Here is a 114,542-nt window from a genome sequence, read left to right as displayed (position 1 = left end):
CCCAGAGCCGGGTGAGGAAGTCGACCCGCGCGCCCTCCTCCGCGAACCGGTGCCGGTAGTAGAAGATCTCGGGCTCGTAGAAGTCGCTCTCCATCAGCACCGCGATCCGGGCGCCGGAGAGCGGTCCTTCCTTGACCGCGACGTCAGACATGGGTTCCTTCCCTGATCAGGTCGGCCGCCCGCTCGGCGATCATCGCGACGGCGGTGTTGGGATTTCCGGAGGGCACGGCGGGCATCACGCTCGCGTCCACCACACGCAGCCCGCGCACGCCATGGACCCGCAGGCCCGGGTCCACGACCGACAGGTCGTCGGTCCCCATCCGGCAGGACCCGGCATGGTGGTGGTAGCTGTCCGCAGTACGCCGGACGAACGCCCGCAGCTCCTCGTCGGAGGTGACCGCCGGGCCCGGCCAGAGCTCCTGCTTGTGCCAGGGCGAGAAGGCGGAGGTTCCGGTGATCTCCCTGGCCAACTTCACGCCCTGGACCAGCCGTTCCAGGTCGGAACGGTCGCCGAGGTAGTTAGGGTTGACCAGCGGGTGGGCGAGCGCATCCGCCTGGGCGAGCCGGACCCAACCTCGCGAGGCCGGACGCACCACACCGGGCAGGATGCTCACCGTCTCCGGGTGTTCACCGGCCACTTCGGCATCGAACGGGGCGTGGACGAAAGCGAGTTGCAGGTCAGGCGTGGGCAGCCCGGGCGTGGAGGAGAGGAACAGCGCGCTCTCCGAGAGGTTCTGCCGTGCGGCCAGCACAGGGGTGCGCGACTCGGACATCACCGCGGTGAGCACGTGGTTGTGGAAGTTCTCCCCCACCCCCGGCAGTGCCGCGTTGACGGTGATGCCGAACTCCCGCAGGTGGTCGGGGTTTCCGACACCGGAGAGCAGCAGCAGCTTGGGCGACTCGATCGCACCGGCGGCAACGATCACCTCGCCGGTGGCGTACACCTGGTGGATGCCGGCCTGGGGCTGCTCGCCGTGCGTGTCGCGCACCGAACGCCCCTTGAGTCCGGCCGGTTCCGGGCGCTGGAGGTACTCCACCCCGACGCAAGCGCCGCCGATCACGACGAGCCTGAGCGCCTGGGCGTTGCTACGCAGCGTCAGGTTGGGCCGTGCCAGCGCCGGTTCCAGGTACGAGGCGAGGGCTCCCCGGCGGCGGCCTTCCGCCATGTCCAGGCGGTGCCAGCCGACACCGCGCATCGGGCGGGAGTTGAAATCCGCCACCCGAGGGTGACCGAGTTCGACGCAGGCATCGATGAACGCCCGGGAGGCCGGGTTGGGTTCTCCAAGGCCCCCATCACTGGTCGGCCACTCGGCCTCTATGCGCTCGAAGTACTGCCGGACGTCCCTGAACGACCAGCCCGCCGCGCCCTGGTAGGCCCAGTTGTCGAAGTCCAAGGCGTGACCGCGGACATGCATCATCAGGTTGAGGTTGCTACTCCCGCCGGGCGCCTTGCCGCGCGGCTCCCGGGTCACCCGCCCGTTCAGGCCCGGCTGCGGAACGCTCCGGTATCTCCAGTCGATCCGGCTGCCGAGCAGCCGCATCCAGGCGGTGGGGTCGTCCACCTCCTGCGGTATCCGACCGGCGCCTGCCTCCAGGAGCAGGACGCGGACGTCCGGGTCCTCGGTCAGCCGGTGGGCCAGTACGCAGCCGGCGGTGCCGGCGCCGACGATGACGTGGTCGAACTCTTCTCTCATCTCTCTGTCATCAGCTCTCTGTCGTTCAGCTCTGGGAGAGCACCTGGAACGGCTGCGTGTCATGGAAGTTGGCCATGTAGGTGATCCGGCCGTCGCGGATGTGGAAGTAGTTCATGACGTCCGCCTCGATCGGCTTGCCGGAGGAGCTCCGGGCCGAGATGTGGGATACCACCGCCGCCTCCTCTCCGTCGGCGTCGACAAGGAAGTGCCGGGGCAGGTTCTCGAAGGAGGCGTACATCTCCCCCATCCCGGTCATCATCGAGCGGAGCTTCTCGCGTCCCTCGACGCGGCCGGCCAGCTGCTCGTCCATCACCATGTCGTCGGCGAACAGGTCGCACCAGCTGTCCCAGTCTCCGTCGTTCGCGTGAACGTAGTAACTGGCCAGCACCTCACGGGCGTTCATCTGTGCTATCCCACTCCCTCAAGTGCGGCGGAGCCCGGCATCGGCTCCAGCGCGTTGCAGATGTACGTCTTGATCAGCGGGACAGGAGCGTTCCGCCGTGCCACCACGGTCCAGGTCTGGTGGGCGTCGAAACCGAGCCACTCGCTGTTGGCGGCGGGGGCGTTCCACACCTTGGCCTGCCAGTTGACGTGGACTCGGACCGTGGCCTCGGTACCGTCGATCTCGGCCCGGACCTTGACGACCGTGTGTTCCTCGTCGAAGAACCGGTGGATGACGTTCTCGTACCACCCGGCGAAGCCGGTGTGGCCCCGGAAGGTCCCCTCCGGGAACCGCAGTTCGAGGCCGTCGTCGACCAGGAACTGCTTGATCTCGTCCAGGTCGCCGTGGCGGTCGAGTGCGGCGTACCACTGCTCGACGAGCGCCTCGACGGCCTGCTCGGTGAGAGTGCGAGGCGCGGCGGCGGTGACCTCCGGCATGGCGTGAACTCCTTGGTGTGTCGTCAGACTTGGAGGTCGACCAGGAAGGGCCCGGTGGCGGCGAGCATCCGCTCGACGGCGGCCGCCGCGTCCTCCGGCTTCTCCACCCGGATGCCGTCGGCGCCCAGGGCCTTCGCGAGCTCGGCGAAGCGGATGTCCGGGCGGGACAGGTCGAAGCTAGACGGGAACTCGTGCTGCGGGATGTCCCGTTCCTTCCAGTACTGGGTGATGTTGTCGTCCAGCAGCCGGTACTTGCGGTTGTTGCAGACGACGAACTTGGCGGCGACGCCGTACCGGGAGGCGGTCCACAGCGCCTGGTAGGTGTACATCGCGCCGCCGTCGCCGGTGAAGCCGACGACCGTGCGGTCCGGGTGGGCCAGCTTCGCGCCCACCGCGCCCGGGATGCCGACGCCGAGAGAGCCGCCGCGGGTGAGGAAGTAGTCGCCGGGCCGGTCCGGGGGCAGGTACTTCACCACGGTCGGCGAGGAGGTGAGTGCCTCGTCGAAGACCATGACGTCGTGTCCCACCCGCCGGGCGAGCTCCTGGAGGAACCGCTCCAGCGTGGAGTCCCCCGGTACGTCTTCGCGCAGGCTCCGCTCACGTTCCTGACGCCTGGTCAGCAACCGCTGTGCCGCCGCCTCCCGCTCTGCTGGGGTGGACCGACCCTCCAGCTCCGCGGCCAGTGCCGCGAGCGTCGCCTTCGGGTCGGCCACCAGGCCGAGGTCGACCGGGAAGTTCTTGGCGATCTCGTAGGCGTTCAGGTCGATGTGGACGATGCGCGCGTCCGGCCCGAAGGGGTTGGTGAGCAGCGGGAACACCTCGGGGAAGACGTACGTGCCCACAATCAGCACGGTGTCCGCGTCCGCCACCACGGCGGCGCTGCGCTCGCCGAACATGTGGCCGAGCTGCCCCCGGGAGAGCGGGTGCGAGGCCGGCATGTTGACCTCGGAGGAGTCCACGGACCAGACGTCCGCCCCCGTCAGCTCCGCCACCCGGACCAGCTCGGCCTGTGCTCCGGCGAGTGAGACCCCGTCACCCACCAGCATCAGCGGGCGCCGGGCGCCGCCGAGCAGCTCGGCCGCCCGGGTCACCGCCTCCGCCGGCGGGGCGGAGGCGGTGACCGGCAGGGAGGAGGGGATGACTGGCTCGTCGTTGAGCTCGTCGAGGACGTCCATCGGCAGGGCCACGAAGACCGGGCCGCGCGGCTCCGTCATCGCGATCTTCACCGCGCGCCGGATCACCCGCAGCACCGAGCGCGGATCGGTCACCCGGGTCGCGTACTTGGTCACCGGCCGCGCCATCGCGACCAGATCGGACGCCATCTGCGCGTCCATGGCGTCGTAGCGCACCCCGGCGTCGCCGGCGATGACCACCAGCGGCGTGTGCCCGCGCAGCGACTGGTAGAGCATGCCGATCGCATTGCCCAGGCCGACACCGGTGTGCAGTTGCAACAGCGCGGCCCTTCCGGTCGCCCGTGCGTAGCCGTCGGCGATTCCGGCCGCCACCGTCTCCTGGAGAGCCAGTACGTACTGGAATCCTGGAGCATGGTCCGCCGCGTCGAGAAATCCCTGCTCGACGGTTCCGGGATTACCGAACATCACATGGATGCCGTCGGCCTGGAACTGCTCGATGAGTTTGACGTTTCCTGTCCTGCCCGTCACCGAATTACTCCCCGCCATTTCGTTCGATCCGCCGGTTCGTTTGACACGAATTCCCTACCAGCCGTACCTGGTAAGGCCCTCCTCCAGCATTTCGACCAGCTTCCGGCCGGCGAGGAACGAGTCCGGCGTGGAGCGCCCGGTGACGAACGGGAAGTCGACGATCACCGACAGCGGCTTTCCGAAGTTCCCGTGGTAGGCGCCGTCGGGGCCGGTCGCGTCCCGCAGGATGTACTCCAGCGGGTACGGCGGCGGGCCCATCACGAAGTCGGTGCCGAGGAAGCCGGTGCCGTCCTTGTAGTCGTACTCCTTGCAGTGACCGGTGACGTGCTTGCCCCAGATGATGCTGCGACGGTCGTTCCAGTCCCGGGCGAAGGCCAGGCAGGCGACGCCGTAGCACTCCGCGCCGACCGGCTTACCGGCCCGCACGAAGGCCAGGACCAGGTCGTGCACGCGCTCGTTGTTGGCCAGATCGACGATCGGGCCGCTGCCGCCCACGATCAGCAGGGCGTCGTATTCCCGCAGGTCGGCCTCGACCTGCTCCAGCGAGCGGTGGTAATCCTCCAGCTTGGGCAGGTAGTTCGGCGCGCTGGTGTAGGGGCGCTCGGGCAGCCAGGCGTTGAGGTTCAGCGGGTTGTCGAGCCGGTTGCCGCTGTCCACGGCGCGGCCCAGGGCGGCCACCTCGGCGGTGGTCACCGAGCGGCCGAGCGGCGGGTCGACGTACTCCTCGTCGAGGCTCGGCGGCAGCGCCTGGGCGCGCTTTCCGGTGGGCGTCGCGAAGGTGACGCGGTACCCGCGCCGGTCGAACTCGCTGAGCGGTCCGACCAATTCCTCGGCCCAGTATCCGTATTCCGACAGAACGATCAGAATGTGCTTCGGCATTACTTTCTCCTCCTTCACCGGCTGGTGTTCGCCATTGAGACTGCTGCACCCGGAGCAGGCCGTCAATGGTCCTGGAACCAGTTTGTGAGGTCGTCGCGAGTTGGTGACGTCGCATCTGGGCGGCGTCAAGACTCCGTAGTGGCGGCAGAGTTTGTTAGGTCCCCGCATGAGGTGGTCGCACCCCGGATAAGTTTCCGTCGCCAGCTCAAGACAGAAGAAGGCAGGCGATTAAGGAATGACGATCCTCACCCGCACGGAATTCATCGAAGCAGTACACCGGGGCGATACCGGAACGGTTCGGAGACTGCTGGCCATCGGCGCCGACCCGAGCACCCGTGACCAGGACAGCGGGTTGACCGCCCTGATGATCGCGGCGGGCCGTGCGAACGCGCCCCTCGTCCGGCTGCTGCTGGATGCGGGCGCCGACCTCTACACCGCGGACTCGCGCGGCGGCGGCACGGCGCTGCACAAGGCCGTCCAGGGAGGTGACCCGGAGACCGTCCGGCTGCTGCTGGCGGCCGGCGCCTTCGTGGACGCGGTGGCGGCCACCACCGGGCACACGCCGCTGATGGACGCCCTCTGGTACAAGTGGCCGGAGGTGGTCGCGGTCCTGCTGGACCATCAGGCGGGCCTCAACCTCTCGACGCACTACGGCTTCTCGATGCGCGAGCACTTCGAGTACGAGCTCGGCGTCAACACCCGTGGCAAGGACAAGCTGCTGGCGGCCGAGCGCCTGCTGACCGCCCGCACCGAGGCGGACGGCGCGGCGGCCGGGGCGCAGCAGCTGATGGGCGCGGTCGTCGCGGGCGATCTCGCCGCAGTGCGCCGGCTGCTCGCCGCCGGAGCCGAGGTCGACGCCCGGTACCCGGTGGTCAACGGCTTCAACGACGCGCACACCCCGCTCCTGGTGGCCTGCCGGGACGGGCACCAGGAGATCGCCCGCGAGCTGCTCGCCGCCGGTGCCGACGTCAACGCCACCGAGCCCACCTTCGGCGCCGTCCCCCTGCACAAGGCCGTCTACAACGGCCACGCGGGGATCACGGCCCTGCTCGTGGCGGCGCCCGGCACGGACCTGGACTTCCAGGGCATCACCAACGGCTACTCCCCGCTGCACGACGCCCTCTGGCACGGCTACGAGGAGTGCGCCCGCATCCTGATCGACGCCGGCGCCCGGCTGGACCTGGTCGGCCACGACGGCAAGACGCCCGCCGACATCGCCCACGACAGCCTCGGCGCCGGACACCCGCTCACCAAGACCCTCAGCACCCTTTAGGAGAACTCATGCTCGTCTACGTCCAGATGAAGTGGAACCACGAGGGCCGCATCTCCCTCGACGACCTGTGGAAGGTCGAGGCCGAGGAGACCGTCCACGCCAAGGAGACCATCGACAACGGCATGGTCGTCGGCATCTGGAAGGTCGCCGCCCAGAAGCGCGTCATCGCCGTGCTGGACGTCGAGTCGGCCGAGGACCTCGACCGCACGGCGCTGGGCCGGCTGCCCATGCGCGAGTACCTGGAGTTCGAGACGGTCTGGCCACTGCGCGACTATCTCGGCTTCGCGGAGGACGTCAACGTCGGCTACAAGGTCTGACCTTCCCCAACCCCAAGGAGACACGACGTGATCCACCAGATCATCCTGGCCCACCCGAAACCCGGCATGTCGGAGCAGGAGTTCCAGCGCTACTGGGTCGAGGAGCACGCGGTCCGCTACGCGGCCAAGATCCCGCAGATCAAGCGGTACTGCGTCGACACCCGCATCCCCCGGCCCGGCGACGAGAAGGACCCGCTGTGGAGCGGGGTCGCCGAGATCTGGCTCAGCAACGAGCAGGACCAGCTCGCCTCGCTGCAGACGCCGGAGTTCCTGGAGGGCGCCCGCCTCGACGAGCCCCGCTGGGCGGCGTTCTGGCGCACCGTGGTGCTGGACACCGACGCGCACGAGATCGTCCCCGGCGACGGTGAGGCTCCCGCTCCCACGACCAAGGTGATGATCCTGGTCAAGCGCCGCGAGGGCCTGCCGCTGGCGGACTTCCGGGCCGAGAGCCTGACCCGGCACGCTCCGTTCGCCGAGAAGATCCCCGGCCTGCGGCGGTACGTCCAGAACCACACCCGGGACGCCTTCTACGGGGTGGGCGAAGCGGTGCTGGACGCCGCGTACCAGCTCTGGTTCGACGACGCGCAGGCGTACGAGGCCGCCCGGGAGACCCCCGAGTACCGGGCACTGCTCGCGGACCTCGCCGGGTTCACCGAGGCCCGGTACGTCCACACGCTCCTGCTTGAGGAGAACTGGATCTTCGGCCGCGAGGCTGCGACATGACCGGTTCGGGACTCGTTGACCGGCTGGACATCGTCGACGTGTGCACCCGGATGTGCTGGCACACCGACAAGCGCGAGTGGGAGCAGCTGCGTTCGGCCGTGTTCGCGGAGAAGGTGCTGGTCGACTACACCAGCCTGAACGGCGGGGAGCCCGCCGAGCTGGCGGCGGACGACCTGATCGCCGCATGGCGCGGCCTGCTGTCCGAACTCACCGCCACCCAGCACCTGCTGACCAACCACCTGGTGCGGACCGACGGGGACACCGCCGTCGCCACGGCGGACTTCCAGGCCACCCACCTGCTCCCCAACGCCCTCGGCGGTCCGATGTGGACGCTCGGCGGGCACTACCGCTTCACCCTGCGCCGCAGCGCGGCGGAGTGGCGGATCGACGGACTGACGATGACCGCCGTGTGGGCCGAGGGCAACCGGCAGATCTTGGAGCGACCGAGCATGGAGAGGAAGAACGGATGAGCAGCACACGGGAGATCGCCACCGGCTGGTTCGACGCTCTGACGAGCGGCGACTTCGAGCGGGCGATGGGGTACCTGGCCGACGACGTCGAGTGGATCAACTTCACGCCGGTGCCCGGCCACAACGACGCGATGCCGTGGATCGGCACCTGCCACGGCAAGGACCAGGTGCTGGACAGCCTGATGGTCTTCACCGGCGTGGTCGAGGTCGGGCACGAGGAACTGGTCGATCTGGTCGTCGACGGCGAGCAGGCGATGGGCGTGCTCTACGAGAAGTCGACCGTCAAGCGGACGGGCCAGGTCTTCGAGATCGAGTTCATCCAGTGGCTCACGGTGCGCGGCGGGAAGATCGTGCGCTGGAAGTCGTTCACCGACCCGTCCTCGATCCTGCGCGCGATGAAGGGCAAGGCGATATGACCGGCACACCCCGGACCGAGCGCGTCGAGTTCGAGAGCGACGGGGCCGTCCTGGTCGGCACCCTGTACCGGCCCGCGAACCGGGGCCGCGGGCCCGCGGTCGTCGTGACCGGCTCCTGGACGACCGTCAAGGAGCAGATGGCCGCAGCGTACGCACAGCGGATGGCCGAAGCCGGCTTTCTCGCGCTGGCCTTCGACTTCGCCGGCTTCGGCGAGTCCGGCGGCGAGCCGCGCCAGTTGGAGTCCCCGGCCCGCAAGATCCGCGACATCCACAGCGCGGTCACCTTCCTCACCCACCACGCGCAGGTCGACCCGCGCCGCATCGGCGCCCTGGGCGTCTGCGCGAGTAGCGGGTACACCGCCGTGAACACGGCGAACGACCCGCGCGTGCGCAGCCTGGCACTGATCGCGCCGTGGCTGCACGACGCCGAACTGGTGCGGGACATCTACGGGGGCGCCGAGGGCGTCCGGCAGCGGACGGAGGCCGGCCTCGACGCCCGCACGCGGTACGAGCAGGGGGAGCCCGTGGACTACGTACCGGCCGTGAGCACCACCGACCCGGAAGCTGCCATGTTCGGGCCCTTCGACTACTACCTGGACGCGGAGCGGGGTGCCGTCCCCACGTGGGACAACCGGTTCGCGGTGATGTCCTGGCCGCAGTGGCTGACCTTCGATCCGCACCCGGTGGCCGCCAGGATCAAGGCGCCCGCGCTGCTCGTGCACAGTCACGACGCGGCCATCCCCCAGGGGGCCGAGAAGTTCCACGCCAACCTCGCCGGCCCCAAGGACATCGTCTGGACCGGCGGCACCCAGTTCGACTTCTATGACCACGAGTCCACGGTCGACCAGGCCGCCGGCCTCGCGGCCCGGCACTTCGCCGAGACCCTGGCCTGAAGACCGGCCACCATCGGTCGCATCGGGGCGCAGGGACGGGCTCTGTGCCCGTCCCTGCGCCCCGGGCCCGGAAGGAATCCCATGCCCACCTGCTCACACCTCGACCGGATCACCACCGAGGCTCCCGACCCCGCCCAGCCGACCGGCTGCCAGGAGTGCCTGGAGTCCGGCGCGATCTGGGTCCACCTGCGCAGATGCCTCACCTGCGGCCACCTGGGCTGCTGCGACTCCTCCACGAACAAGCACGCATCCCGCCACTACGAGGCGACCGGCCACCCGCTGATCGCTTCGCACCAGCCCGGTGAGAACTGGGGCTGGTGCTACCCCGAGCGGCTCTTCCTGGAGTTCGCCCGGTGAACGGGACGGACCTCGACCCGGCCCGCAAGCCGGTGATCCTCGCGGTGGACGACGACCCCCAGGTGCTCCGCGCGGTCCGCCGCGACCTGCGGTCCGTCTACGCCGACCGCTACCGCGTCCTGGGCGCCTCCTCGGCAGCGGAGGCGCTGACCGTCCTGGACACCCTGGACGAGCGGGGCCACGATCCGGCACTGTTCCTGGTCGACCAGCGGATGCCCGACATGACCGGGGTCGAGTTCCTGACGGAGGCGGTGAGCCGCTTCCCCGACGCCAGGCGGGTGCTGCTCACCGCGTACGCGGAGACGGACGCCGCGATCACCGCGATCAACAAGGTGCGGCTCGACTACTACCTGATGAAGCCCTGGGACCCGCCCGCCGAGCGGCTCTTCCCCGTGCTCGACGACCTGCTCTCGGACTGGCTCGCCGCCTACCGCCCCACCTACCAGGGCGTCCGCGTCATCGGTCACCTGGTGTCGGCCCGGACGCACGAGGTGCGCGACTTCCTCACCCGGAACGGGAAGCCGTTCCGGTTCCTGAACGTGGAGACCGATCCGGACGCCCAGCGGCTGCTGGCACAGCATCCGGGGGCGGAGCTGCCGCTCGTGGTCTTCCCCGACGGGGCCGTGACTGCGGCCCCCGACGGCACCGAGCTGGCCGGCCGGCTCGGGCTCTCCACCACCGCCTCCCGGCCGCACTACGACACGGTCATCATCGGCGCCGGCCCGGCCGGCCTCGCGGCGGGCGTGTACGCGGCCTCCGAGGGACTCTCCACCCTGCTGCTGGACGCCAACTCCCCCGGCGGGCAGGCGGGCACCTCCAGCCTGATCGAGAACTACCTCGGTTTCCCCGCCGGTCTCTCGGGCGGCGACCTCGCCCGGCGCGCCGTCAGCCAGGCGGGCCGGTTCGGCGCGGAACTGCTCTACCCCGTGGACGTCGTAGGGCTGCGCCGGGCCGACCCCGCCAGGATTCTCACCCTGGCGGACGGCTCCGAGATCAGCGCCGGGACGGTCCTGCTCACCATGGGCGTGTCGTACAACCGGCTGGACGTCCCGGGCGCCGAACGGTTCGAGGGCGAAGGCCTGTACTACGGCGCCGCGACGACCGAGAGCAGCTCCTGCATCTCGCACCACGTCCACATCATCGGCGGCGCCAACTCGGCCGGACAGGCCGCCGTCCACTTCGCCAAGTACGCGGCGAAGGTCACCATGCTGGTGCGCGGCGACTCGCTGGAGGCCGGGATGTCCCAGTACCTCGTCGACGAGATCCACCGGACACCGAACATCGAGGTACGCCTCAGCACCCGGGTCCTGGCGCTGGGCGGCGACCAGCATCTGGAGCGCATCACGCTCATGAACGACGCCACCGGAGCCGAGACCACGGAGGAGGCGAAGTTCGTCTTCACCTTCATCGGCGCGCGGCCCCGCACCGGCTGGCTGGGCGGTCTCGTGGACTGCGACGACCACGGATTCGTCCTGACCGGCTCCGATCTGCTGCGTTCCGGCAAGCCGCCCGCCTCCTGGGCCCCGGAGCGCGCCCCCTACCTGTTGGAGAGCAGCGTGCCCGGCGTGTTCGCGGCCGGTGACGTCCGGGCGCACTCCATCAAGCGGGTGGCCTCGGGCGTGGGCGAGGGCGCCATGGCCGTAGCGCTCATCCACCGCTACCGGGCCGCCGTCTGACGCCCTGCGGACCCGTCGGCGACACCCAGCAGGCAGTCGACCGGCGGACGCCCTGACGGTTCCTTGACGCACGGGACCGTGCCGGAGGCAAGTTCGGCTACCCTCGTGGGCAGGTGAGCCGGGAAGTCTGGTCGGCAGATGGCCAGAGCTCCAACTTCCCCGAGGAGGCGCCCGGTGCGCACCGGTCCCTGCCCAACCCGTCCCTGCGGTCCGTCGGGACGGCGGCGATGATGCGCGGCGGGGCACTTCTGGAGGCCGACTGGCGGCGCGAGACGCTGCGCACCAACCTGTGGCTGGTCCCGGCCGTCGAGGCACTGGGGGCTCTCGGGCTGTTCGCGCTGACCCTCCTGCTGGACCGGGCTGCCTACAACGGGCAGTTCACCCTGCCGACCTGGGTGCTGAGCGGGACCGCCGACGCGGCGCGGCAGATCCTGACCACCGTCGCCGCCGCGATCATCACCGTGGTCGGCCTGGTCTTCTCGATCACCATCGTCGCGCTGACGCTGGCCTCGACCCAGTTCGGTCCCCGGATGCTGCGCAACTTCATCCGCGACCGGGGCACCCAGCTGACCCTGGGCACCTTCGTGGCCACCTTCTTCTACACCGTCCTGGTGCTGGTGGCGATCAGTCCGGGACCGCACGGCGACTTCGTCCCGCACCTCTCGATCACCGTGTCGCTCGGCCTCACCCTGGTCGATCTCGCGATGCTGATCTACTTCATCAACCACATCGCCACGATGATCCAGCTGCCCCAGGTCATCGCCGGCATCGCCGGCGACCTCGCCGGTGCCATCGAGGCCCAGGGCGGCGCCGACACCGAGGCAGGCGCAGGCAGCGGGCCCACCCGGGACGAGTTGCTCGGGTGGATCGCCGGGTCGGGGGCCGTCGTCCCGACCCCGGCCAGTGGTTATCTCCAGTACATCCGGCACGAGCGGCTGGTCCGGATCGCCGCCGAGTCCGACGCCGTCCTCCATCTCCCCTACCGGCCGGGCCACTTCCTGGTGCAGGGGCAGCCGCTGGCGGTGGTCTGGCCGCCGGAGGCCGCGACGCACGTGGCGCAGCACCTCGCCCGGGGCCAGGTCACCGGGCCGTACCGGACGCTGACCCAGGACGTCTCCTTCGGCGTCGACCAGCTGGTCGAGATCGCCATCCGGGCCCTCTCCCCCGCCGTCAACGACACCTTCACCGCGATGACCTGCATCGACTGGCTGGGCGACTGCCTCTGCCGGATCACCACCGGCTGGCACCCCCAGCACGTCCACCGGGACCCGCACGGCCGCATCCGGGTGATCGCCTACCAGGCCGACTACGACCGGCTGGTCCAGCGCGCCTTCGAGAAGATCCGCCAGTGCGCCCTGGGCATGCCCGCCGTGATGATCCGCCAACTGGACGCCCTCTGCAAGATCCTCGAACAGACCTCGATGCCCGACCGCCGCCAGGTCCTGCTGGACCAGGCCGAGATGATCCAGCGCTCCTGCGACGCCTCCGTACCCGAGGAAGCCGACCGCCGGGACGTGCTGCGGCGCTACCACGCGTTGCTCACCCTGGACCAGGAACGTCCCGCGCCCGAGGAGTGACCCTCAGGCGCTCAAGCCGCGGGCCCGACCCAGTACGCCACCTCGGTGCGTACCGCACGGAAGCCGGCGGCCTCGGCCAGGAGGAGGCTCGGCTCGTTGGAGCGAGGCACGGTCCAGGTGGGGGTCCGTCCCCGGGCACGGATGGCGGAGGTCACGCCGGACACACAGGCCAGCCCCAGTTCGAGGCGGCGGTAGGGCGGGGCGGTCACCACGGCGACGTCCTCGTGGGCCAGGCCGCGCAGATAGGTGCAGGCGACCGAGACCAGCTGTCCGTCGGCGAACGCGCCCCAGGCGTTGCCGCAGTCGGCCAACGCCCGGCCGGAGCCCCAGGTTTCGCTGATCCACTCCGACCTGGGATCGAGCCGGTCGAGGTGCGGCGTGTCCGAGGCGGCGAGCGGGCGCACCCGCACACCGTCGGGGAGTCGTACCGGACGCGGCGGGTCCTGCTGGGTACAGACCAGCCGCACCCACGGCATGACCGGGCTGAACGTCCGGCCCAGCAACGGCAGGAAGCGGTCAGGGGCGTCGAACTGCCCCCTGCCGAGCGGCGCCAGCTGCTCGGGATCGAGGAAACGTGGGTCGCCGCGCAGCACCCGGTGCGGCCCGCAGTGCAGCAGGGCCGCGCGGGGCGCCACGGGCCGGTCGGTCCACCACCCGCCGCAGCCGGAGAGCAACGCGTGCGCGGCCAGGGTGGCCGGGCCCGGGGCTTCCGGAGTGAACCAGGTGGCGAGGATCGGATGAGGGGCGTGACCGTGCACGTGGCGGCGCGGCAACGCCCCGTCGCGCGCCGTCGGAAGCTGCTGGAGAACATCGGTGAGCATCGCCCCAATGAACCACCGGGGAGGCCGTCGGTGACGGTGCTTGACGGTCTACTACCGGCGGAACGCACCTTCCTGACGCGTCCTTCGCACCCCGGGAGTCAGCCGCCGCCGACCCCTCCCGCCTGCAGCGGGTCGCTGAAGACGGCGGGGTCGAGGTCGAGTACCGGCGACAGCACGTGGACCGCCGCCAGGCAGCACCCGGCCAGTGCCGCGCCGGACGTCCAGCCGTCGCGCCGCCACAGCACCAGGGTGTCGTCGGCCACCCGCCAGTCGAAGGGCTCGGGGGCCGCCAGCAGCCTCCGCGCGGCCTGCGGCGTCAGCAGGGTACGGGCCAGTTCCTCGTCCGAGGCCGAGGCCCGGTGGGCCGAGTCGAAAGCCTGGTCACCGGTACGGCAAGACGGGTACGCGGGCGCGTAGTTGACCCGTGCCGAGGAGAAGACCCGCTCGTGGTGCACCTCGATCGGCGCCAGCCGCCGGGGCAGCTGGACGACGGCGACGCCGTACCAGTGCGCCGCGCCGTTCTCCCGACACGTGTACCCGAAGACCGTCGCGGGCAGCCCGGCGAAGCTCCCTCGGACGGCGTCCCGCACCCGCACCCGCTGCCCGTAGTGGAAGGGCGGCGCCGACCAGGGCACCACCGCCGGGCCGGTCTGCGGATCAGCGGTGAAACCGTGCGAGGCGACCAGGTCGGCGGCCGCCTGCCGGCAGCGATGCCCGGCACGCCAGCCCTCGGTTCTGGGGGCCGAGAGGATCGTGCCCACCAGGCACAGGAACAGGACGATCGGGATGACCACGCCCATAACGCACTCCCTCTGACCAGCCCATGCCAACCTGGACAGGGCGGTGTCCGCAGCCTAGGGCGGCCCCCAATCCGGGTCAATGACAACGGAGTTGGCCATGCACAGCCTTAACGCCCGCGCTTCTGGGCGCCCGGTCAGTGGCGTCGGTGGCCTCGCCCGGCGGCCTCGTGGGTGACCATGTGGACGTCGATGTCACCGGAGAGCTCGATGGTCGTCTCGCCGATGCCGTGCCCGCCGAGCGCGCGGGCGAACCGGCCGTGGCGGCTGGTGCCGAGTACCAGTTGGGTGGCGTCCTTGGAACGGGCGAAGTCCAGCAGGGCGGTGGGGATGTCGTCGGAGACGACCCAGTGGAAGGTTCCGCCGAGGCTCTCCACCAGTCGGCGCTGGGCGGCGAGGGCCTCGGGTGCGGCGTCGGCGAGGCCGTCGCCGCGCGCGACGTGCACGGCGAGCAGGTCCCCGCCGGCCGTCCGGGCGGCGATCCGGGCGGCGCGGCGGATCAGGGTCTCGTCCTCGGACCCGCCGGTGAGGGCGACCACCACCCGTTCGCAGGTCTCCCAGACCCCGCCGATGCCGTGCTCGCTGCGGTAGCTGTGCAGCCGCTCGTCCACCCGGCCGGCCAGCCAGAGCAGGGCGAGCTGGCGCAGCGCGGTGAGGTTGCCGACCCGGAAGTAGTTGGTGAGCGCGGTGTCCACCTTTTCGGCGGCGTAGACGTTCCCGTGCACCATCCGGCGGCGCAGGCCCTCCGGCGGCATGTCGACCAGCTCGATCTGGTCGGCGCGGCGGACCACGTCGTCGGGGACGGTCTCGTGCTGCGGGACTCCGGTGATCTTCAGGACGACGTCGTTGAGGGACTCCAGGTGCTGGATGTTGACGGTGGTGATGACCTCGATGCCCGCGGTCAGCAGCTCCTCGATGTCCTGCCAGCGCTTGGGGTTGCGCCCGCCCGGGATGTTGCTGTGGGCCAGCTCGTCGACCAGGGCCACCTGCGGCTTGCGGGCGAGGGCGGCATCGACGTCGAATTCGGTGAACTCGCTGTCACGGTAGGAGCGGTGGACACGTGGGAGCACTTCGAGCCCGTCGCGCATGTCCTCGGTGCGCTGCCGACCGTGGCATTCCAGGAAGGCCACGACGACATCGGTGCCGCGGGCCTTGCGGCGCAGGCCCTCGTCCAGCATGCGGTAGGTCTTGCCGACCCCGGGGGCGGCGCCGAGGTAGACCTTCAACCGGCCTCGTCCGGTGGGGACGCCGGTCTGCTGCGTCACGGCACGCCTCCTTGCCCGGTGGGGGTCAGCCGATCCGCGCGAGAGCGAGGTTGAGGGGGACGACTGCCACCCGAGGTCCGCCGAGGAAGCCGAGGTTGCGGTCCTGGACGTGGTCCTCGACCAGTTGCCGGACCTTGGCCGCGTCCAGGCCGCGGGCCTTGGCGACCCGGTCGACCTGCTGATAAGCGTAGGCGGGCGAGATGTCCGGGTCGAGGCCCGAGCCGCTCGCGGTGAGCGCGTCGGGCGGCACCCGGCCGGGAGCGACGCCGTCGAAGGCGGCGACCGCCGCGCGGCGGTCGTGGATCGTCTGCGTCAGGCCCGGGTCGTTGGGGCCGAGGTTGGACGCGCCCGAGGCGGTCGCGTCGTACCCGGCGCCGGCCGCCGAAGGGCGCGGCTGGAACCACTTGGGGTCCGGCCGCGCCTGCTCCTTCGGATCGTTCGGGTTCTTCTTCGGCAGGTCGAAGGTCTGGCCCAGCAGGCTGGAACCGACGACCTGGCCGTTCTGCCGCAGCTGCGAGCCGTTGGCCTGCCGGGAGAAGGCGACCTGGGCGATCCCGGTGATCAGCAGCGGGTAGGCCAGGCCGCAGACGACGGTGAAGACGAGGATGACGCGCAGACCGGTCAGGTGCAGCCGGACCAGCGCCGGCAGGGGCTTTGCCACGACGGGCTCCTTCGGTCAGTGCAGGCCTGGAACGAACTGGACGACGAGGTCGATGAGCTTGATACCGGCGAACGGCATGATCAGCCCGCCGACGCCGTAGACGCCGAGGTTGCGGCGCAGCAGCGCGGAGGCGGAGGACGGCCGGTACCGGACGCCGCGCAGGGCGAGCGGGATCAGTCCGATGATGACCAGGGCGTTGAAGATGATCGCCGAGGTGATCGCGGAGGTGGGGCTGTGCAGCGCCATGATGTTGAGGTGCTTCAGGCCCGGGTAGACCGAGGCGAACATGGCCGGGATGATCGCGAAGTACTTGGCGACGTCGTTTGCGATCGAGAAGGTCGTCAACGCCCCTCGGGTGATCAGGAGTTGCTTGCCGATCTCGACGATCTCGATCAGCTTGGTGGGGTTGGAGTCCAGGTCGACCATGTTCCCGGCCTCCTTGGCGGCCGAGGTCCCGGTGTTCATCGCGACCCCGACGTCGGCCTGGGCGAGGGCCGGAGCGTCGTTGGTGCCGTCACCGGTCATCGCGACCAGCTTGCCTCCGCCCTGCTCCTGCCGGATCAGGGCCATCTTGTCCTCGGGGGTGGCCTCGGCGAGGAAGTCGTCCACGCCCGCCTCGTCGGCGATGGCCCTGGCGGTCAGCGGGTTGTCACCGGTGATCATGACGGTCCGGATGCCCATCAGGCGCAGGTCCTCGAAGCGCTCCCGGATACCGTGCTTGACCACGTCCTTGAGGTTGATCACCCCGAGCACCCGGGCCGGTTCACCGCTGTGGTGCTCGGCCACCACCAGCGGGGTGCCGCCCGCCGAGGAGATCCCCTCGACGAGTGCGCCGATCTCCTCCCCGGGCCGGCCGCCGTTCTCCTCCACCCAGGTGACGACCGACCCGGCCGCGCCCTTGCGGATGCGCCGGACGGTCCCGTCCTCGTGCAGGTCGGCGCCGCTCATCCTGGTCTGCGCGGTGAACTCGACCCACTCCGCATGGCCGATCTCGGCCTGGGTGCGGGCCCGCAGCCCGTACTTCTCCTTGGCCAGGACCACGATCGAGCGGCCCTCGGGAGTCTCGTCGGCGAGGCTCGACAGCTGTGCGGCGTCGGCCAGTTGGTTCACCTCGGTGCCGCTGACCGGCGTGAAGTCGGCGGCCTGGCGGTTGCCGAAGGTGATGGTGCCGGTCTTGTCCAGCAGCAGAGTCGAGACGTCGCCCGCCGCCTCGACCGCGCGGCCGGACATGGCGAGCACGTTGCGCTGCACGAGGCGGTCCATGCCCGCGATGCCGATCGCGGAGAGCAGCGCGCCGATGGTGGTCGGGATCAGCGCCACCAGCAGGGCGACCAGGACCACGATGGTCTGCTCGGCGCCCGCGTAGGTGGCCATCGGCTGCAGGGTGACGACTGCGAGCAGGAAGACGATGGTGAGGGCGGCGAGCAGGATGTTCAGCGCGATCTCGTTCGGCGTCTTCTGCCGGGCGGCGCCCTCGACCAGGGCGATCATCCGGTCGATGAAGGTCTCGCCGGGCTTGGAGGTGATCTTCACGACGATCCGGTCGGAGAGCACCTTGGTGCCGCCGGTGACGGCCGAGCGGTCGCCGCCGGACTCGCGGATCACCGGCGCGGACTCGCCTGTGATGGCCGACTCGTCCACCGAGGCGGCGCCCTCGACCACGTCGCCGTCACCGGGGATGAGCTGCCCGGCCTCCACGAGCACGTGGTCGCCGAGCGTCAGCCCGGCCGCCGGAATCAGCTCCTCCGCCACCTCCCCGGCGCCGGGGCGCCACGGGCCGACGATCCGTCTGGCGACGGCCTCGGTCTTGGTCCGGCGCAGTGTCTCTGCCTGTGCCTTGCCCCGGCCCTCGGCCACCGCCTCGGCCAGGTTGGCGAAGACGACCGTCAGCCAGAGCCACACCGTGATCACCCAGGCGAAGACGCTGGTGTGCCGGATCGCCGAGTACGTGGTGAGCAGGGAACCGATCTCGACCACGAACATGACCGGGTTCCGGAACATCACCCGGGGGTCGAGCTTGCGGACCGCGTCCGGGAGGGAGACGAGCAGCTGCCTGGGTTCCAGCAGCCCGCCGGAGACCCGGTGCGCCTCGTGGGCGGGCCCCTCGGCGGGGTGGACTGCGGGTGTGGTCATCGGTGCAGACCCTCCGCGAGCGGCCCGAGCGCCAGGGCCGGGAAGTAGGTGAGTCCGACGACGATCAGCACCACGCCGGAGAGCATCCCGACGAACAGCGGCCGGTGCGTCGGCAGCGTGCCCGCAGTGGCCGGTACGGGCTGCTGGCGGGCCAGCGATCCGGCCAGCGCCAGCACGAAGACCATCGGCAGCAGGCGGCCGAAGAGCATCACCAGGCCGAGCGCGGTGTTCCACCAGGTGCTGGTGACGGTGAGGCCCGCGAACGCGGAGCCGTTGTTGTTGGCCGCCGAGGTGAAGGCGTACAGCACCTCGGAGAAGCCGTGCGGCCCGCTGTTGAGAATGGCGGCCCGCTCACCCCTGAAGGTCATCGCCACGCCGGTGCCGATCAGCACGATCGCCGGGGTGGTGAGGATGTAGAGGGAGGCGAACTTCATCTCCCGGCCGCCGAGCTTCTTGCCCAGGTACTCCGGCGTACGGCCGACCATCAGGCCCGCGACGAAGACCGCGACCACGGCCAGCACGAGCATCCCGTACAGACCGGACCCGGTGCCGCCGGGGGCGATCTCACCGAGCATCATGTCGAAGACCGTCACCCCGCCGCCCAGCGGGCTCAGCGAGTCGTGCGCCGCGTCGACCGCACCGGTCGAGGTCAGCGTCGTGGACGAGGCGAAGAGGGTGCTGGCGGCGATGCCGAAGCGCACCTCCTTGCCCTCCATCGCCGCCCCCGCCGCCTGCAGCGCGGTGCCGTTGTGCTGCCACTCGAAGAAGGTCAGCAGGGACGCCGATCCCACCCAGAACACCGCCATCACGGCGACGATCGCGTAACCCTGGCGCCGGTCGCCCACCATCGTGCCGAAGGTGCGGGGCAGCGAGAACGAGATCACCAGCAGCAGGTAGATCTCCAGCCAGTTGGTGAACGGATTGGGATTCTCGAACGGGTGCGCCGAGTTGGCGTTGTAGAAGCCGCCGCCGTTGGTGCCGAACTCCTTGATGACCTCCTGCGAGGCCACCGGGCCGCCGGGCAGGCTCTGGCCGCCGCCGCTCAGCGTGGTGACCTGGGCGGCGGCATGCAGGTTCTCGACCATGCCCGCCGCCACGAAGACGATCGCGAAGACGACCGAGACGGGCAGCAGCAGACGGAGCGTCACCCGGACGAGGTCCACCCAGAGGTTGCCGACCCGGTCGGTCCGGTTGCGGTGGAAGCCCCGGATCAGAGCCGCCACCACGCCGATGGCCACGGCGGCGGACAGGAAGTTCTGCACGGCCAGGCCCGCCATCTGCACCAGATGGCCCATAGTCGCCTCGCCGGAGTACGACTGCCAGTTGGTGTTGGTGACGAAGGAGGCGGCGGTGTTCCAGGCGGTCGCCGGGCCGACTGCCGGGAAGCCGAGCGACAGCCACAGGTGGTTCTGCAGCCGCTGGAAGGCGTACAGGAAGAGCACCGAGGCGGCCGAGAAGGCCAGCACGCTCCGCAGATACGCCATCCAGGTCTGGTCGAAATCCCCGTTGACGCCGATCAGCCGGTAGATACCGCGCTCGACCCGCAGGTGCTTGGCACTGGTGAGCAGGTGCGCCAGGTAGTCGCCGAGCGGCCGGTGCGACAGCGCGAGCGCGGCCACCAGCGCCAGCGCCTGGAGAGCGCCCGCGAGCGTGGGGTCCACGTCAGAACCTCTCCGGATGGATCAGGGCCAGGACGAGATAGACGATGAGAACGACCGCGACGATCAGGCCCACGATGTTGTCGGCGGTCACGGGACCACCCGGACCATGGGCTGAGGCACTCGTGCGGTCACAGCCTCTCCACCCCTTTGGCGATCAGGGCGAGGACGGCAAACACGAGAATCGTGACGCCGATGAAGGCCAGGTCCGTCATGAGGGCTCCACCCAGAGTCGTGTCGGCCGGACATCCGACCGGTCTCCACGATTCTCCGGCGGGACCTTTCCGGACGCCGACCGTTCATGGTCCATCAGAGGTGCGACGAGTCGTCGGGCTCCTGCCAGACCTGCCGGATGGGCCCACGATCGCCGGGCGGGCTCAGGCTTCCGATACGCGGGTCGGCGGTGCCGTCCACGCCGTGTCAGGAGATCGGCCTTCGGGATCAAGGAATCGTCAGGGCCGGACCACTGCGCGGGAGCAGCGGGAATAGCGTCACGGCTGCGCCTCTCCCGGCCCAGCCGTTGGATACCAGGCGCCGTACTCGCCGCACCACCCACGTGGAGGAACGCCATGTACCAGCGTCGAAACGTCGAGGACCCCGAGCCCTCTCAACGTGTCCCGGCCGGAACCCTGCCTCGTACCCGTCCGGTCGGGTCCGCTGGGCCGCACAGCCCGTCTCTTCCGCACACCCCTCGGTGGCCGTACAGCGGTCGTCTTCACCACCGAACAGCACCTCAGGGCCGCGCTCGGCTCCGCGCAGCCGTGGATCGCCCTCGCCGAGCCCGCCCTACGCCCCCTCACCGAACCGCTGGGCGTCACGGCACTCACCGTCGACCCGCAGCTGGTCGCCCCGGCTGTGCGCCCGCTCCCCGCAGCCTGCGACGCCGGATCGGCGTCCCCGGCAGCACCCTGTTCGGCGTCTCCGCCACCGCCAGCGCGGACGGCGCGGGCGCGGCCTCGTACGACGGTTTCTCCAGCCTGGGCGGCGGGGTGCTGCTGGCCGCCATGATGCCGGAAAGATCGCGCCCGGCGGCACCGGCACCGTCCTGTACGGGCTGCTGATGGCGGCCATGATCGCGGTGTTCATCGGCGGCCTGATGGTCGGCCGTATGCCGGAGTACCAGCGCAAGCGGATCGGCTTCGGTGAGATGCGGTACCGACCGTGAGCGAGGCGGAGACGACGGCACCGCCGAGGGCGGCGAGCGTGGGAGCACCGTAGCGGCGTGCGAGTGCGCTCTTTCCATCCACTCAGCCGCTCCTGCGCCCGGGAAGGGAAGCGCCCGCTCTCCGGCCCCGGCGCCAGGAGAGGCCCGCGCGTCAGCGGTACTCGCGCAGGCGGGGCCGCACGCCCACTGTCACAAGCGCGAGGGCCAGCGCCAGGGCCAGCCCGCCCGTGACCGAGATGCCGAGGTCGAGGTCGTCGTCGGCAGCCGTCACGGCTCCGTCGAATGCCGTCTGATTGATCATCAGGACCCTGTCCAGGGCGTCGCTCAGGATTGCGAAGTCACCGTTGGACTGGCCGGGCCCGGTGCCGGTATTGAGGGTGACGGCGTCCTTGAGGCGACCAATGTTCCGCAGCTCCCGGATCTTCCGGTCGTCCTTCTGATAGTCCTGGAACGCTGTCAGGACCTTCTCGGCCGCGTCCTGTTCGCCGGGGAAGGTGATGTTGCGGAGCTCGGTGCCGAGGAAACCGTCGAACGGTACGACGCCGTGATCCGAGCGGTGGGTGCCGGCCAGAGCGGCCAGCCTTGCGTTGTAAGTGGCGAGCGTGGCTCCGTCGACCCTGGTGATGGCCTGGGTCTTGTCGAAGAAGCTCTGCTCGTACGCCACGGCACGGGCGGGGTCGGTGAGATAGCGGCTCTCGTCCGCATTCATGTCGTACGCCACCGCACGGGCCCGGGTGATCGCGATCACCGAATCGTACGCGCTGCGCTTGGCGGTCACCAGGTCGCGGTCGGCCCGGGTGGCGAGGCCGAGACCGGTCACCAGGGCGGCGACAGCAATCAGCGTGACGCCCGCCAATGGCAGATTGAGGACACGTCGGAACCGCACGGCAAGGGTGCGCTGCAGGACGGCGAGCGCAACGAGGGTCAGGACTCCGGCTGCGAGCAGCCACCACCAGCCTGCGCCGAGGTCGCCGTGCTGGGTGGCGTAGATGCGGTCGACGGCGGCGGCGTTGGTGGCGGTCACCTGGTCGGCGGCGGGCAGCAGCTTCTGCCGCAGCAGGTCGGTGGCCTGCCGGTAGGTCTCCAGGGCGGCCGGGGAGGGCTTGCCCGCCGGTGGGGCGGCCTGGTCCTCCAGCAGCTGGGCGCGGGCCACCAGGGCCTCGTACGTGCCGAGTTCGCCGAGGACGGCCTGCACGGCGCGCTGCCCGGCCGGGTCGGCTGCGGCCGCCATGGCGGCCTGCTGGAGGTCGGTGTCGGCCTGGGCGCGGCGCTGCTCGTAGGTGTCCTGGGTCTGCTTACGCAGAGTGGTGAAGTCGTGGTCGGCGCCGATGAGCAGGAGGTTGGCGGCCTGGGCGTCCATATCGCTGAGCGCGAAGTAGAGGTCGGCCGCACGTACGGCCTGCGGTGCGGCCTGATGACCGATGGTATCGATGCCGTCGCGGGCTCCGCCCAGCACCGTGGCCGCGACAGCAGTGAAGCCCAGCAGAGCTGCCAGGCAGAGCCCCGTCAGCGCACGGACGGTGCGGGGCGTGTTCCACCAGCCACGGGTCAGCAGCGATGATCGGCGGAACTTTCCCGGAGCCGGGCGCGAGGGTGAGGTGCCCACGCCCGACTCCGGAGCATCAAGGACCGCCAGGGTGGTGCGGGGGGCGCGCGGTGCGGGGGCCGGGCCGGTCGTACCGAAGCTTGCCGCCCCCGGCAAGCTCGTCTCTCCCGGTACAGTCGTTCTGCCCGATTCACCCGCTGACATGTCCGCGCGTCCCCTCCCCTTTTCACCTGGCCGCCGACGGGTCTCTCCTGGTGGAGGTCCCCACCGGTGTGGACACGGTCCGCGACTCCCCCACGGAGCGGAACCGTTTCCTCGTCGATGACGCTATTGCCAAGGAAGATCGATATCGTCGTTCCCTGACGCTCTCTTGGCGCAGAGGGGGCCAGTCTTGATGCTTTGCTGGCGCCCTCCAGGTCAGGGCTGGTGGCGACAGGCGATACCGGGCTCGGTGATCAGGTAGTGGGGGGTGGGCCGGCGTCAGGCCGACGGAGCCGGCCGGCACGACCGACATGCTCACCGGGAGATGGTCCATCACCCGGAAGGAACGCGGCTCGGGCAAGCGCAGTTGAGCCTCATCGGCCGTCCGCTGCCTTTCAGCGGCCCGGGATCAATGCGGTCGGCAGGTGCCAGACATTGCGGCGGTGGAAGGCTTCCAGTTCCCGTTGGAGCATGGGCTTCGGTACGGTGAGGACCGAGCAGGCGGCGTGCTTGACGCAGTACGCGGTCACCGATGGCCGCAGTCCCCTCCGCAGTCGGCTACCGCTTCCGGCCCCGACGACCAGCACGTCGCCCGGGCGGTCCGCGACCTGCACCAGGGCCGGGCCCGAATCGCCGCGCACGACCTCTGCGGCGAGCCGCACGCCCGAAGGCACTCCGCCGAACGCGTCGACGAGCGCCTCGCTCAGTCGTTCGGCGGCAGCCTTCCCCCAGGCAGCAAGCAGGGGCGGGCAGGGCGCCAGGCGGTAGCCGTGCTCGCCGCCCTGCGGAAGCCAGGCGAGGACGGCCAGCACCTCGGTATCCGTGCGACCCGCCTCATCGACGGCCCGATGCAGAGCGGCCAGGCTGCCGAGCGATCCGCTGACACCGACGACGATCCGCCCAGCCTGCTGCGCGTAACCGCCGATCTCGCCCATGCCCGTCATATCCCGTTCCTCGTCTGCTCGGCCGTTGTCCTCAGCCAAGCCCACGGAGAACCGGGCGCAGCCGGTCGTTGACATATCCCTGATAGCCGGAGCAGTGATCCCAACGCGTCCCTGACAGCACCGCACGACCTGTCGGGCCGCCCGTCAGGGGCCTGGAACGCACTGGACGACCAGATCGATGAGCTTGATGCCGAGAAAGGGCAGGACCAGACCAAGGTGCTCGCGCGGTCAGGGACGGCTCCCGCACACCCCGAATGGACCAGGGCACGTCAAGGACCTGTCAGGGGCGGCCGCCGGACAGTCAACGAGACGTCAGGAACTGCGGCCTTCCACCTGAGCAGGCCTAGCGTCGTAGCGTCGGAGATGCTTCCGCCGGAGTCGGACCACGACCCGCGTATCTCTCCACCATCGCCTGGAGTCCGCCGTGACCTGTACAGACACCGCTACCGGTGAGCCTGCGCAACTGCGACCCGTGTCGCAGGTGCTGGTCGGGACTACAGGAGTGGACCGCAGCCCGCGACTTCGAGCTGGTGGCGGCCCGTATCCCCGCCGTGCGGTCGGGCCTGCCCCTGGACGAAGCCGATCTGGAACTGCAGCTGGCCTGCGTCGACCAGCAGGAGTTGCGCGAGGTCGTCGCCGGACTCCGGCAGGGCGGAGCTGCCCGTGTCCAGGTCGAACTGGTCCTGCGCCGACGCGTCCGCGGGGCTGTTCCCCTTCCCGTCACGACGATGGCAAGGAGCGCCATCGCATGACCATCACACCTGTCCGCCCCCACCTCCACGGCGACCCCTCCAGCACCGGCCTCGGCAACCACTGGCCGGTCACCGCCCGGCTGGAGCCGGGCGGAGAACTGACGGTCGGCGGGGTCAGCCTCGCCGATACCGCCGACCGCTTCGGCACACCGCTGTACGTCCTCGACGAGACCGAGATCCGCGCCCGCTGCCGCGCCTACCGAGCCGCCCTCCCGGACGCCGAAGTCTTCTACGCGGCAAAGGCGTTCCTCTGCAGCGCGCTGGCAGGCTGGATCGCCGAAGCAGACCTCGGCCTCGACGTCTGCTCCGAGGGCGAACTGCGGCTGGCCACCGCCGCGGGCTTCCCACGCGAGCGCATCCTCCTGCACGGCAACGCCAAGAGCCCGGAGGAACTGCGCCTGGCCCGGCGCCTGCGCGTCGGCCGGTTCGCCATCGACAACCTCGCCGAGATCCCCCGGCTCGCCGCCCTCGCCATCGCGGACGCACCCCAGCGCGTCCTGGTCAGGGTCGTCCCCGGCGTGGCCGCCGGCCACCACGAGGTCGTCCGCACCGGAGTCACCGGACAGAAGTTCGGCTTCGCCATCGAGGGCGGCGACTCGCTCGAAGCCGTCCGGCGGGTCCGCGACCAGCCCGGCCTGATTCTCTCCGGGCTGCACTGCCACCTCGGCTCCCAGATCAGCTCCGTCGAGCCGTACCTCACCGCTGTCGACCGTCTCATCGAGCTGCTGGCGGAGCCGCCCCCTCCGGTATCGCGATGTACCGGGTCCTCAGCATCAAGCACGCCACCGACGGCCGGGTCCTCGCCGCCGTCGACGGCGGCATGAGCGACAACCCGCGCCCCGCCCTCTACAGCGCCCCATACTCCGTCCGGCTGATCGGCCGGACCACCATCGGCGCCTGCCAGGACGTCGACGTGGTCGGCCACCACTGCGAAGCCGGCGACATCCTGGTCCGCGGCGCCCGCCTGCCCGTCGACCTCCGGCCGGGCGACCTGCTCGCCGTCCCCGCCTCCGGCGCCTACCGGCTCTCCACGTCCTCGGGCTACAACCTGGTCGGCCGCCCCGCCGTCGTCACCGTCCACCACAACCGGGCCCGTCCGCTGATCCGCCGCGAGACCGTCGAGGATCTCCGAGCCCGCGAGGTCCTCAACTGATCAACCGTCCTGCGGGATCTCCGACAACCCGGAAAGACCCACGTCCCAACCATTCCCGACCGCGCCTCACCAAGGTGGTGCCCACGTGACAGTGCTCGGCGCCCTACGCGCCCGTGCGCCCATGTCCTCCTTCCCCGTGCGTCGGTTCACTCGCGCACTGCTGACCGCCATCCTCCGGAGGCTCGCCGACTGCCCCCTCGACAGCACCGTGCTCCAGGCCCTCGGCAGCCCCTCCGCCACCCGCAGCCCCGCCACGGGCTGCCGGACGGTCCAGATGCACGCCACCTGGCAGACCATCATCGGCCCCGACGGAGCGTCCCGGCTCGAAGCCCGCTGGGACGCCGCTCCCTGAACGCAGCGCCCCCGGCCCGACACGGCCTGCGGCGACCGGCAGGCCGACCACCGCTTCGGCCCGCATCAAGGCCACATCAAGGTGGCCATGCGGAGCGTAGTACGTACGTCAAGGACCCGTGCCAAAGTTGCTGCGCGGGAGTCGAATTGGAGGCGTGAGCCGACTGGGCTCTGCCGGTCGGCCTATCGCCGGCCAGTACGCCGGAAGGAAGCGAGTTGCCATGATCGAGGGCGTCCGGGTCATCGTCGGGGTCAGCGGTTCCCTGAGCAGTCTCGCCGCCGTGTACCGGGCGGTGGAGGAAGCAGGCCGACGCAATGCAATTCTCGTGCCCGTGATCGCCTGGTCCGAGGCGGACAACAAGCAGCTGCGGCCACTCTCGGAGCTACAGCACACCGCTCACAAGCGACTCGACACAGTGTTCGAGCAGGCCTTCGACGGCTACCCCAACGACATCGTCATCCATCCCCTGGTGGTGCACTCCGAGCCGGGCCGTGCCCTGGCCGCGGCAGCCGACCGGCCGACCGACCTGCTGGTGCTCGGCAGCGGCCACCACGGCAGACTCCAGCACGTCCTGCAAGGATCGGTGGCCCGCTACTGCCGGACCCACGCGGCGGGCGAGGTGCTCGTGGTATCGCCGTCCGAGCTCCTGGAGAGCCTGGAACTCACCGCCCGCAGCGGCGCACCTATGCCGTTCCTGGCGGGACACAAGTGGGCTTCACGCCATCCGGCCCATGCGTCGTAAGGGACCTGACTGCAGCCGCCACCCCACCCCCGGAGGTCGCCGGGAACGCCTCCAGGTTCAGCACCCGTGCAAGTCCAGGCTTTATTCGCAGCGAGACGCGCAGGTCAAGCACCAGTGTGACAGTGAAGTCAGTAACCCGCCTGGGCTCGCACGTCCGGGCGGGGAGGTCAGCAGCACCCCACACGCGCTGGCCGTTAGGGTCTGTTCTGAATTCAGATCATCGTGCCGGTTCGTGCTCCTCGGCGGCGTGGCGGGTGGTAGAACGAGTCCATGACGCGCGGTGATCTGACGGACAGTGAGTGGGAGCTGGTTGAGCCGTTCCTGCCGATGGCGGCGACGGGGCCGATCCCGGATCTGCGGCGGCAGTTCGACGCGATCATGTGGCGGTTCCGGGTGGGCAGTCCCTGGCGGGACGTCCCCGAGCGGTACGGCAACTGGTCGACGATCTACGGCCAGTTCGGCACCTGGGCGCGCAAGGGGGTCTTCCAGGCGCTGATGGAGGGGATGATCGCCGAGGCCGCCGCGCGCGGCCAGGTCGACTTGTCACTGGTCAGCGTGGACTCCACCGTCTCTCGTGCACACCATCACGCCGCTGGGATGGTCGTGGACGCCGAGCTGCTGGAGGAACTGGAGAAAGCCGTCACGGAGGAAAAGGGGCTGCTGCGAAGGGACAAACCGGGTCGATAGCAGGCCGGGGCGACGACACCGACGAGGCGGAGGAGTCCCGGCGGGAGGCGAAGCGCCGCCTACGCCGGCGCCGCCGGGCCCGGCTCAAGGCGGCCGCGCTCGGGCGTTCGCGCGGCGGGCTGACCACGAAGACCCATCTGGCTGCCGAGCGGCGGTGCCGCCCGCTGTCCTTCGTACTCACCCCGGGCCAGAGCGCGGACAACCCGCAGTTCACCGCCGTCATGGACAAGATCAAGGTACGCGGCCCGATCGGCCGGCCCCGAACGCGCCCCGACGCGGTGGCCGCCGATAAGGCCTATTCCGCTCGCACCACCCGGGCCTACCTGCGCCGACGCCAGATCAAGGCCGTCATCCCGGAGAAGGACGACCAGGCCGCCAACCGCAAGAAGAGAGGCCGCGATGGCGGACGGCCCGTCAGTCACGACGCCAATCTGTACCGCGATCGCAACACCGTCGAACGAGCCATCAACAAGATCAAGGACTGGCGGGGCCTCGCCACCCGCTATGACAAGACGCCCGCCAGCTTCGAAGCAGGTCTCCACCTACGCGGCTCCATCATTTGGCTCCGCAGCCTGAAACCCACACCATGATCCGAATTCAGAACAGACCCTAAGAACCCGGAGAGGGCGGCGGCGATGAACTCCGGCGCTCGGTCTCTGGGCGTCATGCCTTGCAGCCAACGGGTCACCGATGCCTTGTCATAGCACATCACCACCCCTTGAAGACTGCCGAGTTCGTTCACCCTCCGCGCCAGCGCGGCGTTCGAACGACCGGCCTCCAGGAGAGCTGCCGCCAGGGCCTGGTTGCCCTTGTCCGTGTCACTGCCACTGCCCATGTGCCGATAATGCCCTGGCGATCACACTGTGTCCCGTTCTTTGGACACAGTGCCATCGGCGTACAACCGGCGTACAACCGAACAACCCTTGTGCCCCCTCCACCCGCGAGCCACAGCCCATTGACACTGAGAGCGCCTTGGGCAATGGAGCGACGCCCCCGGCGGCGGACGGAGAGGACCTCATGCGCAAGCCATTCGTGATCTTGGACTGCTACACCGTGGAGCCGAGCGGGCTCGGTGTGCCGCCATACCTGTCGACCTACGTCCGAACCGCTTGGTCGGCGCTGACTCATGCTCAGCCTGATGCCGACGTGAGATATGTGACGATCGACGATGTCCGATGGTGTCTGGCGGGCGGCACGGCCGCCGTCGAGCCGCCTCTGAGCGACCCGCTCACCTACTCAGCGACCGCCAACCGGGACAACGCGATCCAGCTCCTGCGGGATGCCGAGATCGTCGTGGTCGTGGCCGGCGACGCGGTACCGTCCGTCCACCTCCACGCGGTCAACGGCTCTCTGGAGGAAATCGGCCGAGCGGTCGCCTGCGCGCGGGGCCGCCGCTACCTGCTCGGGCCGCTGTCCACCTACGCGCTCAGCACCCCTGCCGCGTATGCCGGACTGTTCGATGCCGTCCACACCCACACCATCACGTCCGGGGATCTCACCTTGGGCAGCCGCCAACCCGCTGCCTACGCTCAGCTGCGCCACGACCGCAGTGACTTCTCGGGCGTGGTCAGCCAGATGCCCTGGCGGCCGATCGCCGAGCTGGAGCTGTACCGCTGCTGCACCCGGCGGAAGTTCTGCGACTTCTGCAACGAACCGGCCAAGTCCCCGCTCGTCGTGTTCCGTGATGTCGAGGATGTCGTCGAGGAAGCCGCCCAGCTCTATGCCGCAGGGATTCGCAACTTCCGCCTCCGCCAGCAGACCTGCTTCTTCTCCTACAAGAACCGGGACGAGGAGGCGGTCCGCACGCTGCTCGGCGGGATTCGCGAACGTTGCCCAGAGCTGGAGGTCCTGCACATCGACAACGCCGACCCGCTGGCTGTGGCCGCGCCCGTGGGACTTCGCATCGCCAAGCTGGTGGCGGACAATTGCACCGAGGGCAACTGCGCGCCCATGGGGATCGAGAGCTTCGACCCCGTGGTGATCGAGCGCAACACCCTCACCTGCACCCCCGAAATCCTGATGCGCGCCGTGCAGCACATCAACGAGGCCGGCGCCGACCGTGGCCCTGGCGGTCTACCGAAGCTCCTCCCCGGCCTGAACCTGATCTACGGCCTGCCCGGCGAAACGCACCGCACGCACGTCGCCAACCTGCGCGGCCTGGCGGAGATTCTCGACGCGGGCCTGCTCTGCCACCGCACGAACGTCCGGCTCGCGCGGGCCTTCCCCGGCACCCCGCTGGCCGCGCTCGGCGAACTTGCCCCGCTCCCGTCCGCCGAGCACTTCCCCACGTGGAAGGCCGACATCGACTTCGCCTGGGACCAGCCCATGAAGCAGCGGGTCTATCCGACCGGTCTTCGCGTCCCGGGCCTGCATTCCTACTTCGTGAGCCAGGACGGCACGTGGTGGCGCCGACTCGGCTCCTATTCGATCCAGATCGTCGAGCGCGACGCAGCTATTCCTGTCGGCAGCAAGGCTGATCTTGTGGTTACGGGCCACGCACCCCGGATGATCTACGGAGAGCGTCTTGCTGCCGCTGCCTGACGGAGCCCTCGGCATGCTCTCAGCTTTCGACCGCACAGCGGCTCGCCTGGTCCGAGTCGGTCTTCTGCTGCCCTGGGCCAACGTCGCTGTCGAGACAGAGCTTGGCCGCCTCGGTCTGACGAACACGGTCTTCCACCACGCTCGTCTGGTACCGGCTTCGAGGACAACGGCAGTTGACTCCTCCTTCTGGCACGGCCTGCGCGCTGCCTCGGCAGACGCTCTCAACTCGTTGTCCCACGTGCCGTTGGACGCGGCGATCTTGGCCTGCACCTCGGCGGGCTTCTCTGATGGCCGCCCCGATCTACCCAGCGGGGTGGTGACAGCCTTCGACGCGCTTCTCGCCGCGCTGGCCGCCCTGCATGTCTCGCGGGTCGTGCTCGCCACCCCTTACCCGACCTCCGTGACCGAAGCCGAGAGCGCCGCGCTCGCAAAGGCCGGCGTCGAGGTGCTGGCGCTGGCGAGTCTCGGGCTCGACGATGGGTACCCCGATGTCACGCTGGACCAGGTGCACGGCCTCCTTGAACAGCTCCCGGCGTCGGCTGTTCGTTCCGCTGACGCCGTGGTGCTGTCCTGCACCGGATGGCACACCCTTCCGGTGGTCAAGGAGTTCGAGCACCGGCTGGGCAAGCCGGTGCTCTCCTCCAATCTCGCCATGGGGCTGCTGGCAGCCCGTATCTCCGCCGGAGTCGCCTTGTGACTGTGGAACGCGTGAAACCGCGGGCGCTCGACGCACGACGCATCTACCGGCTCGTCGCGCTCGCCGCGTCGCTGTCGGATGTCCGGGACGAGGTCGAGGCCAACCACGACGACAACCGCTGGTGGCCAACCTCGATCACCGACATCCGCCTGCGCATGCTCGCGGCCGGTTGGTCGACCCGGGTGTCCTACCGGATGGTGACGACCTACGCCCGCGTGATCGCCTCAGCGGACGCCTTGGGCTTCGACCACCTTGCTGCCGCCACGGACACTGAACTCGCCGAGCTGGTACGGCCCATCGGCCTGGCGCAGAACCGAGTCGACTACCTGCGATCCCTGGCGGAGCTTCTCCAGCACTGGGACAAGCAGGGCGTCGATCCAACCGCTGAGGCAGCCGACGCCGACGATCTGATCCTCGACTTCGCCCAGCGAGTGCGGGGCGCGTCGTTCAAGGTCGCCCAGTGCGCGCTGCTCAACGCCCGCGGGTATCACTGCGGGATCATCCCGGTGGACTCCGGCATGGTCACCAAGTTGGCCCCGGCGCTCGGTGTCGCACTTCCATCGGGCCCAGCAGCTCACGAGCGGTTCCGCCACACGCTCGAATCTGCGGTGCACGCCCGGTCCGCAGACTTCCTCTCTCTGGTCGCCGAGCACGGCCACCGGGTGTCGATCCCGGAGGACACCGCGCCCACGTGGTGGGTGCACCTGGTCCTGATCTATTTCAAGCGGCTGTATCTCGATGCTCCATCCGCGCAGCTGTGTTGCCGTCGACCGCTGTGCCCCAAGGTCATCGACTGCTCACATCGCCATGCCTAACGCTGCGAGGGGGACCGTGGAGAGCCTCGCCGTGATCGGCAACGTTTCCAGGGACCTGACCCGCTACCCCGACGATCGCGGTGGCGCCCGACTGGGCGGAGCTGCCTTCCTTCTGTCGCTGGCCGCCCGGGCAGCTCGTACCACGTGTGCTGCCGTCGGCCACTCGATGTGAAGGCTGTGCTTTCCCAACTCGCCTCCTGCCGATCGGACTTCAGTGTCGATTTCTTCCTGCCGAGCGCTGAGGAGATGATCCACGACGCTGCACCGTGGTTGGCGCGTGCGTCCACGATCTTCGTGAACGCGGCCGAGTACCGACTCCTCGGCAGCGTCTTGGACACCGCGTTCCTACCCGAAGTCGTCGTCACCGACGGTCCAAGGGCCGCTCATGTACGGCATCTCGGGCGGCAGACAGCATCGGTCGTGCCGCCCTCGCGCGCACCGCGCGAGGTGTCCGGCGCCGGCGACACCTTCGCCGGAACGTTCCTTGCCCACCGCGCGGGCGGGGCGACACCCTCCCGGTCCCTTGCCGAGGCGGTCGCGGCTTCCGCCGAGTACGTCACGGCTCCGCCGCTCCCGATCCCGTTGCCCCGCCGCGCCTGACACAGCCCATTGGGGGTTCTCGGTGTTCTTCTACATCGCTCACCGGCTCTTCGCCGCTCATGACCGCTCGCTCGCTGCCGACCTCGCCCAGCGCCTGGCAGCGAAGGTCGGTGCTGAGCGTCTGTTCCTGCCCTTCTGCGACACCAACGAGGAGGACCTGGTGGCTGAGGTCAAAGGCCGCCGTCTCTTCGAGCTGGACCGCGAGCGGCTCGGCCGCCTCGACGTGATGATCGCCCTCCTGCACGGACCAAGCCTCGGCGACGGGGTCTGTATGGAGATCGGGTACGCCGTAGCTTCTGGCGTACCCGTAATGGTGGTCACCACCGACTTTCAGACCTACTCGCTGGCCGAGGACGGCCCTCGTCTCGACTTCCCGGACCCTCTCATCCAGGCCGTGGCCACCCGCGTCGTACGCATCGCCAGCCTCGGTGTTCTCGACCTGGTCGAACAACCTGACCGCTCCCGATTCGAGATCTTCCGGGCCCGTAATCTCGCCCAGGTGGACGCCGCCCTCGATGCCGCGGTCGAGGCCGTTGTCGGCCTTCCGGACCGCCCCGGGCGCCGTTGGAGCCCCTCACCTGCCCCCGGCTCCTACGTCTTGGTCGAGGCGTCGCCGTACGCCAGTTGGGGGCATGATCACCTGGCGGAGGCGTGCCTTGCCGCCGGTCACGCGGTGGCGGTACCCGGGCGCTTCGCAGCGCCGGACCCCGTGACAGCAGGGCTCGACGACCTAACCGCAGCATGCTCAGCGTCACGGCTCCTGGTCGACGTCTCGGGACCTGAGACCCCACCAGGTGCGGCCTTGCTGATCGGCGCCGCTGCAGCAAGCGGTGTGCGGATCGCCGCCTGCGTTCCGCGCCCCACCTTCACCCACGCACACGGCCGCGAGCCGAACTGGCGCAACCTCATGATCCAGTACGCCGTCGCGGACCGGCTCGACAGCCGTGAGGCGCTCCTGTCCTGGCTGGCCGCATGAACATAGAGAAGATCGCCGACGGCTACCAGACCCTGGTGCTCGAAGGCTGCGACGGGGTCGGCAAGAGCACGCTGGCCGAGCGCTTATCGACGTACCACGGCTTCACCGTGGTGCACTCGCCCAGAACTCCGGACCACCTCGACCTCGCGAGCCGGTACCGGACGCTCCTGGCCGAGCCCGGCCGCATCCTCTTCGACCGCTGCTTCCTCAGCGAGCTGGTCTACGGCCCTCTCCACCGAGGACGGTCACGGATCACGTGGAGCCAGGCGATCGACCTGGCCGAGAGCGTCATCGCCCGCTCCGGCCTCCTCGTCCACCTGACTGCACCTCCTGCCGTCGTCCATCAACGACTCCTCGCTCGCGACGGCGAGGCCATCGGTGTGGAGGAGGTCTCCGCCCTGATCACGGCCTACGACCGGGTCTTCGCGACTTTGGCGGAGTACACCGACGTGCTCACCCTCGACACCACGACGATCGAACTCCCCTCGGCAGGGTGACGGCTGACCGATGTGTGGCTACGCGGCACTTCGCCCCCGCTAGGCTTCGAAGGCACCTGCTGCACCAACGCCGGAGGAGCCTTGGAGATTCGATCCGCCCAGAAACTCGCCTGGGAAAACAAGAACCTCAAGGGGTTCAACACCACGGATGTGGCGCTTGAGTTCGGGCTTCTCACCGCTGAGGTCGGCGAAGCCTTCACCGCCTGGCGGAAGAGGCTGCCGGACTTCGGCGAGGAACTGGCCGACGTCTTCCTCTACTTGGTCGCGGTTGCCGAGATGAACGGCATCGACCTGGATCACGAGGTCACGCTGAAGATCGAGAAGAACGGCCGCCGCGAGTATCAGCGGACCGAACACGGCGTTCCCATTCGAGTCAGCGACGGTTGATCGTGCCCCGCCCGGACTGGAGCAGCCGGGGCTGACGACCAGCCCGGATGAACGGCTGCGTCGCAGATCAGGAGAGCCGCCGTGCCCGGCGGGGCGGGCGGACCCCGCCATCACGGCGCCCCGGCCGAACCCGAGCCCACAGCTCGATCGGCTTCGGGCACTCGGCAGTGGCTGCACGCTCCCGCGACAGGTCAGGTAGCGGCTCGTGGAACCAGAGTGTTCTCACTGGTCCGCCCAGCGAGGTAGTCGTCGACGTTGCGCACCGTCGCGTCGACGATCTGATGGACCGCGGTGCTTGTGAAGTACGCCTGATGCGAGGTCACCAGCACATTCGGAAACGTCATCAGCCGGGCAAGGGTGTCGTCGGCAATGCCGCCCAGTGACCTGTCGAAGTAGAAGAGCCCGGTCTCCTCCTCGTAGACGTCCAGACCCACGCCGGAGAGGCGACCGGCCCGAAGGGAGTCCACCAGGGCTGCGGTATCGAGCAGGCCGCCGCGACTGGAGTTGATCAGGATCGCGTCGTCCTTCATCCGGGCGAGTGCCGCGCGGTCGATGAGGTGCTGAGTCTCGGCAAGCAGGGGGACGTGCAGGCTCACCAGGTCCGATTCGGCGAGCAGCCAATCAAGGTCGGTGTAGGTCATGCCGAGGTCGAGGCAGGCTGGGTTCTCGACGATGTCCCAGCCAAGCAGGGTGACGCCGAAGCCTTGCGCGATCCGGGCGAAGCATGCGCCGATCCGGCCGGTGCCGACGACGCCGACGGTCATGCCGTGGACGTCACGCCCCATGAGGCCGTCGAGGCGGAAGTCGAACTCACGGGTGCGGTGGGCTGCTCGGATGACGCGACGGTTGACCGCGAGTGCGAGGGTCCAGGCGAACTCCGCGACGGAGTACGGGGAGTAGGTGAACACGCGGGAGACGGTGAGGCCGAGGTCCGCAGCGACGTCCAGGTCGATGTTGTTGAAGCCGGTGGACCGCTGGGCCACCATCCGGGTGCCGCCCGAGGCCAGGATGCGCAGGGTGGCGGCGTCCAGCTGTGCGTTGACGCTGGTGCTGATGACTTCGTGGCCGGCGGCGAGCGGGGCGGTGTCGGCGTTGAGGAAGACGTCCAGGCAGCGGACCTGGTGGCGCGTCGCGAAGGCCTGCTGGAGCAGCGGCCTCTCGTCTGCCTGCACACCGTACGCGAGGATCTCCATCTGCCCGCCCCGTTACAGAGTGCTGATGCGGCGGCCAGTAACACGGGCGGGAGCGATGCGGATCCACAGGTCGCGAGCGCCGCCCGCCCACGGCTTGGCTTCGGGCTCGTCTGCGAGTCGCTGGACGGTGTCGGGATCGGTGATGTGCTCGGCCGTGCCGACGATGAGGACGCTCCAGCCTTGGCGCAGGTGCTCGTCCACGTGGTCGACCTCGAAGGCGACCTCACTGCCCACAGCCAACGCCGTCACGCTGTCGGTGGTCGTCCGATAGACGATCGTGCCGCTGTCGACGGTGTAGTTCACCGGAAGCACGGCCGGCCCGGCCTCGCCGGAGACGGCCACGCGCCCGATTCCGTGTTCGCCGAGTTTGTCCCAGCATTCGGGTGTCGTGAGCTTCACCAGCACGGGATGGGGCGCGGCCGAAGCCTGTCCCGGCGGTGCGTCCGGTCGGCCTTCCAGCAGTTCCCGGTAGGTCACCTGCAGGGCGGCGGCCACGCGCAGGAGGGCGCCGGGGTCGAAGTTGGTGCCCAGGGCCTTCAGGTGCTGGAGGTAGCGGGGTGACATGCCCGCTTGCTTCGCCACCTGTTCGTCGGTGAGCCCGAGCGCCTGGCTCCTCAGCTCGATGCGCCGGGCGATATCACCGGCTGACGGCGAGGTTGCGCCCGACTCGTCAACGGGCTCGGCGTTCTCGTCCACGACCATCCACCTCCTGTCATCGAGCACGGGCACCGGCGGCAGAACCTGTGTCCGGATCCCCGCTCTCGCCCTCGGATTCTTCCCCTCCGCAGGTGCCCGAGCCCGGACGGCGCGCCGTCGCGCGGCCGAGTGGGTCGCCGGGTCGGCTCGGGTCCGGTACAGGGCGACCTCCAGCGCGCAGTTCTGCCCAGCACCGCCGAAGACGCCGTAGGCCTCCTGCATCTCGATGTTCGGTCATGGTGCGAGGTCGCGGCGGGCGAGCAGCCGGAACGCCACGGCGATCCCGGCCACCCCGACGGCAGTGAGCACGCCGAGTGCTGCCCAGGGGACGGTGCCGTGCGCGAGCGCGTCCCCCGGCGCGTAGTAGTGGAACGCGCTGACGTAGCGCAGCGGCGCCGCCTTCGACCAGGCCAGTGCGACGAAGTTGACGGCGAAACCGACCGCGCCCAGTGCGATGGTGGCTCCGACGACCTGGGACTTGCGGCGGCCGACCGCGGAGACCGCCAGTGCCGGGCCGGTCAGGCTCAGCGCGAAGGCGCAGCCGAGCAGTCCGGCGACGAACACCCCGCCGATCGACACGGCGTGGTGCAGTTTGGGCGAGAGCGCGACCCCGGCGGCCACCACCAGCGTGGCCGCCGCGTTGAGTGCCACCGAGGCGATGGCGAGTGCCGCCGTGCGCTCGGCCAGCAGCCGGTTGCGGGAGACCGGACGGGCCATCAGCAGCTCGATGGTGCCCGACTCCACGTCGGCGGCGACTGCGGCGGCGGCCAGTGAGCCGATCACGGTGAGCTGCAGGGCGATCCAGAACGGGTGGACCAGGCCGGCTCCGAGCAGGCCCGGGTAGCTGGCGATCGACACGTCGCCGGTGGAGCCGCTGAAGGCCTTGAACGCACCGGGCGGTGTCCGGCCGCCGCCGGCGAAGAGCTGCCCGGGTGAGAGAGTGCTGGCGATCACCACGATGAGGGTCTCGAAGACGACCATGCCAAGTAGCAGGGCCACCAGCATCCGTCGGCGGCGGTGAAGGGCCAGCCAGAGCAGGGGGAAGCGGCTCCTCATGGCCGCACCTCGGGGGTGGGGGTGCGGTAGAGGTCGAGGAAGGCCTCGTCCAGCCCGGCTTCCTCGACGGTCAGGTCGGCCACCGGAAGCGTCAGCAGATCGCGCAGTGCGGTGACCAGCTCGTCCGGGGGCACCAGCAGCACGACCCGATCGCCGTCCCAGCGCGGCGACCAGCGTTCGGCCGCACCGAGCGGGCGAGGGCCCAGGCCGTCGGCGAAGGTCAGCCGCACCCGCCTGGCCCGAGCCTCACGCAGTGCGGCCACCGTCTGGACCGTCACCAGCCGACCGGCCCGCACGATCGCCACCCGACCACAGGCCCGCTGCACCTCCGGCAGCACATGACTGGAGAGCAGCACCGTCCGCCCGGCGGCGGTGGCCTCCGTCAGCAGCTCGAAGAACGTTTCCTGAACCAGCGGATCGAGGCCCTCGGTGGGCTCGTCGAGGATCACCAACTCCGGGTCGTGCTGCAGGGCCTGGACCAGGCCGAGCTTCTGCTTCATCCCGCGCGAGTACTCCAGGACAGTGCGTCCCAGATCCGCCGGGGAGAGCCCCAGGCGATCGCAGAGCTCACCACGGCGGGGCGTCGCCGCACCCTGCAGGTCGGCCAACAGTCGCAGGGTATGATGACCAGTCAACTCCGGATAGAGCCGCAACTCCCCAGGCAGGTAACCGAGAGCGGACGCGAGTCGGCGGTGGTCGGCAACCGGATCAAGGCCGAGGACGCGGACTTGCCCCGCCGTGGGCCGCAGCAGGCCCACCAGGCAGCGGATGGTGGTGGTCTTGCCCGCTCCGTTGGGCCCGAGGAAACCGAACACCTCTCCTGACGCGACGCTGATGTCCAGCTGCTCGATGCCCACGGTGCTGCCGTAGCGCTTGGTGAGCGAGCTGAGTTTGATCACCGTCGCGGTGCCGGCCATCGCCGCCTCCTCGCCCGTGGATTCATCGAGCGTTCGATTCGGGGCCTCGGCTCCGTCAATGCGTGGGAGGGTCCGTTGTGACGTCGTGTTCTATGCGGCCGAGCTGCAACCTGCTCAGGGGCCAGCCGGGGGGTACGACTGCGACCGGGCAGTGGGCGTGGTGTACGACTGCCTGGCTCACCGATCCGATCCGACGGAAGGGACCTTCCGCGCTTCCGTGGCGGCCGACCACCACGAGCTGGTGTGTCTCGGACAGCTCTACCAGGTGCTTCGCCGGCCCGGAGCGGACGACGTCCTCGATGACGGGCACCTCAGAGTACTTCTCCCGCCACCCGGACATGACTTCGGCCAGCAGCCGGCTCTCCGCCGCCGCCACGTGGCTCTCTTCGTACACCGGTGGGAACTCGTGCCCAGGACCGAGGACCAGCGGGTAGCTCCAGGCGTGCACAGCACGTAGGGGAAGGTGCCGTCTCTGGGCGGTCTCGAAGGCGAAGGCCAGCAGTTCGTCGCTCGGTTCGCGCCCGTGCACCCCGACAACCAGACCGTCCCGCGAGTCATCGTCTGCGAGGGCTTTACTCGCGGCTTCTCGGAAAACGACGACCGGGCAGGCGGCGTGGGCGGTGACGTGCAGGCTCGTCGAGCCGACCAGTAGTCCGGGGAAACCTCCCGAACCGCGCGAGCCCAGGACGAGCAGGGCAGCCGCAGCGCTGAGGGCGACCAGCGCCTCGCGAGGGCTCGAGTCCACGACGCCGCTGCTGACCTCCAGATCGGGGTGGCGGGCGGCGACCCGTTCCGCCAGTGTGGCGAGCGCTTCCTCGCCCGCGCGCCGCAGGCGTAGGGCGTCCAGCGACGGGGGTGCCTGGTGTGGCTCCCACAGCCACGCGTGGACGAGGTGTAGTCGCGTGCCTCTCAGGTGAGCCTCGTCGGCGGCCCAGTCGGCCGCATCGCCGGTGCTCGCCGGGTCGTCAACGCCGACTATGACGGGGTCTGCCATGGCATGCTCCTTCGTTCCGGATGGCGGAGCTCGCGCTCCGAGATCCTCCGGACCAGGGCCGGCAGCTGCCCACCCTGCTTACGATCGTCGACCGGTGCTTCCGTGGCGGCAACCGACACGGTCGCTCTTGGCCTGCCGGTCCTGGCCGGTTCTTCAGCCGCGGAGGGCCTCCAGTGCCGCGCGGAGGCGTACCGCCGCCTCGTCGGCGACCGGTGCAAGTTCTGGTCGGCCGGTGACCTGCACCATGACCTGGGGATCGAGGGCCTCCACCACGGTTCGGCCATCCTCCGTGCGGACGACGACATTGCACGGCAGAAGCAGTCCGATCCGGCGGTCCACGCCCAGTGCGCGGTGCGCGAGTGGCGGGTTGCACGCCCCGAGGATCAGGTAGTCCTCCATCTCTTCTCCGAGCTTGGCCCGAAGCGTCGCCTGCACGTCGATCTCTGTCAGGACGCCGAAGCCCTGTTCCTGAAGCGCCGCACGGACACGCTCGACGGTGTCAGCGAACGGCGCCGTGAGCCGAAGGGTGATGCTGTACTCCATAACGGGTCTCCTTGATCTTGCTCCCATGCCCGCCGCAGGCGCGCCGGCAACGGGCGCGGTTCACTGGTCCCCGGTACCAGGCTGGCGCCGGGTCCGTCCGGACCACAGGGGCTCGACCCGCTCCCAGGCCGGCTCCCAGGCGCCCAGCGCACGGCGGTCGAGCGCCCGGCGTCGAAGCGCACCGAACATCAGAGTGGCGGCGGACAGCCCGGCCAGGCTTCCGAGACCGGCGGTGACAGCGTCCGTCACGATCTGGGTGCCGAGCCGAGGCGGGGAAACGGGCCGGCCAGTGTCGTTCACCCAGATGACCACGGCCGCACCGGCGCCGGTGCCATTCGGGACGTCCACCTGGCCAGTGCCGCGACCCGTAGGCGGATAGTCCCAGGTCACCTGGGCTTGAGCGCCATTTTGACTGCTTACGCCCGTGGCGGTGTCCTGTACCGCCGCCGTCATGGTGGTCGCGGTGATCCGGTGACGGTGCTGCGTCTCGTAGCGGGCACCGGCCTGGTCGCGGAGCAGCACGGCCTGAGCGATCAGCAGGGAGAGGGCGAGCGATGCGATGAGAGAGAGCCCGAGGGCGAGGACGAGTCGGCTGCGTGCCCGGTCGATGCGGCGGCACAGCGGATTGGGGTCCTTACCGAGCGAACGGCGCAGATGGCACCAGAGGCGTGTTCGATGCGCAGCACGTCCGTGCCGTTCGGATATGGAGGGCATGACGAGCCTCCTCGCTCGGACAGAGCCGTCCACCGGGGCAGAAGCAGGGGCCGCGGCCTCAGAGTCCGAGCCGCGAGCCGGAGACCAGTTCCGGATCGACCCGCAGGAACGAGTGCGCGGCGCGGCGGCCCCACGGTTGCGGGCCGTGCTGGTGCAGGTCGGCGAGCTGGGCAGGATCCGTGAGTAGGTGGGAACGGCCGATGATCAGGACGGTCCAGCCCTGGAGAGTCTGTCCGTCGAGCAGGTCGGCCTGGAATCCGACCACCACGTCCTCCAGCGAGGCGGCGAGGTGTGAGCCGATGGGCAGCGGGATGACCACGGCGTCCTCGGAGTCCACGGCATAGCAGGTCGGCGTGACGGCCGGCATCGCGTCCTCGGTGTGGATGAGACGTCCGACCGCCTGCTGGCGCAGCAGGTCCAGGCTCTGCGCGCGCGTGCAGACGTCCCGGGGCAACTGATCGCCCGGTTCTCCCTGCTGCCCGGTGAGGAATCGCGTCGTCCTGGGCGCGTCAGGCGGGGGCATCGGGTCCTCCGTCCAGGACGTCGGCCGCCGCACTGCGGGGCGTCGCTGCCCCATCGGGCCCGTACCCCAGGCGGATCAGCATCTGGGGGTGGCCCGGACCATGGCGCGGGTCGCGCAGGGACCACCGCAGGTCCGGCCACTCCATGGCCTGGTGCAGCAGAGACGCCTGCAGACCGTGCGCGGTGGCGAGTAGCAGGACGTGTTCGAGTGCCTGGCCCGCGCGCAACCAGTCGGCAGGCTCGTCGTGCGCGGTCGATAGCAGGCCGATGCAGGGGTGTCGCTCGAAGAGGGCCGGGGGTAGGTGCTCGGCGGGCCGGATGGCGGAGAAGTCCCGGACCGGCAATCGGCCATGGACATCCTGCGGGCCGAGCGCCGCCGCCGGAATGCCGTACGGGCCGTCATCGGCTCCGTGGATCGCGTGGCGGCTCTCGGCACTGCGCCGGGGCTCGGTGGTGTTGCGCCGCTCAGCCTCTGCGGTCACCGCCAGCAGCCGGTGGACCTCCGCCTCACTCGGCAGGTCGAGTTCGGCTCCCTCCGCGAGGGCGGCCTCGGCGAGTTCGGCGAGGACAGCGGGGTCGACGGGTTGGTCGGAGAAGGGAAGGCGGCTGCTGTGCCGTCGCCAGATCGCTTCATGGAGGTCCGGCTGACCTGCGGCGGCGGTGCGAGTCGGGCCCGCGAGGCGGACCGCGGCGAGCAGGTCCGGCTCCGCCGGATGCGGCAGGAGTCGCACAACAGGTTCGCGGCCCAGGTGTCGGACAGCGACCCGGAGGTTGAACACGGCCGCGCCGACCGAGACGTACACGGCGCGGTCTGCCGGATCGCTGACCTGGAGTGTCGCCTGCGGAACGGCCCGGACCTCCAGCGTGGTGGTCTCGGGACGGAATCGGAAGCGCCAGGGCTGGGTGTTGTGCATGGACGGTGCCGCGACTGCGGCGGAGACCAGCTTCTCCAGGGTTGCGGCGTCGAGAGTCGAGGTGAGCATGAGGGCCTCCTCCGCCGTGCGGGAGGGAGATCTCTCCTCCCACTGCTCATCCTGCGCGTGGCAGGCCATCCAAGGAGGGGCCAACCGGCCCTGATCCAGCGGCCACCTGGCACCAGCCACGAACCTGGGGAGCACCCCGGCGGCGGATCCGGCGTTCCTCCCGTGCCGCGACGGGGGCCGCTCGGTCCCGCCTCCCGTGCCGACCGGCCCTGTCCAGGCCCCCAACTCGGGGGCAAAGTGATCAGAGGGACACCTGCGGGGGGGTCGGCCCGGGAGGCACACGATGATCCACGACTTCGACCACCACGGGGGCATGAGCGGCTGGGGGTACGGGCTGATGACGCTGGTCATCGTGGCCTTCGTGATCCTGGTCGCCCTGTTGGCGGTCATGGCGTACCACCGGCTCGGTGACCGCCATCCCGCCGACCACCAGGTCCCCGGCGGCCACCAGCCCGCGCATCAGCCGGACCCGGAGCGGTTGCTGGCAGAGCGCTACGCCCGCGGCGAGATCGACGACGAGTACCGACGTCGGCTGAAGACTCTGCGAGATCGAGACTGACCCGCGCGGGCCGGAGAAAGAGAGGCGAGTGCGATGACCGTACGGCTGCACAGACCGTCCAGGTCCGCCGACGCTGCCGAGAGGGCGAGCACGGCGCGGGATCGGGCCACTGACGCGATCGGGAAACGCCCGACGCGCCCACGCACCGGCAGCGGGTCGTCGGACGGGCTCCCGCACCTGACCCGGGTTGGCGAGGTGATGGCACGTCAGGTCGTCGCGATCGATCCGCGAGCCGGATTCGCCGTCGTCGTCTCCGCTCTGCAGGAGCATCACCACGACATGCTGCCCGTGGTCGACCGCGAGCGGCACGTGATGGGCATGGTCTGCGCCTCGGACCTGCTCGCCAAACTCGCCGTCCAGGCACTGCCTCATCGGTCCATGCTGTGGGAGTCCCGGACTGTGCGAGCGATCCGGCGCAAGGCGGCGGCCATCGAGGCCGGTGAACTGATGACCACTCCGGCCGTGACCGTCCGCGAGCGGACAACCGTGGAGCAGGCGGCTCTGCTGGCGATGCGGCACCGCGTCCACCATCTGCCCGTGGTCGACGCCCGGCGGCAGCTGACCGGGATCGTATGCCTCTGCGATTTGCTGGACGTGCTGCGCCGCGACGACGCCGCCATTCGCGCGGAAGTCGAGGCAGTCGCGCTGACCCCGGACCTCGGCACGGTGGCCTCGACCCTACGGGTCGACTGTGTACGCGGCCGGGTGACGCTCGACGCCCGGACTGTCCACCACCATCAAGCTGACCGGCTGCGCGAGCGGGTGCGGGCCGTCGAGGGCGTCGTCAGCGTCGCCGACGACCTGCGCTGGGAGATCGACGACGTCGGACTGGCCGGTCCCCAGACATCCAGCTGACCCCTTTTCCCCAAGGCCGTCTGGCTGCCGTCGGCACATTACGGACGATCGCCCGACCCACCGAACAGGGCGCCTGGCTACGAATTGGTGCGTGCTATTCGGGCACCGGGCTCGGCGTGCTGAACGTGGACGAAATGGTGGATGTGCGCGCCGGACCGGGGAACACCAACGGAACACCAACGTGGTTCGCCCGGTGTCCGACCACCACACGTCGTACGGCGGGCTGCCGTCCTCGTGGTGCAGCGCGACGACCTCGCCATCCCGGCGCGGCGCGCCGATGGTGGAGCCCTCCACAACGAGCCGGTCACCTACGGTCGCTCTCATTGCGGCCTCCTTCCGTCCGGGCGCCGGGCAGGCGCCCGCTCGCGGCATGCCAACAGCGCGCACCCGGGAGCCTCATTGCACCCGGATGATGCGGCCGGTGACGGTGTCCGGCACGATCCGTACCCATACGTCTCGTCGCCCGCCGGGCCAGGGCGTCGGCCCGGGTCCGTGTGCCGGGCGGCCAGTCTCGGCGGGCCCCGTGATCTGCTCGGCGGGGCCGATCATCAGCACGCTCCAGCCCTGGCTGAGGGCCTCGTCCATGTGATCTACCTCGAACGCCACCCGGTGGCCTATGGCTGTAGCCGGCACGCTTCCCGAAGCCGTGCGATAGACGATCGCCCCGTCCAGCACCTGGTAGTTCACGGGAAGGACGATCGGGTCGGACGAGGTGGAGAACGCCACTCGGCCGACACCGCGCTCCGCCAACCGGGCCCAGCACTCCGCCGGACCGAGCGCCTCCAGAAGCGGTCTGGCGGCGGCGTCGGCCCGGCCCGGCGGCTGGTCGACGTTGCCGCCCAGCAGCTCCGACTCCGAGGTCTCCAGCACACCAGCAAGCCGTAGTAGGGCTCCAGTTTCGACCTCCGCAGGCCGTGTCTCCAGGTACTCCAGGAAGTTGGGTGCCATACCCGCACGCTCCGCTGTCTCCTCGCGGGTGAGCCCCAATTGTCTGCGCCGCTGTGCCACTCGTCTGCCGAAGTCCCCGGAGCCGAGCGCGGACGACGTGTTCTCAGACATGACTCCTCTTTGTCCTCTCGTTGCGCGGCCCCGGGGGCCACATCCTGCGTGAGTATCCGATCAAGGCGTGGGGGTGGCTGCCACCTTGGGTGGCACGGGCGTCCACGAGCCCACTTCCCCCCTCCGAGGCCGGGTTACCGGCCGCCGTTCCCCTGTGCCCGCAGCTCGGCGCCGATTTCGTGGGCCCAGTGCTGGACGCGTTCCGGGTTGCGGAAGTCGCCCGCCTTGTCGTGCCGAACCAGCGTGCGGGCGATCCATCCCGGGGTTGTGGCGGTGATGCTGCCTCCGAAGGTGACGTGCCCTCGGGCGTGCAGGCGCTCCATCTCCTTGGCCGCGCCGCGCACCGGCGGGATGTCGTGCTGTTCGGCCGAGCTGTCCACCGGGCCGCTGCTGAACAGCCACACGGGGCGCTCGCTGAGCGCCTCGGCGTTGCGGTGGGCGCAGCGCAGGGCGTCGCGGTGCCAGTGGCCGGCGTATAGGGAGCTGCCGAGCACCACGGCGTCGAAGTCCTTAACGTCCTGGACGTCTCTGGCGGGGACCACGGCTGTGTCGAAGCCGTCCTCGCGCAGCGACTTGCCGATCTCTTCTGCGATTCCGGCCGTGGCGCCGTGTTTGCTGCCGTAGGCCACGAGTATCCGGTTGGTCTTCATTGACGGGTCCTCCTGACTGTGCGGGGGCGGTGTGCGGCCGGATCCGCAGGCCCGGCCGCGAGGTGTGTTCATTCAGGCCGCTTGACCGGGATGCTGCGAGCTGTCTCCTTGGCCTGTTCGGCCAGCGGGACGCGGACGGTGAGGATGCCGTCCTGATAGTCGGCCTCGACGCCCTCCTCCGGGATCGGGACGGGCAGCCGTACGGACCGTTGGAAGGAGCCGTAGCGGAACTCCGAGTGCTGCTTGTCCTGCTTGCTCTCGGTGTGTTCGGCCCGGACGGTGAGGACATCGCCCTCAGCCGTGATCTCGATCTCGTGCTCGGGGTCCATGCCCGGCAGCTCGGCGCGCACGACGTAGTGACCGTCCTCCTCGGTCACCTCGATCGGGATCGGGTGGAGGTCGGGGCCACCACGCACCGGGAGGGTGGGGAAGCCCGACCCCAGCCAGTCGATCAGGTCCGGCAGCATCACCCGGTGCCGAGGGAGCAGAGATCCAGCCATGATGGCCTCCTCTCCGGCGCTGAGGCGCCGTGGGAAAGATCCAAGTCCTTGCCTTCTCACCCTCCCTCGCCGGTTGGTCGATGTCATGGGGCGTTCAGTCCTGTTCCGGGGCCGTTCGGCCCTCATCCGCCGAGCCCCTCGGTCGATGACCCAGTACCGCTGACGCGTCAGAGCGTGAACGTGCGGCTCTCGCCCGGTCGCACGGTGGTGAGGGAACCACGGAAGCCGATCCGGACCGGGATGTGCTGCCCCGGTCGCAGGCTCACGGTCACCTGGCGTCGGGCCACCGTGACAACCACACCCCAGTGGCCCCGATAGCGCAGCTCGACCTCCAGGCGGCCAAGGGATTCGGGCAGGTGGGGGTCGAGCCAGAGCGCGTCCTGCCGGGTCTCGAGGCCGGTGTAGCAGCGTTGCATCAGGTCCACGGTGCCCGCCATGGCGCCCAGGTGGATGCCCTCGGCGGTGGTGCCGCCCTGTACGTCGTGGAGGTCGCCGGCGAGCGCCTCGCGGAAGAAGCGCCAGGAGGCTGTGCGGTTCGAGCGGGCCAGGACCCAGGCGTGCACGACCGAGCTGAGGGTCGAGCCGTGCACGGTGCGTGGCAGGTAGTAGTCGACGGTCCGGTGGAGCAGTTCGTGTCCGGCCGGGTAGCCGAGGCGGCGCAGCAGGTCGCGCATCTCCCGGGCGGAGAACAGGTAGTAGAGCATCAGCACGTCGGCTTGTTTGGACGCCTTGTAGCGGTTGACGCTGTCGCCCTCCGCCTCCAGGATCCGGTCGAGGCGGCGGATGTCCGGGTAGCGGCGTCGGTACTCCTCCCAGTCGAGTTCGGCCAGCCGCTCGTAGCCGGCGAACTGGCTGAGCACGCCGTCGTGGAAGGGCACGTGCAGTCGGCGGCTGACGTCCTGCCAGCGGTCGAGTTCGGTGGAGTCGAGGGCCAGGCGCTCGCGGAGTTCGTCGCGGCGGTAGCCGGGGAGGGCGTCGAGGGAGTCGAGCGCGCGGGCGAGCACCCAGGAGGCGAGCACGTTGGTGTAGGTGTTGTCGTCGATGCCGGGCCGCTCGGACTGCGGGTAGCCGTCGTGGTACTCGTCAGGGCCCATCACGCCCCGGATCGTGTACCGCTGCTGCTGCGGGTCGTAGGCGGCGGTGTCGGCCCAGAAGCGGGCGATCTCCAGCAGCATCTCGGCCCCGGTGGTGGCAAGGAAGTCGAGGTCCCCGGTGGCCTGGTAGTACTGCCAGACGTTGTAGGCGACCGCCGAGCCGACGTGGCGCTGCAGGTGGCTGCGGTCCGCGAGCCAGCGGCCCGACATCGGGTTGAGGTGCAGGCGCGGTGCCTTCTCGGTGCCGTCGCTCGCGCTCTGCCACGGGTACATGGCTCCTCGGTGCCCGGCCTCGCGGGCGGCCTGTCGGGCCGCGTCGAGGCGCCGGTATCGGTAGCGCAGGACGGCGCGGCTGAGTTCCGGCAGGCGCAGGTTGAGTGTCTGGAGCACGAAGAGTTCGTCCCAGAAGATGTGGCCGCGGTAGGCCTCGCCGTGCCATCCCCGGGCCGGGATCCCGGCGTCCAGGTCGGCGGTGTGCTCGGAGTAGGTCTGCAGCAGGTGGAACAAATGCAGGTGCAGGGCGCCGACGTCGGCGAAGTCCACGTCCGTGCGGCAGCGGCGCCACAGCTCCTCCCAGCGCAGTGCGTGCGCGCGCAGCAGGTCCTCGAAGCTGTCGGCGTGCGATGCCAGGCGTACGGCGGCGCGCACCGGATCGTCGACGGCGGGGTCGCGGGAGGTGTACATGGCCACGGTCTTCTCGACCGTCACGGGCTGGCCGGTGACGGCGTCCACGGTGATGGTCCGGGCGGCCCAGCCGTCCCGGAACTCGTTCTGGCAGTCGGCCGTCGGCTGGATACCGTCACGGTGCAGCCGCGTCCGGGCCGCCAGCGCGACGTGCAGGGGCGATCCGGTGGCGCGGGTCTGGAGCCAGAGCAGCTCCTCACCGTCCGTTCCCTGGCCGACGGCGGTGAGGTGACGACTGGTCAGTCCCCGGTAGCGGGCCACGCCGGTGTTGGCCACCGTACCGTCGAGCGCGGAGCGGACCTCCAGCCGGCCCGACCAGTTCTCCGGAACCAGGATCGTCTCCAGGGCTACCAGGTGGGGCTGGGCGAGGCTGGCGATCCGCCGCTGCACCAGGCGGGTGCGACGGCCCAGGGCGTCGACCACCAGAGCCCGCCGGGTCAGTACACCGCGCCGCAGGTCGAGGTCCAGCCGCTGCGACCTGACCTCCGTCGCCGTGTCACCACCGAACCACTCCCGCGTGCCCGCGACCCGGAAGGTCAAGGGCAGCCAGTTGGGACAGTTGACCAGGTCCTCGTTCTCCACCTCGCCCCCGTCGAGGACGGAGGTGACCCGGTCGTAGCAGCCCGCCAGGTAGGTTCCGGGGTAGTGAACTCCGTCGGCCGGGGACTCGGGAGCGGCTCCCCGGCTGACCAGGTAGCCGTTGCCCACCGCGCACAGCGCCTCCCGGCGGCCCTCGTCCGCGGGGTCGAAGCCGTCGAAGGCCAGCACCCACGGGTCCGGTTCGGCAGCCCGTTCGGCCGGCTCGTCCGACTGGTCTTCGCTGTCCACGGACTCTCCCTCACCGGGCGCGGCGCCGCACGTCCTCAGCCCAGTCTGCCGGTCGGCGGGCGTGGCCGCAGAAGACCTCACCAGCCCAGCGGAGTGGGCCGACCGGCCCTGTGCGGCTGAGCCGGTCCTGGCCGAGGCTGGGAGTGACCGGTTGGGCGTGCCACGCCCGGGCACCCGGCGTGACACGGCCTCCGTGCCCGCCCGGCCGGGCGCCGCGGCACGGCGGCGCAGAGCCCTGGGAGCCCCGAATGTCCACTGTCCAGCCTCGCCCGCCGACTCTGGAGGCCCTGCTCTCCGACGGCACCACGGCCACCATCCGACCGCTGGGGCCCGCCGACCGGGAAGCGGCGTACGACCTGCATGCCGTGCGGATGTCCGAGGAGAGCCGCCGACAGCGCTTCTTCGGTGCCAGCCGCCTGGCCCCGCAGCTGGCCGCAGACCGGCTGTGCGCACGTGCGCGTCCGGGGTTCCTGGCGCTGGGCGCCTGGGTGGACCGGGAACTCGTCGGCGCCGCCGACTACGAGACCATGCCCAACCGCCCCGACACCGCCGAGATCGCGCTGGCGGTGGCCGACCAGTGGCAGCACCATGGCGTGGGCACCCTGCTGCTGGAGCACCTGCTGCACGCGGCGCGCGAGCAGGGCGTGCTCACCATCGAGGCGGACACCCTCGCCGGCAACCGGGCCGTTCACAAGGTCTTCGCGGACCTCGGGCTTCGGGTGCACCGCCACCTCGACCAGGGTGAGATCCGTGTTCGGGTTCCGCTGGACGAGAGGGACGAGCACTATCGCAGTGCCGTGGAGGAGCGGGGGCGCAGCGCGGACGTGGCGAGCCTGGTGCCGCTGCTGCGGCCCCACTCCGTCGCGGTGGTCGGCGCCTCGCGGCGCCCTGGATCGGTCGGCCGAACGGTCCTGGAGAAGATCCGGCAGGGCGGTTTCAAGGGCGAGGTGTGGGCCGTCAACCCGTTCGCGGAGAGTATCGGGGGCGAGCCGGTGTATCCCGGGCTGAGCGAACTGCCCGGTACCCCCGACCTGGCGGTGCTCGCGGTGCCGCCCGGCGTGGTAGCGAGTGCCGCCGAGGAGTGCGGCCAGGCGGGTGTCCGCGCCCTGGTCGTGCTCACCTCCGGCCTGGGGGGCGCCGACGCGCGGCAGCTGCTGCACAGCTGCCGCCGGCACAGCATGCGCCTGGTAGGCCCCAACTGCCTGGGCATCGCGGTGACCGACGACGCCGTCCGCCTGGACGCCGAGTTCGGCGCGGCCTGGCCGCTGCCCGGCACCGCCGGTGTGGCCGTACAGTCCGGTGGCGTCGGCATCGCCCTGCTGGAGCGGCTGACCTGGCTGGGCATCGGGGTGTCCGACTTCGTCTCGCTCGGCGACAAGTACGATGTCAGCGGCAACGACCTGCTGCAGTGGTGGGAGAGCGACGACCACACCGACCTGGCCCTGCTCCACCTGGAGTCCTTCGGCAACCCCCGCGCCTTCTCCCGCACCGCCCGCCGGGTGACCCGCAGGTTCCCGGTACTCACCGTGGACGCCGGACGCTCCGCCGCCGGCCGCCGGGGAGCCGCCTCGCACACCGCTGCCGCCGCCACCCCGACCGTCACCCGCCAAGCCCTGTTCCGCCAGGCCGGCATCACCGCCACCCACGGTATCGGCGAACTCGTCGAGACCGCCGCCCTGCTGCACGCCCAGCCGCTGCCCATCGCGCGGGCCGCCATCGCCGTGGTCTCCAACGCCGGCGGCGTGGGGATACTGGCCGCCGACGCCTGCGTGGACTACGGGCTCAAACTCCCCGAACTCCCCGCCCACCTGGCACTCGAGTTGGCCGAACTTCTCCCCGCAGGCGCGTCAGCCGCCAATCCGGTCGACACCACCGCTGCCGTAGGCCCCGCCGAGCTGCGCACCTGCCTGGACATGCTGACCGGCAGCCGGGCCGTCGAAGCGCTGCTGGTCTGCCTCGTCCCGACCGCACTGACCACCAGCCCCGAGCAGGACCCCTTGCGCGCCTTGCTGGACGGGCCCGGCCGTCGGCGCATCCCGGTCGCGGCCGTGCTGCTCGGCCAGGAGGTCCCGGTGCGCTACCTCGACTGCCCGGACGGCGCGCGCATCCCCGTCTACGCCGACCCGCAGTCGGCCGCCCGCGCCCTCGCCCACGCCCGCGACCGGGCCCGCTGGCTCGCCGAACCGCCCGGCTCCGAACCCGCCGTCCACGACTGCAACCCGCAGGCCGCCAAGGAGCTGGTGGCACGCTTCCTCGACGCACACCCCGACGGCGGCTGGCTCAACCCCACCCTCACCGCGGACCTCCTCGATCACTACAACCTGCCACTCACCACCTCCGTCTGGGCCCCCGACGAGCACGCCGCGGTACTCGCCGCCCGCTCCATGCGTCAGCTCGGGCACGAGGGCAAGATCGCGCTCAAGGCCTACTGGCCCGGCCAGGTCCACAAGAGCGCCGTCGGCGCGGTGCACCTCGGACCAGGTGACGACGCGTCGGTCCGGGCGACGTTCCGAGACTTCGAGAGCCGCTTCGGCGAGCGCCTGGCCGGCGTGGTCGTCCAGCCGATGGCCGCGTCGGGCACCGAACTCCTCGCCGGGATCGTCCAGGATCAGGTCTTCGGCCCGCTGATCCTCTTCGGGATGGGCGGCACCGCCACCGACCTGCTGGACGACCGCACCGCCCGCCTCACCCCGCTCACCGAGAACGACCTTCAGGCCATGACCACCGAACTGCGGTGCGCCCCGCTGCTCTTCGGAGCCCACGGCCACCCGACCGTCGATCTGACGTCCGTTCAGAACCTGCTCGCCAGGCTCTCCCGCCTGGCCGACGACCTGCCCCAGCTCGCCGAGGCCGACCTCAACCCGATCATCGCCACTCCGGACGCCCTGCTCTGCGTCGACGCCCGGATACGGCTCGAACCCCGGCACCCGTTCGACCCGTACCTGCGCCAGCTGCGACGCCCGGCGGAGAACTGAGTGCCGGCGAACAGCCAGAACCGGGACGTGGCGACACCGCCACGTCCCGGATCGTGCACGTCACCTCACTGGATGCACGTCGCCTCACTGGACCAGCACCCGCTCGCCCGAGCGCGGCACCACGGCCGTCCAGCCGAGTTCGCGGTCGATCCGATCGCGCAGCGCCTCGGAACCCTCCGGCTCCCCGTGCACCAGGTAGGTCGCGCTCGGCGGCGGGGCGGAGCCCAGCCAGTCGAGGATCTCGCCCGCGTCGGCGTGGGCGGAGAATCCGGGGACGTTCACCACCTCGGCACGTACCGGCACGTAGGTGCCGAACATCTTCAGGGTGCGAGCCCCGTCCACCAGATCCCTCGCCCGGGTGCCCAGCGCGGCGAACCCGACGATCAGGACGGTGTTGCGCGGATCCGGCAGCACCCGGCGCAGGTGGTGGACGACCCGCCCTCCGGTGGCCATCCCCGAGGCCGAGACGATGATCGACGGCATGCCCGAGCGCTGGATCGCGCTCGACTCCTGCACTGTCCGCGCCGCCGTGAACGGCGCCGGGTCCAAAGCAGCCCCGCCGTCGCCCGTCAGGCCGGACCGCAGTTCCGGGGCCTGCTCGGCGAACGCGTCCCGGTAGATCTGCAGCGCGGCGAGCGCCATCGGGCTGTCCACGAACACCGGCACTGCGGCGGGCAACCGCCCGGCCCGGCGCAGCTCGGCGAGTTCGTGCAGCACGATTTCGGTGCGGTCCACCGCGAAGGACGGGATGACGACGGTGCCGCCGCGTGCCAGCGTGCGGGTCAGGGCGTCGGCGAAGCGCGCCCGGGAGCCACGCTCGTCGTGGTGCCGGTTGCCGTAGGTGGACTCCATCAGCAGCACGTCGGCGCCGGTGAACGGCTCGGGCGGGCGCAGCAGCGGGTGGACGGGCCGGCCGAGGTCGCCACTGGCCGCGATGGTGTGCCCGTCCTCCAGGGTGAGGTGGGCCCAGGACGAGCCGAGGATGTGCCCGGCGTGGTGCAGGCGCAGCACGGTGGACTCGGTGATCTCGGTCTCGGTGCCGACAGGGACGGGCTCGAAGAGGCTCAGCGCACGGTCGACGTCCTTGTCGTCGTAGAGCGGCTGGGCGGGGCGGTGCTTGGACCAGCCGTGGTAGTTGGCGTGCTCGGCCTGCTCCTGGAGCAGGTGGGCGCTGTCGCGGAGCACCAGCTCCGCGAGCCGGGCCGTGTTGGGCGTGCAGACCACGTGACCGTGGAAGCCCTCCTTGACCAGACGGGGCAGGTAGCCGCAGTGGTCCAGGTGCGCGTGGGTGAGGACCACCGCGTGGACATCAGCGGCGTCCAGCGGCAGCGGTCGCCAGTTGCGCCGGCGCAGTTCGGCCATGCCCTGGAACATCCCGCAGTCGATCAGCACCCGGGCGTGGTCGGTCTCGACCATGAACTTGCTGCCGGTGACGGTACCGACCCCACCGAGGAAGGTCAACAGGCCCGGCCGGAGCCTCGGAGCGGGCTGCGGCTGCGGGCCGGTGTCGCTGGTCTCCATGGTGACCGCCTTCTGCTTGGCGCGGCTGCGCCGCGCGAGCGAACGAAACCCCCATCCCCGTCCACTGTCACACCCAGGCCGCGCCCAGGCATGGGTCGCACCGACCCCCGGTGGGGACCGAACGGCCCTGTGCGGGCTGGCGGAGCGGGCGAAGACTGTGAGCGGGAGGAAGTCCGGGCCGGACATCCCGGCCCTTGCAGGACGCCCAGTGAGGACGTGAGGACCATGCAGCACCGCACCGTCCACGACGTGATGACCCAGGGGGTCGTCACCGCCCGGCCCGACACCCCCTTCAAGGAGATCGCCGCACTGTTCCACCGCAACGACATCACCGCAGTTCCCGTCGTCGACGACCAGGACCGGCCGCTCGGCATGGTCTCCGAGGCGGACCTGCTCCGCAAGGAGGCCGGGCTTCCCGACCCCGAGGGACACAGCTCCGAAGCCTGGATGCGCCCGCGTGACCGGGCCCGCGCCGAGGCGGAGACCGCCGGTGGCCTGATGACCAGCCCAGCGATCACCGCGCGGCCCGAGTGGAGCATCGTCGAGGCGGCCCGGGTAATGGACCGCAAGAAGGTCAAGCGACTCCCCGTCGTCGACGAGGCCGGGCGCCTGAGAGGCATCGTGAGTCGCTCCGACCTGCTCCAGCTCTTCCTGCGCCACGATGCGGCGATCCGCGAGGAGATCAGCCACGACGTGCTCGGCCAGACCCTGTGGCTGGCCCCGGACGCGGTGCGGGTGACCGTGCAGGACGGTGTGGTGACGCTGACCGGCAAAGTCGAGCAGAAGAGCCTGATCCCCATCGTCGAGCGTCTGTGCCGCTCGGTTGACGGCGTGGTCTCCGTCCACCACACCCTCACCTACACCCTCGACGACACAAAGCTCGACGTCGGGCAGCCCCGAGACCACGGCATCCTCGGCTCCCGCGCAGGCCACTGAACACTCCAGGCGGCTTCTCCCGCCGCAGAGTCACCCGCTCCCCGGCGACCTTGCTGAGGAGGTCGCTGCGCCGCAGGCCAAGGCCAGCGGGACAGCTACCTGCCCCTGACCGTGGAACGGAGTTGAGCACTGTGCCCCGCACACGCATCGTCCTCATCAGCATCGGCACCGAGGACCGCCATGACGACGGGGCAGGCCTGGCCGTCGTCGCTGAGCTTCGCCGCAACGGCATCGACGCGGACCTGCTCGCACTGTGCGACGGGGAGTCGACCCGCCTGCCGGAGCTATGGGAGGGCGCCGACCTGGCCGTCGTGGTGGACACCATGCACTCTCATCCCGGGCAGGCGGGGCGCGTGCACAGGGTCCGAGTACGCTCCGCCGGGTCTGGCACGGTCCGCGCGGAGGGCAGTGCCGCGGACTCGCACAGCTCGGGCCTCGGGCATGCGGTCTCCCTCGCCACCGTGATCGACCGCCTACCGGGCGAGCTGCTGATCATCACCGTCGAAGGCGAGGACTTCACGGTCGGTCAGGGACTGAGCCCGGCCGTGGCCGCAGCAGTGCCGCAGACCGTGTCGATGGTCCGCAAGGCGGTAGCGGCACACCGGCTCGCTGCCCCGCTCGATGTGGGAGACCCGATCTCATGAACTTCTGCCCGCCGCGCCTGTCCCACCCGGGGTTCCTCTCCGATGCGCCTGCCTCGCTCCTCGGGGGCCGACCGTGAGGACCGAACGATGACCGCCCACTCCTGACCAGGCGCGGAGTCGCCTCCTGCTGCCGTCGCGCCGTCGGTGGAGTGCCCACCGCCCGTCGACGAGACCGACCTGGTGCTGCTGGGCCACGGCGCTGGCGGCAGGCTCTCCGCTGAGCTGCTGGACGACCTGCTGCTGCCCGCTCTGAGCGGCACCGGCGGACCCGGCCGACGTGCGGTCCCGCTGGAGGACGCAGCAGTGCTCCCGGCGACTGGCGCCGCCGAACTGCTCGCCAGCACCGACTGCTTCGTCGCCAGCCCGCTCTTCTTCCCCGGCGGTGACATCGGCTCGCTCGCCGTGCACGGCAGCGTCAACGATGTGGCGATGATGGGTGGCCGGCCGACCGCGCTCGCCGTCGCCCTGATCCTGGAGGAGGGCCTCCCTCTCAAGATCTTGGACCGGGTGGCCCGCTCCGTTGGAACAGCTGCCCGCGATGCCGGCGTCGCAGTGGTGACGGGCGATACCCAGGTCGTCAACCGGGGGGCCGCCGACCAGATGTTCATCACCACCACCGCTTTCGGCACCCGCCTTCCCGGCATGCGTACCTCCGCCGCCTACGCACAGCCCGGCGACACCGTCCTGCTCTCCGGCCCGATCGGCCTGCACGGCACCGCGGTGCTCAGCACCCGCGAGGTTCACGGCTTCGAGAGCGAGATCGCCTCCGACACCCGCCCGCTGCACCACCTGGTCAGAGCGATGGGCGCGGCTGGCGGCGCCGCCGTCCACGTGCTGCGTGACCCCTCCCGGGGCGGTCTGGCCACCTCGCTCAACGAGATCGCTCGAGACTCCGCCGTCAGCGTCGAGATCGAGGAAGCCGCCATCCCGGTACCCGAAGCTGTGGCCACCGCCTGCGACCTGCTCGGCCTCGACGTCCTGCAAGTCGCCAATGCCGGCTGCCTGGTCGCCTTCGTCGCCGCACCGCAGGCCGAGGCCGTGCTCGCCGCGATGAGAGCCACCCCCGGTGGCGAAGCCGCCGTGGCCATCGGCCGGGTCCGTGACTGGCCGGCCGGCCAGGTCACCATGGTGGCCGTCCGCCACGTGGTGGAGATGCCCACGGGCGAGCAGTTCCCCCGGATCTGCTGAGCCTCGCAGGAGTTCACTGGACCGTTGGGGCCGTGAGCCCGGGACCTTCGGTCCTCTCCATGGACGGCCCCAGGCAGCGACGATGGAAGGTGGCACTGCGCTCCCAACAAGCACCATCCGGGCCCCGACCCGGAGGCGGGTGCGGTGGAGGCAGGAGGGCACGATGAAGGGTTCTGTACCGCTGGGACGGATCTTCGGCGTGCCCCTGCGGATCCACTGGAGCGCGCCCCTGCTGGTCTTCCTCCTCAGCAGCGGCCTCAGGAGCCAGACACTCCCGGCCTGGGCGCCGGGGCAGTCCGACGCCGTCTACACCGCAGCTGGCCTGATCGGGGCGCTACTCCTGATGGGGAGCCTGCTCGCACACGAGGCGGCGCACGCGGTCACCGCGCGCCGAGCCGGGATCGACGTCCAGGATGTGACGGTCTGGGGGCTCGGCGGCGTCACCCGGATGGGACGCGCCAGGACCGCTGGGGTCCAGTTCAGGGTGGCGGCAAGCGGCCCGCTGACCAGCCTGGTACTCGGCGGACTCGGCGTTGCCGCAGCGCTCGGAACGCACGACGCGCTGCACTGGGCGGTGCTCTCGGCCGTGCTGCTGTGGACCGGCTGGGCGAACCTGCTGCTCGGGGTGTTCAACCTGCTGCCCGCCGCGCCGTTGGACGGCGGCAGGGTCCTGCAGGCCGTGCTCTGGTGGCGCCGAGGCGACCGCGAGCGTGCGGAGCGGGTCGCCGGACGAACCGGCCAGGTGGCCGGAGGACTGTTGGTCGTGGCCGGCTGGGTCGAGCTCACACACGGCGCGGGCGCCGGCCTGTGGCTCATGCTCGTGGGCCTCTTCATCTCGATGTCCGCCCTGGCGGAGGTCCGCCGCTCCATCCTGGAGACCGCGCTGCGTGGTGTGCGGGTGGCCGAGGTGATGTCCTCGCCCGTCGTCACCGGGGCCGACTGGCTGACCGTGGACCGCTTCCTCGAGGAGGTCGTCCCGAAGGGGCACCACTCGGCGATCCCGTTGCTCGGCTTCGACGGACGCCCGAGCGGAATCGTCGACGTCCGCCGGCTCTCGGCACTCCCACTCACGCGGCGGGCCGAGATACGGGCCCGCGACGTGGCTGTCCCTCTCGCGCGATGCGTGCTGGCGTCGCCCGAGGACGGTCTGGTCGACGTGCTGGACAAAGGGGGCGTCACCGCGCCCTTGCGGATCTTGGTGCTGGACGCCGGGCAGCTGGTCGGCATCGTCACCGGCCATGACATCTCGCGGATCGCGCAGCGACGCCTGCCCGCGCCGCGTGCGACCCAGATCCGCCCCACCGTCTGACCGCCGTGGTCGGGCCCGGTCGGCCCCGGGTTCGGTGGACCGACCGGCCCTGGGCGTGCCCGGCTCCTGGGGAGCAGTGTGGAGATGTCGACCGAGTTGCGAGGTGTGAGATGGGTACGGAACACCCGGCAGTACGCCGGATCGTGGTCGGAGTCGACGGCTCGCCGTCGTCGAAGCAGGCGCTGCGGTGGGCGGTCGAACAGGCGCAGCGGACCGGCACCGTCGTGGACGCGGTCGCCTGCTGGGCGTACCCGTCGATGTACGGGTGGGCAATGACGGGTTTGGATCCCGAACTCGCCGATGCCACCGGGAAGATGCTCGCCCAAACGGTGGCCGAGGTGGTCGGGGACGACCCGCCGGTGGAAGTCAGGGAGAGCGTCGTACCTGGCAACGCCGCAGAGGTGCTGCTGGAGAGCGCTCGCGGGGCCGAGCTGCTGGTCGTGGGAAGCCGGGGCCACGGCGGGTTCTCGGGGGCCCTGCTGGGCTCGGTGAGCCAGCATTGCGTGCAGCACGCACACTGCCCGGTCCTCGTGTTCCGCAATGGTGGGAACTGACCGACCGATGCCAGGGTGGCCTTCCCTGCCGATGGTGCCGGACAGGCGGTGCAGTACCCATTGCGCTACCGCTGCCCCCGGTAGTGCTGGCGCCAGATCAGGCGGTACACCTTCGTCCAGCGGGGAATCGAGCGGACCCCGGGAATGAACGGCACCAGGACGAAGGCCAGGCTGAGCACCGCCATGAGTGCCCAGATCAGGGCGTCCGCGTTCTTCGAGGTCTTGAACGGGTCGATCTGGTACCAGAAGGTGTACAGCCACAGCCAGGCCTGGCCTGGGTAGTTCCCGGTCTCGTTCATCATGCCCCACTGGTCGCCGGCCAGGTGCTGGGCACGGGCCTGGTCCGCGAGGTATGTACCGTCGTTGAGGAAGAGCATCGGCCGGGTGTAGTCGGTCTGGTAGAAGCGTCCCTGGGCGAGCAGTTGGCCGTCGAGGGCTCCCGCCTGGGCGAGCGCCAGCAGCCGACTGGTCAGCACCGGGACGGGGCCGTAGTCGCCTGGTTCGACCTTGGCCGGATCGCCGTCCGGGGCCTTGCCGAGAGCGTCGGAGTACGCCGAGGTCCACGCCTGCTGCCGGTCGGCCGGGGCAGCTGTCCAGGCGGTCAGCGCGGCAGAGACCTCCGCCGGCTCGGGAGCCTGGCGCAGCGGTCGCAGTACGAAGTCCTCGGCGGTGTCGACCGGAATCCGCACTCCTGCGGCCCGCTGCAGGCCGACCGGGCCGATCTTCTGGCCGGCCCCCGGGGTGTGGTTGTACGGCGGGCCGTACTGCGCGGTCGTGCTGGTGCCGCCGAGTTCGGTGACCGCCGTCGCGGTGAAGTCGTTCGGGGTGGCGGCCGACCAGGTGGCCAGGGTGATCGGCTGCTCGTCCGGGGAGGAGAACAGCGCGGCGAGACCTGCGGTCAGCACCGCCACCGCGACCAGCGCGATGGTGAACTCCTTGAGCAGGTCGTACGGTCGGGTCGGGAACGCGGCGGGGTCCGGCTCCGCCGCCCGGCGAGTGCGCCGGCTCACGGTTGGACCGCCGTGGCAGCGGACTGCTCGTCCGGCTCCGGCGCCAGCGCGTCGATCGGAGGCACGATCCCGCGACGCCGGACCAGTAGGACGTGCCAGGCCGTCAGCAAGCCGAGCACGAGCGGCAGCAGGACGATGTGCCACATCAGCATCTGGCCGAAGTCCAGGACGTTGAACCAGGCGCCGATGCCCACCGCGTTCAGGCCGTCCTTGGCCTGCCCGGAGATCCACTGCGAGTCGAAGTTCTGCTGCACCAGGTAGCCGGTGAAGGCCGTGCCGACCGAGGCCAGGAAGCAGACCGCCCCCGTCATCCAGGTCATCGCCCGCCGGCCACGCCAGGCGGCCATGAAGAACTTGCCCCACAGGTGGATCACCATGAAGAACATGAACAGCTCCACGCTCCACAGGTGGAGGCTGTTGACGTACTTACCGACGCTGGACGCGTGCCACCAACCGGGGCCCTCCAGCGCGAGCACGCAGCCGGTGGCGACGGCCACGATCAGTGACGACACGGTGAGCACGCCGAAGACGTAGATCCACGACGCCATGTAGGCCGGCTGGGTGTCGGGCAGCAGCTTCTCCGGTGGGAGGGTGCGTACGGCGTACCGTCGGGCGGCGCCGGTCCACCCGCCCACGCGCTTGGCATCCCGTGTTGCGTTTCCCGACGGTGAGGCGGAGTCGCTCATCGGCGTCCTCGTCCCTTGGGGAACGGCAGCAGCACCGCTGCCACGAAGACCAGCACCATCAGACCGATGACCACCAGGTTCGCCACCGAGATCTGCACCACGCCCCAATGGACGTAGTGCCCCGGGTGGTTGAGATCGACGGGTGCGGCAAGCTCGCTGTACGCCATTTCCACGGCCATCGTGGCGGCCCCTTCCGAAGTGGTCCGGCGTCAGTCTCACCCGGCGTCAGGCAACCGGCACCCGGCGATGCGCCGAACGGCCCACCTCTCGGTGAGCCGGTCCCGCTGTCGTCGCGGTCCGCGGCAACGCGAGCTGACACAGCGCCGGGTTCACAACAGCACGTGGTTCACGGAACCAGCGAGAAATAGTTCTCCTCCTCCTGCGCGAAATGCAGGCGTAGCACGGTGTGCAGGCCGTAGAGGCTGGCGAGTAGGTCGTCGACCTGGTCCGGGTGAATGGCCCCGCCTTCGTCCGCCTGTTCGAGGTGGGTGGCCACCCGGCGGGCGAGGCGTCCGATCTCGGCGTGGGTCCTGCTCATGGTCGCGGTGGCCTCGGCGCTGCCGAGCGGACCGCTCAGCGCGGGGTAGAGCTGGTGTTCCTCCGCCTCCTCGTGTGGCAGGATCCGCTCGCTGAGGAAGCGGTGGGCCCTCCGCACGGCGGTCAGCGCCTGGGTGGGGTCGCCCGAGGCGACCTGGTCGGCGGCGTCGCGCAGGACGTCGAGGGCGTCGCGCAGGTCTTCGTGCTCGGCCGAGAAGCGGTTGAGCAGTTCCTCGGTGCCCGGTTCCAGAGCCCGCCGGGAGGCCCAGCCGGCGCCCAGGGCGCGCAGCGCGTTGAGGATCACGGCGATGTCGATCGCCTCCTGCAGCAGCGCGCCTGCAGCCGGTGGGAGGTAGCCGGCGGCGGCCACGGCCATCGCGGCCAGCGAGAGGGCGATTCCGCCCACGGCGCTCTGCACGGCGATGGCGCGAGCCCGGACGGCGGCCTCGATGGCGTCGGCGAGGCGGTCCAGCCGGTCGGCCGTCAGGACGACGTCGGCCGCCTCGGAGGAGGCGGTCGAGCCGCGCGCGCCCATCGCCACCCCGACGTCTGCGGCCGCAAGCGCGGGGGCGTCGTTGACACCGTCGCCCACCATCACGGTGACGGCGCGCGTCCGTTCGGCGCGCACGGCGGCGACCTTGTCCGCCGGGCTCTGTCGGGAGGCGACGCCGTCGAGGCCGACGACCGCCGCGACCTCCCTGGCCGCCCCCTCGTGGTCCCCGGTGAGCATGACCAGCCTGGTCAGACCCGCCCCGCACAGGCGCCGCAGGGTCCGCGGAGCGTCGTAGCGCACCGGGTCCCGCAACAGGACGGCGCCGGACAGCTCGCCGTCCACCGTCAGCCAGACAACCGCCGCGCCGTCCAGGGCCGCCCGGTTGCGCGCGGTGCGTGCCCAGGCCGGCAGCTCGCCCGGCAGCTCGACCCGGCCGACTTGCAGCCGGTGCCCGTCGACCAGACCCGTGATGCCCTTCCCCGGATCTTCTGCCGCGTCCAGCGGCACGGTCAGCGGCAGGCCACGTACGTGGGCCTCGCGTACCAGGGCCTCGGCCAGCACATGGGGTGACACCTGATCCAGGGAGGCTGCCAGCTGCAGGACCTCGGCCGGGGACCGGCCTGGCCCAGTCGACACGGAGAGGACGCGTGGTCTGCCCGCCGTGAGGGTGCCGGTCTTGTCGAGCACCAGGGTGCGGGCCCGCCCGAGCGCCTCCAGGGCCCGACCGTCGCGGACCACCACGCCACGGCGGGCGGCCCGCGCCAGGCCGGAGACGATGGCCACGGGAGCCGCCAGCAGCAGCGGGCAGGGGGTGGCGACCACCAACACCGCGACGGCCCGCTCGGACGTGCCGCCGATCACCCAGCCCAGCGCGGCGGCGGCAAGGGAAAGCGGCAGGAACCAGGCCGCCGCACGGTCCGCGACCCGGACCACGGGCGCGCTCTCGGCACCCGCCTCGCGGGCCAGGCGCACGATTGCCGCGTACGTGCTGTTCTCCGCCGTCGCCGTGGCGCGGAACTCGAACGCCGGGCCCGCGTTCAGGACACCGCTGCGGACGTCCTCACCCGCTGCCCGCTCCACATGCTCGGGCTCGCCGGTGAGCGCGGACTCGTCCACGGTGGCGGCGCCTGCCGCCGTTCCATCCACCGGGACGACCTCGCCAGGCCCGACCACGAGCAGATCGCCCGGCGCGATCTCCTCCAGCGGGACGGTCAGGACGCTCCCGCCTTCGCGGCGACGTGCGGAGCGAGGCGCTCGTTCGAGCAGAGCGCGCAGGTCATGCGAGGCGCGACGCTGGGCGGCCGATTCCAGCGTCCTGCCGCTGGCGAGCATGACGGAGATCAGTGCCCCGGCCAGGTATTCGCCGATGGCGAGCGTGCCCACCAGGGCCAGCACGGCGATCAAATCGACCCCGGCGTGCTTGCGGCGTAGCGCGGCGAAGACCCAGACGACGGCCGGTCCGATTCCGGCCACGGTCCCGATCGCCCAGCTGAGATCCGCCGCGCCACGGGCACCGAGCACGAACGAAATCCCGCCCGCCACCAGTGCGGTCGAGGTGACGGCGAGCAGCGCCAGCTCCAGCCGGCCGGCTGACACCGGGCGACCGGTGGTCACGGGCGGTCTCACGTAGTCCAGTCTCTCCCGCCCGAGGGTCTGGGTGCGCGGTTCCGTGGCGCGGGCGTCAGCCATCAGCCTGAGTGCTCCGTAGCGGCCACGTGCTGTTTCACAGCGACGAAACTGTCCGGGGCCACCGAGATCGAGTCGATCCCGGACTGCACCAGGAACCGGGTGAACGCCGGGTCGTCGCTGGGCCGTTGGCCGCACAGGCCGACCGGGCAACCGGCCGCGTGGGCGGTGGCGATCAGGGTCTCGATGCTGCGGGTAACGGCGGGGTTGGTCTCGTCGAAGAGGTGCGCGAGGGCGTCGGAGTCGCGGTCCACGCCGAGGGTGAGCTGGGTGAGGTCGTTGCTGCCGATCGAGAACCCGTCGAAGCGCTCGGCGAACTGATCCGCCAGGATCACGTTCGCCGGGATCTCGGCCATCGCGTACACCTTCAGCCCGTTCCCACCCCGGGGCAGGCCCTCCCCGGCCATCACCGCGAGCACCCGGTCCGCCTCCTCGGTGGTGCGGCAGAACGGGATCATCACCACCACGTTGGTCAGACCCATCTCGTCACGGACCCGGCGCAGCGCCCGGCACTCCAGGGCGAAGCCCTCCCGGTAGCCCTCGCTGTAGTAGCGGCTGGCGCCTCTCCAGCCGATCATCGGGTTGGCCTCGACCGGTTCGAAGGGGCGCCCGCCGACCAGCTTGGCGTACTCGTTGGTTTTGAAGTCGCTGGTGCGCACGATGACCGGCGCGGGCCATCGTGAGGCGGCGATCCGGGCGATGCCCTGGGCCAGGCGGTCCGTGAAGTACCGGGTGCGGTCCTGGTAGCCGTGGGTGAGTGCGTCGACACGTCGGCGTTCCTCACCGTCGAGGCGTTCGGGGTGGACCAGCGCCATGGGATGGACCTTGACCTGGTGCGCGACGATGAACTCCATCCGGGCCAGCCCCACACCGTCCGCCGGCAGCTGCCACCAGCGGAACGCGGCAGCCGGGTCGGCCAGGTTGAGCATGATCCTGGTACGCGTCTGCGGCAGCCCGGCGAGGTCGATCTCCGACTGCTCGTAGTCGAGCCGTCCGGCATAGACATGCCCCTCCTCGCCCTCGGCGCAGCAGACCGTGACCTCTCGCCCGTCGCGAAGCACCTCGGTTGCACGCCCCGTGCCCACGATCGCGGGCACGCCCAACTCCCGGCTGACGATGGCGGCATGCGAGGTGCGCCCGCCATGGTCGGTGACGATGGCGGCGGCCCGCTTCATGATCGGTTCCCAGTCCGGGTCGGTGATCCCGGTGACCAGCACCGCCCCGGCCGGGAAGCGCTCCAGTTCGACGGGACTGCTCAGCGCACAGACCGCGCCCGCGCCGATCGCCTCGCCGACCGCGATCCCGTCGACCAGCCGCTCGCCGGTGCCAGTCAGCCGGAAGCGGTGGAGCATCGTCGCGCGCCGCTGGGACACCACGGTCTCGGGACGGGCCTGGACGATGAAGATCTCGCCGGAGTGGCCGTCCTTGGCCCACTCGATGTCCATCGGACACCCGTAGTGCTGCTCGATCGCGACAGCCCAGGAGGCGAGCGTGCGCACCTCGGCGTCGTCCAGCACCCGTCGGGCGCGCTCATCGGAGGTGGTGTCCACCGTGCGGGTGAGGCCCTGGTCGGCATAGACGGCCTTGCGGCGCTTGGCCCCGGTCTCGGTGTGGATGACCGGATTCAGCTCAGGGTCCTTGAGCAGCGGCTTGAAGACCAGGTACTCGTCCGGGTCGACCTGCCCGCTGACCACGGTCTCACCGAGTCCCCAGGCTGCGCTGACCAGCACTGCGTCCGGGAAGCCACTCTCGGTGTCCAGTGTGAACATCACCCCCGCTCCGGCCAGGTCGGAGCGGACCATCAGCTGCACGCCGACCGAGAGTGCCACCGCGAGCTGGTCGAAGCCCATCCGCTCGCGGTAGTCGATCGCCCGGTCGGTGAACAGCGAGGCGTAGCAGCGCCGGCAGGCGTCCAGCAGGGCCTGGCGGCCCCGCACGTTGAGGAAAGTCTCCTGTTGCCCCGCGAAGCTCGCCTCCGGCAGGTCCTCGGCCGTTGCGCTGCTGCGCACCGCCACGTCGGGGTCCTCCCGCCCGGCCTCGAGGCTGAGCCTGGTGTACGCCTCGGCGAGTTCCCGCTCCAGGGCGGGCGGCAGTGGCGTCCTGAGCATGGCGTCGCGAATCGCGGCGCCCACCTCGTCGAGCGGGACGCCCTTGTGCAGCAGCGCGACCTGCTCGACGATCTGCTGCCGGAGGCCACCGGTCTCCAGGAACTCCCGGTAGGCGTCGGCGGTGCTCGCGAAGCCGTCGGGCACTCGGATGCCGGCCGGGCCCAGGTTGACGACCATCTCCCCGAGCGAGGCGTTCTTACCTCCGACGACACTCACGTCCTCTCGTCCGACATCGGAGAACGGGATGACACGGCGGGCAGGGGACATGATTTCCTCCGCAGGGTGCGGGCGGGGAGGGTGAACTTACCTGCTGCATAACATTCCTGATGAAGCGGCAGGGGTGGTCGGCAGGGCATCGCTGACGATTCGGCCCGGCGCACGGCAAGAAGGGCCCATCCGATTCTCGCGGAGCCAGATTGCGCGGCGGATCGCGTCCGTCGGCCGCTTCCCCACGCTCTCTTTCGGGTCCTTCCCGTCAATTCCATGGGACCACCGCGCGAACCTCCCTGCCAGGGCCCGATGGTCCCCATTCGAACCGATCGGTTCACCGGCCCCGTGTCCGTGCCTCTCATTTCGCAGGCGGGCTGTCACCGGTGCCGGAATCATCCGGTCCGTCGGCGCCAGGCCGGCCCCGTCGTCCCTGCGCGGCGATGGCGGCAGCCGCAGAGGGCGGCCCGCGCAGGATCCAGGCCAGCGGCACGGCGAGCACCGCGCCAACCAATGGCCCCACGAGGTAAATCCAGAGCGGGGCGAGGGTTCCGCCGACCAGCGCAGGGCCCAAGCTGCGCGCGGGGTTCATCGACCCGCCACCGGCCGGGCCGGCCCAGAGCCCAGCCAACGCGACATACCCGCCGACCGCGATGGCGGCGTTGTGGCCGATGTTGCGGGCCCCGGAAGCCGTCCCAAGGATCACCGTCGCCAGGCCGAGGGTGAGCACCATCTCCAGCACCAGCGCCGCACCGGACCCGACACCGCGCCCCGGCGCCGTCGCCCCCAGGTGACCGGCCGTGCCGAAGAGTCCGCGCAGCAGACTCGCTGCTGCCAGCGCCCCGGCGATCTGCGCCAGCACGTACCCCGGGACACGGCGCCACGGGAAGTCCCCACGCACTGCGAAAGCCACCGAGACGGCCGGATTGAGGTGAGCCCCGGAGGTCTCACCGAGGGTGTAGATCAGCGCGAGCACCATCAGCCCCGGGGCAATGGCTTGCGCGGCGGGTCCGACCCGCCCCCCGGAGACAGCGTCGACCACAACGGCTCCCGCAGCCACCAGGACCAGGAAGAACGTACCCACCCCCTCGGCCACCAGGCGCTCCCACTCCGGCCAGCCGCCCCGGACCGATTCGGCCGCCTCGGCCCGCAGCGCCCGCACCTGACGAATTTCCGCGACACCCTTCGGCGCCTCCCGGATGATGCGCGGGCGGCGCTGCCTGGCTCCACCGGTCACTTCTCGCCTCCGTTGCTACCTGGCCGAGCCCCGGAACACAGGGCAGGTTCCAGAGTTCCCAAGCCACTGACAGGCCCCGCCCAACCAGCCGGCCGCGTTCGCCGCCGCACTCCACCTTGGGTCGCCGTTGAATCCTCGCCAAGGGCCGAAGAGCCCACGTTCAGCCGCCGGGGGTCCTGCTTACGCCGTCGGTCTCAGAGACGCCGGTGCGCCAGGTCCCTCGCACACCGGCACACTCGAAGATGGCACCCCAGATCTGTCTCCGGGAGCGTTGATGGTCACAGGTGAAAGCTCCGATCGCCCCCAGCCCGTGCGTGTGTTCCTGCTCGACGACCACGAGGTGGTGCGTCGCGGGGTGCGCGACCTGTTGGAGGCCGAGCCTGACATCGAGGTGGTGGGCGAGGCCGGGACCTGCGCGCAGGCGCTCGCCCGGGTGCCAGCCCTGCGGCCGCAGGTCGCCGTGCTCGATGTCCGGCTGCCTGACGGGGACGGTGTGACCGTCTGCCGGGAGCTGCGCTCGAGGATGCCGCAGCTGGCGTGCCTGATGCTCACCTCGTTCGACGACGACGACGCGCTGCTGGACGCGATCATGGCCGGCGCGGCCGGGTACGTCCTCAAGCAGGTCAAGGGGGCCGACCTGGTCACTGCGGTGCGGACGGTGGCCTCCGGGCAGTCGATGCTCGACCCGGCAACCACGACCCAGCTGATGGAGAGCCTGCGCCATCGCGACGAGGCCGCCGCGGACCCGGCGCTGGCCGCCCTCACGCCCCGGGAGCGGGAGATCCTGGCCCTGATCGGGAAGGGCGAGACGAACCGCCAGATCGGCGAGGATCTCTATCTGGCCGAGAAGACCGTGAAGAACCACATCTCCCGGATCCTCGCCAAGCTGGGCGTTGATCGGCGCATCCAGGCGGCAGTCATCGCCACCCGACTCGAGTCGGCCGATCCCCATGACGGTCGGCACCCGCATCGCTCATGGTGAACCCGGTTCCGCCCCTCCGGCTTCCGGGAGCGGCACCCGCCACGTCAGCCGTGTCCCGCTCCGCGTCCCCGCCCCGGTCTGGAAGCTGCCGCCGAGGCGGGCCGCCCGCTCGGCAAGGTTGGCCAGGCCGCTGCGCTGCCCACCGTCCGGCAGGCCCACGCCGTCGTCGGTGACGGTGAGTGCCAGCTCCCCGTCCACGACCAGGGCCACCTCCACCACATGGGCGCTCGCGTGCCGTGCGGCGTTCGACAGCGCCTCCTCCAGAACCGCTATGACCTCGTCGGCCAACGGCGGCGGCACCCTGAGGTCGAGCAGGCCCTCCATCCGCAGCGCCGGAGCGAACCCCAGCAGGCGAGAGGCCCGCTCAACTGCAGCCACCACCCGAGCCCGCAGGCCGCTCCCGGCCTGGCCGCCCTTCCGAGCGCGCAGCCCGAAGATGGTGGACCGGATGGTCTTCACCGTGTCGTCAAGGTCGTCGATGGCCCGCAGCACCCGCTCCGAGGCCTCCGGGTGTTCGATGAAGCGGACCGCGCCCTGCAATGTCATCCCGGTCGCGAACAGCCGCTGGATCGCCAGGTCGTGCAGGTCACGAGCGATCCGGTCACGCTCCTGAAGCAGGGCGACCTGCTCGGAGTCCCGGCGCCGCTGAGCCAGCTCCATCGCCACCGCTGCCTGCCCCGCGAACCCCATAAGTGGGGCGGACTCCGCCGACTCGAACACCGGCCTGCCTGCCGCCCTGGCCAGCATCAGCACCCCGCGCACGCCGCCTGCCACAGTGCCGATCGGCACCGCCACGGCCGGCCCCAGGCCCTCCCAGCGCGGCGGACCTGCGGTGATCCTCGGATCCTTTTGCACATCGGTGCTGGTGACCAGCCCACCGGTTTGGACCGCGGCACCCATGAAAGAGCCCTCCAACGGTAGGACCAGCCCGCAGTGCGCCTCCGCTCCCAGACCAACGGCCAACCGGACCTCCAACTCGGCGGAGGTCTCGGACGGCAGGGCGACCACGGTCAGGTCCGCGCCGACGATCTCGGCCGCGCGGGCGACCAACAGGTCGAGCACTTCCTGCTGCGGGAGTCCCGACAGCAGGCCGTTGGTGACCTCGGCGCTCGCTGCCAGCCAGCGCTCGCGCAGGCGGGCCTGCGCGTAGAGCCGGCCATTGTCGATGGCCACGCCTGCCGCCACCGCCAGGGTGGCGAGCACGGACTCGTCCTCAGCGTCGAACTCCCCGCCACCGCGCTTCTCGGTCAAGTAGAGATTTCCGAAGACCCTGTCCCGCACCCGGATCGGAACTCCCAGAAAGCTGTGCATCGGCGGGTGGTGCGCCGGGAACCCGTAGGAGGACGGGTGCTGGGACAGGTCGGCCAGACGAAGCGCCTCGGGGTGGCGGATCAGCTCACCCAGCAGGCCGTGCCCCGACGGCAGCGGGCCGATCCGCCGGATCTGCTGCTCGTCCAGCCCCACCGGGATGAACTGCGACAACCACTGGTCCTCCCCGATCACGCCGAGCGCCCCGTACTCGGCGTCCACCAGCTCCACCGCGGACTCCACGATGTGCTTCAGCACCTGGGTGAGTTCGAGATCGCGCCCGACCGCGAGCACCGCCTCCAGCAGGCTGTGCACCCGGTCCCTGGTCCCACGGGCAGCGTCCAGCCGCGCCTGCAGTTCGTCCAGCAGGTCGTCGAGCCGCAGCTGCGGCAGGTGGGTGGAAGCGGGTTCCGAGGGACCACCCACTGGAGCCTCCGTCCGCTGCGGCGATGACCAAGGTCGTGATTTCACAGTAGACCGCCCGTGTCGGCCTGTCAGTACGGCCCAGCGCCGACCGGACGACCTACCCAAGGTCCTCGTGCCGGTCGATCAGCCGGAGCGGTGCTCCGAGGTGGCACGCAAGCGGCACTCGACGGCGACAACACCTTCGATGCCGGCGGCCAACCGGGCTGCAACCGGAATCACGGCGGCGTCCTCGACCCGCCCGTCGAGGGCCACCACTCCTTCAGCCACGCTGATACCGATACTCCGGGCGTCGCTGCCAGGCACGTGCTCCAGCAACTCGTTGCGCACTTCGGCGGAGAGCTGATCGTCTTCCCGGAGGAAGACCTTCAGCAGGTCGCCTCTGCTGACCACTCCGACCAGCAGTCCGGCCTCGCCTACGACCGGCAGCTGCTTGACGCGGTGCCGCGCCATGAGTCGGGCCGCTGCTCCGAGCCCGGCGTCGGGATCGACGGTGATGGCGGGGGCGGTCATCAGGTTGCCCGCGACGGTCGCGTCGGCCTTCTCGATCTCCTCCAGGTGCAGGAGCTGCTCCCGTCTGCTCGGCCGATGGCCGCTGAGGACCTGCTTGGGAAGGAGGTCGGCCTGCGAGACCACGCCGACTACCCGGCCACGGTTGTCCAGCACGGGTGCGGCGTTGATTCTGCGGTGGCTGAGTACCGCCGCAAGTTCCTTGAAGGGGGTGAGCCGGGAGACGGAGACGACCTCGATGGTCATCACGTCCCGGACACGATGAGGGCCGGTCATGGGAAGCACTCCTGTCGTCCCCGTCGCACTCGCAGATCGGACGGCCAGCAGATTTTCGTTCACCCTTATCGTCCGGCGGACCGTACACCGGGCCAAGAGCCGACCGGGAGCTTTCGAACCGGGACCTTCGGCCCCCGCCGAAGGCGCTGGTCGGCCCTGTTCCCGCTCACCCCGGACGAGGAACCTCGGTAGTAGCGCTATGCCGTCGACGGCCAAGCCGGGGACGGATCCGGCCGAGCATCCGGCGAGATCGACACACCAGCCGAGGAGCGCGCCATGGAGCACCTGCACACCGTCGGTGACGTGATGACCCACGCGGTGATCGCCGTGGGGCGCGAGGCGCCGTTCAAGGAGATCGTGGAGAGCCTGCAGCGCTGGAGGATCAGCGCGCTGCCGGTGCTGGCGGGTGACGGGCGGGTCATCGGTGTGGTCTCCGAGGCCGATCTGCTGGCAAAGGAGCAGTTCGGGGAGGGAGCGCCGACACCCGCCGATCACCCCAGCCGCGCGGAGAGCGACATCGCCGAGAAGGCCAGGGCAGTGACGGCCGGTCAGCTGATGTCCGTCCCCGCGATCACCGTTCGCGCCGACGCCACCATCGCGCAGGCCGCCCGGGCGATGGCTCGGGGCAACGTCAAGCGGCTGCCCGTCGTCGACGCCGAAGGACGCCTCACGGGAGTCGTCAGCCGCAGCGACCTACTCAAGGTCTACCTGCGCCCGGATGCGGACATCGCACAGGAGGTGCGGAGCGAACTGATCGCTCGTCTCCTCCCAGCCGGATCGTCGGTTGTCGAGATACAGGTCGAGGAGGGCGTCGTCACCCTGACAGGAACAGTCCCGGACGCCGCGCTGATACCTCTGCTCGACCGGCTGGCCCGTACTGTGCCCGGCGTCGTGGACGTCGAGGCACACCTGAGTGCCGACGCCTCGGGGGCGCCCTGACCCGCTCGCCAGACGTCCGGCCATGTGACCGCATCCGAAACGCCGCCGCCCGCAGACCTGGAGGCACATCATGGAGACCACGCAACTCCCCGCCGCGCAGAGTCTGATCCACACCGCGTGCGGTCGGACGATCGCGGTATCCAGGTTCGCCCCCGGATCCCTGCCGATCGAGATGGGCCGTGTGGTGCTCGACACCGCGTGCGAACCCTATGACCGGAGCGAGGTGTGGGCGTCCCTGACTCCCGGCGAGGCCAGAAATCTCGCCGGGCTGCTGCTTTTCCAGGCCGCTGCCGTCGAATCGCCGCACCTCGACGCGCCGGGCCACGTCGAGGTGACCCCGATGGGGGCGGACGCATACGCGATCACCGTTCGCGGGCATGTCCTGAGCGTCGATCAGCCGCTGCCCGACGGCGGTACCGACACCGCGCCCACGCCCGTCGAGCTGTTCGTCGCGTCAATGGCCTCATGCGTCGCGCACTACGCGGGACGCTACCTGGACCGGCACCAGGTCACCCGCGACGGCCTGCGGGTCGGAGCCGACTACTCGATGGCCATCGACCGCCCGGCCCGCGTCGGCGCCGTCACCGTGCGCCTCACCGTGCCCGGGCTGCCGCCCGAGCGAATCCAGGCACTGCGCGCGGTGGTCTCGCACTGCACGGTGGAGAACACGCTCGATTCCCCTCCCGACGTCACCGTCACCCTGAACGACAGCGGAGGGAACCCGATCCGATGAAGGTTTCCGCCCTGATGACCGCGCCGCCGGTCACCGTCAGCCCGCAGGCGAGCGCCCAGCAGGCAGCCCTCCGGATGGCCGAACAGGCTGTCGGCTGCGTGCTGGTGGCGGAGCACGACAGGCTGCACGGCATCCTCACCGACCGCGACCTGGTGGTCCGCGCCACGGCCGGCGGACTCCGGCCGGAAACGCCTGTCACAGAGCTAATGTCCACGCCTGTGACCACAGTGGCCGTCACCGACGACATCGACGCGGCCTACGGGGCGTTCCGCCGGCGCGGCGTGCGCCGTCTGCCGGTACTCGATAGCGGCCGACTGGTCGGCATGTTGGCCATCGACGACCTCTTCCGCGACGTCCTCCAGCGTCTCGCCGACCTTCTCGGCCCGGTCTCCTGGAGCGTCCCGCGGGACAGCCGTCCGGAGTCGGCGCAGGACCGGGAGCTCTGAGCGAGGGGTGTTGTGCGGTTCGGGGCCGCCGGGCTGGGCGACGGCGGCGTGGGCGAGCAGCATGGGCTTATCGGCCAAGAAGCGAGGTGCGAGATGGACAGGGACATCCCAGTGGCACGCCGGATTGTGGTCGGCGTCGACGGTTCGCCGTCCTCGAAGCAGGCCCTGCGGTGGGCGGTCGGGCAGGCCAGGCTGACCGGGGCTGTCGTGGAGGCGGTGATCTGCTGGCTGTTCCCGACGATGTACGGACGGGCTCCGATGTCGGTGGACCGCGAACTCGGTCACGTCGCCGGAAAGGTGCTTGCCCAAGCCGTCGACGAGACGGTCGGGGATGACCCTCCGGCGGAGATCCGGGAGAGCGCCGTGCTCGGCAATGCCGCCGAGGTGCTCCTGGAGCGGTCGCACGGGGCCGAGCTGCTGGTCGTGGGAAGCCGGGGCCACGGCGGCTTCGCGGGCGCCCTGCTGGGCTCGGTCGGCCAGCACTGCGTCCAGCACGCACACTGCCCGGTCGTCGTGGTCCGCGACGACCAGACGTGACTGACCCCGCCGTGGCGGAGCCGACCGTGCGCGCCAGGTCGCCGCGTGCGTGCATCGGCCCTGCCGGGTTGCCCAGGGCGCCTGGAACAGAGCGAGCGCGAAGACACGCCGACGCTTGGCCGCCACGCGTGATGGAGGACGAGCCTGCCGCCTTGGTGACCCGCAGTGCGCCGCCACCTCTGCCGACCCGATGAGCGGGCCGACGGCGACCAGAGCCGTCTCGGCGGGCCGGTAATCTCGCCGCCGAAGGTCTGGCGATACGGGAGGGGATCAGTGGAGGCCGCAGAGGAGCGGGTTGGGCTGGTCACGATCGCCCGGGAATGGGGCCGGATCGGCTGCATCGGGTTCGGCGGGCCGCCCGCGCACATCTCCCTGCTGAGGAGACTGTGCGTGGAGCGCCGGGGCTGGATCACGGCGGCCGAGTTCGAGGACGGGATCGCGGCGACCAACCTGCTGCCGGGCCCCGCCTCCACCCAGCTGGCCATCTTCACCGCCTGGCGGCTACGCGGGCTGGCCGGCGCCCTCGTCGGCGGGCTGGCCTTCATCGTCCCCGGCCTGGTGCTGATCCTCGCGCTGGCCGCCCTGTTCCTCGCCGGAAACCCCCCACTCTGGTTGCGCGGGGCAGCGGCCGGCGCCGGCGCTGCGGTAGCCGCAGTCGCTGTCCAGGCCGCAGTCGGGCTGGTCCCGGCGAGCTGGAAGCGCACAGGCGACCAACGCGCCGCCCGCGCCCGGTGGACCGGCTACGCCCTCGCCGGAGGTGTGGCTGCCGTACTCGTCGGCCCCTGGATGGTCCTGGTGCTGGTCGCAGCCGGCGCGCTGGAGGTCGCGGTCCGTGCCCGTCCCGCCCACCCGGGCCCACGGCTGCGATCCGCCTGGCCGCTTGCGGGCGCGGCTCCCGCCTCCGGCGGCCTGCTCGCGCTCGCGTGGGTCGCCTTCAAGGTGGGTGCGCTTTCCTACGGCGGCGGCTTCGTGATCATCCCGCTGATGCAGGCCGACGCGGTCCACACCTACCACTGGATGACGGACAGCCAGTTCCTCAACGCGGTCGCCCTGGGCCAGATCACCCCCGGACCTGTCGTACAGACCGTCGCCGTGGTCGGCTACGCCGCCGCCGGGATCCCGGGTGGCATGCTGGCCGCCGCCGTCGCGTTCGCCCCCTCGTTCCTCTTTGTGATCCTCGGCGGACCGAGATTCGACCGGCTCCGCGCCAACACCGGAGTCCAGGCGTTCTTCACCGGCGCCGGGCCCGCGGTGATCGGCGCGATCGCCGGCTCGGCGATCCCGCTGGCGACGGCTCTGCAGCACCCGTGGCAGTTCGGCGTGCTGATCGCAGCAGGGCTGTGGCTGCTGGCCGGACGGCGCGGCGTGGTCAGCGCACTGCTCGGGGCCGGAGGCATCGGAGTCGTGATCGCCCTTGCGGGCTGGCCAGTCAGCTGAGGTGCACCAACCACGCTCCAGAAACGGGAGCAGGTCGTGGCCCAGCGACCATCCGCCCTGAGCGGCCCCGCGCCCTGCGGGCTGCCGCCGTGCAGGCCCATCTGGCATGCCGCAGGGGCCGGTAGGCCCAAGCCCCGGACGCCGCGTTCGGCGCAGGCTGGAATACAGCAGAGAACTGGACACTCTGGAAGGACAGACCGGCCATGACCCGGAACACCAGCACCGAGAGGCCACACACCAAGCAGTGGAGCGTGCGTCTGGACCTCTTCGAGGAGGGCGACCTCACCAAGGTCCACGCCGTCCTCGACACCGGTGACACCACCCTTCAGAGCCGCACCTCCGCGCAACGCAACCCGCACGAAACGCCCGTCCCCGAGATCGGCGACGAGTACGCCGCCGGCCGGGCCCTGATCGACCTCGGTAACCAGCTGCTCCGCGCCGGAAGGACCGACGCCGCACCGAGTGACATCGCCGTCCCAGGGTGACCGCGCGTCGAGAACAACCGCCCCGGCGGGCGGGCAAGGAGAGATCCGCCATGACCGTACAACCCCTGACCTCCGAAGAGCTGCTCCTGCTGGCCGCAGCCGGGGGCGCAGCGCCGTCGCTGCACAACAGCCAGCCGTGGCGCTTCCGCCCGACGCCCGACGCGCTCGGGATACGCGTGTACGTCGACCCTGAGCGCGCCGTACCGCTTACCGACCCCGACGGCAGGGCACTGCACATCTCGGTGGGGGCCGCCCTGTTCAATCTGCGGGTGGCCGCCGTCCACCTCGGCCGCGAGCCGGCAGTCCACCTGCTTCCTGCGCCGGCGGACCCGCAGCAGGTCGCCCTGCTCGACCTTTCGCAGCCCGCCGCCACCGAGCTGCCGTACGGCCGGGATCTCTACCCGGCCATCGGGCAGCGCCACTCCAGCCGCCAGCCGTACACCAACCGCGACGTCCCCGAGACGGTGATCGGCGAACTGATCGCCGCGGCTCGCGAGGAGGGTGCGGCGCTGTCTCTGCTGGAGGAGGACGGGGTGCGTCGGGTCCTGGGGCTGACCGCCGAGGCTGAACGGCGCACTGACTCCGATCTCGCCCGGATGGCCGAGACCCGCAGCTGGCTGCGGTTGGAGGAGCCCGCCACGGACGGCATTCCGGCGGCCGCGCTGGGCCCGCAGGACCACGAGGCCCGGGTACCCATGCGAAGCTTCACCGGCCGCCCGTCGGCGGACACCACGGCGTCCCAGCGCTTCGAGGCGCTGCCCCAGCTGGCGACCCTGACCACCCACACCGATCTGCCGGCCGACTGGCTGCGCACGGGCCAGGCCCTTGAGCGTGTCTGGCTGCTGGCAACCGTCCACGGGCTGCGCGCCTCCGTCCTGCACCAGGCCGTCGAATGGCCCGACACTCGCTGGGGGCTGCGCGACCCCGCCGAGGGGCCCGGCCACGTCCAGCTCGTCCTGCGCCTGGGATACGGGCCGCCCGGATCGGCCACACCCCGCCGCCCGGTGACCGAGATCCTGGATCTGACCGCCAGCCAGAAGACGACGGATTGAGGCGAGTCATGTACCACCGCACCGTCCGGGACGTGATGACCCGCGACGTCGTCCGCGTCATGCCGGCGACCGGCTTCCACGAGATCCTGGCCCTGCTCACCGAGTACGACATCACCGCCGTCCCGGTGGTCGACACTGACGACCGACCGGTCGGCATCGTCTCGGAGGCGGATCTCATGCGAACCCAGTCGGCTCAGGAGGACCCGTCCGCCTTGTTTCCCCCACCGCCCCCGGAAGCCGAAGGCCCGGACCGGAGCGGGGCCGCCACCGCCCAGGAGCTGATGACCAGCCCCGCGGTGTGCATCGCACCCGATGCGAGCGTGGTGGCCGCCGCACGCTTGATGGCCCGCCACCAGATCAAACGGCTGCCCGTAGTGGGCGGGGACGGCCGACTCGCGGGCCTGGTCAGCCGCAGCGACCTGCTTCAGGTCTTCCTCCGCGACGACCAGGTCATCCGCCAGGACATCGTGGAGGACGTGCTCGGCCAGGTGGAAGGCGTGAGCCCAGCCGCCGTCGGGGTCGAGGTCGCACAAGGCCGGGTCGTCCTCAGCGGCACCATCGACCCGCCCTACCTGGTCCCGATCGTGCTGCGCCTGTGCCGCTCCGTCGACGGCGTTGTGACGGTCACCGACCGGACCGACCGGCCGAACAAGGCGGTACGGCCACCACTGAGGCGTGATCCGCGAGGTATCGCTCCGATGGCGGGCCCCAGGCCCGAAACCTAACGTCTCTTCCGTGAAGAGCAGACACGAAGCGTGGGTGCGGCCGCCAGGGCACGACCCCGAGGAGGCCGCGGATCTGCTTCTTCGCGATCTGCGCAGCTCGCGGACCGGGCTGACCACCGCGGAGGCCCGGCGGCGTCTGCTGCAGTACGGCCCGAACGAGTTGCGCCGTCGCGGTGGCCGGCGTTGGCCCGGTGAACTGGCGCGCCAGTTCACGCACCCCCTCGCCTTGCTGCTGTGGCTCGCGGCTGCGCTGCTCGTCGCGGTCGGCTCCTACGTGGTGGCCGCCGCGGTCCTCCTCATCATCTTCCTCAACGCGGCCTTCGCCTTCGTCCAAGAGGTGCACGCGGAACGCGCGGTCGAGGCGCTGGCCGAGTACATCCCCCAGCGGGCGAAGGCCGTCCGCGACGGCGCTCCGCAGGAGATCGACGCCGCCGACCTGGTGCCGGGCGACATGGTTGTCATCGAAGCCGGGGACCGGATCGCCGCCGACATCCGCCTGCTGCAAGGGGCCATCGAGGTCGACATGTCGGCGCTGACGGGGGAATCGGTGCCCACGCTGCGCTCGGCATCGATCCTGGACGTGGACGTCCCCGTGCTCTCGGCGCACGATCTCGTCTTCAGCGGCACCAGTTGCACTGGTGGCGAGGCCCATGGCGTGGTCTTCGCTACCGGAATGAACACCGAGCTGGGCCGCATCGCCGCACTGTCCGAGCGGGTCAAGCAGGAGCCCAGCCCGCTCGAGCGGCAGGTACGCCGGGTCGCCTGGCTGATCGCGATCGCCTCCGTGGCCCTGGCCCTCGCCTTCATCCCCCTGGCCACATTCGGCATCGGGCTGTCGCTGGTCAACTCCGTGGTCTTCGCTGCCGGCCTGCTGGCTGGCATGGTCCCCGAGGGGCTGCTCCCGGTCATCACGCTCGCGCTCGCCGTGGCCGTCCGGGCGCTCGCCGCGCGCGGTGCCCTCGTCAAACGGCTCAGTGCCGTGGAGACCCTCGGTTCGACCGACGTCATCTGCACCGACAAGACCGGCACCATCACCGAGAACCGCATGTGACCCACCCACGTGTGGACCGCCGCAGGCTCCCTCGAACTGGACGCCGCTGCGGCACAGCCGCCCGTCGGGCAGCCGGACCCAGTGCTGGCCACGGTCGGGCGGATCGCTGCTACCTGCAACAACGCCCGCGCCGAGCCCGACGAGGAACCGAGCGGCGACCCGACCGAGATCGCCGTCCTGCTCGCCGCGCGCGAGCTCGGCGCCGCCCTCAAGGCGACCGAGCGCGAGGCCGATCGCTGCTGGCAGTCCCACTTCGACCCCGAACTCAAGCTGATGTCGACCATCGACCGGCACCACGGCCGGCTCGCCATCCGCACCAAGGGCGCTCCCGAAGCGGTCCTGCCCCGCTGCACGACCTTCCTCGGCCCCCACGGGCAGCAGCTTCCGCTCGCCGATCCCGACCGAGAGCGCATCGCCGCCCAGGTCGACGCGTTCGCGGCCGACGGGCTGCGGGGGCTCGCCCTCGCCGAACGCGAACTGCCATCCGAGCAAAGACCACCGCACAGACGCGGCGACGCAGAGCACAAGCTCTGCTTCGACGGACTGATCGCGATGCTCGACCCGCCACGCCCCGAAGTCGCCGAAGCCGTACGGAGCTGCCACACCGCCGGCATCCGCATCATCATGATCACCGGCGACCACCCGCTCACCGCCGCCGCGATCGCCCAGCGCGTGGGTATCACCGGCAGCGCCCCGACGGTGGTCAGCGGTGCGCAACTGGAGCACCTCCACGAGAACGAACTGCGCGCCCTGGTGCGGCAGGAACGCGAGATCATCTTCGCCCGCGCATCCCCGGAGGCCAAGCTCCACATCGCCGACGCGCTCCGTGCGGAGGGGCACGTCGTCGCGATGACGGGCGACGGGGTCAACGACGCGCCCGCGCTGCGCAGCGCCGACATCGGCGTGGCCATGGGCCGCTCAGGCACGGACGTCGCCCGGGAAGCCTCCACCATGGTGCTCACCGACGACAACTTCGCCTCGATCGTCACCGCTGTACGCGCCGGGCGCCAGATCTACGACAACGTCCGCAAGTTCATCATCTACATCTTCGCCCACGCGACACCCGAGGTAGTTCCGTTCCTGTTCTTCGCGCTCGGTGGCGGCCGCATTCCGCTGCCGCTGACGTCCTTCAGCTCCTCGCCTTCGACGTCGGCAGTGAGACACTGCCCGCTCTCGCGCTCAGTCGCGAACCCGCCGAGCCAGGTCTGATGGACCGTCCGCCCCGGCCCCGTTCGGAGGGCGTCATCCGAGGTCCGATGCTGATCCGTGCCTGGCTCTTCCTCGGCGCCCTGGTCGCGGCGCTGCAGATGGCCGGGTTCTTCTACGTGCTCACCAGAGCCGGCCGGCACCCCGGCGCTCCGGTGGGAGTGGGACAGCCGCTGCACCACGCCTACCAGCAGGCGACGACCATGACCTTCCTCGGCATGATCGCGGGGCAGATCGGTACCGCGTTCGCCGTGCGCACGCAGCGCGCCTCGCTCCGCTCCGTGGGCGTCTTCTCCAACCGCTACCTGCTGATGGGAATCGCAGGTGAGCTCCTGCTCGCAGCCGTCTTCGTCTACGCCCCGCCGTTCCAGAAACTGCTGGGCACCGCCGCCTTGCCGGCGAGCGACCTGCTGTTCATGCTGCCCTACCCGTTCATCGTCTGGGGCGCCGACGAACTGCGGCGCTACCTGATCCGACGGCACGGGTCCGGCACGCCCCAACCCGGGTAGCGGAGTTCGCGTCAGCAGATACGGGGCAGTTGCTCACCGATCGGCAGGTCGACCACGCGCGTTCCGCCGAGTCCGGTGCGGGCCACCACGATGCCGGGGTGCGCCTGCACCGCCTCGCCAATCACCGTGGCGCCCGCGCCCAAGGGGTGTGAGCGCATCGCCGCGAGGACGGCGTCGGCATGCTCGCGCGGGACGAACGCGACGAGCTTGCCTTCGTTGGCGACGTACAGCGGGTCGAGGCCCAGGATGGCGCACGCGTTGGCAACGGCCGGCGGGACAGGAACGCTGCGCTCCTGGATGACGACGCCGACGCCAGCGGCCACCGCGATCTCGTTGAGGGCGGCGGCCAGGCCGCCCCGGGTGGGATCGCGCAGGACGTGCAGGTCCGGCGCGGCGGCGAGCATGGCCTCGACGAGACCGCCCAGAGCCGCGCAGTCGCTCTCGAGGTCCACCCCGAACTCCAGCCCCTCGCGAACGCTCATGATCGCCATGCCGTGGACGCCAATCGCACCGCTGACGATCACCACGTCACCGGGAACGACCCGCTGCGGACGCAGGTCGACGCCGGCCGGGATCAGGCCGATGCCTGCGGTGTTGATGAAGATCCCGTCCCCGTGCCCTGCTTCGACGACCTTGGTGTCACCGGTCGCAACTTCGACGTCGGCGGCCCGCGCGGCTGCGCCGAGGGCCTCGGCGACGCGAGCGACGACGGACATCCCGACGCCCTCTTCCAGGATGAACCCGCAGGACAGGTAGGCGGTCCTCGCGCCGCTCATGGCAAGGTCGTTGACGGTGCCGTTGACCGCGAGGTCTCCGATGCTGCCGCCGGGGAAGAACAGCGGCCGCACCACGAAGGAGTCCGTGGAGAAGGCGAGGCGCACGCCGCCCAGCGAGATCGCCGCCGAGTCGCCGAGCTGCGACAGCACCTCTCCGCCGAACGCGGGCGCGAACACGTGGTCGACCAGTTCGGCGGACATCGCGCCGCCGCCGCCGTGGCCCATCACCACGCGGGGCTGGTCACGAAGCGGGGCCGGGCACGTCCAGGCCAGCAGGTCCGGGACATGGGCGGTCAGTGCTTGATTGGTCTCAGGCAACGGGGCTCGCCTCCAAGGGGGTTGTGTCGAGCCGCCGGTAGAGGTAGTAGGCGGCGCACGCGCCCTCGCTGGAGACCATGGTGGCGCCGAGCGGGTTGCGCGGGGTGCAGGTGGTGCCGAATGCCTCGCACTCGTGTGGTTTCAGCAGGCCTTGCAGGACCTCGCCGCTGCGGCAGGCGGCGGACTCCACGGTCCGGATGCCGGTCACCGAGAACCGCTCCTCCGCGTCGAACTCCCGGTACCGGTCGGACAGTCGCCACCCACTGCCGGGGATGACGCCGATGCCGCGCCAGGCCCGGTCGGTGACCTCGAAGACGTCCTCCAGCATGGCCTGAGCGGCGGGATTGCCCTCGGACCGGACCGCACGCGGGTAGGCGTTGTCCACGGTGTGCTCACCGCGCTCCAGCTGCCGCACGGCCCGCCGCACGCCTTCCAGGATGTCCAGCGGCTCGAATCCGGTCACCACGATGGGGACTCGGAACCGCTCGGCGAGTTCCGGGTACTCCTCGACACCCATCACGCTGCACACGTGTCCGGCCGCCAGGAAGGCCTGCACCCGGCAGCTCGGCGAGCGCATGATGGCCTCGATCGCCGGGGGCACCCGCACGTGCGAGACCAGCAGGCTGAAGTTGGGGGATGCCGAGCTTGCGGGCCTGGTACACCGTCATGGCGTTGGGCGGGGCCGTGGTCTCGAAGCCGATGCCGAAGAACACCACCTGCCGCTGCGGGTTCTGCTGGGCGATCCGCAGGGCGTCGAGCGGAGAGTAGACGACCCGCACATCGCCGCCCTCACTGCGGACCCGGAACAGGTCACGACCCGTCCCGGGGACGCGGAGCATGTCACCGAAGGAGCAGAAGATCACCTCGGGACGGGAGGCGATCTCCAGCGCCTTGTCGATCACCTCCAGCGGGGTGACACAAACGGGGCAGCCTGGGCCATGGATCAACTCCACCCTGCCCGAGCCACCCCAGGAGGTCTGGCCCTGGCTGGTGCAGATGGGCTGCAACCGGGGCGGCTGGTACAGCTGGGATCGCCTGGACAACGGCGGGCGGCCAAGCGCGGGCCGCATCGTGCGCGAGTGGCAGAGCCTGGAGGAGGGGCAACACCTGGACTCGGTACCCAGCGGCCTCATGGTTCACAGTCGCGATCCTCGTACCGGAGCGCACCCTGGTGCTGCGAGCAGAACTTGAGCTGCCGTCCGGGCGCCCCTTCGACGTGCACAGCGGACCACCGCCCAGGGCGTACGTCGATTCGGTGTGGGGCTTCCACCCGGAACCTGCGCCCGGCGGCAAGACGCGCCTCGTGGTCCGTTCACGTAGCCGTAACCGCCCGCGACCAATCACCCGGCTGATGGACCTGCTGTTCGGGGAACCCGCTCACCTGATCATGCAGACCCGCCAGTTCCACAACCTGCGGACACGCGTCGGTGCGGCAGCGTGATCAGCTCGACAGTTCGAGTTTGCCGTCGGCCGCAGTAGCTCCCTCACGCTGACGGTGAGCCGGCGGAAGCTACTCAGCGTGAAAACGTCGGAGGCCCCTTCCACCTCGCTCGACGGTGAGGTCAAGGAAGTGGGCCGAGCACGAGATGCACGGGTCGTGATTGCGGATCGCGCGTTCGCACAAGACGGTCAGCTCAGCATCGGTCGGGTCACCGTCCCGCATGCGTTCCTGCACGATGCGGCGCAGGTCCTCCTCGATCGCGCCCTGGTTCTGCGCGGTCGGCGGGACCAGACTGGCGTCGGTGACGGTCCCTTGCGCGTCGAGGGCGTAGCGGTGGTAGAGCAGGCCTCGCGGCGCCTCGGTGGCTCCGTGACCGGTGCCGGCCCGGGCGGGAACGTCCAGGTACGAACGAGGCGCGGGTTCGTAGGCCTCGATGATGCGCAGCGCCTCGTCGACCGCGTAGAGCACTTCGACCGCGCGGATGACAATGCTGCGGAAGGGGTTTCGGCAGACGATGCCCTGCCGGGGGTCGCCGAGGCCTGCGTCCTGGGCGGCCTGGAGGGCGATCGGGGAGAGCCAGCGACCGCTGATGGCGTAGCGGGCGAGTGACCCGGTCAGGTGGCGGCGGCCGTCCAACCGGGAGTGCAGGGCGGTGGAGTGGCGCACCTGGCTCTCCACGACGTGGTCGCCGAACTCGTGGACCCCGAAGCTCCGGGTGGGCAGCGCGCGGTCGGAGTCAGCGGGGAGTCCGGCGGTGGTCGGCGCGGGCATGACGGTTGGGATGCCGGACTCGATGGCGTAGCTGCCGGGTTGGGCCAGGGCGAGCAGGTCGTTGTCGCACCCGGCGTCGGGGAACTCGAAGCCGGCCACCCAGCGAACGGTCTCCTGCGCGTCGTCGCGGGCCCGGCGCAACCGCTCGGCCAGCGGGCGCAGTTCGGCTCTGGTCGGGATGCGGTGGAAGCCGCCGAGGCGGACGTTGACCGGGTGGATCGCCCGGCCGCCGAGAAGTTCGAGGATCGCGTTGCCGGCCTGTTTGAGCCGCAGGCCGCGTTCGACGTCGGCGCGCCGGGTGCGGGCCAGGTCGATGGCGCTGTCGCAGCCGTAGAAGTCGGGCGCGTGCAGGAGGTGGATGTGCAGCGTCTGGCTCTCGATCCACTCGCCGCAGTACAGCAGCCTGCGCAGCGCGGCCAGTTGACCGTCGACAACGACGCCGCAGGCGTCCTCGATGGCACGGCAGGCGCTCAGCTGGTAGGCGACCGGGCAGATTCCGCAGACGCGGGAGGTGATGTCGGGCGGCTCGGTGTAGGAGCGTCCGCGCAGGAACGCCTCGAAGAAGCGCGGGGGTTCGTAGATCGCCAGCCGGGCCTCGGCGACCTCGTCGCCGTCCATGATCAGGTGCAGTGCGGTCTCGCCCTCGACGCGGGCGAGCGATCCGACGTGCAGCACTTTGGAGCCGCGGTGGGTCACTGTCCGAGTTCCTTCCGGGAGGCCGCGTCGAACTCGGGGGCGGCTGTGTTGAAGGTGCGCAGCACCCGCACGATGTCGAGGGTGTCCATGCCGTCGCGGCGCAGCAGGGGGATGAAGGAGGGGAAGTTGGTGGAGTTTGAGGGGCCGAAGCAGCCGTAGCAGCCGCGTCCGTAGGCGGGGCAGAGTGCGCCGCATCCGGCGTGGGTGACCGGGCCGAGGCAGGGGGTGCCGTGGGCCACCGTGACGCAGGTCGTGCCGCGCTGTTTGCATTCGAAGCAGACGCTGTGCGCGGGTACGTCCGGTTTGCGTCCGGCCAGGTAGGCGGTGATGACCTCGACCAACTGGCCCCGGTCGATGGGGCAGCCGCGCAGTTCGAAGTCGACGGGGACATGGGCGCTGATCGGCGTGGAGGTGGCGAGCGTGGCGATGTAGTCCGGTCGGGCGTAGACGACGGCCTGGAACTCGGCGACGTCCGCGTAGTTGCGCAGTGCCTGGACGCCGCCTGCGGTGGCGCAGGCCCCGATGGTCACCAGCCTCCGGGAGACGGCGCGGATGTGGTTGATCCGTTCGACGTCCTGCTGGGTGGTCACCGATCCTTCGACCAGCGACAGGTCGTAGGGGCCGGGGTCGGTTGCGCTGGACGCCTCCAGGAAGTGGGAGATCTCGACCTTCTCGGCGATGCCCAGGAGTTCGTCCTCGCAGTCGAGCAGGGTAAGCTGGCAGCCGTCGCAGGAGGCGAACTTCCACACGGCGAGCTTTGGTCGGTCGGAGGCGGTCATGTCACAACTCCCTGACCATGAGGAGGGGTCGGGCCCGGGTCCAGCTGACGACCGGGCCGTCGCGGCAGAGCAGCAGGGGGCCCAGCTGGCAGTGACCGCAGTGGCCGGTCGCGCAGTGCATGTTGCGTTCCAGGGAGACCCGGATCCGCTCCGGGTCGACGCCGTGGTGCGCCAACTCGCCGGCGGTGGCGCGGATCATCGGCTCGGGGCCGCAGATGAACGCCGCCGTGCTCGGCGGGTCGAAGGTGGCCCGGTCGAGCAGGGTCGTCACGACGCCGACCTCGCCCTGCCACTGCGAGTCGGGGCGGTCCACGGTGGTCAGCGCCGCTGGCCAGCCCCGGACCTCCTCGGTGTAGAGCAGATCGCGGGGCTCGCGTGCGCCGATCAGGACGTTCAGCCGCCCGTACCGCTCGGGTGCGGCAAGCGCCTGGCGCACCACCGGGCGCAGCGGCGCCAGACCGATGCCGCCGGCCACCACCAGCAGGTCCAGTCCGGCAGCGGCGGGCAGCTCCCAGCCGGTGCCGAACGGGCCGCGCACCCCGACTGTCTTACCGGGCCGCAGTGCGTGCAGCGCGCCGGAGACCGCCCCGACCGCGCGGACGGTGTGGGTCAGCCGGTGCCCGTCGATCGCGCACACCGACAGCGGGATGTCGCCGACACCGAAGGCGTACACCATCGCGAACTGCCCCGGCGCGAACGGCTGTAGGGCCACCTGGACCGGTTCGAGGACGATCGTGGCGGTGTCGGCCGTCTCGGCCTCGCGTTCCGTCACCCGGTACGGCACGGGAACGGTCATGCTGGCGGTCCGTACAGGTCGAGCAGGCGGGTGCGGGTGGCCTTCAGCCGTCGGGCGATCACCTGTGCGACACAGTGGGTCACCGCCAGGCCGAAGGCGGGGTCCTCCGCGCGAGCGGCGCGCACGCGCTCCGCGTCGAACTCGTACGCCTGCGCGGCGACGCGGGTCTGTGCGCCGAGGTGCCAGCGGTAGGGCTCGAACAGCCAAGACCAGCCGAGCAGTTCCCCCTCGCCAAGGGTCTCCACGACTGCCGATCGACGGCCCGGGACGTGCACGTCGAGCGCGACGAGCCCGGACCGGATGATCCAGAACCGGTCGGCGACGCCGTCCTCCTCGAAGATGCGAATGCCGCCGGGGAAGGAGACCTCCTTGGCGAACCCGACCAGTTGTTCGCGGTGAGCGGGCGACAGTGCGCCGAGAAAGCCGTGGCGGACGACGGTCACGGCGTGCCCTCCCCGTCGGCGCCGCCCCGTTCGCGGTTCAGCGCGTGGGCCTCCTCGGTGATGTCGATGCCGACCGGGCACCACACGATGCACCGCCCGCACCCGACGCACCCCGAACTGCCGAACTGGTCGAACCAGGTGCCGAGTTTGTGGGTGGCCCACTGCCGGTAGCGGCTGTGCGAGGAGTCGCGGACCGGGCCGGCCTGCAGATGGGAGAAGTCCCGGTCGAAGCAGGACTCCCAGTGCCGCCACCGCTCGGCGTGATCACCGGAGAGGTCCGTCACGTCCTCCACACTGGTGCAGAAGCAGGTCGGGCAGACCATCGTGCAGTTGCCGCAGGTCAGGCAGCGTGCCGCCACGTCGTCCCAGCGCTCGGCCGTGAGGGTCTCGCGCATCAAGACCTGCAGGTCCACCAGCGGCATGCTGCGGCCCATCCGCTCTGCAGCCTCGGCCACCCGCTCCCGGGCCGCCGTCCGGGTGGTTTCGTCGGCGGGGCGGCGCGGCAGTTCGGCCAGCACCGACTCTCCCTCCGCGCTGCCCGAGCGCACCAGGAAGCGATGTCCTTCGGCGTCGAGTACTTCGGTCAGCGCCAGGTCGTAGCCGGGCCCCACCGCGGGCCCGGTTCCCATGGAGACGCAGAAGCAGGTGGCGCCCGGTTCGGTGCATTCCACCGCCACCAGGAAGGCCCGCTCGCGGCGCCCTCGGTAGGCCGGATCGACGTGCCTCCCGCCGGTCAGTACCCGGTCCTGGATCGCGATGGCCCGCAGATCGCAGGGGCGCACCCCGAGGAACGCGTACGACGGCGGCGGCGTCCGGTCCTCGGTCACCGTCAGCTCGCCGTCGGCGCCCCGGTCGGCGCTCCACTGCCGCTCGCGCGGCGGGTGCAGGAAGGTCTTCCAGGACTGCGGCCCCGCGCTGTGCGCGAACGCGGCGCCGTCCTCTCGGGCACGCAACCGGTACGTCCCCGCTTCCAGCTCGACGCCCCAGCCGTAGGGGAGTTCGTCGCCTCCGGAGATCTTGGCCAGGACGATCGCCCCGTCGCGGACTGTCGGCCCCACGACCGTGCGGCCGCGCCCGGTGAGGACCGCGATCAGCGCGTCCAGCCCGGCCTTGTCGATCACCACCGCGCCGTCCGCCACCGTCAACCTCCCGTGCCCGCGCTGCTGTCCCGGCCAGTATGGGCACTGACCTGCGGTCGGGCCGGTAGGGCTGGCCCACTGTGCGCCAGGTGGCCGTGCCGTTACCCCGTACGGACCCCGAATCAGCCCGGCGCGGCTGGCCGGCCCGCTGGACGGGAAGGCGAAGCAGATGAACCTCGCTACGCGCATCGTCGTCATCGGTGTCGGCAACGAGTACCGCCACGACGACGGCGTGGGCTGGGCCGTCGTCGCCCGGCTGGCGGAGCAGGCCGAGGACCGGGCGCTGCCGGACGGGACCACCCTGCGGGTGTGCGACGGCGACCCCGCGCGACTGATCGGCCTGTGGGAGGCCGCCGACCTCGCCATCGTGGTGGACGCCGCGCACGCGCACCCCGGACATCCCGGCCGCGTACACCGCCTGGAACTGGACGGCGAGCGGTTGACACAGACAGGCGGCGCGACGAGTTCCCATGGTCTCGGACTCGGCGATGCCGTCGAACTCGCCCGCGAACTCAACCGCCTACCGCGACGGCTCGTCGTCTACGCGGTCGAGGGAGCCAACGGCGGCCTGGGCATGGGCCTGTCGGCAACGGTCGCAGCCGTTGTGGAACCGCTCACCGAACGGATCGCGGAGGAAGTCGAGCTACACCGCGGTCCTGCCGGAAACCGGTAGCCCGACAGCGGTCCCCGCACAGCCCAGAAAGGGAAGAGGACAACTCGCTTCTCGCAGATCTCTCTACCGCGCCGCGCTGCCCTGAACGGATTCCGCGCCGAGTCCTTCCCTGTCTGGCTGTCCACCTCGCGGTGAAAGTCGCACGAAGTCGGCACCATCAGGTGTTTCAGGCCAGGACAGCGGGTCGCTATGGCGTGACCATGAGAAGAGCAGAGGCCAGCCCGGTGGGCGGCCGTCACCGAGCTGGGCAGCCGCGGCAGACCGCACTCCAAAGGAGCACGCCATGAGCTACCCGGTCATCGTGGGAATCGACGGTACGGACGCCAGTCACGCCGCCATCGACTGGGCCACTGAGGAGGCCGGCCTGCGTCGCGTTCCTCTGCACATCCTGCACGCCTGGCTCGGCGAGACGCTCAGCGCGCCGGCCGGGCAGGAGGTCCGACGCACCCGGGACGCCGGCGAGGAGGCCCTCGGAGCCGCACGCGAACAAGCCGAGCTGCACCGTCCGGGCCTCGCGGTCACCACCGAGCTGGCCGACGACTACGCCCGTGATGCCCTGCTCGCCATGTCGGCGGACACGAACCTGCTGGTCCTCGGGGCACGCGGCTCGGGCGGGTTCCCGCGCCTGCTGGTCGGCTCGACGAGCCTGTCCGTCTCCGCCCATGCCCTGTGCCCGGTCGTCGTGGTCCACTCTCCCGACGCCCAGTCGGCGCCGGGCGGCGTGCTGGTCGGCGTGGACGGAGAGAAGTACAGCGACGACGTGCTCATTTTCGCCTTCGAAACCGCGCGCAGGAGGCGCCTGCCACTGCAGGCTGTGCATGCCTGGAGCTATCCCCTGGTCAGCGGGCCCGGTCACGCGTTCCCGCCCGTGTACGAGGAGAGTCACATCGCCGCCGAGCGGGAGCGGCTGCTGGCCGAGGCACTTGCGGGCCGTCGCGCGCAGTACCCCGAGGTCCAGGTGGCCGAGGTCGCGGTGCGCTCCGGCGCGGCGAAACTGCTGGTGACTCTCTCCGAAATCCACCAGCTGGTGGTGGTCGGGCGCCACGGTTCGGTACGCGGGCCCATGCGGCGGCTCGGCTCGGTGAGCCAGGCCGTCGTGCAGCACGCGCACTGTCCCGTCGCGGTGGTACCAGTTGGCTGAGTGCGCCGAGTGAGCAGTCATGCAGGACTGACGCTCTGGCGATCGCGATTGTAGGGATCGGACAAACCTGCCATACGGCGGCTGATCGCTCCTACCCGCGCCGCATCCCGGCCGGGGCTCCCGTGTGCAGCGCCCCCGTGCCGCGCCCGCCCCCTCGGGCATGTCTTCAAGGGGCGGGCCCGGCCGAGCCGACGAAGCGCCGCACCGAGCACATGATCTTCGCTCATTCAGCTGACTGCCCGTCAGCATTGCGTCAGCATCGGTCTGACTAAACCCGGCCACAGACGACCAAACGCGAGAATCATGGCCACCCAACGAAGCTGGCGCCCTGAGACCCTGACGCCCTCATGGGGCGGCCGACCGCAGCCCATCGTGAGCGCGATCAGCCGGGTCCCACCACGAGCCACCCTGGGCACGTAACCCCAGCTCAGCGCACTCGTCCCCGTGGTTTCAGGGGTAGTTGGGGAAGCTCGGGAGCGGGCAGCCGGTCGCCGTCGTAGCCGTGCACCTCGCCGAAGCGGGTGCCGGTCATCCACTCCTCGCGCGCCTGCCTGATATCATCATCCGATCGGGCGATGAAGTTCCACCACATATCTCTCAGTGGTGTGGTAGACGAGCATCGCCCCCGGCCCAAGCCCGACCATGTTCCCGTCGCAGCGAGGACCTACCGAGCGAGGCCTTCGAGGACAAATTTCCGCCAGCCTCGCCACCACAGTCAAACAGAACCGTCCGGCTCACCGCCGCATGACGAGGGCCGAGTTCACTTCGACGGGAAAGCTACAGGGCTGCCGCAGGTTCGTGGTCTCAGCGCCTGGTACGGGTGTTGAGGTTGAGGAGGCTGTAGAGGAGGAGGGCGGAGGCGAAGCCGACGGCCCAGCCGTAGTCGGCCAGGGGTTTGAGGAAGGGAATAACCCCGCCGCTGGGGAAGGGGCCCTGTCTGGCGCCCGTGGCGTCGACGGTGGAGTAGGAGCCGCCGATGGCGAGGAGGCCGCCGACCAGAAAGGCGAGGACGGCGCGCAGGTTCCAGCCGACCGTGTACCAGTAGCGGCCCGAGGGGCGGTAGAGCTCGTCGAGGGCGAGCTCGGTGCGTCGGATCAGCCAGTAGTCGGCGATCAGGATGCCCGCGACGGTGCCGAGCAGACCGCCGACGACACCGAGCCAGGTGAAGATGTACACGTGCGGGTTGGCGATCAGCTTCCACGGCATGATAGCGATCCCGACGACACCCGTGATCAGCGCGCCGGTACGGAAGTTGATGAACCGTGGGACGAGGTGCGACAGGTCGTAGGCCGGGCTGACGACGTTCGCCGCGATGTTCACCGACAGGGTGGCGACCAGCACCACCAGGAGGGCGAAGAGCGTGCCCGCGACGCTGTCCATCTTCGCGGCGAGCTGGATCGGGTCCCAGATCGGGGCACCGTAGACGGCCTGCGAGCCGGAGGTGACCAGCACCGACAGCAGCGCGAACAGCGTCATCGTGGTCGGCAACCCGAGGGCCTGGCCACGGATCTGGGCGCGCTGGCTGCCGCCGAAGCGGGTGAAGTCCGGAATGTTCAGGGACAGGGTCGACCAGAAGCCGATCATGCCCATCAAGGACGGGAAGAACACCTTCCAGAACCCGCTGCCCCAGCCCAGCTTGGACGGCTGCGACAGCAGCGGGCCGAAGCCACCCGCCTTCACCGCGACCCACGCCAACAGCGCCAGCGCACCCACGATCACGAACGGCGCCGCCCAGTTCTCGAACCGCCGCAGCGTCTCCATCCCCCGCGCGATCACCGCCATCTCGATCGCCCAGAAGACACCGAACGCCAGCCACTGCGTCCACGGCTGCCCTCCCACCTGGCTCGCCTCGCGCCAGCCGCTGCCGAGGAGCTTCCCGGCCAGCAGGAAGATGCCCTCGCCACCGATCCAGGTCTGGATACCGAACCAGGCACACGCCACCGCCGCCCGGATCAACGCCGGCAGGTTGGCACCCCGCAGCCCGAACGCCGCCCGCGCGAACACCGGGAACGGGATGCCGTACTTCGTCCCCGCATGCCCCGTCAGCAGCATCGGCACCAGCACGATCAGGTTGCCCAGCGCGATGGTGAGGACCGCCTGCTTCCAGTCCATACCGAGCGCCACCAGCCCGGAGGCCAGCGTCCAGGACGGGATATTGTGAGCCATTCCCACCCAAAGACTCAAATAGTTGTAAACACCCCACGTGCGTCTCTCGACGGGCACCGGTGCCAGGTCGTCGTTGGCGAACCGGGCGTCGTCCAGGACGGCCCCCTCTACGAGGGCGACTCGGCCATCGGGATAGGTCTGCTGGATCGTGGACGTGTCTGGTCTTGACGGTGCGCTGGAGGACATCGAAGCCACCTCAGTTCGCGGAGTCTCGTGCGGGGGAACGTGCCCTCCCCGAGAGCTCGACACTGGGCCCTCGGGGTCATACGACGGAGCGGGACGACAGTCAGCTCCTGGTGCTGTCTCGCGGAAAAGGGGCCACAGGCACCGGCTCAGCCAGACGAAACAGAAGCAGCCCACGGCGATAGGCCGAACCCGGAGAAACCGGACCTTGCGCCTCTCGCTTGATGGGCATTCCGCGAACCTGCAGGTCAGACCCCCACGCCGATGTTCGTGTTTCCTCTTGAGCGACCCAGAGGGCAAGGAAGTTGTAGGTGGTCCAGCGTCCCTCCGCGACGGGCACGGGCGCCAGGTCGTCGTTGGCGAACCGTGGGTCGGCGAGGGCGGTTCCGGTGGCGAGTTCGACGCGCCCGTCCGGGTGGGTGGTCTGCGCTATTGACATGGGCGCCCGTCTGGGGTGGGGAGTTGGAGCGGCGGACGCTCCTAGAGAGCGGGGATGACGGCGCTGCCGTACGCGTCGATGGTCGACTCGACGGCGTCGTGCATGGCGTAGACGGCGAACTGGTCGACGCCCAGGGAGCGGAGCTGCTCCAGCTTGGCGAGTTGGGCCCCGGGCGGGCCGATGATGCAGAAGCGGTCGACGATCTCGTCCGGGACGAAGGCCGTGTCGGGGTTGCCCGCCCGGCCGTGGTGGCTGTAGTCGTAGCCCTGCCGGGCCTTGATGTAGTCGGTGAGGGCGTCGGGCACGAGGCCGGAGTGCTCGCCGTAGCGGGACACCAGGTCGGCGACGTGGTTGCCGACCATGCCGCCGAACCAGCGGCACTGCTCGCGGGCGTGGGCCAGCGCCTCGGGCGAGTCGTCCTCGGTGACGTACGCGGGGGCGGCGACGCAGATGGTGACATCGGACGGGTCCCGGCCGGCGGCGACGGCCGCGTCGCGGACGGCCTTGACCATCCACTCCGTCAGGAAGGGATCGGCGAGTTGCAGGATGAAACCGTCCGCTTGACGGCCCGTCAGAGCGAGTGCCTTGGGCCCGTACGCGCCCATCCAGATCGGCAGGGCGGCGCCGGGCTTGACCCAGGGGATGCGCAGGGCCGTGCCGTCCACCTCGGCCTCCCGCCCTTCGGCGAGTTCCTTGATGGCGTGCATGGCGGCGGACAGCCGGTCCAGGGTGGCCGGGCGGCGGCCCGCGACGCGCATCGCGGAGTCGCCGCGTCCGATGCCGCAGACCGTGCGGTTGCCGAACATGTCGTTGAGGGTGGCGAACAGGGAGGCCGTGACCTCCCAGGTGCGGGTGCCCGGGTTGGTGACCATCGGGCCGACGGTCAGCCGCTCGGTCTGCGCCAGGATCTGGCTGTAGATGACGAAGGGTTCCTGCCAGAGCACGGCCGAGTCGAAGGTCCACCCGTGGGTGAACCCGGCGCGCTCGGCGCGTTGCATCCGCTCCACCAGGAGCCGCGCGGGCGGGTCGGTCTGGAGGACGAGGCCGATGTCCACGGAGTACTGCCTTCCTGAAGGATGATCAGATGAGGTACTGACAGGTGGCGCGCGGCTGGTAGCGGCCGTGGCCGGGGCGCCCGAGGTACCGGCCGTCGTCGATCACGACGGTGCCCCGGGAGAGCACGGTGCGGGCCTGGCCGGTCAGTTGCCTGCCCTCGTACGCCGAGTAGTCGACGTTCATGTGGTGGGTCGCGGCGGAGACGGTCTGCACGGCGGCCGGGTCGTAGATGACGATGTCGGCGTCGGAACCGGGCGCGATGGTGCCCTTGCGCGGGTAGAGGCCGAACATCCGGGCGGGGGTGGCGCAGGCGATCTCGATCCAGCGGCGGCGCGAGATGTGCCCGTCCAGGACGGCCTGGTGCAGCAGGTCCATCCGGTTCTCGACGCCCGGCAGGCCGTTCGGGATCTTCGAGAAGTCGCCCCGGCCGAGCTCCTTCTGCCCCACGAAGCAGAACGGGCAGTGGTCGGTGGAGACCACTTGCAGGTCGTTGGTCCGCAGGCCGCGCCAGAGCGCCGCCTGGTGCTCGCGCGGGCGCAGCGGCGTCGAGCAGACGTACTTGGCGCCCTCGAAGCCGGGTTCGGCCAGGTTGTCGGTGGAGAGAAAGAGGTACTGCGGGCAGGTCTCGCCGAAGACGTTCAGCCCCTGGTCCCGGGCGGTGGCCAGTTCGGCGAGCGCGGAGGCGGCGGAGACGTGCACGACGTACAGCGGCGCGCCCGCGACCTGGGCGAGCTTGATCGCCCGGTGGGTGGCCTCGGCCTCCAGCAGCTCGTGCCGGACCTCGCCGTGGTAGCGCGGGTCGGTCTTCCCGGCCGCCAGCGCCTGGGCGACCAGGACGTCGATGGCGATGCCGTTCTCGGCGTGCATCATGATCAGCCCGCCGTTGTCCGCGCCGCGCTGCATCGCGCGCAGGATGCGGCCGTCGTCGCTGTAGAAGACGCCGGGGTAGGCCATGAACAGCTTGAAGGAGGTCACCCCCTCCCCCACCAGCAGGTCCATCTCCTTGAGGCTGTCCTCGGTGACGTCGCCGAGGATCATGTGGAAGCCGTAGTCGATCGCGCAGTTGCCCTGGGCCTTGGCGTGCCAGGTATCGAGGCCGTCACGGAGGGAGGCGCCGACCGACTGGACGGCGAAGTCGACGATGGTGGTGGTGCCGCCCCAGGCCGCCGCGCGGGTGCCGGTCTCGAAGGTGTCGGAGGCCGAGGTGCCACCGAACGGCAGCTCCATGTGGGTGTGCGCGTCGACGCCGCCCGGGATGACGTACCGGCCGGTGGCGTCGATCTCCCGGTCGGCCGTCCAGCCCTCGGCGACGCTGCTGCCGGAGGCGGCCAGCGCGACCACCTGCTCGCCCTCGATCAGGACGTCGGCGGCCAGCTCCTCGGCCGCCGTGACGACCAGCCCGTTGCGGATGACCGTACGCGTGCTCATGGTGCCCCTTCTCAGGCTTCGGTCAGCGGGCCGTAGGCGTCCGGGCGGCGGTCGCGGTAGAAGGCCCACTGCTGCCGGACCTCCCCGATCCGGTCGAGGTCGAGATCGCGGACGACCAGCTCCTCGTCCTTGTCGGAGGCGACCTCGCCGACGAACTGGCCGCGCGGGTCGACGAAGTAGCTGGTGCCGTAGAAGTCGTTGTCGCCGTACTCCTCGACGCCGACCCGGTTGATCGCCGCGACGTAGTACTCGTTGGCGACGGCGGCGGCGGGCTGCTCCAGCTGCCAGAGGTAGGCGGACAGGCCCCGGCTGGTCGCCGACGGGTTGTAGACGATCTCCGCACCGGCCAGCCCGAGCGCGCGCCAGCCCTCGGGGAAGTGCCGGTCGTAGCAGATGTAGACGCCGACCTTGCCGACGGCGGTGTCGAACACCGGCCAGCCGAGGTTTCCGGGCTTGAAGTAGTACTTCTCCCAGAATCCCTTGACCTGCGGGATGTGGTGCTTCCGGTATTTGCCGAGGTAGGAGCCGTCCGCGTCGATCACGGCGGCGGTGTTGTAGTAGAAACCGGCCTGCTCGACCTCGTACACCGGTACGACCATCACCATGCCGAGTTCCCGGGCGAGGTCCTGCATCCGCCGTACGGTCGGGCCGTCCGGGACGGGCTCGGCCCAGGAGTAGTGCTCCGGCTCCTGCACCTGGCAGAAGTACGGCGCGTTGAACACCTCCTGGAAGCCGATGACCTGCGCACCCTGCGAGGCGGCGTCCCGGGCGGCCTGTTCGTGAGCCGCGATCATCGTCTCCTTGTCGCCCGTCCACGCGGTCTGGAAGAGGGCGGCGCGCACCACTCGACTCATCGGTCTTCTCCTTCGGTGAAGACGGTACAGACCGTCGAGAGTAGGAGTTCCGGGCCGCCAGCAGTAGTGCTACGCGCGGATAACGTCCAGAGTGTTCTGATTCCCGCCAAACCATGAACAAATGACAGTCATATGCATGGCGCCGGTGCGTTAGATCATGCCTTTCATGGGAATGATGCGTTAATTGACTTTGATCAGGACTTCAATCCCCTGGGCCAGGCTGTCGGCCGTCCCCCGCCGGTTCCACGCCCGCCCGGTCGGCTGGGTCCGGCAGCTCGACCGGACGTCGGTCGTCGCAGGCTTTGCCCGTACTGATCCCGAACAGGCAAGATAGCCCGGTGACCCTCCTGGACCTGATGCCGAGCCCTGCCACTCCCGATGCGCTGTACGAGACCTTCGCCGAGTGGGCGTTGGAGCGCGGCATCACGCTGTACCCCGCCCAGGAGGAGGCGCTGATCGAACTGGTCTCCGGGAACAACGTGATCCTGGCGACCCCGACCGGCTCGGGGAAGAGCCTGGTCGCGGCCGGTGCGCACTTCGCCGCGCTGGCCGAGGGCAAGCGGACCTTCTACACCGCGCCGATCAAGGCGCTGGTCTCGGAGAAGTTCTTCGACCTGTGCAAGATGTTCGGCACCGAGCAGGTCGGCATGATGACGGGTGACGCCAGCGTCAACCCGACCGCGCCGATCATCTGCTGCACGGCCGAGGTGCTGGCCAACATCGCGCTGCGGGACGGCGCGCGGGCCGACATCGGCCAGGTCGTGATGGACGAGTTCCACTTCTACGCCGAGCCGGACCGTGGCTGGGCCTGGCAGATCCCGATCCTCGAACTGCCGCACGTGCAGTTCCTGCTGATGTCCGCCACCCTCGGCGACGTCCGCCGCTTCGAGGAGGATCTCGCGCGCCGCACCGGCCGGCCGACCACCGTCGTACGCTCGGCGACCCGGCCCGTCCCGCTGTTCTACGAGTACCGCCGCACCACCATGCACGACACCCTGGAAGAGTTGCTGACGACCGGTCAGGCCCCGGTCTACGTCGTGCACTTCACCCAGAAGGAGGCGGTGGAGCGGGCCCAGTCGCTGATGAGCATCAACATGTGCACCAAGGCGGAGAAGGACGCCATCGCCGACCTGATCGGCCGGTTCCGCTTCACCACCAAGTTCGGCCGCAACCTCTCCCGTTACGTCCGGCACGGCATCGGCGTGCACCACGCCGGCATGCTGCCCAAGTACCGCCGCCTGGTCGAGCGCCTGGCGCAGGCCGGTCTGCTGAAGGTCATCTGCGGCACCGACACCCTGGGCGTCGGCGTCAACGTGCCGATCCGCACCGTGCTGTTCACCGCGCTGTCGAAGTACGACGGCATCCGGGTCCGGACGCTGCGGGCCCGTGAGTTCCACCAGATCGCCGGGCGCGCGGGCCGGGCCGGGTACGACACCGTCGGCCAGGTCGTCGCCCAGGCGCCCGAGCACGTGATCGAGAACGACAAGGCCGTCGCCAAGGCCGGCGACGACCCGAAGAAGCGGCGCAAGGTGGTGCGCAAGAAGGCGCCGGAAGGTTTCGTCGGCTGGACGGAGGAGGGCTTCGAGAAGCTCATCGCCGCCGACCCGGAGCCGCTGGTCTCCCGCTTCAAGGTCAGCCACGCGATGCTGCTCTCGGTGATCGGCCGCCCGGGCAACGCCTTCGAGGCGATGCGCCACCTGCTGACCGACAACCACGAGGAGCGCTCGGCGCAGCGCCGCCACATCCGCAGCGCCATCGCCATCTACCGCTCGCTGGTGGACGGCGGCGTGGTCGAGCGCCTGGACGAGCCCGACGCCGAGGGCCGGATCGTCCGCCTCACCGTGGACCTGCAGGAGAACTTCGCGCTCAACCAGCCGCTCTCCACCTTCGCGCTGGCCGCCTTCGAGCTGCTCGACCCGGCCTCCCCGAGCTACGCGATGGACGTGGTCTCGGTGGTCGAGGCCACCCTCGACGACCCGCGCCAGATCCTCGCCGCCCAGCAGAACAAGGCGCGCGGCGAGGCGATCGGCGAGATGAAGCGGGACGGCGTCGAGTACGAGGAGCGGATGGAGCGGCTCCAGGACATCACCTACCCGAAGCCGCTGGACGAGCTGCTCGGCCACGCGTACGAGGTCTACGCGCGGGCGCACCCGTGGATCGGCGACCACCCGCTGCGGCCGAAGTCCGTGGTCCGCGACCTGTACGAACGGGCGATGACCTTCACCGACTACGTCGGCCACTACGACCTGGCGCGCACCGAGGGCATCGTGCTGCGCTACCTCGCCGGGGCGTTCAAGGCGCTGGAGCAGACCGTCCGCGAGGAGATCAAGACCGACGACCTCAAGGACGTCATCGCCTGGCTCGGCGAGCTGGTCCGCCAGGTCGACTCCAGCCTGCTGGACGAGTGGGAGCAGCTGGCCAACCCCACCGACCCCGAGGCGCCCGAGGTCGTGCTCGACGACCGCCCGGCGCCGGTCACCGCGAACGAGCGGGCCTTCCGGGTGCTGGTGCGCAACGAGATGTTCCGCCGGGTCGAGCTGGCCGCGCTGGAGAACTACCACGCGCTCGGCGAACTGGACAGCGAGTACGGCTGGGACGCCGACCGCTGGGCGGACGCGATGGACGAGTACTGGGAGGAGCACGACGACCTCGGCACCGGGCCGAACGCGCGTGGGCCGAAGATGCTCATGATCGAGCAGGACGAGGACTCCTGGACGGTCCGGCAGATCTTCGACGACCCGGCCGGTGACCACGACTGGGGCATCAGCGCGGAGGTCGACCTGCACGGCTCCAACGAGGAGGGCCGGGCGGTGCTGCGGGTGACGGCGGTGGACCGCCTCGGCGGGTAGCCTCCGGCAGGGCACGAGGGGGCTGAGCGCGGGACGGAAGCTGCGGGTCTGTGCCTTCCGTTTCGCGCAGTTCCCCGCGCCGCTGTTGGGGTTGCCCGGTTGCCTTGGTTACATCCAGGCGAAGGGGGCCCCGGCCGTGAAGGAGACGGCCCGGGTCGCCGCGTCCAACGCCCCGTCGGGCGTGGGGTTCGCGGCGCGCAGGTCGGCGTAGCGGGAGACGGTGACGGTCACGTAGTGGCCGACCGCCTCCACCCGGCTGCTGGTCAGCGGTTTGCCGGTGGGGAGCGGAGCCGATGCCGGGCTGCCGGGTGCGGGCGGCGCGACCAGGAAGGCCAGCGCCTCGTGGTCACCGTCCAGTGCCTGTCCGGCCTTCGCCGCCGCTGCCGCGTCCGCGAACCGCAGGACGGTGACGGTGGTGACCACCGGCTGGTCGAGGCCGCTGAAGCCGACCGACACATACCCCTGGCAGCCCGCGCCGTGCAGCACGTCGTGGGCCCGGTCCCGGAGCGTCTCGGCGCAGTCGGGGCCCTGCTTGGTGAGGGTGCGCTTCGCCTTGAAGTCGTAGAGGTCTATGCCACGCTGGGCGGGGAAGTACCGGTCGGCGGTGAAGGACTGAGCCTCCGTCTGCGGCTCGGCCGGTGCCGCGCCGATCGCCGGGACGCTGGCCCTGGTGGACGCGCCGGTGGGGCCGAGGCCCGGCGCCCAGTCGCCCGGCTCGGGGCGGGTGACGAGCCAGCCGACCCCGGACACGACCACGGCCAGCGTGCAGCCGACCAGCGCTCGGCGTCGGCCTCTTCGCGCCCGGTGGGTGTGGGCCGGCACGTCGCTCTGCTGGCCTGCCGGGCGCGGATCGCGCTCCCCCTGCGTGCTCATGGCGGAGATTGTAAGCACATACTCCAATCGGTAGATCATCCCCCTGACCTGCTGACCGGGACACCCCGCCGAACCGATCGTCCGCACTACGGTCAGCGCCGGGACTGTGACAACTCGCACACCCCGACGCCGATCTTCTGGCGGGTTCCCTCTAGCCGTGATCGATACCTGCCAGGCAGGATCAGGAACATGGATCTGCTCGACACCCTCACCGCCAAGGGCCTGCGCCGGGAACTCCCCACCCGCGAGGAGGCGCTCGCCGTACTCGCCACCACCGATGACGAGTTGCTGGACGTGGTCGCAGCCGCCGGTCGGGTACGCCGGCAGTGGTTCGGCCGCCGGGTCAAGCTCAACTACCTGGTGAACCTCAAGAGCGGTCTCTGCCCCGAGGACTGCTCCTACTGCTCGCAGCGCCTCGGTTCCAAGGCCGAGATCCTCAAGTACACCTGGCTCAAGCCGGCCGAGGCCGCCGAGGCCGCCGCCGCCGGGCTCGCGGGCGGCGCGAAGCGCGTCTGCCTGGTGGCCAGCGGGCGCGGTCCGACGGACCGTGACATCGACCGGGTCGCCGACACCATCACCGCGATCAAGGACGCCAACGAGGCCGTCGAGGTCTGCGCGTGTCTCGGCCTGCTCTCCGACAACCAGGCCGAGCGGCTGAAGGCGGCCGGCGCGGACGCGTACAACCACAACCTGAACACCTCCGAGGCCACCTACGGCGGCATCACCTCCACCCACACCTACGCGGACCGGGTGGACACCGTCAACAAGGCGCACGGCGCCGGTCTGTCCGCCTGCTCGGGCCTGATCGCGGGCATGGGCGAGAGCGACGAGGACCTGGTGGACGTGGTCTTCGCGCTGCGCGAGCTGGACTCGGACTCGGTGCCGGTCAACTTCCTGATCCCGTTCGAGGGCACCCCGCTCGCCAAGGAGTGGAACCTCACCCCGCAGCGCTGCCTGCGGATCCTGGCGATGGTCCGCTTCGTCTGCCCGGACGTCGAGGTCCGGATCGCGGGCGGCCGCGAGGTGCACCTGCGGAGCATGCAGCCGCTGGGCCTGCACATCGCCAACTCGATCTTCCTCGGCGACTACCTGACCAGCGAGGGCCAGGCCGGGCAGGCCGACCTCGACATGATCGCGGACGCCGGGTTCGAGGTGGAGGGCGCGGGCCAGGTGACGCTGCCCCGGCACCGCTCCGACGCGGCGGCCGGCGGCTGTGGCACCAGCGGTGGGGGCTGCGGCACCAGCGGTGGCGGCGGCTGCGGGCCGTGCGGCTCCCACGAGTCGGCCGACGGTTCGCACGAGTCGGCCTGCGGATCGGACGAGTCGGCCTGCGGCTCCGAGGAGTCGGCCACGGCGGCTCCGGACGAGGTCCGCAGCGAACTGGTGAAGGTACGTCGGCGCGGAGCCGGTACCGAGCTGGCCCCGAACGCCTGAGGATCCGTACCCGTGTCGCAGCAGCTCTCCCCGCACGCCCTGCTCGCCCTCGACCAGGCGCACGTCTGGCATCCGTACGGACCGATGCCCGGCACCGCGACCCCTTACGTCGTGGAGTCGGCGTCCGGCGTCCGGCTCCGGCTGGCCTCGGAGGTCTCCGGCCACCGTGAGCTGGTCGACGGCATGTCGTCCTGGTGGGCGGCCATCCACGGCTACCGGCACCCGGTGCTGGACGAGGCGGTCCGCGACCAGCTGGGGCGGATGAGCCATGTGATGTTCGGCGGGCTCACCCACGAGCCCGCCGTCCGGCTCGCCACCACCCTGGTCGAGATCACCCCGGAGCCGCTGCGGCACGTCTTCCTGGCCGACTCCGGGTCGGTGGCCGTCGAGGTCGCGATGAAGATGTGCCTGCAGTACTGGCGGTCCGTCGGGCGGCCCGCGAAGCGACGGCTGCTCACCTGGCGCGGCGGCTACCACGGCGACACCTTCCACCCGATGTCGGTGTGCGACCCCGAGGGCGGGATGCACCAGCTCTGGGGCGGGGTGCTGCCCCAGCAGCTGTTCGCGGGCGAGCCCCCGGCCGGGTTCGACGCGGAGGTCGACCCGGCGTACGCGGCCTCGCTCGCCGACCTGATCGAGCGGCACGCCGACGAGCTGGCCGCCGTGATCGTCGAGCCGGTGGTGCAGGGCGCGGGGGGCATGCGCTTCCACTCCCCCGGCTACCTTCGGCTGCTGCGCGAGCTGTGCGACCAGCACGGCGTCCTGCTGGTGTTCGACGAGATCGCCACCGGCTTCGGCCGGACGGGCGCGCTGTTCGCCGCCGACCACGCCGCTGTCTCACCCGACGTGATGTGCCTGGGCAAGGCGCTGACCGGCGGTTATCTGACGATGGCCGCCACCCTCTGCACCTCCGAGATCGCCGACGGCATCAGCCGGGGCGAGGTCCCGGTGCTGGCACATGGGCCGACCTTCATGGGCAATCCGCTGGCGGCGGCCGTCGCCAACGCCTCGCTCGGGCTGCTCCTGGAGCAGGACTGGCAGAGCGAGGTCAAGCGCCTCGAGTCCGGCCTGCGCAATGGGCTGGCGGCGGCCGCCGACGTCCCCGGCGTCGCGGACGTACGGGTGCTCGGCGCGATCGGGGTCGTCCAGCTGGACCACCAGGTGGACGTCCGGGCCGCGACCGAGGCCGCCGCCCGCGAGGGCGTCTGGCTCCGGCCGTTCCGCGACCTGGTCTACACCATGCCGCCGTACGTGACGGGCGACGAGGACCTCGCCCGGATCGGCGCGGCGGTCACTGCGGCGGCGGTGGCCGGATGAGCGTCCTCTTCGTCACCGGTACCGGCACCGAGGTCGGCAAGACCGTGGTCACTTCTGCGATCGCCGCTCTGGCCGGCGGCTCGGTGGCCGTCCTGAAGCCCGGCCAGACGGGCGTGGGCCCCGACGAGCCCGGCGACACCGCCGAGGTCGTCCGGCTGGCGGGCGGGCTGACCACCCAGCAGCCGGCCACCCAGAGGTCGGCCACCCGGCAGCTGACCATCCAGGAGTTGGCCCGCTACCCCGAACCGCTGGCCCCCGACACCGCCGCCCGCCGCGCCGGGCTGCCGCAGATCGGGCCGAAGCAGGTCGCCGAGGCCGTGGCGGAGCTGGCCCAGCGCCACGACCTCGTCCTGGTCGAGGGCGCGGGCGGCCTGCTGGTCCGCTACGACGACGAAGGTCACACCCTCGCCGACATGGCCCTGGCCACCGCCGACCTCGGGCTGCCCGTCCAGGTCCTGGTGGTGGCGACGGCCGGTCTCGGCACGCTCAACACCACCGCCCTGACCGCCGAGGCACTGCGCGCCCGTGGTCTGCCACTGCTCGGGATCGTCGTCGGCTGCTGGCCGCGCGACCCCGACCTCGCCTCCCGCTGCAACCTCGCCGACCTGCCCGCCGTCGCGGGCGCCCCCCTGCTCGGCGCTCTGCCGCAGGGCGCGGCGACGACGGGCGGCGCGCCCTTCCTGGCGGTGGCCCGCGCCGGCCTGGCCCCGGCCCTCGGCGGGCAGTGGGACGCGGCCGCGTTCGCGGCGGCGCAGCAGCGGAACTGACGGCCGGCCGGCCCGCCGGTTCAACCCACCAGCGGCTGGACCCGGCGGGTCCAGGAGTCCGGTTGCCTCAACCGACCGGCGACAGCGCCGGGGTGAGCTGCCAGACGGTGGTGGTCTTGAGGGCGGTGTCCTCCAGGTCGGCCACGACCGGTACGTCGTACGCGACCAGGGCGGTGAACCGCTCGCGCGGGAGGTACGCCCGCCCCGGGTCGCCGACGATCACCCGGGCGCCCCTCGCCAGTGCCCGCTCCAGGAACGGCAGGAAGCGGGCGGCCATCGCCCGCTCGTAGAAGACGTCTCCGGCGAGCACGACCTCGGCGGGAGCGCCGTCGCCGTCGAGGAGGTCCTCGACGGCCGCGTCGACCCGGACTCCGTTCGCCTCGGCGTTGACACCGATGGCGGCCACGGCGTACGCGTCGATCTCGGCGGCCCGTACCGACTTCGCGCCGCGCATGGCGGCTGCGATCCCCACCAGCCCCGATCCCGCCGCCAGGTCCAGCACCGTCCGTCCCGCCACCGATTGGGGGTGGTCGAGCACATAACGGGCGACGGCCACGCCGCCGGCCCACGCGAACGCCCAGAACGGGGGCGGCAGGCCGATCTCGCCGCGCGCCGCTTCGGTGGTCTCCCAGAGCGCGATGGCGTCGTCGGCCATGTACAGGCGGACCTCGGGAACGAAGGGCACGAGAGCGAGGTTGGTCTCTTCCTGCACGAAGGCGGTATCCGACATTGTGGTTGTTCCCGGATGAAGGGTGCGAATCTCGTTCGGCATGCCCGCAGCATAGGGCCCCGGCCGGCCCTCGTCGGACTCCACCGGACTCCACCGGGCAACGGCGTACCGGGGGCGCACCGGGTCACCGGCACCCCGCTCGCACCCACCGCGCCGCCGGGCTGCCCCCTCCGGTGCCGATAATTCACCGAACCGGACTTACCGGCAGTCGAGTTGGCCGAGATGTGCCATTGCCTGCCGCCTGCGGACACCCCATCCTGGCACAGGGGTGGCCGAACAGGCCGTGCCGTCCTTTCCAGAGCCCAGCTGACAGCGCCGTCGCGCTGGCGTCGGACCGCGATCCCAGGGACGTGCCGGTGACCGATACCGAGGACCGTGCCAGGTCCAACTACCTTCTCGAGCTGACGGATGACGACCTGCTGCGCCTGATCGACGAGCGGGTGGCCACCGACGGATTCTTCGGCCGCGCCGACTTCCCAACAGATCTGCTGACGATCCATCCGGCTCTCTCCCGGTTGCGAGAAGTACAACTGATACCCCCATTACCAGAATTGATCGAGCGTCAGATCACCCAGCTCGTACGGCTCAACGGGGACGGTACGTTCTCGTTCCTCGTCATGCGGCTGGACGACGCCGCCGCACTGCCCTTCCTGCTACCGGAGGAGGCCCGGACGGCCCAGACCCTCCGACTGATCGCCGTACGAATGCTCCCGCTCGGGGCCGTCCTGGGCAGGTTCGTCGCCGAACACCCGGAGGTCACGGGTTCGCTGCCGTTCTCGCACGCCGACGCCGGCCGGGGGGACGGTGTGGTCCTGTCCTACTGCAGCGCGCGTCCCGCACACGCGTTGCTGCCCGACTCGGACTTCCTGCACCGCCGCGCCTACCAGGACTTCCAGGACGAGTTGGCCGCAGCCGACGTGCCGTGGGAGGAACGGCAGCCGGTGGCGTACTGGCGCGGTTCGGCGACCGGGCCGAAGGACAGCGATCAGGATTGGCGGTCGATGCGCCGCTTCCGGCTCTGCCGGCTGGGGTTGGAGCTGGCGGACACCGGTCTGCTGGACTTCGGGGTGACCCGGGTGACGGACCGCTTCCGCGACCCGCAGGTCATCGCGGAGATCAGGGGCAGCCGCCTGACCGCCCCGTACGCCCGGGCGATCGACCAGGTTCGCTTCAAGTACCTGATCGACATCAACGGTCACACGGTCACCTGGTCGGGGCTCTTCGTACGGCTGCTGACGGGCAGCGTGGTGCTGCGGGTGGACTGTCCGGAGGACGGCACCCGCCAGTGGTACCACGACCGGCTGGTGCCGTGGGAGAACTACGTACCGGTCCGGGCCGACCTGTCCGACCTGGTCGAGGTGGTCGGCCGTCTGCGGGACAACGACGAACTGGCCCGTGACATCGGCCGTCGCGGGCGGGAGCTCGCCCTGTCGCTGACCTACGAGGGCGAGATCGAGCGGGCGCTGCCGGTGCTGCACCGGTGCCTGCTCGCCAATGCGAAGGTGGACGGGCAGCTCCGGTCGGCAGTCGACCCGGCGGCGTTCGGCATGGGACGGAAATGATCACGAAGACTGACGAACCGGCAGCTGATCTTGTTCTGTACAACGGGAAGGTACTCACGCTGGACGGGCGGTCGACCGTCGCCGAAGGGATCGCGGTGCGGGACGGCCTGATCCAGGCCGTGGGCAGCGGCCGCGAGGTCCTGAGCCTGGCCGGGCCGGCCACCCGGCGGGTGGACCTGCGCGGGCACACCGTGATCCCCGGCCTCATCGACGCCCACTTCCGGCTGATGGACCGCTCGACCGCGCAACTGTACGGCGCGGACGTCTCGCTGGCGGACAGCGTCGAGTCCATGCTCGGCGCGGTGCGCCACGCCGCGAAGCGGATTCCGCCCGGCGCGATCATCACCAGCAACGCCGGATGGTACCCGCAGATGCTCACCGAGGGCCGGGAGCCGACCCGCGCCGAGCTCGACGAGGCGGCCCCGGACCACCCGGTGGTGCTACGCGGCGAGCACCTCTACCTCAACTCCGCCGCGCTGCGCAGGTTCGGCATCGACGCGCGCACCCCGCAGCCCGAGTACGGCTGGATCGAGCGGGACCCGCAGACCGGCGAACCCACGGGCATCCTGGCCGGCGACGCGGCGTTGCTGCTCGGCGGGGCGCATCTGGACTTCACCCGGCAGCAGCGGACCGACGCCGTGCGCTGGGCGTTGGGCGAGTGCGCCCGCGCGGGGGTGACCACCGTCCGCGAGGGCGGCATCCGGCTGAGCGACCTCGGGGTGTACCAGGAGCTGCGCGACGCCGGTGAGTTGCCGATCCGGGTCGCGGCCCAACTGGCACTGGACATCGGCGCGCCGACCGAGAAGATCATGGCGGAGCTCGGGCGGCTGCCCGGGCCCAACCCGGTGGGTGACTCCTGGCTGCGCATCGACCACGCCGGTTACCTGTTCGCCGACGACGACTACCACCGGATGATGCTGACCGGCCCGGTGCACAGCGGCCGGGTACCCGCCGACCGGGCCCGACGCTACTTCCGGGACCGCTGTGCCTCCTGGGAGCGGATCGAGAGTGTCGTCCGGGCGATGGCCGAACAGGGCTTCAGCGGCGGCATCCTCGCCGGTGGCGACGCCGCGCTCGACGGCGTGCTCGACCTGCTGGAGCGCGTGAACGCCGACACACCACTGGCCGACCGGCGTTGGGTGGTCTCCCAGGCCGTCTACCCCAAGGCGCGGCACCTGCCACGGCTGCGGGCACTCGGGGTGGTCCTCACACCGATGTGGCACCACCTCTACTACTACCCGGCCCTGGTCGCCTACCACGGACGGGAGTTCGCCCAGACCATGGACCCGTTCCGGACCCTGCTGGACAGCGGCCTGCGGGTCGGCCTGGGCAGTGACGTGTCCCGGGTGCCGCTGAACTACTTCGCCGCCATCGCCTTCCTGCACACCCGCCAGACCTGGAAGTGGGGGCCGGTCAACGCCGGTGAGGCACTCTCGCGCGAACAGGCACTGCGGATGCTCACGATCAACAACGCCTACGTCACCTTCGAGGAGGACCGCAAGGGCAGTCTCGAACCGGGGAAGCTCGCCGACCTCGTGGTGCTGTCGGACGACCTGATGACGGTACCGGCCGAGCTGATCGCCGGCATCCGGGCACTGGTCACCATGGTGGGCGGCCAACTGGTCCACCAGGAGCCGTCTTTCGTCCTGTCGCCGTGATCGCGCCGTCCGCCGGCGCCGTGCTGTGAAAGGTGGTGAGTTCAGCCAGTGATCCCCGCCCGTCGCGTCCTGACTTCGGCCACCGCGACGAACCAGCGTCTCGGCCACGAAAACCTGGGGTTCCTGTCGGAGAGCCACGGCTTCATGCCGGTCCGCCCTCCGCTGGCGCAGCTGCCCGGAGCCTTCGCGGTCTGGGACGAGATCGCCGCCCAACTACCGGAACTGACCCGGACGTTACGGGTCCGACCGGCGCTGCGCCGACTCCCGGTGCTCGACGCGGCGGCCGAACAGCTCCCGGACGAGGCGCTGTTACGGGCCTCCGTCGTACTCAGCCACTGCGCACACGCCTTCCACTACGTCGGCCCGGGGGCGCCCGGCCCGATACCCGACCCGGTCATGCGGCCGTGGCAGCAGGTGAGCGGCCGCCTGGACCGCGCCCAGCCGCACATGTCGTACGCCGACATGACGACCTACAACTGGCGTCTGCGCGAGCCGATCTGCGCGGACCCGCTGCGCGTGGAGAACCTGGACCTGCTGGTCGCGGTCTGGGGCAACGAGGCCGAACGGCTCTTCCTGGCGAACACGATCGAGACCCAGGCACGCACAACTCCCCTGCTCGGCATGCTCGTCAGGGCACAGGAGGCCGCCGTCGAGGACGACGAGGCGGCACTCGCGGACGAACTGCTGGGCATGGCCGACTGCTTGCGACGGCTGACCGCCGAGACCCTGCCCAAGATCGACCCGAACGAGCTGAGCCCCTACGCGGTGGACCCCGTGGTGTGGTCGAAGACCGTGGCCCGGCTGTCCGTGTCGATCAGCGCGGGCGTGCCCGGGCCCGCCGGCGCGGCGACACCGGCGCTCCAGGCGCTGGACGCGTTCTTCGAACGGACGCGCTACGGCACGCAGGTGGGCGCGGAGAGCGAGCTGCTCCGGGCCTGGTTCCCGCCGCACTGGCGGGACTTCCACCAGGCGGTCGGCAAGGTGTCGGTACCCCGGTACCTGGAGGGGAAGCAGAACACGGAGCTGACCAGGCTCTTCCGCGACGCACTGCACTCCTACGCGGGCGAGTCCGGCTTCCTCGGCCGCCACCGGCTGAAGGCCTACGGGTTCACGGAGGCGTCCTTCAAGACGGGCCGGCCGTCCACGGCGGCGTTCGCCGGTTCGTTCCGCGACCGTTCCTGGGAGGAGGTCGACCAGCAGCTGGACCTGGCCCGCCGGGAACGGTACCGGCACTTCGCCCCGCACGACGACTGCCACCGGGCCCGGGTCAAGGACGTCACCAGCGTGTCGGGACGCGGGGACGTGGTCGGCGTCACCCTCGAGGTGGAAGGCGGCTCCCTGCACTACCGCCCCGGCGACCGCTGCGCCGTCCTGCCGGAGAACGGCGCTCCACTGGTGCAGAAGACCCTGCTGGCGCTCCGGGCGAACGGTGACGAGCCGGTCGAACTGGACGCACGATGGCGGCGCGCACTCAGCTACCGGGTCGGTTACGAGCACTGCCGCACGATACGGCTGCGCGATCTGATGCGCTTCGGCCGGATCCGCCCGGTCCAACAAGCCGTCGCCCAGCTCCTCCTGGAGCTGACCGGTAGCCCCGCGCTGGCCCGGATCGTGGAGTGCCAGGCCGAGCAGGAGTGGGAACTGTGGGACATGTTCGAGCTGCTGGCGGGCGAGTCCTGGCAGGTGGACCGGTGGTGGCGGGACGCCTCCGCCCACCCCGTCCTGTGCCGGCTGATACCACCGGAGGGCTTCCGTCAGTACTCGATCTCCTCCGCCCCAACTCACGTTCCTGGCAAGGGTGGTGTTACTCGGATCGAACTGACGGTAGGCCGGCTGGCGTACCGGACCCTCACCACCGAGACGTCCCGGGAGGCCATCCGCGCCGGTACGGCCTCCAGCTTCCTGGCGGCCGGGCCCGACGACGGCGTGACCATCCGGATCGTCCCGTCCGCACAGTTCCACCTGCCCGCCGCGCTCGACCGGCCGCTGGTGATGTTCGCGGGCGGCACCGGGATCGCACCGTTCATCGGCTTCCTGCGGGATCGGGCACAGCGGGATCGGGCACAGCAGCCGCAGGCCGAGCGGGACTGGCTGTTCTTCTCCGCCCGGGACAGCTTGGACTTCCACCATCAGCGCACCCTGGAGGAGTTCGCCCGGCGCGGGGTGGTCGACCTGACCGTGGTGTTCTCCCGCGAGGGCGCCCGACGGCACCTCGCCGACGAGCTGCTCAGCCAGCAACACAGCTCCAGGCTGCAGAAGTTGATCCGCCCACCGGCCGAGGGCGGTCTCGGGGGCCACTTCTACGTCTGCGGCAGGGCGGAGTTCGCGCAGAGTGTCACCGAGGCGCTGGCCTCGGTGATCGAGCGCGAGCTGCCCGGCACGGTCACCGGCGCCGCCCGCCATGCGTACGCCCGGCAGACCCTCGACCGGATGGCGGTGGAGCGCCGGTTCCAACGCGACATCTTCGCCTCCTACACCCGGCTCTCCGGACCCGACGAGACGTACGACCTCTCCGAGATCGTGCTGCACAACGACGAGGACAACGGCTACTGGCTGATCATCAACGGCGAGGTCCACGACGTCACGCCGTTCGCCCGGGCCCACCCGGGGGGCTTCGCGGTGCTGCGGGCCTACGCCGGGATGGACGCGACCACGGCGTTCCGGACCGTCCGCCACCATGTGCAGCCGGAGATCCAGTCGCTGCTCACCCTCTGGCGGATCGGCACCCTCCGCCTCGGCGCCCCCGGCCGACCGGCGTCGGCGGCGCATCTCGCCTGGGCCGCCTATCTGCTCCGCCTGGTGGAGCTGCAGAACGCGCTTCTGGGTGACCACGGCGTGCAACTCGGGGCCGTCACGCACGACGAGTCGGCCGGCCCGGCCTCGCAGTCACCGGCGAAGACGCTGCTCGCGCTCGACAGCCACCGCAGGTTCCTGACGGACCACCTGCCCTGGCTCACCGGTCCCGCTCTGGACCAGGTGTGGCAGGCCGTCGGCACGGACCACGACGACTCTGCGGACGCGGACGGCTGGCGGCAACTCGTCGCGTCGGCCGCCGAAGGACCGACGCTGGATCAGGCCCTGATCGACTGCGACGGACTGATCCAGCACCTGGCCACCACTGCCGAGCGCGAACCACCCGACGGCCAGGGCGAGTTCGACGCCTTGGCCGACCGCTGCGCCGCGCTTCGACACGACGACCAAGAACTCGTGGCACAGTTGAAGTCCGTCGTACGCGGGGTCGTACGCGAGCACGAACGGCAGCCTGCCGCCCGCTCCACCGACCGGGTCGGCGAGACCGCCCGAGCGGTCGCGGCAGTGCTGGCACGGTACGGCGCGCGGGTCGCCCGGCACACGGCGATCGCGCGGTTGACGCGGAATCATGAGGGGTGACCGCGATGGCACGGGACAGCACACTCGACGAGTTCGGCCTGGACCGGGTACGTGGGTTCCTGCCGGTGGAAGATCCGCTTCGCGCGCTGCCGGCGGGGTACGCCGCCTGGGAGGAGGCGAACATCGTGCTGCCGGGCCTGCTGCTGGCCGGGCGGGCGCGCGAACATCTCGACCGGCTACCCGAGTTGGGCACCGAAGAACTGCAGGGCCCACGGCAGGTGTGGCGGGGCTTCCTGCTGGTGTCGGTGCTGGCCAACGCCTACATCATGGGCGGCACCGAGCAGGCGGCCGTGCTCCCCCGCGCGCTCGCCGTCCCGCTGCACCGCCTCGCGGAACGCCTGGACGTCGCGCCCGTGTTCAACTACGCCGCGATCGTGCTGCGCAACTGGTCACGGATCGACCCGTCCGGGCCGGTCGAGTTGGGGAACATCACGCCGCTCTGCTCGTTCCTCGGCGGGGTGGACGAGGGCTGGTTCCTGATGTCGATGACGGCGATCGAGGCCAAGGGCGGCCCGGTGCCGGCGGCCCTGCTGGAGATCTCGCGCGCCGTCGCCGCCGGCGACCACGCGGCGGCGGAGAAGGGCCTGGCCACCACCGCGAGCTGCCTGGCCGCGATGACCGACACCTTTGCCAGGCTGTCCGAGAAGTGCGACCCGTACATCTTCTACCACCGCGTCCGCCCGATCCTCGACGCGTGGCAGCAGCCCGGCGTGATCTACGAAGGGGTCTCCGCGGAACCGCAGATGTGGACGGCGGCCAGCGCGGCGCAGTGCGCGCTGATCCAGGCGCTGGACGCGGCGTTCGGCATCCGGCACAGCGGCCACGGCGGCGAGTTCCTCCGTTCGATGCGGCGCTACATGCCGACCGGGCACCGCGTGTTCATCGAACGGTTCGAACGCGGACCCTCACTGCGGGACCACGTCGAGGGGACGGGCGCCCCGGCGCTGCGGGACGCGTACAACGAGAACGTGCACCTGCTGAGCACCCTGCGGCGCCAGCACATGGAGATCAGCGTGCGGTACATCGCGCAGCAGGCCCGCGACCAGGGCGGCACGCGCTACGGCACGAGTGGCACCGACTTTATCCAACTGCTGCACGCGGTGCGGCGGGAGACCACGGACAGCGGTATCTGACCGTACGACGGGTGGAGGGGCTTCGATGGAGTGCGACATTCTGATCGTGGGTTCTGGTTCGGTGACGGAGACGACGTGCCGCGCACTGGCCCTGACCGCACGATGTCCGCTGCGAGTGGCCGTGCTCGGGCGCTCGCGGAGTTGGGTGGCGGACCTGACCGCGATGGCCAACGCGGTGTCCGGGGCGGCCGGGACCCGGGTGGTCTTCGTCCCGGACACCATCGACTGGGACTCGGACACCGACCTGCGGGAGAAGCTCGACACCTACCGGGCCCGGCTCGTCTTCCAGACCGCCTCGCTCCAGAGCCCGTGGGAGTTCCTCGGGGTGACGGAGGAGACCCGGTGGAAGGAGCTGGTCTGGGAGGCGGGCAACGCGATCATCCTGCCGATGCAGGTCGCGCTGGTGAAGCGGGTCGCCGAGCTGGTGCGAAGCGCCGACCAGGCCCCGCTGCTGGTGAACGCCTGCTTCCCCGACTGGGTCAATCCGATCCTGCGGCACCTGGGCCTGCCGATCAGCTGCGGCATCGGCAACGTCGCGATGTTCGCGTCCTGTCTGAAGGCGCACTACCCGACCGAGCGGCTCCAAGTCGTCGGCCATCTCTACCACTTCTTCAAGATTCTCGGCACCAACCACTCGGAGGTGGACGGCCCCCGGGTGTGGATCGACGATCGGGAGGTACCTGACGTCGAGCGGACCCTCAAACCGGTCTTCCACGACCTGCGGTCGGTCAACGCGCGCGGCAAGCTCGTCAACGAGATAGTCGGCGCGGTGAGCGCCGAGGTGCTGTTGGCGCTGCTGTCCGACAGCGTGATCGCCACCCACGTGCCCGGTCCGAACGGGCTGCCCGGCGGGTATCCCGTACGGATCGGCGCCGGGCGGGTGGAGCTCGACCTGCCGGACGGCTGCGACGAGGCGGCGGCCGTCGCGCTCAACTCGCAAGGGGCGTACGACATGGGCGCCGGGGTGATCGACGCCGACGGCTTCTCTCGGTTCAGCAGTACGGCGGAGGGGCTGCTGAAGCCGTACACGCCCCGGTTCGCCGCCGGATTCCACATCGACGAACTGGACCAGGCCTGCGCCGAACTGACCGCGCTGCGTGCCACTTTGGAGCGCCGACCCGCCCGGAGCCGCCGGTGACGACGCCGCACGGCGGCGCGCCCGGTCCGGACCTGATCCTGCACAGCGGTCAACTGCTGGCCGTGGACGCCGGGTTCACCCGGGCAGCGGCCGTCGCGATCCGCGGAGACCGGATCCAGGCCGTCGGGTCCAACGAGGAGATCACGGCACTGGCCGGCCCCCGCACGGCCGTGGTCGATCTCGGCGGCGCCACGGTGATCCCCGGGCTGAACGACTCGCACTACCACTTCCTCAACCGGGCGGGCCGGGCCTACTACGGGATCCAGCTCGACCGGTGCGAGTCCGTCCGGCAGATCCTGGACGCCCTCGCGGCGAAGGCCAAGGAGCTGGGCGAACACCAACTGATCTTCAGCAACGCCGGGAACGCGGCCGAACTGCTCGACGACGGACGCACCCCGACGCTCGCCGAGCTGGACTCGGCCTGCCCTCGCAATCCGGTGCTGCTGACGTTCGAGGACGGCAAGCACGTCAACACCGCGATGCTCAGCCGCTCCGGGGTCACCCGGGACACCCCGTGCCCGCCCGGCGGCCGGATCGGCCGGCACCCGGTCACCGGGGAGCTGACCGGGGTGTTCGCCGGTACGGCCGACCGACTGCTGACCGGTGTGGGGTCGACGGCGACCGGTGACGTCGGCGCGTTCAGTACCGATCAGCTGGTGGAGAGCGCGCGTTGGGGACAGCGCCTGCTGGGCTCGGTCGGCGTCACCAGCATCCGCAATCCGGCCCTGCACCCCACCGAGATGGCCGCCTACCAACATCTCTGGCAGAACGCGGAGTTGACGGTCCGGGTCGCGATGGATCTCAACCTCGACCACGCCGGGCTGCCGGTGGACGCCGCGCTCGAGCAGTTGGCGGGGTGGGGGGTACGACAGCCGTTCGGCGACGAGTGGTTGCGGCTCAACGGCGTGAGCGAGCTGTGGATCGACCAGTCCACCGACGGGATGCTGATCAGCTGGCCGTACCGCGAGATCCCGCCGGTCGGCGAGGGCCGCGCCGACTACCGGGGAATCCAGCGGCTCCCCGCGGAGCAGCTCACGGAGTTGCTGGTCGGGATGGCCCGGCTCGGCTGGCGCCCGCTCGTCCACGCGGGCGGCGACGTGGCGGTGGATCTCGCACTGGACGCGTTCGAGGCGGCCGACCGGGCGGTGCCCCTGCGCGGCAGACGCTGGGTGCTCGACCACGCCCACTACGGCAGACCTCGGCACATCGAGCGGGCGAAGCGGCTGGGGGTGGTGGTCGCCATGCAGTACCACCCCTACATGTACTACCCGATCTTCGCCTTCTACCACGGGGCCGAGGCCGCAACGGACTTGTTCCCGGCCCGGCAGTGGCTGGACGCCGGGCTCGTGGTGGCGGGCGGCAGCGACTACTCGCGAGTGCCGGCCAACCCCTTCGAGGGGATCGGCTTCTGGGTGACCCGAAGGACCAGGAAATGGGGAGCAGTCGGCGTTTCGCACGCGGTGACCCGCGAGCAGGCACTGCGGATGGTCACCGTGAACGCGGCGTACCTGACCTTCGAGGAGCACCTCAAGGGGTCGATCGAGGCCGGGAAACTCGCGGACCTGGTAATCCTCTCGGACGACTATCTCACCGTGCCGGCCCCGGAGATCGGCGCCCTGACCCCGCTCGCCACCCTGGTGGGCGGCCGGGTCGTCCACCGCGCTCCGGGCTGCGGTCTCGAACTGCCGTAGCGCGGTCAGAACCGGTGGAACGGCGGCGTTCCCTCGGCGACGGCCCGTTCCTTCGCCGCCTGCCAGTCCGCCCGCCACTGCGCGGGATCGTGCAGCTCCGTGCGCGGGTGCGACCTGCTGCGGGCGACGAAGCCCGGATAGAACGGCCGGACGGACGGCTGCCAACTGGGCTGGTACCGCAGGTCGAAGCTCCGCCTCAGCGCGTCGCTGCGATTGGGCAGCGACGCGTGCACCAGGCGCCGGTGCATCAGCAGCAGCGATCCGGCCCGGACCGGCACGGCCACCGGCGCGCCGAGACCGTCGAGCACCTCGCGCCGGACGGCCGTCCGGCCGGGAGCGATCTCGTGCGGCAGGACGCCGTGCCGGTGGCTGCCGGGCCACACGCGCAGGCACCCGTTGTGCTCGGCGACGTCGCTCTCCGGGAGCCAGACCGTCACCATCCTGGTGGTGTCCACCTCCGGCGGGACTCCGGAACTGTCCTGGTGCGGCGGCGTGCTGGCCAACGCGGGCAAGCCGGCCCTCGCGGTGCCCGGCGGCTCCGGCAACTCCGGCAACTCCGGCAGCTCCGGCGGCTTCAGGCGGACGTGCAGGATCGGCGTGACCGCGACCTCCGGGCCGATCACCGACTCGACCACATCCAGCAGCGCTTCGTGCCGCAACAGTGTGAAAACCGCAGGCCCGGCCCAGTAGGGCGTGTCCTCACCCACCCCGTCGGGCGGCAACGCTATGTTGAAATTCTGGGAGTACGTCTCCCCAGTCTCACGACGGACGGCTGCCAACCGCTCGCCGAACGGCAGCCCCGGATAGGTCGAGGAGACCCGGCCCTGCGACCTCAGAGTGGACACCAGGCGGTCCAGCACCCCCGCGTGCTCCCGCGTGACGGTGGCGAGCACCTCCGGCAGACCCGGTACGTCCTCCACCACCAGATACCCGGCTCGCTCGAACGACAGCAACTGACGATTCGTCAGCGGCGGCATTCTGGCCCCCTTCCCGGATCGTCCCAGACCGTCCAGCCCGAACTCCTGCTCCGCATTCCTTCCACAGACGGGGAACTCGCATGCGCCGACTGCTCTCCTCACCGGTATTCCTGCTCTCCGCCCCACGCTCCGGATCGACCCTGCTGCGCTGCATTCTCGACAGCCACTCGGACATCTGTGCTCCCCACGAGCTGTACTTCGGGGAGCTGCGCGTCGAGGCCCCGACCCGACAGGGGCGCACTGCGCTCACCGAACTCGGCCTGGACACGGGCGAGGTGGCGAACGTCACCTGGGACGCGATGATGCACCACCTGCTGACGGAGAGCGGCAAGTCCGTCTTCGTCGACAAGACACCCCGGCATCTGTTCATGTGGCGACGGATCGCGGACGCGTGGCCGGACGCCCGGTACATCCACCTGCTGCGACACCCTGAACACGTCCTCCAGTCACTCCGGGAGAAGGTCCAGCAGCCCGACGTGTACGAGCGCGCGCTCCAGTACTTCGAGGAGATGATCCAGGTGCGCGAATCCCTGCCGGGCCATCTCGTCCGGTACGAGGACCTGACCGGAGATCCCGCGACGACGGTGCGCGGCATCTGCGACTTCCTCGGCGTCCCGTGGCAGCCGGCGATGCTCGACTACCGCAGGAACCGGGAGGAGCGGTACCCGCGCCGGCTCGGCGACGAGAGCGACCGGATCCACTCCGGCGTGATCCGGTCCGCCCTCCGCCAACTGCCGGACGGCGGAACGACGCAGGGCCTCGAGCCGTACTGCACGGCCTTCGGCTACCCCCTTGTCGACCACGCTTAGGCCCGGCGGAGACATCTTGACCGACTTCGCTGCGCCACCTCTCGTCCCGCCGCCGTCGCCGGACAAGCCCGCTCCCCCGTCGTCACCGGACGATGCCGGCCCTCCCCCGCCGTTGGCGGCGGCGCTGAGCGCCGACCTGACGATGACGTTCGCGTCCAGGACCGCGGACGAGAACGCCGGGCTCAGCTCGTGGCAGCTGGCCCGGCGGCTACCTCGGCTGCTGGGGCAGGTGTTCGCCCTCGCCTGGGCGGCCGGCCGGAGCGCGACCGCGACCGTGCTGGTACTGCGCGCGGGGTCCGGCTGCCTCGCCGCCCTCGGCCTGCTGGCGGCCCGCAACGTCCTGGTCCAGCTGTTCGTCCAGGGGCCGAGCCCGGAGCGGATCCGGGCGGCGCTGCCGGCGCTCCTGCTGATGGCCGTCCTGTACCTGGTCCACGGGGCGCTGGACGCCGGGGCCGACCAGGCCGGCGCGGTGCTCTTTCCCGCCGTACGCCGGCTCGTCGAGAGCCGGCTCTGCCGGAGCGCGGTGGAGGTCGAGTTGGCGGCCTTCGACGACGCCGAGTGGCACGACAATCTGAGCCGCGTCAAGGAACGCGGCGTCCGCCACGCGCCTTTGGTGGTCGAGCAGTTGTGCGAGTTGACCGGTTCGGCCACCGCCCTGCTGGGCGCCGCCGTGGTCCTCGGCGTGCTGCATCCACTGCTGGTGCCGCTGCTCGCGGCGGCGATGGCACCGAAGGCCTGGGGCACCCTGCGCGCGGCCCGGCTGGGCCAGGCGAGCGACATCGCCCTCTGGGCGGTCCGGCGGCGCCAGCGGATGCTCACCGACCCGCTGACCGACCGTGACAGCGCGGCGGAGATCCGCGCCTGCACCGCGCGGGACGCGCTGCTGGGCTCTCACCGGCTGCTGGCGGCCGCCGCCGAGCAGGAGGAGGTCACCGCCGGCCGCGCGCAGGCCCGCGCCACCGCCGCCGGCCGCGCGCTCAGCGGCGTCGGCGTGGCGGGCGGGTACGTCGCGCTCGGCGCGCTGCTGGCCGACGGTGACCTGCCGCTGGCATCGGCCGGGATCGCCGTGTTCGCGAACCGCGCGGCCCAGGCCGCGCTGACCCGGGCCGTCACGGGCCTGTGCGACCTGTTGGAGTACGGCGTGCACGTCACGGAGTACACCCGCTTCGTCGCGGACTCGGCGGCTCGCAGCTACCTCCGGCCCGGGCTGCCGTGCCCCGACGGTTTCCGGCAGATCCAGGTCCGGAACCTGACCTTCAACTACCCCGGTGCGGGCGCGGTCCCCGCCGTACGGGATGTGTCGTGCACCATCCGGCGGGGCGAGGTGATCGCCTTGGTGGGCGAGAACGGCTC

At 70.7% G+C, this 114,542-nt stretch carries 103 protein-coding genes and 7 pseudogenes (2 of these 110 cut by a window edge); 57 read left to right on the top strand and 53 right to left on the bottom strand.

The genetic code is table 11. The features are described from left to right. The 6 genes in view from P3T29_RS01870 to P3T29_RS01845 are tightly spaced (at most 54 nt apart) and all read right to left on the bottom strand, a layout consistent with a single transcriptional unit that may run on beyond the window. Positions 1–151, bottom strand: the 5' end (the start) of a protein-coding gene (locus P3T29_RS01870) for a DJ-1/PfpI family protein (protein WP_280714418.1). 443 nt of this gene lie to the left of the window's left edge; the window shows 151 of its 594 coding nt (coding positions 1–151); the start codon lies at positions 149–151; the stop codon falls past the left edge of the window. After that, positions 144–1,694 carry a GMC oxidoreductase gene (locus P3T29_RS01865; protein WP_280714417.1) on the bottom strand — a complete coding sequence of 517 codons (1,551 nt, stop codon included), beginning with the start codon at positions 1,692–1,694 and terminating at the stop codon, positions 144–146. Before P3T29_RS01865 ends, P3T29_RS01870 begins: the two co-directional genes overlap by 8 nt. A 25-nt stretch (positions 1,695–1,719) precedes the next feature. After that, positions 1,720–2,097, bottom strand: coding sequence for a nuclear transport factor 2 family protein (locus P3T29_RS01860; RefSeq protein WP_280714416.1), 378 nt, complete (start codon positions 2,095–2,097; stop codon positions 1,720–1,722). 5 nt (positions 2,098–2,102) lie between these two features. Beyond that, positions 2,103–2,573 carry a nuclear transport factor 2 family protein gene (locus P3T29_RS01855; RefSeq protein WP_280714415.1) on the bottom strand — a complete coding sequence of 157 codons (471 nt, stop codon included), beginning with the start codon at positions 2,571–2,573 and terminating at the stop codon, positions 2,103–2,105. A gap of 23 nt (positions 2,574–2,596) precedes the next feature. After that, entirely contained in the window at positions 2,597–4,234 is a 1,638-nt protein-coding gene (locus P3T29_RS01850; protein WP_280714414.1) for a thiamine pyrophosphate-binding protein, read from the bottom strand. Between the two features lie 54 nt (positions 4,235–4,288). Next, entirely contained in the window at positions 4,289–5,113 is an 825-nt protein-coding gene (locus P3T29_RS01845; protein WP_280714413.1) for a type 1 glutamine amidotransferase domain-containing protein, read from the bottom strand. Between the two features lie 235 nt (positions 5,114–5,348). On the opposite strand from P3T29_RS01845, the gene P3T29_RS01840 reads away from it, so the two are divergent. The 9 genes from P3T29_RS01840 (at position 5,349) to P3T29_RS01800 (ending at position 12,815) form a co-directional block, all read left to right on the top strand. Next, positions 5,349–6,386 (top strand): ankyrin repeat domain-containing protein, encoded by a 1,038-nt coding sequence (locus P3T29_RS01840; RefSeq protein WP_280714412.1) that lies wholly within the window; start codon positions 5,349–5,351, stop codon positions 6,384–6,386. Between the two features lie 8 nt (positions 6,387–6,394). Next, the gene (locus P3T29_RS01835) at positions 6,395–6,703 is read left to right on the top strand and encodes a muconolactone Delta-isomerase family protein (RefSeq protein ID WP_280714410.1); all 309 of its coding nucleotides are present in this window, start codon (positions 6,395–6,397) and stop codon (positions 6,701–6,703) included. 27 nt (positions 6,704–6,730) lie between these two features. After that, positions 6,731–7,426, top strand: coding sequence for an EthD family reductase (locus P3T29_RS01830; protein WP_280714409.1), 696 nt, complete (start codon positions 6,731–6,733; stop codon positions 7,424–7,426). Continuing rightward, positions 7,423–7,896, top strand: coding sequence for a nuclear transport factor 2 family protein (locus P3T29_RS01825; RefSeq protein WP_280714408.1), 474 nt, complete (start codon positions 7,423–7,425; stop codon positions 7,894–7,896). Before P3T29_RS01830 ends, P3T29_RS01825 begins: the two co-directional genes overlap by 4 nt. Further along, on the top strand, positions 7,893–8,312 hold the full coding sequence (locus P3T29_RS01820) for a nuclear transport factor 2 family protein (RefSeq protein WP_280714407.1): 420 nt from the start codon (positions 7,893–7,895) through the stop codon (positions 8,310–8,312). The genes P3T29_RS01825 and P3T29_RS01820 overlap by 4 nt, the downstream gene beginning before the upstream one ends. Continuing rightward, on the top strand, positions 8,309–9,205 hold the full coding sequence (locus tag P3T29_RS01815) for a CocE/NonD family hydrolase (protein ID WP_280714406.1): 897 nt from the start codon (positions 8,309–8,311) through the stop codon (positions 9,203–9,205). Before P3T29_RS01820 ends, P3T29_RS01815 begins: the two co-directional genes overlap by 4 nt. Before the next feature lie 81 nt (positions 9,206–9,286). Next, the gene (locus P3T29_RS01810) at positions 9,287–9,562 is read left to right on the top strand and encodes a UBP-type zinc finger domain-containing protein (RefSeq protein ID WP_280714405.1); all 276 of its coding nucleotides are present in this window, start codon (positions 9,287–9,289) and stop codon (positions 9,560–9,562) included. Further along, complete coding sequence (locus P3T29_RS01805) at positions 9,559–11,238, top strand: FAD-dependent oxidoreductase (RefSeq protein ID WP_280714404.1); 1,680 nt, start codon at positions 9,559–9,561, stop codon at positions 11,236–11,238. The genes P3T29_RS01810 and P3T29_RS01805 overlap by 4 nt, the downstream gene beginning before the upstream one ends. Positions 11,239–11,351: 113 nt before the next feature. Then, on the top strand, positions 11,352–12,815 hold the full coding sequence (locus tag P3T29_RS01800) for a DUF2254 domain-containing protein (protein ID WP_280714403.1): 1,464 nt from the start codon (positions 11,352–11,354) through the stop codon (positions 12,813–12,815). 11 nt (positions 12,816–12,826) lie between these two features. Here the strand turns inward: P3T29_RS01800 and P3T29_RS01795 are convergent, their stop codons facing one another. The 7 genes and pseudogenes from P3T29_RS01795 to kdpF form a co-directional block, all read right to left on the bottom strand. Further along, a complete protein-coding gene (locus P3T29_RS01795; protein ID WP_280714402.1) occupies positions 12,827–13,636 on the bottom strand; it encodes a GNAT family N-acetyltransferase in 810 nt (269 codons plus the stop codon). 98 nt (positions 13,637–13,734) lie between these two features. Then, positions 13,735–14,436 carry a hypothetical protein gene (locus P3T29_RS01790; protein ID WP_280714401.1) on the bottom strand — a complete coding sequence of 234 codons (702 nt, stop codon included), beginning with the start codon at positions 14,434–14,436 and terminating at the stop codon, positions 13,735–13,737. A gap of 149 nt (positions 14,437–14,585) precedes the next feature. Further along, a pseudogene (locus tag P3T29_RS01785) lies at positions 14,586–15,698 on the bottom strand (universal stress protein); the annotation flags it as partial. A gap of 25 nt (positions 15,699–15,723) precedes the next feature. Continuing rightward, positions 15,724–16,359: a K(+)-transporting ATPase subunit C gene (gene kdpC / locus P3T29_RS01780; RefSeq protein WP_280714400.1), complete on the bottom strand. Its 636-nt coding sequence runs from the start codon at positions 16,357–16,359 to the stop codon at positions 15,724–15,726. A 15-nt stretch (positions 16,360–16,374) separates the two neighbouring features. Then, positions 16,375–18,492 carry a potassium-transporting ATPase subunit KdpB gene (gene kdpB / locus P3T29_RS01775; RefSeq protein WP_280714399.1) on the bottom strand — a complete coding sequence of 706 codons (2,118 nt, stop codon included), beginning with the start codon at positions 18,490–18,492 and terminating at the stop codon, positions 16,375–16,377. Then, entirely contained in the window at positions 18,489–20,153 is a 1,665-nt protein-coding gene (gene kdpA, locus P3T29_RS01770; RefSeq protein WP_280714398.1) for a potassium-transporting ATPase subunit KdpA, read from the bottom strand. Before kdpA ends, kdpB begins: the two co-directional genes overlap by 4 nt. A gap of 1 nt (position 20,154) precedes the next feature. Next, the gene (gene kdpF / locus P3T29_RS01765) at positions 20,155–20,244 is read right to left on the bottom strand and encodes a K(+)-transporting ATPase subunit F (RefSeq protein WP_280714397.1); all 90 of its coding nucleotides are present in this window, start codon (positions 20,242–20,244) and stop codon (positions 20,155–20,157) included. 475 nt (positions 20,245–20,719) lie between these two features. Here kdpF and P3T29_RS01760 point away from each other — a divergent pair. Both P3T29_RS01760 and P3T29_RS01755 read left to right on the top strand, forming a co-directional pair. Next, a pseudogene (locus tag P3T29_RS01760) lies at positions 20,720–21,158 on the top strand (SAV_915 family protein). Positions 21,159–21,210: 52 nt separating this feature from the next. Continuing rightward, positions 21,211–21,315: a potassium-transporting ATPase subunit KdpA gene (locus P3T29_RS01755; RefSeq protein ID WP_280714396.1), complete on the top strand. Its 105-nt coding sequence runs from the start codon at positions 21,211–21,213 to the stop codon at positions 21,313–21,315. Positions 21,316–21,466: 151 nt separating this feature from the next. Here P3T29_RS01755 and P3T29_RS01750 read toward each other — a convergent pair whose 3' ends face one another. Both P3T29_RS01750 and P3T29_RS01745 read right to left on the bottom strand, forming a co-directional pair. Next, on the bottom strand, positions 21,467–22,921 hold the full coding sequence (locus tag P3T29_RS01750) for a hypothetical protein (protein WP_280714395.1): 1,455 nt from the start codon (positions 22,919–22,921) through the stop codon (positions 21,467–21,469). A 536-nt stretch (positions 22,922–23,457) separates the two neighbouring features. Beyond that, on the bottom strand, positions 23,458–24,006 hold the full coding sequence (locus P3T29_RS01745) for a universal stress protein (protein ID WP_280714394.1): 549 nt from the start codon (positions 24,004–24,006) through the stop codon (positions 23,458–23,460). Between the two features lie 449 nt (positions 24,007–24,455). On the opposite strand from P3T29_RS01745, the gene P3T29_RS01740 reads away from it, so the two are divergent. The 12 genes and pseudogenes from P3T29_RS01740 (at position 24,456) to P3T29_RS01685 (ending at position 34,205) form a co-directional block, all read left to right on the top strand. Continuing rightward, entirely contained in the window at positions 24,456–24,758 is a 303-nt protein-coding gene (locus P3T29_RS01740) for a hypothetical protein (protein WP_280714393.1), read from the top strand. Further along, positions 24,755–25,911, top strand: a pseudogene (locus P3T29_RS01735) (diaminopimelate decarboxylase). Before P3T29_RS01740 ends, P3T29_RS01735 begins: the two are co-directional and overlap by 4 nt. A gap of 85 nt (positions 25,912–25,996) precedes the next feature. Beyond that, a complete protein-coding gene (locus tag P3T29_RS01730) occupies positions 25,997–26,263 on the top strand; it encodes a hypothetical protein (RefSeq protein WP_280714392.1) in 267 nt (88 codons plus the stop codon). Between the two features lie 220 nt (positions 26,264–26,483). Further along, positions 26,484–27,005 (top strand): universal stress protein, encoded by a 522-nt coding sequence (locus tag P3T29_RS01725; protein WP_280714391.1) that lies wholly within the window; start codon positions 26,484–26,486, stop codon positions 27,003–27,005. A 270-nt stretch (positions 27,006–27,275) separates the two neighbouring features. Next, a pseudogene (locus P3T29_RS01720) lies at positions 27,276–28,282 on the top strand (IS5 family transposase). A gap of 427 nt (positions 28,283–28,709) precedes the next feature. Continuing rightward, on the top strand, positions 28,710–30,233 hold the full coding sequence (locus P3T29_RS01715) for a radical SAM protein (protein ID WP_280714390.1): 1,524 nt from the start codon (positions 28,710–28,712) through the stop codon (positions 30,231–30,233). Continuing rightward, a complete protein-coding gene (locus P3T29_RS01710; protein WP_280714389.1) occupies positions 30,217–30,930 on the top strand; it encodes an aspartate/glutamate racemase family protein in 714 nt (237 codons plus the stop codon). The genes P3T29_RS01715 and P3T29_RS01710 overlap by 17 nt, the downstream gene beginning before the upstream one ends. Next, complete coding sequence (locus tag P3T29_RS01705) at positions 30,927–31,745, top strand: hypothetical protein (RefSeq protein WP_280714388.1); 819 nt, start codon at positions 30,927–30,929, stop codon at positions 31,743–31,745. The genes P3T29_RS01710 and P3T29_RS01705 overlap by 4 nt, the downstream gene beginning before the upstream one ends. 144 nt (positions 31,746–31,889) lie before the next feature. After that, on the top strand, positions 31,890–32,345 hold the full coding sequence (locus P3T29_RS01700) for a PfkB family carbohydrate kinase (RefSeq protein ID WP_348532782.1): 456 nt from the start codon (positions 31,890–31,892) through the stop codon (positions 32,343–32,345). 22 nt (positions 32,346–32,367) lie between these two features. Next, positions 32,368–33,321, top strand: coding sequence for a nucleoside 2-deoxyribosyltransferase (locus P3T29_RS01695; RefSeq protein WP_280714387.1), 954 nt, complete (start codon positions 32,368–32,370; stop codon positions 33,319–33,321). After that, positions 33,318–33,818, top strand: coding sequence for a hypothetical protein (locus P3T29_RS01690; RefSeq protein ID WP_280714386.1), 501 nt, complete (start codon positions 33,318–33,320; stop codon positions 33,816–33,818). Before P3T29_RS01695 ends, P3T29_RS01690 begins: the two co-directional genes overlap by 4 nt. 81 nt (positions 33,819–33,899) lie before the next feature. Next, the gene (locus tag P3T29_RS01685; RefSeq protein ID WP_280714385.1) at positions 33,900–34,205 is read left to right on the top strand and encodes a MazG nucleotide pyrophosphohydrolase domain-containing protein; all 306 of its coding nucleotides are present in this window, start codon (positions 33,900–33,902) and stop codon (positions 34,203–34,205) included. A 191-nt stretch (positions 34,206–34,396) separates the two neighbouring features. Here the strand turns inward: P3T29_RS01685 and P3T29_RS01680 are convergent, their stop codons facing one another. From P3T29_RS01680 to P3T29_RS01640, 9 genes are all read right to left on the bottom strand, one after another. Beyond that, entirely contained in the window at positions 34,397–35,398 is a 1,002-nt protein-coding gene (locus tag P3T29_RS01680; protein ID WP_280714384.1) for a 2-hydroxyacid dehydrogenase, read from the bottom strand. A 12-nt stretch (positions 35,399–35,410) separates the two neighbouring features. Continuing rightward, positions 35,411–36,094 (bottom strand): pyridoxamine 5'-phosphate oxidase family protein, encoded by a 684-nt coding sequence (locus tag P3T29_RS01675; protein ID WP_280714383.1) that lies wholly within the window; start codon positions 36,092–36,094, stop codon positions 35,411–35,413. Between the two features lie 234 nt (positions 36,095–36,328). Continuing rightward, positions 36,329–37,150, bottom strand: coding sequence for an ABC transporter permease subunit (locus P3T29_RS01670; protein ID WP_280714382.1), 822 nt, complete (start codon positions 37,148–37,150; stop codon positions 36,329–36,331). Continuing rightward, positions 37,147–38,067, bottom strand: a complete 921-nt coding sequence (locus P3T29_RS01665) for an ATP-binding cassette domain-containing protein (protein ID WP_280714381.1) — start codon at positions 38,065–38,067, stop codon at positions 37,147–37,149. The genes P3T29_RS01670 and P3T29_RS01665 overlap by 4 nt, the downstream gene beginning before the upstream one ends. A gap of 55 nt (positions 38,068–38,122) precedes the next feature. Continuing rightward, positions 38,123–39,061 (bottom strand): universal stress protein, encoded by a 939-nt coding sequence (locus P3T29_RS01660; protein WP_280714380.1) that lies wholly within the window; start codon positions 39,059–39,061, stop codon positions 38,123–38,125. A 153-nt stretch (positions 39,062–39,214) separates the two neighbouring features. Then, positions 39,215–39,604, bottom strand: a complete 390-nt coding sequence (locus tag P3T29_RS01655) for a DUF302 domain-containing protein (protein ID WP_280714379.1) — start codon at positions 39,602–39,604, stop codon at positions 39,215–39,217. A 60-nt stretch (positions 39,605–39,664) separates the two neighbouring features. Further along, positions 39,665–40,318, bottom strand: a complete 654-nt coding sequence (locus P3T29_RS01650) for a hypothetical protein (RefSeq protein ID WP_280714378.1) — start codon at positions 40,316–40,318, stop codon at positions 39,665–39,667. 58 nt (positions 40,319–40,376) lie between these two features. After that, positions 40,377–40,841, bottom strand: coding sequence for a pyridoxamine 5'-phosphate oxidase family protein (locus P3T29_RS01645; protein WP_280714377.1), 465 nt, complete (start codon positions 40,839–40,841; stop codon positions 40,377–40,379). Beyond that, the gene (locus tag P3T29_RS01640) at positions 40,828–41,823 is read right to left on the bottom strand and encodes a nitroreductase family protein (protein WP_280714376.1); all 996 of its coding nucleotides are present in this window, start codon (positions 41,821–41,823) and stop codon (positions 40,828–40,830) included. The genes P3T29_RS01645 and P3T29_RS01640 overlap by 14 nt, the downstream gene beginning before the upstream one ends. Before the next feature lie 283 nt (positions 41,824–42,106). Here P3T29_RS01640 and P3T29_RS01635 point away from each other — a divergent pair, with 283 nt between their 5' ends. Next, positions 42,107–42,382: an SHOCT domain-containing protein gene (locus P3T29_RS01635; protein ID WP_280714375.1), complete on the top strand. Its 276-nt coding sequence runs from the start codon at positions 42,107–42,109 to the stop codon at positions 42,380–42,382. Between the two features lie 198 nt (positions 42,383–42,580). Next, positions 42,581–43,237, top strand: coding sequence for a CBS domain-containing protein (locus P3T29_RS01630; protein ID WP_280714374.1), 657 nt, complete (start codon positions 42,581–42,583; stop codon positions 43,235–43,237). A 171-nt stretch (positions 43,238–43,408) separates the two neighbouring features. On the opposite strand, the pseudogene P3T29_RS01625 reads toward P3T29_RS01630, so the two are convergent. From P3T29_RS01625 to P3T29_RS01605, 5 genes and pseudogenes are all read right to left on the bottom strand, one after another. Continuing rightward, positions 43,409–43,561: pseudogene (locus tag P3T29_RS01625) on the bottom strand (DUF1918 domain-containing protein); the annotation flags it as partial. 72 nt (positions 43,562–43,633) lie between these two features. Beyond that, positions 43,634–44,296 carry a pyridoxamine 5'-phosphate oxidase family protein gene (locus P3T29_RS01620; RefSeq protein ID WP_280714373.1) on the bottom strand — a complete coding sequence of 221 codons (663 nt, stop codon included), beginning with the start codon at positions 44,294–44,296 and terminating at the stop codon, positions 43,634–43,636. Between the two features lie 134 nt (positions 44,297–44,430). Beyond that, entirely contained in the window at positions 44,431–44,946 is a 516-nt protein-coding gene (locus P3T29_RS01615; RefSeq protein ID WP_280714372.1) for a flavodoxin domain-containing protein, read from the bottom strand. Between the two features lie 68 nt (positions 44,947–45,014). After that, the gene (locus tag P3T29_RS01610) at positions 45,015–45,446 is read right to left on the bottom strand and encodes an Hsp20/alpha crystallin family protein (protein ID WP_280714371.1); all 432 of its coding nucleotides are present in this window, start codon (positions 45,444–45,446) and stop codon (positions 45,015–45,017) included. Between the two features lie 167 nt (positions 45,447–45,613). Beyond that, positions 45,614–48,052: a glycosyl hydrolase family 65 protein gene (locus P3T29_RS01605; RefSeq protein WP_280714370.1), complete on the bottom strand. Its 2,439-nt coding sequence runs from the start codon at positions 48,050–48,052 to the stop codon at positions 45,614–45,616. 248 nt (positions 48,053–48,300) lie between these two features. On the opposite strand from P3T29_RS01605, the gene P3T29_RS01600 reads away from it, so the two are divergent. After that, positions 48,301–51,027 carry a bifunctional GNAT family N-acetyltransferase/acetate--CoA ligase family protein gene (locus tag P3T29_RS01600; protein WP_280714369.1) on the top strand — a complete coding sequence of 909 codons (2,727 nt, stop codon included), beginning with the start codon at positions 48,301–48,303 and terminating at the stop codon, positions 51,025–51,027. A gap of 84 nt (positions 51,028–51,111) precedes the next feature. On the opposite strand, the gene P3T29_RS01595 is transcribed toward P3T29_RS01600, so the two are convergent. Beyond that, positions 51,112–52,548, bottom strand: coding sequence for an MBL fold metallo-hydrolase (locus tag P3T29_RS01595; RefSeq protein WP_280714368.1), 1,437 nt, complete (start codon positions 52,546–52,548; stop codon positions 51,112–51,114). Positions 52,549–52,773: 225 nt separating this feature from the next. On the opposite strand from P3T29_RS01595, the gene P3T29_RS01590 reads away from it, so the two are divergent. From P3T29_RS01590 to P3T29_RS01570, 5 genes are all read left to right on the top strand, one after another. Continuing rightward, positions 52,774–53,484: a CBS domain-containing protein gene (locus P3T29_RS01590; protein ID WP_280714367.1), complete on the top strand. Its 711-nt coding sequence runs from the start codon at positions 52,774–52,776 to the stop codon at positions 53,482–53,484. A 131-nt stretch (positions 53,485–53,615) separates the two neighbouring features. Beyond that, on the top strand, positions 53,616–54,128 hold the full coding sequence (locus P3T29_RS01585; RefSeq protein WP_280714366.1) for a hydrogenase maturation protease: 513 nt from the start codon (positions 53,616–53,618) through the stop codon (positions 54,126–54,128). A 144-nt stretch (positions 54,129–54,272) separates the two neighbouring features. Next, positions 54,273–55,316, top strand: a complete 1,044-nt coding sequence (gene hypE / locus P3T29_RS01580; protein WP_280714365.1) for a hydrogenase expression/formation protein HypE — start codon at positions 54,273–54,275, stop codon at positions 55,314–55,316. A 163-nt stretch (positions 55,317–55,479) separates the two neighbouring features. Beyond that, positions 55,480–56,625: a site-2 protease family protein gene (locus tag P3T29_RS01575; protein WP_280714364.1), complete on the top strand. Its 1,146-nt coding sequence runs from the start codon at positions 55,480–55,482 to the stop codon at positions 56,623–56,625. Between the two features lie 110 nt (positions 56,626–56,735). Then, positions 56,736–57,179, top strand: a complete 444-nt coding sequence (locus P3T29_RS01570; RefSeq protein ID WP_280714363.1) for a universal stress protein — start codon at positions 56,736–56,738, stop codon at positions 57,177–57,179. A 65-nt stretch (positions 57,180–57,244) separates the two neighbouring features. On the opposite strand, the gene P3T29_RS01565 is transcribed toward P3T29_RS01570, so the two are convergent. From P3T29_RS01565 to P3T29_RS01540, 6 genes are all read right to left on the bottom strand, one after another. Beyond that, positions 57,245–58,189, bottom strand: a complete 945-nt coding sequence (locus P3T29_RS01565; protein WP_280714362.1) for a hypothetical protein — start codon at positions 58,187–58,189, stop codon at positions 57,245–57,247. After that, on the bottom strand, positions 58,186–58,824 hold the full coding sequence (locus tag P3T29_RS01560; protein WP_280714361.1) for a cytochrome b N-terminal domain-containing protein: 639 nt from the start codon (positions 58,822–58,824) through the stop codon (positions 58,186–58,188). Before P3T29_RS01560 ends, P3T29_RS01565 begins: the two co-directional genes overlap by 4 nt. A gap of 47 nt (positions 58,825–58,871) precedes the next feature. Next, a complete protein-coding gene (locus P3T29_RS01555) occupies positions 58,872–59,054 on the bottom strand; it encodes a hypothetical protein (RefSeq protein ID WP_280714360.1) in 183 nt (60 codons plus the stop codon). 167 nt (positions 59,055–59,221) lie between these two features. Next, positions 59,222–61,594 (bottom strand): heavy metal translocating P-type ATPase, encoded by a 2,373-nt coding sequence (locus P3T29_RS01550; protein WP_280714359.1) that lies wholly within the window; start codon positions 61,592–61,594, stop codon positions 59,222–59,224. Next, positions 61,594–63,966 carry a phosphoenolpyruvate synthase gene (ppsA, locus tag P3T29_RS01545; protein WP_280714358.1) on the bottom strand — a complete coding sequence of 791 codons (2,373 nt, stop codon included), beginning with the start codon at positions 63,964–63,966 and terminating at the stop codon, positions 61,594–61,596. Before ppsA ends, P3T29_RS01550 begins: the two co-directional genes overlap by 1 nt. Positions 63,967–64,267: 301 nt before the next feature. After that, the gene (locus P3T29_RS01540) at positions 64,268–65,143 is read right to left on the bottom strand and encodes an aquaporin (RefSeq protein WP_280714357.1); all 876 of its coding nucleotides are present in this window, start codon (positions 65,141–65,143) and stop codon (positions 64,268–64,270) included. Between the two features lie 274 nt (positions 65,144–65,417). Here P3T29_RS01540 and P3T29_RS01535 point away from each other — a divergent pair, with 274 nt between their 5' ends. Then, positions 65,418–66,125 carry a response regulator transcription factor gene (locus P3T29_RS01535; RefSeq protein WP_280714356.1) on the top strand — a complete coding sequence of 236 codons (708 nt, stop codon included), beginning with the start codon at positions 65,418–65,420 and terminating at the stop codon, positions 66,123–66,125. On the opposite strand, the gene P3T29_RS01530 is transcribed toward P3T29_RS01535, so the two are convergent. After that, positions 66,117–67,859: a GAF domain-containing protein gene (locus P3T29_RS01530; RefSeq protein ID WP_280714355.1), complete on the bottom strand. Its 1,743-nt coding sequence runs from the start codon at positions 67,857–67,859 to the stop codon at positions 66,117–66,119. The genes P3T29_RS01535 and P3T29_RS01530 overlap by 9 nt on opposite strands. 123 nt (positions 67,860–67,982) lie before the next feature. Beyond that, positions 67,983–68,642 carry a CBS domain-containing protein gene (locus tag P3T29_RS01525; protein WP_280714354.1) on the bottom strand — a complete coding sequence of 220 codons (660 nt, stop codon included), beginning with the start codon at positions 68,640–68,642 and terminating at the stop codon, positions 67,983–67,985. Between the two features lie 276 nt (positions 68,643–68,918). On the opposite strand from P3T29_RS01525, the gene P3T29_RS01520 reads away from it, so the two are divergent. The 11 genes from P3T29_RS01520 (at position 68,919) to P3T29_RS01470 (ending at position 77,762) form a co-directional block, all read left to right on the top strand. Beyond that, positions 68,919–69,581 (top strand): CBS domain-containing protein, encoded by a 663-nt coding sequence (locus P3T29_RS01520; RefSeq protein WP_280714353.1) that lies wholly within the window; start codon positions 68,919–68,921, stop codon positions 69,579–69,581. Between the two features lie 70 nt (positions 69,582–69,651). Further along, the gene (locus tag P3T29_RS01515) at positions 69,652–70,314 is read left to right on the top strand and encodes an OsmC family protein (RefSeq protein ID WP_280714352.1); all 663 of its coding nucleotides are present in this window, start codon (positions 69,652–69,654) and stop codon (positions 70,312–70,314) included. Beyond that, positions 70,311–70,760 carry a CBS domain-containing protein gene (locus P3T29_RS01510; protein ID WP_280714351.1) on the top strand — a complete coding sequence of 150 codons (450 nt, stop codon included), beginning with the start codon at positions 70,311–70,313 and terminating at the stop codon, positions 70,758–70,760. Before P3T29_RS01515 ends, P3T29_RS01510 begins: the two co-directional genes overlap by 4 nt. A gap of 93 nt (positions 70,761–70,853) precedes the next feature. Continuing rightward, entirely contained in the window at positions 70,854–71,297 is a 444-nt protein-coding gene (locus tag P3T29_RS01505) for a universal stress protein (RefSeq protein ID WP_280714350.1), read from the top strand. Between the two features lie 273 nt (positions 71,298–71,570). Beyond that, entirely contained in the window at positions 71,571–72,734 is a 1,164-nt protein-coding gene (chrA, locus tag P3T29_RS01500; protein WP_280714349.1) for a chromate efflux transporter, read from the top strand. A 203-nt stretch (positions 72,735–72,937) separates the two neighbouring features. Beyond that, the gene (locus P3T29_RS01495; RefSeq protein ID WP_280714347.1) at positions 72,938–73,219 is read left to right on the top strand and encodes a dsRBD fold-containing protein; all 282 of its coding nucleotides are present in this window, start codon (positions 72,938–72,940) and stop codon (positions 73,217–73,219) included. Positions 73,220–73,269: 50 nt separating this feature from the next. Beyond that, on the top strand, positions 73,270–74,271 hold the full coding sequence (locus P3T29_RS01490; RefSeq protein WP_280714346.1) for a hypothetical protein: 1,002 nt from the start codon (positions 73,270–73,272) through the stop codon (positions 74,269–74,271). An 8-nt stretch (positions 74,272–74,279) separates the two neighbouring features. Beyond that, positions 74,280–74,996, top strand: a complete 717-nt coding sequence (locus P3T29_RS01485; RefSeq protein ID WP_280714345.1) for a CBS domain-containing protein — start codon at positions 74,280–74,282, stop codon at positions 74,994–74,996. After that, positions 74,947–76,047: an HAD-IC family P-type ATPase gene (locus P3T29_RS01480; protein ID WP_280714344.1), complete on the top strand. Its 1,101-nt coding sequence runs from the start codon at positions 74,947–74,949 to the stop codon at positions 76,045–76,047. Before P3T29_RS01485 ends, P3T29_RS01480 begins: the two co-directional genes overlap by 50 nt. Positions 76,048–76,056: 9 nt before the next feature. Next, positions 76,057–77,256, top strand: a complete 1,200-nt coding sequence (locus P3T29_RS01475) for an HAD-IC family P-type ATPase (RefSeq protein WP_280714343.1) — start codon at positions 76,057–76,059, stop codon at positions 77,254–77,256. Then, positions 77,211–77,762, top strand: coding sequence for a cation-translocating P-type ATPase C-terminal domain-containing protein (locus P3T29_RS01470; protein ID WP_280714451.1), 552 nt, complete (start codon positions 77,211–77,213; stop codon positions 77,760–77,762). The genes P3T29_RS01475 and P3T29_RS01470 overlap by 46 nt, the downstream gene beginning before the upstream one ends. A gap of 11 nt (positions 77,763–77,773) precedes the next feature. On the opposite strand, the gene hypE (P3T29_RS01465) is transcribed toward P3T29_RS01470, so the two are convergent. The 7 genes and pseudogenes from hypE (P3T29_RS01465) to P3T29_RS01435 form a co-directional block, all read right to left on the bottom strand. After that, the gene (gene hypE, locus P3T29_RS01465) at positions 77,774–78,763 is read right to left on the bottom strand and encodes a hydrogenase expression/formation protein HypE (protein WP_280714450.1); all 990 of its coding nucleotides are present in this window, start codon (positions 78,761–78,763) and stop codon (positions 77,774–77,776) included. Between the two features lie 85 nt (positions 78,764–78,848). Further along, positions 78,849–79,809, bottom strand: a pseudogene (gene hypD / locus P3T29_RS01460) (hydrogenase formation protein HypD); the annotation flags it as partial. Positions 79,810–80,366: 557 nt separating this feature from the next. Beyond that, positions 80,367–81,764 (bottom strand): nickel-dependent hydrogenase large subunit, encoded by a 1,398-nt coding sequence (locus P3T29_RS01455; RefSeq protein WP_280714342.1) that lies wholly within the window; start codon positions 81,762–81,764, stop codon positions 80,367–80,369. Beyond that, positions 81,761–82,543 carry an oxidoreductase gene (locus P3T29_RS01450; protein ID WP_280714341.1) on the bottom strand — a complete coding sequence of 261 codons (783 nt, stop codon included), beginning with the start codon at positions 82,541–82,543 and terminating at the stop codon, positions 81,761–81,763. Before P3T29_RS01450 ends, P3T29_RS01455 begins: the two co-directional genes overlap by 4 nt. 1 nt (position 82,544) lies before the next feature. Then, complete coding sequence (locus P3T29_RS01445) at positions 82,545–83,339, bottom strand: FAD/NAD(P)-binding protein (RefSeq protein WP_280714340.1); 795 nt, start codon at positions 83,337–83,339, stop codon at positions 82,545–82,547. Further along, positions 83,336–83,782, bottom strand: coding sequence for a cyclic nucleotide-binding domain-containing protein (locus tag P3T29_RS01440; RefSeq protein WP_280714339.1), 447 nt, complete (start codon positions 83,780–83,782; stop codon positions 83,336–83,338). Before P3T29_RS01440 ends, P3T29_RS01445 begins: the two co-directional genes overlap by 4 nt. Then, on the bottom strand, positions 83,779–84,921 hold the full coding sequence (locus P3T29_RS01435) for a 4Fe-4S dicluster domain-containing protein (RefSeq protein ID WP_280714338.1): 1,143 nt from the start codon (positions 84,919–84,921) through the stop codon (positions 83,779–83,781). The genes P3T29_RS01440 and P3T29_RS01435 overlap by 4 nt, the downstream gene beginning before the upstream one ends. A 169-nt stretch (positions 84,922–85,090) precedes the next feature. Between P3T29_RS01435 and P3T29_RS01430 the strand changes: the two genes are divergently transcribed. After that, positions 85,091–85,594 carry a hydrogenase maturation protease gene (locus P3T29_RS01430; protein WP_280714337.1) on the top strand — a complete coding sequence of 168 codons (504 nt, stop codon included), beginning with the start codon at positions 85,091–85,093 and terminating at the stop codon, positions 85,592–85,594. A 283-nt stretch (positions 85,595–85,877) separates the two neighbouring features. Beyond that, positions 85,878–86,735: a universal stress protein gene (locus P3T29_RS01425; RefSeq protein WP_280714336.1), complete on the top strand. Its 858-nt coding sequence runs from the start codon at positions 85,878–85,880 to the stop codon at positions 86,733–86,735. A 427-nt stretch (positions 86,736–87,162) separates the two neighbouring features. Here the strand turns inward: P3T29_RS01425 and P3T29_RS01420 are convergent. The 5 genes and pseudogenes from P3T29_RS01420 to P3T29_RS01400 all read right to left on the bottom strand — a co-directional run. Further along, a pseudogene (locus tag P3T29_RS01420) lies at positions 87,163–87,327 on the bottom strand (pirin family protein); the annotation flags it as partial. 212 nt (positions 87,328–87,539) lie between these two features. Then, positions 87,540–89,087, bottom strand: coding sequence for an NCS1 family nucleobase:cation symporter-1 (locus P3T29_RS01415; protein WP_280714335.1), 1,548 nt, complete (start codon positions 89,085–89,087; stop codon positions 87,540–87,542). A 477-nt stretch (positions 89,088–89,564) separates the two neighbouring features. Further along, positions 89,565–90,578: a TIGR03842 family LLM class F420-dependent oxidoreductase gene (locus P3T29_RS01410; RefSeq protein ID WP_280714334.1), complete on the bottom strand. Its 1,014-nt coding sequence runs from the start codon at positions 90,576–90,578 to the stop codon at positions 89,565–89,567. A gap of 25 nt (positions 90,579–90,603) precedes the next feature. Then, a complete protein-coding gene (gene hydA, locus P3T29_RS01405) occupies positions 90,604–92,007 on the bottom strand; it encodes a dihydropyrimidinase (protein ID WP_280714333.1) in 1,404 nt (467 codons plus the stop codon). Between the two features lie 11 nt (positions 92,008–92,018). Further along, complete coding sequence (locus tag P3T29_RS01400; RefSeq protein ID WP_280714332.1) at positions 92,019–92,861, bottom strand: nitrilase-related carbon-nitrogen hydrolase; 843 nt, start codon at positions 92,859–92,861, stop codon at positions 92,019–92,021. Between the two features lie 338 nt (positions 92,862–93,199). Between P3T29_RS01400 and P3T29_RS01395 the strand changes: the two genes are divergently transcribed. Next, entirely contained in the window at positions 93,200–95,710 is a 2,511-nt protein-coding gene (locus P3T29_RS01395; RefSeq protein ID WP_280714331.1) for a DEAD/DEAH box helicase, read from the top strand. 108 nt (positions 95,711–95,818) lie between these two features. Here the strand turns inward: P3T29_RS01395 and P3T29_RS01390 are convergent, their stop codons facing one another. Further along, positions 95,819–96,583, bottom strand: coding sequence for a hypothetical protein (locus tag P3T29_RS01390; RefSeq protein WP_280714330.1), 765 nt, complete (start codon positions 96,581–96,583; stop codon positions 95,819–95,821). Between the two features lie 189 nt (positions 96,584–96,772). Between P3T29_RS01390 and bioB the strand changes: the two genes are divergently transcribed. The 3 genes from bioB to bioD are packed head-to-tail and all read left to right on the top strand — an operon-like array spanning position 96,773 to position 100,101. Then, complete coding sequence (bioB, locus tag P3T29_RS01385; RefSeq protein ID WP_280714329.1) at positions 96,773–98,017, top strand: biotin synthase BioB; 1,245 nt, start codon at positions 96,773–96,775, stop codon at positions 98,015–98,017. 12 nt (positions 98,018–98,029) lie between these two features. Further along, positions 98,030–99,334, top strand: coding sequence for an adenosylmethionine--8-amino-7-oxononanoate transaminase (locus tag P3T29_RS01380; RefSeq protein ID WP_280714328.1), 1,305 nt, complete (start codon positions 98,030–98,032; stop codon positions 99,332–99,334). Beyond that, complete coding sequence (gene bioD, locus P3T29_RS01375; protein ID WP_280714327.1) at positions 99,331–100,101, top strand: dethiobiotin synthase; 771 nt, start codon at positions 99,331–99,333, stop codon at positions 100,099–100,101. The genes P3T29_RS01380 and bioD overlap by 4 nt, the downstream gene beginning before the upstream one ends. A 67-nt stretch (positions 100,102–100,168) precedes the next feature. Here the strand turns inward: bioD and P3T29_RS01370 are convergent, their stop codons facing one another. Beyond that, positions 100,169–100,831 carry a 50S ribosomal protein L11 methyltransferase gene (locus tag P3T29_RS01370; RefSeq protein ID WP_280714326.1) on the bottom strand — a complete coding sequence of 221 codons (663 nt, stop codon included), beginning with the start codon at positions 100,829–100,831 and terminating at the stop codon, positions 100,169–100,171. 356 nt (positions 100,832–101,187) lie between these two features. Here P3T29_RS01370 and P3T29_RS01365 point away from each other — a divergent pair, with 356 nt between their 5' ends. The 6 genes from P3T29_RS01365 (at position 101,188) to P3T29_RS01340 (ending at position 111,403) form a co-directional block, all read left to right on the top strand. After that, entirely contained in the window at positions 101,188–102,393 is a 1,206-nt protein-coding gene (locus P3T29_RS01365; RefSeq protein ID WP_280714325.1) for a glycosyl transferase family 90, read from the top strand. Beyond that, on the top strand, positions 102,390–104,051 hold the full coding sequence (locus tag P3T29_RS01360; RefSeq protein ID WP_280714324.1) for an amidohydrolase: 1,662 nt from the start codon (positions 102,390–102,392) through the stop codon (positions 104,049–104,051). The genes P3T29_RS01365 and P3T29_RS01360 overlap by 4 nt, the downstream gene beginning before the upstream one ends. 48 nt (positions 104,052–104,099) lie before the next feature. Then, positions 104,100–107,441 carry a cytochrome b5 domain-containing protein gene (locus tag P3T29_RS01355; protein WP_280714323.1) on the top strand — a complete coding sequence of 1,114 codons (3,342 nt, stop codon included), beginning with the start codon at positions 104,100–104,102 and terminating at the stop codon, positions 107,439–107,441. Between the two features lie 5 nt (positions 107,442–107,446). Beyond that, complete coding sequence (locus tag P3T29_RS01350; RefSeq protein WP_280714322.1) at positions 107,447–108,574, top strand: hypothetical protein; 1,128 nt, start codon at positions 107,447–107,449, stop codon at positions 108,572–108,574. Between the two features lie 61 nt (positions 108,575–108,635). Continuing rightward, entirely contained in the window at positions 108,636–109,712 is a 1,077-nt protein-coding gene (locus P3T29_RS01345; RefSeq protein ID WP_280714321.1) for a hypothetical protein, read from the top strand. Continuing rightward, positions 109,709–111,403: an amidohydrolase gene (locus tag P3T29_RS01340; protein ID WP_280714320.1), complete on the top strand. Its 1,695-nt coding sequence runs from the start codon at positions 109,709–109,711 to the stop codon at positions 111,401–111,403. Before P3T29_RS01345 ends, P3T29_RS01340 begins: the two co-directional genes overlap by 4 nt. A 5-nt stretch (positions 111,404–111,408) precedes the next feature. Here the strand turns inward: P3T29_RS01340 and P3T29_RS01335 are convergent, their stop codons facing one another. Then, on the bottom strand, positions 111,409–112,380 hold the full coding sequence (locus P3T29_RS01335) for a phytanoyl-CoA dioxygenase family protein (RefSeq protein WP_280714319.1): 972 nt from the start codon (positions 112,378–112,380) through the stop codon (positions 111,409–111,411). A gap of 80 nt (positions 112,381–112,460) precedes the next feature. Here P3T29_RS01335 and P3T29_RS01330 point away from each other — a divergent pair, with 80 nt between their 5' ends. Both P3T29_RS01330 and P3T29_RS01325 read left to right on the top strand, forming a co-directional pair. Next, a complete protein-coding gene (locus P3T29_RS01330; RefSeq protein ID WP_280714318.1) occupies positions 112,461–113,189 on the top strand; it encodes a sulfotransferase in 729 nt (242 codons plus the stop codon). A gap of 16 nt (positions 113,190–113,205) precedes the next feature. Then, positions 113,206–114,542, top strand: the 5' portion of a protein-coding gene (locus P3T29_RS01325) for an ATP-binding cassette domain-containing protein (protein ID WP_280714317.1). Its footprint extends 664 nt past the window's final position; the window shows 1,337 of its 2,001 coding nt (coding positions 1–1,337); the start codon lies at positions 113,206–113,208; its stop codon lies beyond the right edge, outside the window.

It is taken from the genome of Kitasatospora sp. MAP5-34 (assembly GCF_029894335.1).
GTDB lineage: Bacteria > Actinomycetota > Actinomycetes > Streptomycetales > Streptomycetaceae > Kitasatospora.
This window is presented reverse-complemented; position numbering and strand designations above follow the sequence as displayed.

Excerpts from the sequence above, each read along its gene's own strand:
- P3T29_RS01525 (WP_280714354.1), bottom strand. The coding sequence starts at position 68,642 with ATGACCGGCCCTCATCGTGTCCGGGACGTGATGACCATCGAGGTCGTC.
- bioB (WP_280714329.1), top strand. The coding sequence starts at position 96,773 with ATGGATCTGCTCGACACCCTCACCGCCAAGGGCCTGCGCCGGGAACTC.
- P3T29_RS01855 (WP_280714415.1), bottom strand. The coding sequence starts at position 2,573 with ATGCCGGAGGTCACCGCCGCCGCGCCTCGCACTCTCACCGAGCAGGCC.
- hydA (WP_280714333.1), bottom strand. The coding sequence starts at position 92,007 with ATGAGCACGCGTACGGTCATCCGCAACGGGCTGGTCGTCACGGCGGCC.
- P3T29_RS01815 (WP_280714406.1), top strand. The coding sequence starts at position 8,309 with ATGACCGGCACACCCCGGACCGAGCGCGTCGAGTTCGAGAGCGACGGG.
- P3T29_RS01550 (WP_280714359.1), bottom strand. The coding sequence starts at position 61,594 with ATGGCTGACGCCCGCGCCACGGAACCGCGCACCCAGACCCTCGGGCGG.
- P3T29_RS01430 (WP_280714337.1), top strand. The coding sequence starts at position 85,091 with ATGAACCTCGCTACGCGCATCGTCGTCATCGGTGTCGGCAACGAGTAC.
- P3T29_RS01595 (WP_280714368.1), bottom strand. The coding sequence starts at position 52,548 with ATGGAGACCAGCGACACCGGCCCGCAGCCGCAGCCCGCTCCGAGGCTC.
- P3T29_RS01590 (WP_280714367.1), top strand. The coding sequence starts at position 52,774 with ATGCAGCACCGCACCGTCCACGACGTGATGACCCAGGGGGTCGTCACC.
- P3T29_RS01825 (WP_280714408.1), top strand. The coding sequence starts at position 7,423 with ATGACCGGTTCGGGACTCGTTGACCGGCTGGACATCGTCGACGTGTGC.
- P3T29_RS01555 (WP_280714360.1), bottom strand. The coding sequence starts at position 59,054 with ATGGCCGTGGAAATGGCGTACAGCGAGCTTGCCGCACCCGTCGATCTC.
- P3T29_RS01425 (WP_280714336.1), top strand. The coding sequence starts at position 85,878 with ATGAGCTACCCGGTCATCGTGGGAATCGACGGTACGGACGCCAGTCAC.
- P3T29_RS01370 (WP_280714326.1), bottom strand. The coding sequence starts at position 100,831 with ATGTCGGATACCGCCTTCGTGCAGGAAGAGACCAACCTCGCTCTCGTG.
- P3T29_RS01495 (WP_280714347.1), top strand. The coding sequence starts at position 72,938 with ATGACCCGGAACACCAGCACCGAGAGGCCACACACCAAGCAGTGGAGC.
- P3T29_RS01790 (WP_280714401.1), bottom strand. The coding sequence starts at position 14,436 with ATGGGCGTGGTCATCCCGATCGTCCTGTTCCTGTGCCTGGTGGGCACG.
- P3T29_RS01810 (WP_280714405.1), top strand. The coding sequence starts at position 9,287 with ATGCCCACCTGCTCACACCTCGACCGGATCACCACCGAGGCTCCCGAC.
- P3T29_RS01505 (WP_280714350.1), top strand. The coding sequence starts at position 70,854 with ATGGACAGGGACATCCCAGTGGCACGCCGGATTGTGGTCGGCGTCGAC.
- P3T29_RS01660 (WP_280714380.1), bottom strand. The coding sequence starts at position 39,061 with ATGGCAGACCCCGTCATAGTCGGCGTTGACGACCCGGCGAGCACCGGC.
- P3T29_RS01390 (WP_280714330.1), bottom strand. The coding sequence starts at position 96,583 with ATGAGCACGCAGGGGGAGCGCGATCCGCGCCCGGCAGGCCAGCAGAGC.
- P3T29_RS01335 (WP_280714319.1), bottom strand. The coding sequence starts at position 112,380 with ATGCCGCCGCTGACGAATCGTCAGTTGCTGTCGTTCGAGCGAGCCGGG.
- P3T29_RS01725 (WP_280714391.1), top strand. The coding sequence starts at position 26,484 with ATGATCGAGGGCGTCCGGGTCATCGTCGGGGTCAGCGGTTCCCTGAGC.
- P3T29_RS01820 (WP_280714407.1), top strand. The coding sequence starts at position 7,893 with ATGAGCAGCACACGGGAGATCGCCACCGGCTGGTTCGACGCTCTGACG.
- P3T29_RS01415 (WP_280714335.1), bottom strand. The coding sequence starts at position 89,087 with ATGTCCTCCAGCGCACCGTCAAGACCAGACACGTCCACGATCCAGCAG.
- P3T29_RS01610 (WP_280714371.1), bottom strand. The coding sequence starts at position 45,446 with ATGGCTGGATCTCTGCTCCCTCGGCACCGGGTGATGCTGCCGGACCTG.
- P3T29_RS01620 (WP_280714373.1), bottom strand. The coding sequence starts at position 44,296 with ATGTCTGAGAACACGTCGTCCGCGCTCGGCTCCGGGGACTTCGGCAGA.
- P3T29_RS01755 (WP_280714396.1), top strand. The coding sequence starts at position 21,211 with ATGGCGGCCATGATCGCGGTGTTCATCGGCGGCCTGATGGTCGGCCGT.
- P3T29_RS01600 (WP_280714369.1), top strand. The coding sequence starts at position 48,301 with ATGTCCACTGTCCAGCCTCGCCCGCCGACTCTGGAGGCCCTGCTCTCC.
- P3T29_RS01615 (WP_280714372.1), bottom strand. The coding sequence starts at position 44,946 with ATGAAGACCAACCGGATACTCGTGGCCTACGGCAGCAAACACGGCGCC.
- P3T29_RS01510 (WP_280714351.1), top strand. The coding sequence starts at position 70,311 with ATGAAGGTTTCCGCCCTGATGACCGCGCCGCCGGTCACCGTCAGCCCG.
- ppsA (WP_280714358.1), bottom strand. The coding sequence starts at position 63,966 with ATGTCCCCTGCCCGCCGTGTCATCCCGTTCTCCGATGTCGGACGAGAG.
- P3T29_RS01795 (WP_280714402.1), bottom strand. The coding sequence starts at position 13,636 with ATGCTCACCGATGTTCTCCAGCAGCTTCCGACGGCGCGCGACGGGGCG.
- P3T29_RS01845 (WP_280714413.1), bottom strand. The coding sequence starts at position 5,113 with ATGCCGAAGCACATTCTGATCGTTCTGTCGGAATACGGATACTGGGCC.
- hypE (WP_280714450.1), bottom strand. The coding sequence starts at position 78,763 with ATGGGCCACGGCGGCGGCGGCGCGATGTCCGCCGAACTGGTCGACCAC.
- P3T29_RS01860 (WP_280714416.1), bottom strand. The coding sequence starts at position 2,097 with ATGAACGCCCGTGAGGTGCTGGCCAGTTACTACGTTCACGCGAACGAC.
- P3T29_RS01715 (WP_280714390.1), top strand. The coding sequence starts at position 28,710 with ATGCGCAAGCCATTCGTGATCTTGGACTGCTACACCGTGGAGCCGAGC.
- P3T29_RS01835 (WP_280714410.1), top strand. The coding sequence starts at position 6,395 with ATGCTCGTCTACGTCCAGATGAAGTGGAACCACGAGGGCCGCATCTCC.
- P3T29_RS01575 (WP_280714364.1), top strand. The coding sequence starts at position 55,480 with ATGAAGGGTTCTGTACCGCTGGGACGGATCTTCGGCGTGCCCCTGCGG.
- P3T29_RS01485 (WP_280714345.1), top strand. The coding sequence starts at position 74,280 with ATGTACCACCGCACCGTCCGGGACGTGATGACCCGCGACGTCGTCCGC.
- P3T29_RS01690 (WP_280714386.1), top strand. The coding sequence starts at position 33,318 with ATGAACATAGAGAAGATCGCCGACGGCTACCAGACCCTGGTGCTCGAA.
- bioD (WP_280714327.1), top strand. The coding sequence starts at position 99,331 with ATGAGCGTCCTCTTCGTCACCGGTACCGGCACCGAGGTCGGCAAGACC.
- P3T29_RS01655 (WP_280714379.1), bottom strand. The coding sequence starts at position 39,604 with ATGGAGTACAGCATCACCCTTCGGCTCACGGCGCCGTTCGCTGACACC.
- P3T29_RS01665 (WP_280714381.1), bottom strand. The coding sequence starts at position 38,067 with ATGGCCGGCACCGCGACGGTGATCAAACTCAGCTCGCTCACCAAGCGC.
- P3T29_RS01745 (WP_280714394.1), bottom strand. The coding sequence starts at position 24,006 with ATGACGGGCATGGGCGAGATCGGCGGTTACGCGCAGCAGGCTGGGCGG.
- P3T29_RS01520 (WP_280714353.1), top strand. The coding sequence starts at position 68,919 with ATGGAGCACCTGCACACCGTCGGTGACGTGATGACCCACGCGGTGATC.
- P3T29_RS01360 (WP_280714324.1), top strand. The coding sequence starts at position 102,390 with ATGATCACGAAGACTGACGAACCGGCAGCTGATCTTGTTCTGTACAAC.
- P3T29_RS01450 (WP_280714341.1), bottom strand. The coding sequence starts at position 82,543 with ATGACCGCCTCCGACCGACCAAAGCTCGCCGTGTGGAAGTTCGCCTCC.
- P3T29_RS01445 (WP_280714340.1), bottom strand. The coding sequence starts at position 83,339 with ATGACCGTTCCCGTGCCGTACCGGGTGACGGAACGCGAGGCCGAGACG.
- P3T29_RS01400 (WP_280714332.1), bottom strand. The coding sequence starts at position 92,861 with ATGAGTCGAGTGGTGCGCGCCGCCCTCTTCCAGACCGCGTGGACGGGC.
- P3T29_RS01645 (WP_280714377.1), bottom strand. The coding sequence starts at position 40,841 with ATGCCCCCGCCTGACGCGCCCAGGACGACGCGATTCCTCACCGGGCAG.
- P3T29_RS01670 (WP_280714382.1), bottom strand. The coding sequence starts at position 37,150 with ATGAGGAGCCGCTTCCCCCTGCTCTGGCTGGCCCTTCACCGCCGCCGA.
- kdpB (WP_280714399.1), bottom strand. The coding sequence starts at position 18,492 with ATGACCACACCCGCAGTCCACCCCGCCGAGGGGCCCGCCCACGAGGCG.
- P3T29_RS01570 (WP_280714363.1), top strand. The coding sequence starts at position 56,736 with ATGGGTACGGAACACCCGGCAGTACGCCGGATCGTGGTCGGAGTCGAC.
- P3T29_RS01490 (WP_280714346.1), top strand. The coding sequence starts at position 73,270 with ATGACCGTACAACCCCTGACCTCCGAAGAGCTGCTCCTGCTGGCCGCA.
- P3T29_RS01640 (WP_280714376.1), bottom strand. The coding sequence starts at position 41,823 with ATGCTCACCTCGACTCTCGACGCCGCAACCCTGGAGAAGCTGGTCTCC.
- P3T29_RS01840 (WP_280714412.1), top strand. The coding sequence starts at position 5,349 with ATGACGATCCTCACCCGCACGGAATTCATCGAAGCAGTACACCGGGGC.
- P3T29_RS01350 (WP_280714322.1), top strand. The coding sequence starts at position 107,447 with ATGGCACGGGACAGCACACTCGACGAGTTCGGCCTGGACCGGGTACGT.
- P3T29_RS01515 (WP_280714352.1), top strand. The coding sequence starts at position 69,652 with ATGGAGACCACGCAACTCCCCGCCGCGCAGAGTCTGATCCACACCGCG.
- P3T29_RS01635 (WP_280714375.1), top strand. The coding sequence starts at position 42,107 with ATGATCCACGACTTCGACCACCACGGGGGCATGAGCGGCTGGGGGTAC.
- P3T29_RS01330 (WP_280714318.1), top strand. The coding sequence starts at position 112,461 with ATGCGCCGACTGCTCTCCTCACCGGTATTCCTGCTCTCCGCCCCACGC.
- P3T29_RS01865 (WP_280714417.1), bottom strand. The coding sequence starts at position 1,694 with ATGAGAGAAGAGTTCGACCACGTCATCGTCGGCGCCGGCACCGCCGGC.
- P3T29_RS01630 (WP_280714374.1), top strand. The coding sequence starts at position 42,581 with ATGGCACGTCAGGTCGTCGCGATCGATCCGCGAGCCGGATTCGCCGTC.
- P3T29_RS01650 (WP_280714378.1), bottom strand. The coding sequence starts at position 40,318 with ATGCCCTCCATATCCGAACGGCACGGACGTGCTGCGCATCGAACACGC.
- P3T29_RS01680 (WP_280714384.1), bottom strand. The coding sequence starts at position 35,398 with ATGGAGATCCTCGCGTACGGTGTGCAGGCAGACGAGAGGCCGCTGCTC.
- P3T29_RS01535 (WP_280714356.1), top strand. The coding sequence starts at position 65,418 with ATGGTCACAGGTGAAAGCTCCGATCGCCCCCAGCCCGTGCGTGTGTTC.